The organism is Anaerolineales bacterium (genome assembly GCA_003105035.1).
In the GTDB taxonomy this organism is placed as follows: Bacteria; Chloroflexota; Anaerolineae; order Anaerolineales; family UBA4823; genus FEB-25.
In genome coordinates, this window is the sequence record PQAL01000033.1 from 1 (window position 1) to 115,343 (window position 115,343).

At 52.8% G+C, this 115,343-nt stretch carries 108 protein-coding genes, 1 pseudogene and 1 riboswitch (1 of these 110 running past the window's edge); of the genes and pseudogenes, 51 read left to right on the plus strand and 58 right to left on the minus strand.

Annotated elements, in window-relative coordinates:
• Both C3F13_13010 and C3F13_13015 read right to left on the minus strand, forming a co-directional pair.
• Window positions 1–839, minus strand: an 839-nt coding sequence (locus tag C3F13_13010; protein PWB51361.1) for a hypothetical protein, incomplete at its 3' end; no start/stop codon positions are given.
• A gap of 27 nt (window positions 840–866) precedes the next feature.
• A complete protein-coding gene (locus tag C3F13_13015) occupies window positions 867–2,600 on the minus strand; it encodes an alpha-amylase (GenBank protein ID PWB51362.1) in 1,734 nt (577 codons plus the stop codon).
• Window positions 2,601–2,753: 153 nt separating this feature from the next.
• Here C3F13_13015 and C3F13_13020 point away from each other — a divergent pair, with 153 nt between their 5' ends.
• Window positions 2,754–2,993 carry a hypothetical protein gene (locus C3F13_13020; GenBank protein PWB51363.1) on the plus strand — a complete coding sequence of 80 codons (240 nt, stop codon included), beginning with the start codon at window positions 2,754–2,756 and terminating at the stop codon, window positions 2,991–2,993.
• A gap of 69 nt (window positions 2,994–3,062) precedes the next feature.
• On the opposite strand, the gene C3F13_13025 is transcribed toward C3F13_13020, so the two are convergent.
• Window positions 3,063–3,572 carry a hypothetical protein gene (locus C3F13_13025; protein ID PWB51364.1) on the minus strand — a complete coding sequence of 170 codons (510 nt, stop codon included), beginning with the start codon at window positions 3,570–3,572 and terminating at the stop codon, window positions 3,063–3,065.
• A 137-nt stretch (window positions 3,573–3,709) separates the two neighbouring features.
• Window positions 3,710–4,465 (minus strand): hypothetical protein, encoded by a 756-nt coding sequence (locus C3F13_13030; GenBank protein ID PWB51365.1) that lies wholly within the window; start codon window positions 4,463–4,465, stop codon window positions 3,710–3,712.
• 220 nt (window positions 4,466–4,685) lie between these two features.
• Between C3F13_13030 and C3F13_13035 the strand changes: the two genes are divergently transcribed.
• Both C3F13_13035 and C3F13_13040 read left to right on the plus strand, forming a co-directional pair.
• A complete protein-coding gene (locus C3F13_13035) occupies window positions 4,686–6,722 on the plus strand; it encodes a thioredoxin domain-containing protein (GenBank protein ID PWB51366.1) in 2,037 nt (678 codons plus the stop codon).
• Entirely contained in the window at window positions 6,715–6,966 is a 252-nt protein-coding gene (locus C3F13_13040; protein ID PWB51367.1) for a hypothetical protein, read from the plus strand. Before C3F13_13035 ends, C3F13_13040 begins: the two co-directional genes overlap by 8 nt.
• 12 nt (window positions 6,967–6,978) lie before the next feature.
• Here the strand turns inward: C3F13_13040 and C3F13_13045 are convergent, their stop codons facing one another.
• The 6 genes from C3F13_13045 to C3F13_13070 all read right to left on the minus strand — a co-directional run bounded on the left by C3F13_13045 (window position 6,979) and on the right by C3F13_13070 (window position 11,034).
• A complete protein-coding gene (locus C3F13_13045) occupies window positions 6,979–7,740 on the minus strand; it encodes a hypothetical protein (GenBank protein ID PWB51368.1) in 762 nt (253 codons plus the stop codon).
• A 55-nt stretch (window positions 7,741–7,795) separates the two neighbouring features.
• The gene (locus C3F13_13050) at window positions 7,796–8,335 is read right to left on the minus strand and encodes an isoprenylcysteine carboxyl methyltransferase (protein ID PWB51369.1); all 540 of its coding nucleotides are present in this window, start codon (window positions 8,333–8,335) and stop codon (window positions 7,796–7,798) included.
• Between the two features lie 15 nt (window positions 8,336–8,350).
• Window positions 8,351–8,920: a hemerythrin gene (locus tag C3F13_13055; protein ID PWB51370.1), complete on the minus strand. Its 570-nt coding sequence runs from the start codon at window positions 8,918–8,920 to the stop codon at window positions 8,351–8,353.
• Window positions 8,921–9,113: 193 nt separating this feature from the next.
• The gene (locus tag C3F13_13060; GenBank protein ID PWB51371.1) at window positions 9,114–9,683 is read right to left on the minus strand and encodes a hemerythrin; all 570 of its coding nucleotides are present in this window, start codon (window positions 9,681–9,683) and stop codon (window positions 9,114–9,116) included.
• 301 nt (window positions 9,684–9,984) lie between these two features.
• Window positions 9,985–10,557: a hypothetical protein gene (locus C3F13_13065; protein ID PWB51372.1), complete on the minus strand. Its 573-nt coding sequence runs from the start codon at window positions 10,555–10,557 to the stop codon at window positions 9,985–9,987.
• A 24-nt stretch (window positions 10,558–10,581) separates the two neighbouring features.
• Window positions 10,582–11,034, minus strand: a complete 453-nt coding sequence (locus tag C3F13_13070; GenBank protein ID PWB51373.1) for a pyridoxamine 5'-phosphate oxidase — start codon at window positions 11,032–11,034, stop codon at window positions 10,582–10,584.
• A 357-nt stretch (window positions 11,035–11,391) separates the two neighbouring features.
• Between C3F13_13070 and C3F13_13075 the strand changes: the two genes are divergently transcribed.
• Window positions 11,392–12,243, plus strand: a complete 852-nt coding sequence (locus C3F13_13075) for a hypothetical protein (protein ID PWB51374.1) — start codon at window positions 11,392–11,394, stop codon at window positions 12,241–12,243.
• Between the two features lie 270 nt (window positions 12,244–12,513).
• Here C3F13_13075 and C3F13_13080 read toward each other — a convergent pair whose 3' ends face one another.
• Window positions 12,514–14,208, minus strand: a complete 1,695-nt coding sequence (locus tag C3F13_13080; GenBank protein ID PWB51375.1) for a DUF885 domain-containing protein — start codon at window positions 14,206–14,208, stop codon at window positions 12,514–12,516.
• 157 nt (window positions 14,209–14,365) lie between these two features.
• Between C3F13_13080 and C3F13_13085 the strand changes: the two genes are divergently transcribed.
• On the plus strand, window positions 14,366–14,872 hold the full coding sequence (locus C3F13_13085; protein ID PWB51376.1) for a hypothetical protein: 507 nt from the start codon (window positions 14,366–14,368) through the stop codon (window positions 14,870–14,872).
• A gap of 393 nt (window positions 14,873–15,265) precedes the next feature.
• Here the strand turns inward: C3F13_13085 and C3F13_13090 are convergent, their stop codons facing one another.
• The 4 genes and pseudogenes from C3F13_13090 to C3F13_13105 all read right to left on the minus strand — a co-directional run bounded on the left by C3F13_13090 (window position 15,266) and on the right by C3F13_13105 (window position 18,476).
• Window positions 15,266–16,006, minus strand: coding sequence for an isoprenylcysteine carboxyl methyltransferase (locus tag C3F13_13090; protein ID PWB51377.1), 741 nt, complete (start codon window positions 16,004–16,006; stop codon window positions 15,266–15,268).
• Complete coding sequence (locus C3F13_13095) at window positions 16,007–16,678, minus strand: hypothetical protein (protein ID PWB51378.1); 672 nt, start codon at window positions 16,676–16,678, stop codon at window positions 16,007–16,009.
• A gap of 753 nt (window positions 16,679–17,431) precedes the next feature.
• Window positions 17,432–17,610 (minus strand): annotated as a pseudogene (locus tag C3F13_13100) (DUF4256 domain-containing protein).
• 284 nt (window positions 17,611–17,894) lie between these two features.
• The gene (locus C3F13_13105) at window positions 17,895–18,476 is read right to left on the minus strand and encodes a DUF4256 domain-containing protein (GenBank protein PWB51379.1); all 582 of its coding nucleotides are present in this window, start codon (window positions 18,474–18,476) and stop codon (window positions 17,895–17,897) included.
• 283 nt (window positions 18,477–18,759) lie between these two features.
• Between C3F13_13105 and C3F13_13110 the strand changes: the two genes are divergently transcribed.
• Window positions 18,760–18,966, plus strand: a complete 207-nt coding sequence (locus C3F13_13110) for a hypothetical protein (protein ID PWB51380.1) — start codon at window positions 18,760–18,762, stop codon at window positions 18,964–18,966.
• Window positions 18,967–19,197: 231 nt separating this feature from the next.
• Here the strand turns inward: C3F13_13110 and C3F13_13115 are convergent, their stop codons facing one another.
• Window positions 19,198–19,881 (minus strand): hypothetical protein, encoded by a 684-nt coding sequence (locus tag C3F13_13115; protein PWB51381.1) that lies wholly within the window; start codon window positions 19,879–19,881, stop codon window positions 19,198–19,200.
• 620 nt (window positions 19,882–20,501) lie between these two features.
• Between C3F13_13115 and C3F13_13120 the strand changes: the two genes are divergently transcribed.
• From C3F13_13120 to C3F13_13140, 5 genes are all read left to right on the plus strand, one after another.
• On the plus strand, window positions 20,502–21,860 hold the full coding sequence (locus tag C3F13_13120) for a hypothetical protein (GenBank protein ID PWB51382.1): 1,359 nt from the start codon (window positions 20,502–20,504) through the stop codon (window positions 21,858–21,860).
• A 109-nt stretch (window positions 21,861–21,969) separates the two neighbouring features.
• Window positions 21,970–22,839 carry an ABC transporter gene (locus tag C3F13_13125; protein ID PWB51647.1) on the plus strand — a complete coding sequence of 290 codons (870 nt, stop codon included), beginning with the start codon at window positions 21,970–21,972 and terminating at the stop codon, window positions 22,837–22,839.
• A complete protein-coding gene (locus C3F13_13130) occupies window positions 22,836–24,053 on the plus strand; it encodes a hypothetical protein (protein ID PWB51383.1) in 1,218 nt (405 codons plus the stop codon). The genes C3F13_13125 and C3F13_13130 overlap by 4 nt, the downstream gene beginning before the upstream one ends.
• Window positions 24,054–24,061: 8 nt before the next feature.
• Window positions 24,062–25,723 carry a maltose alpha-D-glucosyltransferase gene (treS, locus tag C3F13_13135; protein PWB51384.1) on the plus strand — a complete coding sequence of 554 codons (1,662 nt, stop codon included), beginning with the start codon at window positions 24,062–24,064 and terminating at the stop codon, window positions 25,721–25,723.
• A 366-nt stretch (window positions 25,724–26,089) separates the two neighbouring features.
• A riboswitch (cyclic di-GMP riboswitch) is annotated at window positions 26,090–26,185 on the plus strand.
• A gap of 285 nt (window positions 26,186–26,470) precedes the next feature.
• On the plus strand, window positions 26,471–28,759 hold the full coding sequence (locus C3F13_13140) for a copper oxidase (protein ID PWB51648.1): 2,289 nt from the start codon (window positions 26,471–26,473) through the stop codon (window positions 28,757–28,759).
• Window positions 28,760–29,343: 584 nt separating this feature from the next.
• On the opposite strand, the gene C3F13_13145 is transcribed toward C3F13_13140, so the two are convergent.
• Window positions 29,344–35,436 (minus strand): hypothetical protein, encoded by a 6,093-nt coding sequence (locus tag C3F13_13145; GenBank protein ID PWB51385.1) that lies wholly within the window; start codon window positions 35,434–35,436, stop codon window positions 29,344–29,346.
• 200 nt (window positions 35,437–35,636) lie between these two features.
• Window positions 35,637–35,900, minus strand: a complete 264-nt coding sequence (locus tag C3F13_13150; GenBank protein PWB51386.1) for a hypothetical protein — start codon at window positions 35,898–35,900, stop codon at window positions 35,637–35,639.
• A 722-nt stretch (window positions 35,901–36,622) separates the two neighbouring features.
• Here C3F13_13150 and C3F13_13155 point away from each other — a divergent pair.
• The 5 genes from C3F13_13155 to C3F13_13175 all read left to right on the plus strand — a co-directional run bounded on the left by C3F13_13155 (window position 36,623) and on the right by C3F13_13175 (window position 41,475).
• Entirely contained in the window at window positions 36,623–36,898 is a 276-nt protein-coding gene (locus C3F13_13155) for a hypothetical protein (protein ID PWB51387.1), read from the plus strand.
• Window positions 36,899–36,951: 53 nt separating this feature from the next.
• Window positions 36,952–37,905, plus strand: a complete 954-nt coding sequence (locus tag C3F13_13160; GenBank protein PWB51649.1) for an ABC transporter ATP-binding protein — start codon at window positions 36,952–36,954, stop codon at window positions 37,903–37,905.
• Window positions 37,895–38,698, plus strand: a complete 804-nt coding sequence (locus tag C3F13_13165; GenBank protein ID PWB51388.1) for a hypothetical protein — start codon at window positions 37,895–37,897, stop codon at window positions 38,696–38,698. Before C3F13_13160 ends, C3F13_13165 begins: the two co-directional genes overlap by 11 nt.
• Window positions 38,699–38,831: 133 nt before the next feature.
• Window positions 38,832–39,704, plus strand: coding sequence for a hypothetical protein (locus C3F13_13170; protein ID PWB51389.1), 873 nt, complete (start codon window positions 38,832–38,834; stop codon window positions 39,702–39,704).
• Between the two features lie 241 nt (window positions 39,705–39,945).
• Window positions 39,946–41,475 (plus strand): hypothetical protein, encoded by a 1,530-nt coding sequence (locus tag C3F13_13175; protein PWB51390.1) that lies wholly within the window; start codon window positions 39,946–39,948, stop codon window positions 41,473–41,475.
• 306 nt (window positions 41,476–41,781) lie between these two features.
• Here C3F13_13175 and C3F13_13180 read toward each other — a convergent pair whose 3' ends face one another.
• Entirely contained in the window at window positions 41,782–43,017 is a 1,236-nt protein-coding gene (locus tag C3F13_13180) for an FAD-dependent oxidoreductase (protein PWB51391.1), read from the minus strand.
• 629 nt (window positions 43,018–43,646) lie between these two features.
• Between C3F13_13180 and C3F13_13185 the strand changes: the two genes are divergently transcribed.
• On the plus strand, window positions 43,647–44,603 hold the full coding sequence (locus C3F13_13185) for a hypothetical protein (protein PWB51392.1): 957 nt from the start codon (window positions 43,647–43,649) through the stop codon (window positions 44,601–44,603).
• Between the two features lie 500 nt (window positions 44,604–45,103).
• On the opposite strand, the gene C3F13_13190 is transcribed toward C3F13_13185, so the two are convergent.
• Window positions 45,104–45,721 (minus strand): hypothetical protein, encoded by a 618-nt coding sequence (locus C3F13_13190; protein ID PWB51393.1) that lies wholly within the window; start codon window positions 45,719–45,721, stop codon window positions 45,104–45,106.
• 142 nt (window positions 45,722–45,863) lie between these two features.
• Here C3F13_13190 and C3F13_13195 point away from each other — a divergent pair, with 142 nt between their 5' ends.
• A complete protein-coding gene (locus C3F13_13195; protein ID PWB51394.1) occupies window positions 45,864–46,121 on the plus strand; it encodes a hypothetical protein in 258 nt (85 codons plus the stop codon).
• Window positions 46,105–47,073 carry an EamA family transporter gene (locus C3F13_13200; GenBank protein PWB51395.1) on the plus strand — a complete coding sequence of 323 codons (969 nt, stop codon included), beginning with the start codon at window positions 46,105–46,107 and terminating at the stop codon, window positions 47,071–47,073. Before C3F13_13195 ends, C3F13_13200 begins: the two co-directional genes overlap by 17 nt.
• 282 nt (window positions 47,074–47,355) lie before the next feature.
• Here the strand turns inward: C3F13_13200 and trpS are convergent, their stop codons facing one another.
• The 13 genes from trpS to C3F13_13265 form a co-directional block, all read right to left on the minus strand.
• Window positions 47,356–48,450 carry a tryptophan--tRNA ligase gene (gene trpS, locus C3F13_13205; GenBank protein ID PWB51396.1) on the minus strand — a complete coding sequence of 365 codons (1,095 nt, stop codon included), beginning with the start codon at window positions 48,448–48,450 and terminating at the stop codon, window positions 47,356–47,358.
• A gap of 47 nt (window positions 48,451–48,497) precedes the next feature.
• Window positions 48,498–49,307 (minus strand): ZIP family metal transporter, encoded by an 810-nt coding sequence (locus tag C3F13_13210; protein PWB51650.1) that lies wholly within the window; start codon window positions 49,305–49,307, stop codon window positions 48,498–48,500.
• A gap of 82 nt (window positions 49,308–49,389) precedes the next feature.
• A complete protein-coding gene (locus tag C3F13_13215) occupies window positions 49,390–49,797 on the minus strand; it encodes a hypothetical protein (protein ID PWB51397.1) in 408 nt (135 codons plus the stop codon).
• Window positions 49,798–49,874: 77 nt separating this feature from the next.
• Window positions 49,875–50,909 carry a hypothetical protein gene (locus C3F13_13220; GenBank protein ID PWB51398.1) on the minus strand — a complete coding sequence of 345 codons (1,035 nt, stop codon included), beginning with the start codon at window positions 50,907–50,909 and terminating at the stop codon, window positions 49,875–49,877.
• A 27-nt stretch (window positions 50,910–50,936) separates the two neighbouring features.
• Entirely contained in the window at window positions 50,937–51,650 is a 714-nt protein-coding gene (locus C3F13_13225) for a hypothetical protein (GenBank protein PWB51399.1), read from the minus strand.
• 45 nt (window positions 51,651–51,695) lie between these two features.
• Complete coding sequence (locus tag C3F13_13230) at window positions 51,696–53,768, minus strand: hypothetical protein (protein PWB51400.1); 2,073 nt, start codon at window positions 53,766–53,768, stop codon at window positions 51,696–51,698.
• Window positions 53,769–53,998: 230 nt separating this feature from the next.
• Entirely contained in the window at window positions 53,999–55,630 is a 1,632-nt protein-coding gene (locus C3F13_13235) for a hypothetical protein (GenBank protein PWB51401.1), read from the minus strand.
• On the minus strand, window positions 55,627–56,061 hold the full coding sequence (locus C3F13_13240) for an HIT family protein (protein ID PWB51402.1): 435 nt from the start codon (window positions 56,059–56,061) through the stop codon (window positions 55,627–55,629). The genes C3F13_13235 and C3F13_13240 overlap by 4 nt, the downstream gene beginning before the upstream one ends.
• A 106-nt stretch (window positions 56,062–56,167) precedes the next feature.
• On the minus strand, window positions 56,168–56,671 hold the full coding sequence (locus tag C3F13_13245; GenBank protein PWB51651.1) for a uracil-DNA glycosylase: 504 nt from the start codon (window positions 56,669–56,671) through the stop codon (window positions 56,168–56,170).
• Window positions 56,672–56,954: 283 nt separating this feature from the next.
• The gene (locus C3F13_13250) at window positions 56,955–57,335 is read right to left on the minus strand and encodes a hypothetical protein (GenBank protein ID PWB51403.1); all 381 of its coding nucleotides are present in this window, start codon (window positions 57,333–57,335) and stop codon (window positions 56,955–56,957) included.
• A 319-nt stretch (window positions 57,336–57,654) separates the two neighbouring features.
• On the minus strand, window positions 57,655–58,158 hold the full coding sequence (locus C3F13_13255; GenBank protein PWB51404.1) for a hypothetical protein: 504 nt from the start codon (window positions 58,156–58,158) through the stop codon (window positions 57,655–57,657).
• 532 nt (window positions 58,159–58,690) lie between these two features.
• Window positions 58,691–58,987 (minus strand): excinuclease ABC subunit C, encoded by a 297-nt coding sequence (locus C3F13_13260; GenBank protein PWB51405.1) that lies wholly within the window; start codon window positions 58,985–58,987, stop codon window positions 58,691–58,693.
• A gap of 83 nt (window positions 58,988–59,070) precedes the next feature.
• Window positions 59,071–59,469 (minus strand): hypothetical protein, encoded by a 399-nt coding sequence (locus C3F13_13265; protein ID PWB51406.1) that lies wholly within the window; start codon window positions 59,467–59,469, stop codon window positions 59,071–59,073.
• On the opposite strand from C3F13_13265, the gene C3F13_13270 reads away from it, so the two are divergent.
• From C3F13_13270 to C3F13_13285, 4 genes are all read left to right on the plus strand, one after another.
• Window positions 59,456–60,505 (plus strand): hypothetical protein, encoded by a 1,050-nt coding sequence (locus C3F13_13270; protein PWB51407.1) that lies wholly within the window; start codon window positions 59,456–59,458, stop codon window positions 60,503–60,505. The two genes, C3F13_13265 and C3F13_13270, sit on opposite strands and share 14 nt — an antisense overlap.
• Entirely contained in the window at window positions 60,498–62,165 is a 1,668-nt protein-coding gene (locus tag C3F13_13275; GenBank protein PWB51408.1) for a hypothetical protein, read from the plus strand. Before C3F13_13270 ends, C3F13_13275 begins: the two co-directional genes overlap by 8 nt.
• A 118-nt stretch (window positions 62,166–62,283) precedes the next feature.
• Window positions 62,284–62,736: a hypothetical protein gene (locus C3F13_13280; GenBank protein ID PWB51409.1), complete on the plus strand. Its 453-nt coding sequence runs from the start codon at window positions 62,284–62,286 to the stop codon at window positions 62,734–62,736.
• Window positions 62,737–62,780: 44 nt separating this feature from the next.
• Window positions 62,781–63,080: a hypothetical protein gene (locus tag C3F13_13285; protein PWB51410.1), complete on the plus strand. Its 300-nt coding sequence runs from the start codon at window positions 62,781–62,783 to the stop codon at window positions 63,078–63,080.
• 109 nt (window positions 63,081–63,189) lie between these two features.
• Here the strand turns inward: C3F13_13285 and C3F13_13290 are convergent, their stop codons facing one another.
• The 4 genes from C3F13_13290 to C3F13_13305 all read right to left on the minus strand — a co-directional run bounded on the left by C3F13_13290 (window position 63,190) and on the right by C3F13_13305 (window position 67,096).
• Window positions 63,190–63,771: an NADPH-dependent FMN reductase gene (locus C3F13_13290; protein PWB51411.1), complete on the minus strand. Its 582-nt coding sequence runs from the start codon at window positions 63,769–63,771 to the stop codon at window positions 63,190–63,192.
• A 100-nt stretch (window positions 63,772–63,871) separates the two neighbouring features.
• A complete protein-coding gene (locus C3F13_13295; GenBank protein ID PWB51412.1) occupies window positions 63,872–64,693 on the minus strand; it encodes a class I SAM-dependent methyltransferase in 822 nt (273 codons plus the stop codon).
• A gap of 370 nt (window positions 64,694–65,063) precedes the next feature.
• Complete coding sequence (locus tag C3F13_13300; GenBank protein PWB51413.1) at window positions 65,064–65,438, minus strand: hypothetical protein; 375 nt, start codon at window positions 65,436–65,438, stop codon at window positions 65,064–65,066.
• A 749-nt stretch (window positions 65,439–66,187) separates the two neighbouring features.
• Entirely contained in the window at window positions 66,188–67,096 is a 909-nt protein-coding gene (locus C3F13_13305; protein PWB51414.1) for a hypothetical protein, read from the minus strand.
• Window positions 67,097–67,233: 137 nt separating this feature from the next.
• Between C3F13_13305 and C3F13_13310 the strand changes: the two genes are divergently transcribed.
• Window positions 67,234–69,741 carry a hypothetical protein gene (locus C3F13_13310; protein ID PWB51415.1) on the plus strand — a complete coding sequence of 836 codons (2,508 nt, stop codon included), beginning with the start codon at window positions 67,234–67,236 and terminating at the stop codon, window positions 69,739–69,741.
• Here C3F13_13310 and C3F13_13315 read toward each other — a convergent pair.
• Window positions 69,689–70,480: a protein-L-isoaspartate O-methyltransferase gene (locus C3F13_13315; GenBank protein PWB51416.1), complete on the minus strand. Its 792-nt coding sequence runs from the start codon at window positions 70,478–70,480 to the stop codon at window positions 69,689–69,691. The genes C3F13_13310 and C3F13_13315 overlap by 53 nt on opposite strands.
• A 37-nt stretch (window positions 70,481–70,517) precedes the next feature.
• Here C3F13_13315 and C3F13_13320 point away from each other — a divergent pair, with 37 nt between their 5' ends.
• The gene (locus C3F13_13320) at window positions 70,518–70,817 is read left to right on the plus strand and encodes a hypothetical protein (GenBank protein PWB51417.1); all 300 of its coding nucleotides are present in this window, start codon (window positions 70,518–70,520) and stop codon (window positions 70,815–70,817) included.
• Window positions 70,818–71,117: 300 nt separating this feature from the next.
• Here C3F13_13320 and C3F13_13325 read toward each other — a convergent pair whose 3' ends face one another.
• The 8 genes from C3F13_13325 to C3F13_13360 all read right to left on the minus strand — a co-directional run bounded on the left by C3F13_13325 (window position 71,118) and on the right by C3F13_13360 (window position 77,972).
• Window positions 71,118–71,861, minus strand: coding sequence for an ABC transporter permease (locus C3F13_13325; protein ID PWB51418.1), 744 nt, complete (start codon window positions 71,859–71,861; stop codon window positions 71,118–71,120).
• Between the two features lie 8 nt (window positions 71,862–71,869).
• Complete coding sequence (locus tag C3F13_13330) at window positions 71,870–72,790, minus strand: multidrug ABC transporter ATP-binding protein (protein ID PWB51419.1); 921 nt, start codon at window positions 72,788–72,790, stop codon at window positions 71,870–71,872.
• 12 nt (window positions 72,791–72,802) lie between these two features.
• Window positions 72,803–73,096, minus strand: coding sequence for a transcriptional regulator (locus C3F13_13335; protein ID PWB51420.1), 294 nt, complete (start codon window positions 73,094–73,096; stop codon window positions 72,803–72,805).
• A 2-nt stretch (window positions 73,097–73,098) separates the two neighbouring features.
• Entirely contained in the window at window positions 73,099–73,668 is a 570-nt protein-coding gene (locus C3F13_13340) for a hypothetical protein (GenBank protein PWB51421.1), read from the minus strand.
• A gap of 182 nt (window positions 73,669–73,850) precedes the next feature.
• On the minus strand, window positions 73,851–74,885 hold the full coding sequence (locus tag C3F13_13345) for a choloylglycine hydrolase (GenBank protein PWB51422.1): 1,035 nt from the start codon (window positions 74,883–74,885) through the stop codon (window positions 73,851–73,853).
• Window positions 74,886–75,013: 128 nt separating this feature from the next.
• Window positions 75,014–76,024, minus strand: coding sequence for a hypothetical protein (locus C3F13_13350; GenBank protein ID PWB51423.1), 1,011 nt, complete (start codon window positions 76,022–76,024; stop codon window positions 75,014–75,016).
• A gap of 251 nt (window positions 76,025–76,275) precedes the next feature.
• Window positions 76,276–76,938, minus strand: coding sequence for a hypothetical protein (locus C3F13_13355; protein PWB51424.1), 663 nt, complete (start codon window positions 76,936–76,938; stop codon window positions 76,276–76,278).
• Window positions 76,939–77,276: 338 nt separating this feature from the next.
• On the minus strand, window positions 77,277–77,972 hold the full coding sequence (locus tag C3F13_13360) for a hypothetical protein (GenBank protein ID PWB51425.1): 696 nt from the start codon (window positions 77,970–77,972) through the stop codon (window positions 77,277–77,279).
• Between the two features lie 288 nt (window positions 77,973–78,260).
• Between C3F13_13360 and C3F13_13365 the strand changes: the two genes are divergently transcribed.
• Window positions 78,261–78,956 (plus strand): hypothetical protein, encoded by a 696-nt coding sequence (locus C3F13_13365; protein PWB51426.1) that lies wholly within the window; start codon window positions 78,261–78,263, stop codon window positions 78,954–78,956.
• A 3-nt stretch (window positions 78,957–78,959) separates the two neighbouring features.
• On the opposite strand, the gene C3F13_13370 is transcribed toward C3F13_13365, so the two are convergent.
• Window positions 78,960–79,580: a hypothetical protein gene (locus C3F13_13370; GenBank protein PWB51427.1), complete on the minus strand. Its 621-nt coding sequence runs from the start codon at window positions 79,578–79,580 to the stop codon at window positions 78,960–78,962.
• The gene (locus tag C3F13_13375; GenBank protein ID PWB51428.1) at window positions 79,577–80,629 is read right to left on the minus strand and encodes a hypothetical protein; all 1,053 of its coding nucleotides are present in this window, start codon (window positions 80,627–80,629) and stop codon (window positions 79,577–79,579) included. Before C3F13_13375 ends, C3F13_13370 begins: the two co-directional genes overlap by 4 nt.
• A 143-nt stretch (window positions 80,630–80,772) precedes the next feature.
• Between C3F13_13375 and C3F13_13380 the strand changes: the two genes are divergently transcribed.
• A complete protein-coding gene (locus tag C3F13_13380; GenBank protein PWB51429.1) occupies window positions 80,773–82,425 on the plus strand; it encodes an amidohydrolase in 1,653 nt (550 codons plus the stop codon).
• 6 nt (window positions 82,426–82,431) lie between these two features.
• Here the strand turns inward: C3F13_13380 and C3F13_13385 are convergent, their stop codons facing one another.
• A complete protein-coding gene (locus C3F13_13385) occupies window positions 82,432–83,142 on the minus strand; it encodes a hypothetical protein (protein ID PWB51430.1) in 711 nt (236 codons plus the stop codon).
• Between the two features lie 298 nt (window positions 83,143–83,440).
• Between C3F13_13385 and C3F13_13390 the strand changes: the two genes are divergently transcribed.
• The 19 genes from C3F13_13390 to C3F13_13480 all read left to right on the plus strand — a co-directional run bounded on the left by C3F13_13390 (window position 83,441) and on the right by C3F13_13480 (window position 102,370).
• On the plus strand, window positions 83,441–84,310 hold the full coding sequence (locus C3F13_13390) for a hypothetical protein (GenBank protein PWB51431.1): 870 nt from the start codon (window positions 83,441–83,443) through the stop codon (window positions 84,308–84,310).
• 154 nt (window positions 84,311–84,464) lie between these two features.
• On the plus strand, window positions 84,465–85,103 hold the full coding sequence (locus C3F13_13395) for a chloramphenicol acetyltransferase (GenBank protein PWB51432.1): 639 nt from the start codon (window positions 84,465–84,467) through the stop codon (window positions 85,101–85,103).
• Window positions 85,104–85,571: 468 nt separating this feature from the next.
• A complete protein-coding gene (locus tag C3F13_13400; protein PWB51433.1) occupies window positions 85,572–87,119 on the plus strand; it encodes a hypothetical protein in 1,548 nt (515 codons plus the stop codon).
• Window positions 87,120–87,192: 73 nt separating this feature from the next.
• The gene (locus tag C3F13_13405; protein ID PWB51434.1) at window positions 87,193–87,954 is read left to right on the plus strand and encodes a carboxymethylenebutenolidase; all 762 of its coding nucleotides are present in this window, start codon (window positions 87,193–87,195) and stop codon (window positions 87,952–87,954) included.
• A gap of 2 nt (window positions 87,955–87,956) precedes the next feature.
• Entirely contained in the window at window positions 87,957–88,229 is a 273-nt protein-coding gene (locus C3F13_13410) for a hypothetical protein (protein PWB51435.1), read from the plus strand.
• Between the two features lie 151 nt (window positions 88,230–88,380).
• Window positions 88,381–88,947, plus strand: a complete 567-nt coding sequence (locus C3F13_13415; GenBank protein ID PWB51436.1) for a hypothetical protein — start codon at window positions 88,381–88,383, stop codon at window positions 88,945–88,947.
• Between the two features lie 22 nt (window positions 88,948–88,969).
• On the plus strand, window positions 88,970–89,530 hold the full coding sequence (locus C3F13_13420; protein ID PWB51437.1) for a nitroreductase: 561 nt from the start codon (window positions 88,970–88,972) through the stop codon (window positions 89,528–89,530).
• Between the two features lie 120 nt (window positions 89,531–89,650).
• A complete protein-coding gene (locus C3F13_13425; protein ID PWB51438.1) occupies window positions 89,651–90,286 on the plus strand; it encodes an NADP oxidoreductase in 636 nt (211 codons plus the stop codon).
• Window positions 90,287–90,476: 190 nt separating this feature from the next.
• Complete coding sequence (locus C3F13_13430; GenBank protein PWB51439.1) at window positions 90,477–92,396, plus strand: hypothetical protein; 1,920 nt, start codon at window positions 90,477–90,479, stop codon at window positions 92,394–92,396.
• A 1-nt stretch (window position 92,397) separates the two neighbouring features.
• Window positions 92,398–94,917, plus strand: a complete 2,520-nt coding sequence (locus C3F13_13435; protein ID PWB51440.1) for a hypothetical protein — start codon at window positions 92,398–92,400, stop codon at window positions 94,915–94,917.
• Between the two features lie 114 nt (window positions 94,918–95,031).
• Window positions 95,032–95,595: a tRNA nucleotidyltransferase gene (locus C3F13_13440; GenBank protein PWB51652.1), complete on the plus strand. Its 564-nt coding sequence runs from the start codon at window positions 95,032–95,034 to the stop codon at window positions 95,593–95,595.
• A 54-nt stretch (window positions 95,596–95,649) separates the two neighbouring features.
• Window positions 95,650–96,099 carry a hypothetical protein gene (locus C3F13_13445; GenBank protein ID PWB51441.1) on the plus strand — a complete coding sequence of 150 codons (450 nt, stop codon included), beginning with the start codon at window positions 95,650–95,652 and terminating at the stop codon, window positions 96,097–96,099.
• A 51-nt stretch (window positions 96,100–96,150) separates the two neighbouring features.
• The gene (locus C3F13_13450) at window positions 96,151–96,942 is read left to right on the plus strand and encodes a hypothetical protein (GenBank protein ID PWB51442.1); all 792 of its coding nucleotides are present in this window, start codon (window positions 96,151–96,153) and stop codon (window positions 96,940–96,942) included.
• On the plus strand, window positions 96,939–98,390 hold the full coding sequence (locus tag C3F13_13455) for a 4-hydroxybutyryl-CoA dehydratase (GenBank protein ID PWB51443.1): 1,452 nt from the start codon (window positions 96,939–96,941) through the stop codon (window positions 98,388–98,390). The genes C3F13_13450 and C3F13_13455 overlap by 4 nt, the downstream gene beginning before the upstream one ends.
• A 3-nt stretch (window positions 98,391–98,393) precedes the next feature.
• On the plus strand, window positions 98,394–98,870 hold the full coding sequence (locus C3F13_13460) for a nitric oxide synthase (GenBank protein PWB51444.1): 477 nt from the start codon (window positions 98,394–98,396) through the stop codon (window positions 98,868–98,870).
• A gap of 44 nt (window positions 98,871–98,914) precedes the next feature.
• Window positions 98,915–99,427 (plus strand): hypothetical protein, encoded by a 513-nt coding sequence (locus C3F13_13465; GenBank protein ID PWB51445.1) that lies wholly within the window; start codon window positions 98,915–98,917, stop codon window positions 99,425–99,427.
• A gap of 623 nt (window positions 99,428–100,050) precedes the next feature.
• Window positions 100,051–100,974 carry a hypothetical protein gene (locus C3F13_13470; GenBank protein ID PWB51446.1) on the plus strand — a complete coding sequence of 308 codons (924 nt, stop codon included), beginning with the start codon at window positions 100,051–100,053 and terminating at the stop codon, window positions 100,972–100,974.
• 85 nt (window positions 100,975–101,059) lie between these two features.
• A complete protein-coding gene (locus tag C3F13_13475; GenBank protein PWB51447.1) occupies window positions 101,060–101,392 on the plus strand; it encodes a hypothetical protein in 333 nt (110 codons plus the stop codon).
• A 93-nt stretch (window positions 101,393–101,485) separates the two neighbouring features.
• Complete coding sequence (locus C3F13_13480; GenBank protein ID PWB51448.1) at window positions 101,486–102,370, plus strand: hypothetical protein; 885 nt, start codon at window positions 101,486–101,488, stop codon at window positions 102,368–102,370.
• A gap of 81 nt (window positions 102,371–102,451) precedes the next feature.
• On the opposite strand, the gene C3F13_13485 is transcribed toward C3F13_13480, so the two are convergent.
• On the minus strand, window positions 102,452–104,296 hold the full coding sequence (locus C3F13_13485) for a hypothetical protein (protein ID PWB51449.1): 1,845 nt from the start codon (window positions 104,294–104,296) through the stop codon (window positions 102,452–102,454).
• Window positions 104,297–104,311: 15 nt separating this feature from the next.
• Window positions 104,312–104,740 carry a hypothetical protein gene (locus C3F13_13490; GenBank protein ID PWB51450.1) on the minus strand — a complete coding sequence of 143 codons (429 nt, stop codon included), beginning with the start codon at window positions 104,738–104,740 and terminating at the stop codon, window positions 104,312–104,314.
• A gap of 75 nt (window positions 104,741–104,815) precedes the next feature.
• Here C3F13_13490 and C3F13_13495 point away from each other — a divergent pair, with 75 nt between their 5' ends.
• Both C3F13_13495 and C3F13_13500 read left to right on the plus strand, forming a co-directional pair.
• The gene (locus C3F13_13495; protein ID PWB51451.1) at window positions 104,816–105,634 is read left to right on the plus strand and encodes a hypothetical protein; all 819 of its coding nucleotides are present in this window, start codon (window positions 104,816–104,818) and stop codon (window positions 105,632–105,634) included.
• A gap of 315 nt (window positions 105,635–105,949) precedes the next feature.
• Window positions 105,950–106,663, plus strand: a complete 714-nt coding sequence (locus C3F13_13500) for a hypothetical protein (GenBank protein ID PWB51452.1) — start codon at window positions 105,950–105,952, stop codon at window positions 106,661–106,663.
• 35 nt (window positions 106,664–106,698) lie between these two features.
• On the opposite strand, the gene C3F13_13505 is transcribed toward C3F13_13500, so the two are convergent.
• From C3F13_13505 to C3F13_13530, 6 genes are all read right to left on the minus strand, one after another.
• Window positions 106,699–107,367: an MBL fold metallo-hydrolase gene (locus C3F13_13505; protein ID PWB51453.1), complete on the minus strand. Its 669-nt coding sequence runs from the start codon at window positions 107,365–107,367 to the stop codon at window positions 106,699–106,701.
• An 89-nt stretch (window positions 107,368–107,456) separates the two neighbouring features.
• The gene (locus C3F13_13510; protein PWB51454.1) at window positions 107,457–108,539 is read right to left on the minus strand and encodes a winged helix DNA-binding domain-containing protein; all 1,083 of its coding nucleotides are present in this window, start codon (window positions 108,537–108,539) and stop codon (window positions 107,457–107,459) included.
• Window positions 108,540–108,713: 174 nt separating this feature from the next.
• Window positions 108,714–109,619, minus strand: coding sequence for a fructokinase (locus C3F13_13515; protein ID PWB51455.1), 906 nt, complete (start codon window positions 109,617–109,619; stop codon window positions 108,714–108,716).
• A gap of 267 nt (window positions 109,620–109,886) precedes the next feature.
• Window positions 109,887–110,288: a hypothetical protein gene (locus C3F13_13520; GenBank protein ID PWB51456.1), complete on the minus strand. Its 402-nt coding sequence runs from the start codon at window positions 110,286–110,288 to the stop codon at window positions 109,887–109,889.
• A 47-nt stretch (window positions 110,289–110,335) separates the two neighbouring features.
• On the minus strand, window positions 110,336–110,524 hold the full coding sequence (locus C3F13_13525) for a hypothetical protein (GenBank protein ID PWB51457.1): 189 nt from the start codon (window positions 110,522–110,524) through the stop codon (window positions 110,336–110,338).
• Window positions 110,525–110,640: 116 nt separating this feature from the next.
• Window positions 110,641–111,840 (minus strand): hypothetical protein, encoded by a 1,200-nt coding sequence (locus tag C3F13_13530; protein ID PWB51458.1) that lies wholly within the window; start codon window positions 111,838–111,840, stop codon window positions 110,641–110,643.
• A gap of 129 nt (window positions 111,841–111,969) precedes the next feature.
• Between C3F13_13530 and C3F13_13535 the strand changes: the two genes are divergently transcribed.
• Window positions 111,970–112,815 carry a hypothetical protein gene (locus tag C3F13_13535; protein ID PWB51459.1) on the plus strand — a complete coding sequence of 282 codons (846 nt, stop codon included), beginning with the start codon at window positions 111,970–111,972 and terminating at the stop codon, window positions 112,813–112,815.
• Between the two features lie 90 nt (window positions 112,816–112,905).
• On the opposite strand, the gene C3F13_13540 is transcribed toward C3F13_13535, so the two are convergent.
• Window positions 112,906–113,436: a hypothetical protein gene (locus tag C3F13_13540; protein ID PWB51460.1), complete on the minus strand. Its 531-nt coding sequence runs from the start codon at window positions 113,434–113,436 to the stop codon at window positions 112,906–112,908.
• Window positions 113,437–113,833: 397 nt separating this feature from the next.
• On the opposite strand from C3F13_13540, the gene C3F13_13545 reads away from it, so the two are divergent.
• On the plus strand, window positions 113,834–114,610 hold the full coding sequence (locus tag C3F13_13545) for a thiamine biosynthesis protein ThiJ (protein ID PWB51461.1): 777 nt from the start codon (window positions 113,834–113,836) through the stop codon (window positions 114,608–114,610).
• Between the two features lie 393 nt (window positions 114,611–115,003).
• Window positions 115,004–115,343, plus strand: the 5' portion of a protein-coding gene (locus C3F13_13550; protein ID PWB51462.1) for a hypothetical protein. The gene runs 746 nt beyond the window's last position; only the first 340 of its 1,086 coding nucleotides appear in the window; its start codon is at window positions 115,004–115,006; its stop codon lies beyond the right edge, outside the window.

The window sequence follows — 115,343 nt, forward strand, 5'->3', positions numbered from 1 at the left end:
GTCGATTGGCCAGCCAGGACCGGGTAGGGGTCGATGGTGATCCCCGACTCAGCATAGATGGGGTCTTTGAGATTATGGAGAGACACGGGTGGGCGGAAGACCTTCCTGAAACCGCCGATCAAAGCAGCATTGGCATGGGCCTCCACATCGACGACTGGTGTATTGTCGGGGGGCAAGGGCTGTCCAGCAGGTGGGGTGACCGTCAGCGTGACAAGCCGGGTTTCGAAGGGAGCCATATCTGTCAGGGCAGTCTGGGACAGCTGGACGGACCAGCCTGGCAGGTAAGGGACGAGGCCCAGGTTGATGGTGACAATTTCTCCGAGCGGGTTACGCACTGGAAAGATCAGCGGGCTAGGTACACCTGGTTGGAGCAGCTCGATGACGTCGATATTGCGCTGGCTGACCTGGGGCTCATAGCCTTCTTCTTGCAGCAAGACCTGCAGGTCCAGGTTGCCGGAGAGAGGGGGAACCCAGTGGGTGCACTGGCTGAGCACCGAATGAGGCGGCAGCGATACGGGTACCGGTCCATTGATGGGAGTGAATGGCAAGCCCAAGCCGAAGTTCGCCCAGGAGAAGGTCGCTGCAGCCTCCTGCGGGGAAGTGGTTGAATTACGCAAGCTGACGCAGACCTCAGCTGGTTGGCCTGCCATGACCGGGTAGGGATCGATGGTGATCCCCGGATCAGCATAAATGGGTTCAACAGTCTCAATGAGGTTCAGTTGTTTAGAATTTTCAATTGATTGAGGATTTACTTGCGCAATCACAGGGATGACGCTGATAGAAGATGATAGTACCAGGATAATTAGCAATATTACTGAATGAAAAGGTTTAATTTTCATATTCCCCTCGCCTCCAAACTAATTATTTCATTCTGATTGTAGTAAAAGCATGACCGTGGCGTAAGGCGGAATCTCAGGTAAAGGCACATACCCCCGAAATACGCCATGATCAGCCACTTCCAGCGGTGCCAGCTCGGTTCCATCCAACAGCGATATCGCTGAATAATTACCCTGGGGTAAGGAGCTGGCTTCCAGGGACAATTGGTATTCCTGGATGGGAGAACCCGTCAGATTAATCACCGCCAACACCGATTCATTGGATGTAGTGCGCAGGCAGGCAAATAATCCGTTATTGGCGACTGACAGAATGTAAAACTCTCCCGTCCTGAGTGTGGGATGGCCATTACGCAATGAAATCAACGTGCGGTAATGCGCGAGGAGTGACTCCGGGTCCGCGGTCTCTGCCGAAACATTGTAGGTTGGGTCGACGACTGCGGGTGACCAGGGGACCCCAGTGGAAAATCCAGCATTGGTTCCACCGCTCCACTGCATCGGGCCGGGGACTAATATATCGGGCGGCTCATCCCGCATACCGATCTCCTCACCATAATATAGAAATGGCACACCAGGCAGTACAAAATATAAAGAGGCTGCCGCCTTGGCCTTGGCCGGATCATTCCCGATCTGGGTCATCACACGGTGCATGTCATGGTTGGCGAGAAAGGTGCCATACTGCCCGGAGGGGAACTGGCTGGTGCCCGACCGGAGCACATCGAGCATCCTGGACGAATTGCCGTCGTTTATGCTGGCAATCATCGCAAACGCCAGGTCGAACTCAAACGCCAGGTCGACCTGCTTGCCGGTAACCCAGGGGACCACCACGGCATCCTCCCTCCACACTTCACCGATGGTCATCGCTTCTGGTTTGATGCCCTTGTAAAACTCGTAGTAGTTGGCGAACCAATCATGTGAGCTCTGGGTTTCGATGGTCACCGAGCCTTCTTCGATGAGAGAGCCGATGGCATCCAGGCGGAAACCATCGATACCCACATCACTCAACCAGAAGCGGGTCACATTCTCCATTTCGGATGTGACATCCGGATTGGTATAGTTCAAATCGGGCATCCCCTCCCAGAAAAACGCATAATAATAATCGTTATTGAATGGATACCAAACCTGCTGGGCCCAGGGACCCTTCCAGCCGGGATCGACATCCTCCCAGACATACCAATCACGGTAGGGCGATTGAGGATCCTGCGATTGGATGAACCAGGGATGCTGGCTGGAGGAATGGTTGATCACCAGATCGGTAATGATTCGAATTCCACGGCGGTGCGCTTCATCGACCAGATGGCGAAAATCATCCAACGTGCCAAACAGCGGATTGACCGCATAATAATCCGTGACATCGTAGCCATGGGTGGATGGGGACGGGTTGATGGGCATCAGCCAGATGCCGGTGATCCCGAGGTCAGTGGTGGTATCCGGATTGCCATCATTCAGGTAATCCAGCTTTTCGATCAGGCCGTTGAAATCACCGATCCCATCCCCATTGCTGTCATAGAAACTGCGCACCTGGAGCTCATAGAAAACTGTATCGTTCCACCAGGGAGACCTGACTGTTTCCTGGGTTGGAGTCGGAGATAGCATAGGCGCCGCGGTCGGTATAGTCGTTGTGGTGGATAGGGCGAGCGTGGCGCTGGGTTGGACTGTGGAAGTAATTGACCGCGTGGCGGTTGGTCCAGCCATCGAGGTGCTATTGCCAGAAAAAGTACAGGCAGCTATGATCAGGACGAAAAGACATGCAACTATCTTTTTCAAAAGATTTCCTCCCCGATAATTTCCCCGATCAAACGTACCAGAAGGTTAATGCCGCAACGATTATTTATTTACTGCGAATTGTGAAAACTTCTCAAGCGAATTATACATTCATATTTAAGCGAATATAGTATTGTTGCGGATTTAATCTTCCACGTGCAACCGGAACTTACCTCAAGTCTCAGATTCGCCGCAGAAGGGCAGCTTGACACAGCTCAAAAACCTGTGTTGCTGCCAATCACTCACGCGGCCGACCAGGCTGACTGGCTGGTCTACCGCCCACGCCGGCTACTGCTGCCGCGCAGCTGGACGCTTTTAACGCCCGCCGCGTATCTGCTGCCTGGCCTTACCGACCGGCTGGTTGCCTCATTCCTTCCGAAGAAGAAAAGGAGCTAAAACACAAAAACCGCCTGGGCAGGCGGTTTTCATATCTGTGAATATCTCTTTACCGGATTCTATCTGGGTTCATGCCAGAACCCGAGCTTTTGCTTCAGCTGCCGCTTCTTCCATGGCCTCGAACAGATCCCTGGCATCGTCAGGGGTCAGGTTCTCATCGAGCAGCGGCAGGTAGACCTCCTCTTCTTTCGCGAAGTGGACCTTCACCAGGGTATAGAGACCGTACAGGATGCGCTTCAGCTCGTTTGCTTGACCGGCACCGATCTCCGTCGCTGAAACTTGATCTCTAATCGCACCCAATTCTCGGGTCAGCTGTTCCACTTCTACGTGGTCATGGCTCATGGTGGCAGTGGCATAAGGTGAGCCCATCACTTTTTGCACAGCCGGATAAAGGGCGGCTTCTTCAGCCTGAGCATGGGGGAGCAGATGCGCAGACAGGAATTCGTACGACTCATCAATCAAATCGAGACTGGCCTGGCTGAGTACACCATGCACTGACAATCCCGCAAGTTTCAACGATTCGATGTGGGGGAACAATTCTTTATGTTCGTCTCGCAGGGGTTGGGTTAGGGTAGTCATTTTATTCTCTCCTTGGTTATATGTTATGGCTCTACTATACCCATCAAGGTGGATTCATTCCATGATGTACATCAATTAAGTGCATATAAAATAAAAAGTGCGGAGGATCATCCGCACTTCACTGAATTCCGGCGAGGTTATTCCAATTCGCTACCAGCGATCTCTTGTAAGCTATCCAGGTTTGTCACGGCTACCCATTCCCGCCCCGATTTTATCAAACCATCCCTTTGGAATTGACTCATCACCCGACTGGCAGTCTCGGTGGTCGCTCCGGCCATCCCTGCCAGGTCTTCGCGTGAAAGGGGTACCTGCAGCAGCAACCCATGCTCACCCTGCTCACCGAACTTCTCAGCCAGCATAAGCAGCAGGCTGGCAATGCGGCTCTCGATAGGCATGGCACTCAGCTGGTGAACCCTCTCATTGGCGGCGAGCAATCGCCTGGCCATGATCTCGATCATTTTCAACGAAACGCTCGGGTAGCAGCCTAATACCTGTTGAAATTTTGCCCGGCTGATGCCCAGGATGCAGCAATCCGTTTGAGCCTGGGCGGTATCTGGATACACATCTTTGCCCTGCATCGAGTGAGCCCCGAAGTATTCGCCGGAAGTGAGCAGATCGAGCAGGATGTCCCTGCCGGTCATGGAGTGGCGCAGCAGCTTCACTCGCCCGTCTGCAACGACAAAGAATTGCTCGGCTGGCTCAGCCGACAGGTAAATGGTTTCATCGATCCGGTAGTCCTGCTGGTGGAACAGGGAGTTAACCCAGGCAAGATCCGCTGCGTGGAGATCCTGGAAGAATGGCACCTTCCCGAGGATGCTCAGGCGCTCTGAAATGGTGCACTGGCTCACCTCGGTGGTCTTGATCTCCAGCGGGGATCGTTTCCTCGCAGCCATAACCCGGATTATACCGCCATCAACGCTGGAGAAACCACTGAATAGGATGGTGGAGGTATTTATCAGTTAGGCTGACACAGGCAAAAATACAAAACGAGATCCGAAAATGTGATTCATTCAGCCTGGAAGAAGTTCTTCTACTAAGCTTCAGTACGGCAGGTGTATTTCTGGCTCATTCCAAGTGTAAGCATCGCCGGTCTCAGCAGGTATAATCACCGGCATGACAAATCACCTTGCAAACGCATCCTCACCCTACCTGCTGCAGCACGCTAACAACCCGGTGGATTGGTATCCATGGGATGACGAAGCCCTGCAAAGAGCCAGGCAAGAGGATAAACCCATTTTCCTCAGCATCGGGTATGCTGCCTGCCACTGGTGCCATGTGATGGCCCATGAATCCTTCGAAGATCCTGCAATCGCGGCTCTAATGAATGCCAGTTTTGTGTGCATCAAGGTGGACCGGGAGGAACGGCCTGATCTGGATAGCATCTTCATGAACTTCCTGGTCAGCACCACCGGGCAAGGCGGCTGGCCCATGAGCGTATTTCTCACCCCCGAAGGCAGACCCTTCTATGCTGGCACTTACTTTCCCCCGGTGCGCCACTCCAACCTGCCCGCCTTCAGCGAAGTGCTCGAGGCCGTAGCCAGGCTGTGGCGCACAGACCGGGCGGGTATCCTATCCAGCAGTGAAAACCTGACCCGCTCCCTGGTAGCCCAGCGTAATCCAAGCTCAGCGGGCAAGCCCATCGAGCTGCAGCTGCTTGGCGAGGCAGTGCAGGGGATATCCGATGCCTACAACTGGCAGAACGGTGGTTGGGGAGCGGCGCCCAAGTTCCCCCAGCCGATGACCATCGAGTTCCTGCTGCGCCAGGCCTCGCGTGGCGACCAGACCAGCCTGGAGTTAGCCATCCACGCCTTGCACGCCATGGCCAGGGGCGGCATGTATGACATGCTGGGTGGGGGCTTCGCCCGCTACTCGGTTGACCCAACCTGGCTGGTCCCGCACTTTGAGAAGATGCTGTATGACAATGCCCAGCTGGCGCTTACCTACTTGCATGCTTACCAGCTGACCGGGGAAATCGCCTTCCGGGAAGTATGCGAAGCCACCCTGGATTTCATCCTGCGCGAGATGACCCACCCGCTGGGAGGCTTCTATTCCAGCCTGGATGCCGATTCGGAGGGTGAAGAGGGCAAATATTACCTGTGGACGCCTGAAGAGATCCGGGGATCTGCCCTATCTGACGATGATGCTCAGCTATTGATCGAGGCCTACGGTGTCACTGCAAGCGGAAATTTCGAGGGAAGGAACATCCTGCGCCGGGTGATGACTGATGAACAGCTGGCGAGCCAGTTCCATGCTGAAGCTGGCACCATCGCATGCAAGCTGCGAAAATTGAGCAAGAGCTTGTTCAACGAGCGCCAGAAGCGGCTGCGCCCGGCTACGGATGATAAGGTGCTGGTCTCCTGGAACGCATTGGCCCTGGCAGCCTTCTCGGAAGCGGGAAAGGCCCTGAACCGAGCGGATTACCTGCAGGCAGCCGTCTCGAACGCAGACTTCATCCTCCAGCATATGCTCCAGGATGGCAGGTTGAGGCACTCCTGGCGGGCAGGCCAGGCGAAGGTGGCTGCATTCCTGGAGGATTACGCTGGCCTGGGGCTGGGCTTGCTGTCGTTATACCAAGCGGATCCCGATCCCCGCTGGTACCAAGCAGCCTTGGATTTGTTAGAGCAAATCATAACGCATTTTCGGGACCCAGCCGGCGGTTTTTATGACACCTCCGACGAGGGTGAAGCTTTACTCTACCGCCCGCACGACCTGCAGGATAATGCCACCCCGTCTGGCAATGCCCTGGGAGTCCAGCTGCTGCTCAAGCTGGCTGCATTTGAAGGTCGCTCAGACTGGCAATCTATTGCGCAAGGGATGTTGGAAGCCAACCTCAGCCTGGTGATGCGCTACCCCACGGCATTTGCCGGATGGTTATCTGCCCTCGATTTCGCCCTCGGACCGATTCACCAGGTGGCCGTCCTGGGTGAACCTGATGACCCCCTCACCGGGGCATTGTTGTCGGCTGTCTACCAAAGATATCAACCCCGCCTTGTATTGGCGGCTTCCACCTGGCCGCCTCCCGCTGGCACGCCTGCCTTATTAGCTGAGCGCCCACTGTTGGATGAAAAACCCACTGCATATGCCTGTGAGGGATTCGTCTGCCAGCAGCCGACGAATGACCCCCAGGTGCTGCTAAAACAGCTTGGGTAGGCAAAGACCTGATAACATTCAGGTAACTACCCTGCAAGTTGCAATATGTACTGGCATCCTGCTCGCTGTGGATGTCGTGCTGAGCTTGTTGGCCAGACGCTTCATCAGCCGGGAGGATTTCAGGCACCTGCGCTTCACCCTGGCAGTGTTAGTCTTTGCCATCTTCGAGAAGGCTTTCAATTGGGGGGTGATCTTACTGGCAAGGAAAGCGATTTTGAGTTTACGCCGACCAGCCTTCGGTTAGCTTTCCAAATACTTAATCCTTCGTAGCTGCATATTCCCAAATTTCATAGGTTTTTTTCACCCTGAAGCCCAGCTTTTGGGCTACACGCGACGAAGGTTCGTTATCAACATCGCAGCTCCAATAAGCCTGGTAGCCGCGTTGCGCCAGGAGATGAATAAGATGCGCTACCGCAATAGGAGCATAGCCCCTGCCGCGGTACGGTTCGTGTGTTACTGCACCAATCTCAGCATTACCAGCCCCAAACGCGGACGCATAAGCTTCGACCAGGATCTCGTCATCGTGCATGAGGCAGATTCCAAGGCCGTTCTGCAGGAAATTCTCAAGGCTGCCACAGTAGAAGGCCATGTCACCGCACCACAGGCAACGCTCAAGCAAAGTTCGATCGATTTTCTGGATTCGGCAGCCAGGCGGAGTACGGCTACGAAAATCTTCAAGGGCGGATGAATGTGGGTCGCAATCGTAGAATTCAAGCCTTGGGTAGATCCGGTCGCATTCCGGGAGAGATAGATCCGTGTGGCTGCGGATTAACCAAACAACTCCTGCCTGCTTGAAGGCCTGAACAGACTTAGCAATGAAATCAAAACTGGCTGTGGTGTTCACAAAGGTGAGATACGGCTCAGTTCGCAGCGCACATTGCATAGGTCGCTCAAGGTTATCCACCAGGGCTCGCCCAGCATGCTGCCCATGGAGGACTGCCCATAGGGCGGGGTCATTCGGTAAGTGGGCGTCGAACAACTTCGGTAAAGCAGGGTGAGCTACAGGACATTCGAACATGGATATGCTATAAATTCATACGGATAAAGCGGCTTTTATGTTCACTGGAAGAATTTTAAAAAAGGAATGGAATGAATCTTTTGGTCTTCATCATATAGGCGTTGTAACTCTCACCAAAAATCACCTGGTTTTCTTTCTCCTCAAGAATAGCGGTCAGGTACAGCATGGCGGTGGCAATACCCACCAGGCAGAAGGTGAGCACGCTGATTTGTTTCAAGAACACTCCCCAGGCGAGCAGGAGCAAGGAGGTATACATGGGGTGACGAATGAAGCGGTAAGGTCCCCGGCTCACTACCTGAGTGGTCTTCTCGAAGGCCATGCGATTGGGATCCTGCACCGTCGCATCTGGCTTGCCGAATTTCCGCAGGGTCATTACACCGCTGATCACCAGGATAGCAGAAGCAAGTAACAAGACCCAGGATACCAGCTGCGCCAAGGAAAGTGGTTTTTTTAGCCATGCTCCAGCATTCAGCACCACCAGCCCAAGGATAGCTTCGAAGGCGAAGAAGCGGGGAAAACCATGGTGGCGTGGGTCAGCCAGGGCTTGCTTCGAGATAATGACCAAGCCAACGGATCCGAGCAGGAAAATGACCAGCTGTGCTGTGGTTATTTAACCCTCGTATGATTGTCGCGCATCCAGCTCAAGCCGCTCAGCCAGGGCGAGGTATTTGTGATGTTCGCCCTCACCGATCTCTTGATCTATCTGATCAGAACTGCTGTTGACCTGTGCTTGTTTTTCGGCCGGGATGATTTTGCCAGCCATAGGGAACAGGATGTAGTCTTCCTTTTGGATGTGCTGTCTGAGCAGCTTGACGTAGCCGAGTGCGTTGGTGACGATATCGTTAGAAGCGTCGATCTCGCCATTCGCGACCTTTTCTGCTGCCTGCCGCATGCTGCGTGTGAAGCGCCTGCCTTCCTCATGTTCGGCGAGCATCACCGCGATTGGGCCTGAGTCTGCTGGTAGACCTGCCGTGACCATGGCGGGAAACAGCACGCCTTCTTCTTTTCGATGGTGACAACCATCGGCAAAGCCTTTGATAAATTCTGCCGCCTCGATAAAGTAGGTAGGCTGCGCTGGCTCGCCAGAATTTAGCCGGTTCGCCCAAATATCCAGAGCAGCGATGACGCGTAAGATCACCTGGTGCTCTTCCATTAGTATGTCGGTGGCTTTCATGGGCATTCTCCACGAGCTAATTTAACTATGATTATATATCGACTGCATTCAATCGGGGAGCAATCAAGATAAAAAGCTGATAATAATTAATCAGTGGCTTAAAAATTTGTAGAGACGCTGTGGTCGAGCGTCTCTACAAACACCAACGAGAGGAGGGTGAAAAATGCTCTTGGATAAATGGTTAGCTCATAGCGGAGGGTTACCTGACGCATTCCTGGACAAGCCGGTCAGCCATCCCGTAATATTTCTCGTGTAATTCTGCCCCATTCGCCTCGTGCTCAAAACGCTCGAAGGCTTCAAGCATCCTTTTCTGCTGCTCGGGTGGGATAATCTTCTCCACTAAGGGAAACAGGGCGTTGTCTTCCTTGTACATATGCCGGCGCAGCAGGCTGACATACCCCAAGGCGCACAATACCACCTGGTCGCGGGCATGGATGTCACCCGACATATAACGGTCGATCACCTGGTGCAAGCGCTGAGCCAGCCGGCGTCCTTCTTCATGCTCTCCCAGCAGGGTTGCGATTACCGGTGATTCTCTGGGAACCCCATTTTCGATCAAAACCGGTAGCAGCACCTGCTCTTCCTTTTTATGGTGGTAGCTGTCGTTGAAGCCGTTGATCAAGGTTGAGGTGCCGCTGAAGAAGCGCAGGTAAACATCTTCGCCCCGGCTCAGGCGGCTGGCGGCTTTTTCCAGGGCAGTCAACACCCGCTCTATTACCCGGTGCTCTTCCATCAGAATTTCGGTTGGTCTCATCTGTCGTCCTCCCATCTGCTGAGATTGATCGTGATTGCTGACTCAGGCTGCTCTCTCGATCTGCCATTTAGCGAAATAACACAAGATTACCTGCCATTATTGTAATAAGTAATCTCCCCCACTGCACATACAGAATTGTTGGGTTTGGCCCGGCGTTAGATCTTCAGCCTCGCTGGGTTAGCATGAACCAGCAGGGTAGTAATCCGTGAAATGGAATCATCTAATTAATTGACCAGCGAATGACGGGAAGTCTGAAATTCCCCAAAACGTGCTGTATGGAATTCCTTTTATAAACCTTGTTGCTGCTCGTGCAACCTCACAGATTGGTTTCTTCCGGGAAGCCCCTTTCCAGGTTCGTTGTGATCGGTTGGATGATATATCTTTTTATGGCTGCCTGTATATCCTGGGTATCGCTGAAGCGGTCGTACTTCACCTGGAAGGCAAAGAAATCTGCCGGGTAGATGCCGGTGACCTTTCCCCACAGGATACCTTCATAATTATCGATAATCTCGACGTTCTGGTTCTTGATCACTTTCAGGCAGAATTCTTCCACCCAGGCGTATTTCTCAGGCTGGGTATGCACCATGACGATCATGGACGGTTCCACCGAGAAGGGACTCCGGCGGGCAAATAAACCGGCATCGACCACAGAGACGAGCTGGACGGCAGCTTCCCGGCCGCCCAGGATCAAGCCATAGTAGGGTGGGATGAACGGCGCGGCTTTATGCCTGGGGAAATAATAATTCTCAATGTTGAGGGAGAAACCCTCTGGGAAGAAATCCGCCGGAAGCAGCTCGGGGATATGCTCGTAGATCTGCCTGAGGCCGTCAAAAAACTGGTTAAACCAGGACATGCTCGCTTCGAAGCGGGTTTTATCGCGATTCTTCATCAGGTTTGCCTCCTGGCAGCTGGCTTACTTGGGTGGTGGGCCAAGCTTCGAGTAATCCACCGTCAGCCAACGCTCGGGTTTGATACGCAGCCATAGATCAGTCTTCCAATTCTCACCCTGGCTGACATCTTTAAAATAGGCTTCGCCCCCCTCAGCACCGAAGTAACGGAGTGCCATCGGGTGAATGTCCCGCTCCAGATCCACTGGTTCGATGATGAATGGCCCTTCGATGGAGACATACTTATACATTGGAGGGTTGGGGTCTTGCACGCAGAAACTGATCCGCTTCGTTTTTCGGAGCAGCTGAGCTTTACGGGTCTTGGCGCCCGTCCAGACGCACACCTCACCACCCGGCTGGTAGTGATACCACACAGGGACAGTGAGTGGGCCGCGCCCGTCCTCGGAAATGCTGATGATACCGACCCGCGTTTCTGCCAGGAAGGCTTCTCGTTCTTCAACGGTCATTTTGGTGTCCATATCACCTCCATGATTGGCAGCTTCAGGTAGCCCGCATGTCTGTGCTACGGGATTTATCTCGAGCTGTGTGAGCAAAATGGCAAATATTGATTATTTATCAATTAATTCTGACTCTACCAGGCATGTTTCACACGTGCTGTAGATATTATACAATACCAGCGGAAAGCTAATTTTATGAGTGAAACTCAGAGAGCTGTCCGGTTCGTAAGGACGAGTCCTGTCTATCAAAGCCTTCGTGGTATCATGTTCAAGGTGATTTTTGCTCCCTGGGGTAAAATTCACCTCATCCGATCATCGGCGAGTCACACCAGTGTGAATTCATTCATAATATCACGGGACTTCGAATCGAGGGATTGCATGTCAGATCAAATCCGTAGTGTTTCGCAAATCGTCACCCCCATCCAGGTAATTGAAGGTGCCGGGGTATTACTCAAGCGCTCAATCGCCACCCGCACGCTTGACTATCTCGACCCTTTCCTTCTGTTGGATCACTTCGGCTCGGATAACCCGGCTGATTACCTGGCTGGCTTCCCGATGCACCCCCACCGTGGCATTGAGACGGTCACCTACATGCTGGCTGGGGAAGTTGATCATCGCGACAGCCTGGGCAACCAAGGCAGCATCCGTGGCGGTGATATCCAGTGGATGACAGCCGGCAGGGGCATCATGCACGAAGAAATGCCCAAACCTTTCGAGGGGAAAATGGAAGGGTTCCAGCTGTGGGTGAATCTGCCGGCCAGGTTGAAGATGACTGCCCCGCGTTACCAGGATAGCTCTGCATCCGACATCCCCGTGGTGGAGCTACCCGACGGAGGTAGCCTTCGGCTGATCGCCGGGCATATGGGAGGTCAATCCGGGGCGGTGACGGATATCTACGTTGATCCCACCTACCTGGATGTAGCCCTACCATCAGGTTCAGTATTTGCTCACAGCCTTCCAGCCGGGAACAATAGCTTTGCTTATCTATATCGGGGAGAAGCACGCTTCGGCAGCCCAGCCGTCCAGGCAGTTGCCCCTCAACTGGTCATCTTTGGTGAGGGTGAAGGGATGCAGGCCCAGGCGCTAGAGCAGGGGGCGCGCTTCCTGCTCGTTTCAGGCCAGCCGCTCGGTGAGCCAATTGCCCGATACGGCCCGTTCGTCATGAACACCCGGGCAGAAATCGAGCAAACCCTGCTGGAGCTGCGCAACGGGACATTCATTCAGAGATAGCTTATACGCTCCATCATCAATCGTAACCCCCTCCCGCCTCCCCCATTTAACAAATCGAAAATGGGGGAGGAGCTATTGAACTTCGCCTTTATCCCCTACCCGGGTTTCAGGGGAGAGGCGCGGGGGAAAAATCTTATTACCATGGAAAAATCTATCCCCTGCGCCCGAACATTTAGCTTGAGTGGGTTGGGGAAACCTGGTATGCTCACAACCAATTGAGCAAGTGGTTTTTCGGGTAAAAGACCGTCACCTTCAGCCCGACTTACAAGCTCAGGGTAAATTGGCCGTGATGTATTCTTCCACCATCCGCTCCAAGACGGAGAGCGGAACCGCTCCCTGCAGCAGCAACACGTCATGGAACTCGCGCAGGTTGAAGCGCTCACCCAGCCTGGTTTCAGCCTGCTGACGCAGCTCACGGATCTTCAGCTCACCCATCTTGTAGGCAAGGGCCTGACCCGGCCAGGCGATATAGCGGTCGATTTCATTAACAATGTTCAGCAGGGTCGAGGAGGTGTTCTCCACCAGGTGGTCGATGCCTTCCTGGCGGGACCAACCCAGGGCGTGCATGCCAGTATCCACCACCAGGCGGCAGGCGCGCCACATCTCGTAGCTCAGCCGTCCGAAGTCAGAATACGGGTCGGTGTAGAATCCAGCCTCCAGGCCTAAGCGCTCAGAATACAACGCCCAGCCCTCGACAAAGGATTGGTATCCGCTATAGCGCCGGAACATCGGCAGGTCGGCCAGCTCAGCCTGTAGGGCCAGCTGCAGGTGATGACCCGGCACAGCCTCATGCAGTGACAAGGCTTCGATCTCGTACAGCGGCCGCGAAGGCAAGTCATAGGTGTTGACGTAATACATGCTTGCCCGTGTGCCGTCTCCCAACCCCGGCATGCAGTACGCGGCGGTCTCACCAGGCGCAGCGTAATCAGGTATCGGGCGGATACCGTAGGGTAACCTGGGTAAGGTTTTAAACAGGCGGGGCAGCTCGCCATCCATGCGTTTGAGCACCAGGGCGGTTTTTTCCAACAATGCTTCGGGGGTGCTCACATAGAAGCGTGGGTCGGTGCGCAGAAATTCCAGGAAGCCCGCCATCGAGCCGCTCCAACCCGTTTTCTTGATCACCGCTTCCATCTCGCCCCGGATACGTTTCACCTCAGCCAAACCGGTCTGGTGAACCTGCTGGGCGGTCTGGTGCAAGGAGGTATAGTAATAAATGCGGTGGGCATAGAATGCCTCGCCATCCGGCAAGTCAGTTGAAGCGATGCCCTCCCTGGCAGCTGGCTGGTATACCTTGTCGACGAACTCCTGCAAGGTCTGGTAAGCAGGGACGATCGAGCGCAGGATGGCTTTTTGGGCAGCCTCAGCCAGTTTCTTGCGTTCAGCCTCGCTGAAATGGTCCGGTAAATGGGTGAACGGTTGGTAAAACACGCTCTGGGTCGGCTCGGTGACCATCTGGGCAGTGAATTGCTGGTCGATATCCAGCAAGGTGCACCTGGGAGGCAGGTAACCTGTGCGGATACCCAGGCGCATCAGCTCGATGTTCTCGAGGGTGTAGGATTTGAATGCTTCCAGGCGTGAAATATAATTCGCATAGTCGTCGAGTGTATTGAACGGCATGATCTGGAAGACGTCCGGAAATATCAGGTGAAAGCCCGCCGTGCGCGAGATGGGCAGGCGGTGGGCATTGAAACCGATCTCTGCACTGTCGTTCTGCACCAGGGGCTGGAACAGGTCATAATTCAACTGGTCTTCCCGGGTTAAGCCCTGCCGGTCGATAGCTTGCAGGCGAGTGTTGAACCCGTTCAACTGCTCACGCCAGGCGTGAAATGCTTCATCGGTGGCGGTGGGCAGGCGATCGTTGTAACGTTGCTCGCCAACATAGCTGGCCATTAGCGGGTCAAAACGCATCCAGGCATCCCAATGGTCCTGAAACAGCTGGTGCAGCGGTGAGGCAGGTGCGGTCATGTTGGGCTCCTTTTATTACGTGAGAGTGGGTATATAGATTATGCCACAGAATAGGCCTGCGAGGGCTGGTTCCTGCCTGGAGGGTTGTTATCCTGGGAGAAAATCTGATAAGATATCAGCGTTATATAGGACCTCAAACACCATCCTGGAGCAAAAGATGAACGTGTCAGAACCAGCTGAAAAAGATAGCGATCAATTATCACCTGGGCAGCGGCGGGCTGGCCTGTACAGCGCTTTCCTGATGCTGGTATTGCTGGCGTTCTTCCTTTATCAACAATGGGCAAACACTGGCTTTTTCACGACTGAGTTTCAATGGCCCGAGATGCTGGCCTTGTACGTCCCCATCCTGCTCTCCATGGCAGCGCCCATCCAGCGTTATATCACCGGCAGGCGTAGTTCTGCCATCCTGCTTGAGGCTATAGCTGATTTTTCGCTGGCAATTGGCTCATTGGTGCTGTGGATCGTTTTCCCCTTCGACTTCTCCCACCTGGCCGACCCCCTGCCCGCCAACGTACAGTTCTTAGTCAGCTGGATCAACAACAACATCGCCAGGATCATCCTGCTGCTGCAGGTGATTATTGGGGCTCTATCTGGCATCGCCCAGCTCAGGGATTATTACCGGATGAAACGCAAGGAAACTACATTACCCGAGCCACCTGGATGATGGGTAATCTCTATACTACTGGTTTCCTGCCTGATAATTGACCGCTAGCGTATCAACCGGATCAATATTCCCACCGCCAGGGCCAGGATGCTCATCACGATATCCGGACCATTAAGACCATATGAAAATAATCTCGCTGCACACTCAAATATCATCCACGAGGCTAGCATCAAGGTCCCTAATCAGCGTGTAAACCTGATATCGGTATCTAGCTTCGGTGTTTATATTGGTCTAAAATGGCAAGAGATAACCCTCATACACCTGAATAAGCCCACCGTTTTATCCAGACTGAAAGAGGAATTTAGCGAGTAATTACTTCAGCGATACCTGGTTTCGTGCCAGGGTGATTTGGATTTATGCCGTTGACAATGCTTCGGGGAGGGGTGGGTGACCTTACCAGATCCCAGGGATCAGACGGTACCTGACTTTTTGCGCATACTCCTTATACCCAGGCAGCTCGTCCTGCAGCATGCGGTCCTCCAGAGAGGTGCGGATGACCATAAGCACCCCGGCTGGGATGGCGAAAAGCATTGCCCACAACGAACCCAGCAGGAGGGGAACGCTGAGCACCTGGGTGAAGAAACCCACATAACCGGGGTGGCGGATATAGCGATATGGCCCGCTGGTGCACACCGCGTGCCCCCGCTCCGACTGGATACGGACAGCGGTTGAGAAATAAGCATTGCTGATCATCGCCCAACCGGTGAGCGCCAGGCCCAGGGCGTACCCAATGGCTGCCAGCACTTGCCATCCCATGGCGTATTGCCGCGACCAGCCAAAGCGGTAGTCAAGTGCGGCCACCAGTGGTACGAGGAAATATTGCCCGATCAGCCATGCCCCACCGATCCAACGATCCCAGCCTTTCACTTCCTTCGGCTGGGCACGCTCAGCCACCGTTTCGGGGCTGGTGCGCAACATGAATACAGCATTGACGGCCACACTCAGCAGGCTGATCCCCAAGTAGATCCAGGCAGCCCACCAATTTAATTGGCCTGCGCCGAGGAAAAGCTCCAGCCCCAGGATGACGAACATACTGAGAATCTGCACGGCACGCTTGATAATACCTCGCGTGACGCTGGGCTGCCCCTGGGTTGCCTGGATCTGGTGAGCTGAGCTCAATGGTGCCTTTTGCACTTACTTTTCGAACTGGAAAGTGTTGACTGCCTCGTCCACAATTGCGTCATATTCAACGCCAACCTCGTTCGGACGGGTATAAATAATGGTGTATTTGGTATCTTCCTGCTGGAAAATGTACAGGATTTGCTGAACTTCTGAATTTCCCACTGCATATACCACTGCCATGCGAATGTACTCCTCTCCATCGAGGGTGGTCATGCTTTCGTTGCTGATCAAGGTCAGGTTGGGATCGGTCCTCTTGAGCACCTCCAGGAGGGCGCTGGCATACTCGATAGCCGATAGGTGGTTTGTCTCACCAACAAAAATCAAGTTAATGTTGCCATCCCCAGCTTCAGGTCCGACCAGCCCCAGATATTTCAATCCGTAATCCTGGGGCTCGAACCCTGCAGGGGTCAGCATCGAAAAGCTGCCATCTGACGCGTAGTAACGGTTGGGATCGAGCGTGGGAGTGGGGGTGTGGGTGGCTGTTGGCGTCAGGGTTGGCGTGGGTGTTTGAGTTGGCGTGGAGGTGGGCGTAGGGGTGGGGGTGTTGGTTGCGGTCGGGGTGGGTGTCCAGGCTGCTGCAGTGGCGGTCATGGCAGTGGCTGTCCTAGCGGCCTGCTGCTCAGGCGATGGACCACAGGCGGCCAGCAAGAAACTTAGGCAGAGAATAAAGACGATTTGTTTCATCATACTTCTCCTAGTTGCTCAACCAAACTGCAAATTTTTATAATTCCAGGTGAATCCCCACTTTGACGGATGACTGACACGCTAGCTATGATGTGTTCGTACACCTTCTTCCTTACATCAATCAGGTAGACCGGCTTAGAAAACGAATAAGGGAATTATATAGCATAATTTAAATGTGTTTTTAACGTTTTGCCGATGGTCAAAGCGTAATAAAGCACGCAAATTTACATTTTTGCAAAATAAGCAGACAAATCCAAAAAGCGAACCATTTATTAACTTGCTTGTAGTCTGTCTATCCTCATTCATCTAAGCTAAATTTGCCTGAAAATCGCCACAAAGCTCTTACCAGGTATCTAATAACTTCTAGGGCTCAAAGATCGTAGACTTATAAAAAAGAGGATAAGCGAACCCAGCAAAAATAATAAGGCTAATCCAAGGTGAAGTGAAGCCATTTTTCCCACTCAACAGGCATTACTGCCAAATTGAAATAAGGTGTTAAATGGTGATAGCGAGAAAAAGTAGAGCAGCCTCTATGGTTAGCCATTTTACGCGAGGTGAAGATTGCCATCTATGTCTGAGTAATTTAATGACCGTCTCCAATCATGCCGGTTGAAACGGCTGCCACCGGCACAACTTGATCTGATAACCCATTTTCATAAAGCGGCCTTTCGGCTCGTTCAATGGGTTACAGAAACGTAATCGATGTTTACGCCGGTGATAATCTCAAATTAGAGTTTAGCTGTCTGTGGAAAATCAGACCCGTAGTGCGCCACGAAACGCCCTGCCACTATAAAAACAAGGCGCAGTGTTATGATACACGAAGACATGACCGAAGCGGTAATCAGCGAAGAGGGCGCCGCCGAGTTTTCGAATATCAGAAGGTGTTTTCAACCAGCTCTGTGTCTTTGTATCAAAATTTCCAAGTTTCTGCANNGTCCAGCACATCCCGCCCACTCACCTCGTCCATGAAGAGGAGGACGGCAAGTTCATCGATTATATTGCCAGGCACCTTTTCATTCAGATCATCGACCACGGCATCGAGCACCGTACCAACATCACCACCATCCTCAGCAGTCTCGGTCTCCCCACCCCCGAAGTGGATGGCTGGGGTTATCTATTTTCACATCCGGAGCGGTTTGAGTTGAAGGAAGGTACCCTGTAAGCTACACGGGATACCTATCGTGCAAGCAATAGAAGAATTATGAAAAGCCTACATTTAAACCCTTAGCGAGCCACGGAACCCCCTGACGCCATAGTAAGATTCTGCGCCGTTGTGATACACGAAGACATGGTCGTAGCGGCGATCGGCAAAGATGGCGCCGCCGAGTTTTCTAATTTCAGCAGGTGTTTTCAACCAGCTCGACGTCTTCGTATCGAAATTTCCAAGTTTCTGCAACTCCCGATATTGGTCTTCCGTTAATGGCTCAATGCCCATGGCAGCTGCCATATCGATAACGTTACCTTCCGGATGCAGCCCTTCCTTTTCTCTTTCCTCCTGCCCTTCGTGGTCATAACAAGACTTTCTGCGGCCTTTAGGGGTTTCCGCCGAACAATCATAAAAAATGTATTCCCCAGTTATTTGATCATGGCCAACAACGTCTGGTTCACCGCCAGTTCTTTCCATTTCATTGAGTGACCACAGTTTTTCAGGATTCGCTTCCAGCTTTGCCTGTACTTTAGCCCATTCAAGAGCTTTATGGCGGCTCTTGTTTTTCTCAAAACGGGCTTTCAATGTTCCAAGGAGTTCTTCATGTTGTTCTGCTGACAACTCTTTTTTTATGCTATTTATGTTGTTCATATCTTTATTTTATCCTTGTTGAATTGGCGCATCAAGCGATTATTTACCTTAATTTATTTCATAAACTCATCAACGGAAGCATCAAGCTCCCTGGCGAGTTTCTCCTCATTTCATTCGCCAATTTATGGCGAAGGTACTAATATGATGCAAACTGCTCCAATTAGTGATAAAAATTGAGGGGTATATTTTGTTGAACAGAGGGTTAGTATTATTTTCCTCCTCCTTCGACCAAGGCTGTGGTCCATTTTAAACTGGCTATATCAATAAGATTCAGGATGAATATGTGCTGGCCAACACGACCGAGCAGATGGCAGAATTCTTTATCCCTATTAAAGGCGCCTCTGAAGCATTGAGCTATGCACATATGATGACCGGTCTCCAGGCGGAATTCGAGCCTTCGTTCGACCCATCGCTTCGCTATTTGCAAGAATCCATCCAGGGAACACTCGTTACTGAAGCAGATGGGAGATACATCATGAATTTATATTAATCAAGAGGATGCGGTTGTGAACCGTGGATGACTTCTGAAGTCATGCTCGAGGCAGCCCGGGATGGAACGATCACCTGGAAATCTGCCAGGCCGGTTTACTTTACCACGGGCTTCAGCTGAGCTGATTGAGTTGCTGCTCAAGTGCTGATTCTAATGACACCAATTGTCACTTGACCATTGCTGCGTTGGGCAGAGATTACCTTTCTCCGGGCATGTGTGGCTGTGAATTGGTTAACTTACTACGGCTTCTATCGGGAAAGCACCAGGGTTCTTCGAGTAGAGCTCAACCAACTTTTCGTCATTATGCCCGTGGATCTGCTCGAGAAATGGGAAATCGTCCGGGCCGACATCCAGCCTGGCCAGCGGGCTGGCCGCTCGCTCACTGATCCAATGAGGAAAAACAACCTGGACGCCCAGGATTTGATGGGCTTCTTCTTGGACGAAATCGTCCCGCGGTAGGATGTAGATCATCCCCTGGCACCAGGGTTCTTGCTCCTTGACCGATTGGGTGATCGAGAAAAAATACATCGGCTCACTCAGCTGGCCAGGGGCTGAGCAAACCTGCAGGCAGGAATTGAACAAGCTCAATTCCCGGAAGCGCTTACGGTCGATAATGGCAAAGTAAATCACCCAGATGCCGTCTGTGGTAGCGTAGATCGCCTGTTGGTTGCTGAATGCACGCTGATCCTTTGCCTGGCGGGGTTCGACCGTGTTGATCTCCTGGTTCTGCGAGCCATGCAGCACCAGCTCTTTGCTATCGCACAGGTAGGTTAGGAATTCCCATTTGGGGTACGGCAGCCGGTAATCAACCAGCCCGCCAGATGGAGTGGCTTGCCACAAAGCTTCAAAAGCGGCCATTTTCTCAGGATTCAAGGTAAAGGTTGGCCTGGACAAGAGATAAGACGGTTTTTCCATAAGCGTTTTCAGGGTTACAATCAAATAATGCCGGTCTACACGTTATGGTCGCCTCAGTCCCAACGACGTCCGTACCATTAGCCCGGTTTCATACAGGCCAAAAAAAACCAAAGCATCATGTAACATATTCCCAAAGTTCACTTTCCAACGGAAACTGAGTGCCTGAATTATAGTGCATATCCACCTGCTCCCATCCGCAAGCGTGAATAACTCCCTGTTCGCCTTGCAGGCAAGTATCTCTTCATGGATCGGCCAAGCAGGAATTCACCATCACGAAAATACACTCTACCCTGGGATTGATGGCAGATATCGCCCACCATCCTGATTAGAATCTATTAATCCCTTGCCTATTGACATCTCCATTGGTTGGAATTATAAATTTTAGCACGTGTAAGGGGTGAAAATGAAACAGAGCATGTGCTGTAGCAATGTTGTGTTCCGTATCTATCAGGTGATCACTGGACTTGGTCTTGTTGCACTCACCTTATTGTTCGCTGTGCAGGTTTTACAGCGTATCTCTGCATATCACCCCAGGGAGGAGGAAGAGGAAATTCTGTTGTAATCCTATATTCAGATTCGCTGTTCGTCTCACAATTTACTAAAAATGATGGAGGAAAGAAATGTTAAAAACCTACAAAATTATCGGCAGTTTGGTGCTCGTTGTCATGTTGGCATCGGCATGTGCATCAGCTACGCCAACACAGAGTATAGCTGAAACACCAACTGCAACCACCGCAGCGGGAGCCGAAGCTACTGCCGTGCCCCCAACCCCAGCACCGACCGCAGCAGGCACCATCGATTGTGGTGGAGCAAAGTCGGGTGACACGATCACCGTGATGTACCAGTGGACAGGAAATGAAGAATCCCTGTTCAACAACATCATGGCACCCTTCGTGGCAGCCTGTGGGGTTAAGCTCTCAGCTACATCCACGCGTGACAGTGCCGTGTTGGATACCGCTGTCAAGAGCACCCCACCTGACGTGCTGTTCTGGCCCACTACTTCGCCACTCGCCTTGTATACCAGCCAGTTGCAAGATCTGACCTCCCTAGGAGTAGATCCCAGCAACTATGCGGACTACTGGCTCAAGCTCGGCACGGTCGACGGAAAGCTGTTGACCCTACCTGCCAAGACCGATATCAAGACCATCATCTGGTATAACCCGGCGCAATTCGCAGCCAACGGCTATACCGTACCTACCACGCTGGATGAGCTTAACACGCTGGTTGATAAGATGGTTGCCAACGGCCAGGTGCCATGGGCCATGGGCTTTGAATCAGGACCAGCCACGGGCTGGACCGGTTCAGACTTCATCCAGGACATCCTGCTGGCTCAAAAGGGGCCGGATTACGTCAGCGGGATCATCAATGGCAGCGTCCCCTACAATGATCCAGGTGTGGTGGCAGCTTACCAGCAGTACGTCAAGTGGGCTTCTGATCCGAAGTATACGGTTGGTGGCGCCGACGGCACAGTCAATACCAACTTTGCTGACGCCTTGCTGCAGCCCTTCTCCGACCCACCCAAGGCTATGATGGTCAAGCAGTCAGGTTTTGCGGGTGGTAACATCGCTGCGAAATATCCAAACCTGAAATACGGTACCGACTATGCCTTCTTTGGCTTCCCCGGCGCCCAAGGCGTGCAGGGAGGTGCTGACTATATGTACGCGTTCAACAACACGCCAGCCGTGATGGCTATGCTCAGCTACATCACAGGGCCAGTGGGAGCGGCCAACTGGGCTGCCACCGGCTTTGCGCTTGATCCAAATAAGCTGGCTTCAGGCAAATATCTCGACCCACAGCTGGCTGATATGGCCAAGATTCTGGAAAGTGCCAAGGGCTTCACCCCTGATATCGGTGATACCATTGGTGGAACCTTTGGTAACGCTGAATGGACGGCAATCATCAACACCGTTCAAGGAAAAGATATCCCGACTGAGCTAGCGACAGTAGCCGCCGCTCAAGCCGCATCACTCAAGAAATAACTCCTCAAAATGGGGGCGTGTATGACCAGCACGCCCCCTTTTCAATTTCATAGTGGGAGGGATGCTCATGGTTCCGAAGATAATGAAACAAGGCGGCTTGGCTCCCCTGGTGTACCTCGCTCCAGCCATGCTGATCATGCTGATTTTCATCATCTACCCGACTTTCAATACGGTGTACTTGAGCTTTCGGGACAAAAGCGGGGCGAATTCAGCGGCTGCGTCTTGCGTGGCGGGAGAGCCGTGCTGGGGTGTGTTTGAGAATTACCGCTACGCCCTCACCAACCAGTTGATGCTGACTGCGCTGCGTAACAACGCCCTATGGCTGGTCTTGATGGTGCCGGGTGTGGTCGCGGTGGGCTTATTATTCGCATTGCTGGCCGACCGCGTGAAGTACGAGGGGCTGGCTAAATCGATCATCTTCATGCCCATGGCGATTTCCTTTATCGGGGCGGGTGTTATCTGGCGCTTCGTTTACTACATCCAAACCGGCGGAGGCCCGCAGATTGGCTTGCTAAATGCCACCCTGGTCAAGCTGGGCTTCCAACCGGTGGCTTTTTTAAGCGATTCACGCATCAATAATTTTGCCTTGATGCTGGTGGGGGTATGGCTGTGGGCGGGGTTCTGCATGACCATCCTTTCTGCAGCGATCAAAGGTTTGCCATCCGAGGTGATCGAAGCCAGTCGCGTGGATGGTGCAAACGAGTGGAATGTGTTCTGGCGGGTGATGTTCCCCATGATCTTACCCACGATCGTGGTGGTCACCACTACCATGGTGATCAACGTCCTGAAGATATTCGATATCGTATTCGTCATGACCGGTGGGAATTTCGGCACCGAGGTTATCGCCAACCGCATGTTCCAGCTGATCGTTACTGATACAGGGAAATCGATGGCGATCGCAGTGCTGCTCATCATCCTGACGATACCGGTGATGATCTTCAACGTTCAGCGCTTCCGCGCTGAGGAGGCGGCCCGATGAACCCACTTGCCCGCTTGAACAAGTTTTTCGGCCGTTTGCCACTTCACCTTATAGTTATCCTCATGATCGTCTTATGGGTGATCCCCACATTGGGATTGTTTGTAACTTCCTTTCGACCTCGCCTGGCGGTGAGCGAGACAGGCTGGTGGACAGTTTTCTCACCCGTCAAAGCAACCGGCCAGGGTGAATATGATACCTATTGTGCCTCCTGCCATGGGACGGACGGGAAGAAGATCCCCACCGCCGACCTGTCGGATCCTAAGGTATCCGGTCAATATACACGTTCGATCAACCTGCTAATTGATTTGCAAAAACCGGTCAATGGAGGCACTCACTTAGTTAACCCCACGCTGCCAACCAACGCAGCACAGGCACAAGACATCCTGGCCCCCATCCTCACCTATATGCAAACGCTGTCAGGCAGCGAAGCAGCCAGCCAGGCACGCTTCACCCTGAGCAATTATGTGGATGCCCTGGTGGGCTATAAGGGAACTGCTGATTACCAGAGTGACTGTAAGAATAAGGTAGCCAGCACCCTGGCGGTGATGTCTTGCACCGCCAAGGACCTGCTTAATCCAGCTGGCATGGGCCGGGCGTTTATCAACACCATCTGGGTGGCTATCCCATCCACATTATTGCCGGTATTTTTCGGGGCACTGGCGGCATACGGTTTCGCCTGGCTTGATTTTCGCGGCCGCATGTGGCTGTTCGCCTTGCTGGTGGGTTTGCAGATCATCCCCTTGCAAATGACTCTGGTGCCTATTGCCCGCCTGTATGTACGCTTAGGCTTGCAGGGCTCCTTTTTTGGAGTGTGGTTTTTCCATACCGGCTTCGGTCTGCCCTACGCCATATTCTTGTTGTGGAATTTCATGAAAAATTTGCCGCGCGAGATCTTTGAATCGGCTTACCTTGATGGAGCTTCGCATCTGACAGCTTTCAGGACGCTGGCGTTGCCACTGACCATGCCGGCCATCGCTTCCCTGGCCATCTTCCAATTCCTGTGGATCTGGAACGATTTTTTGGTCGCCAAGGTCTTCCTCTCCAGCAAACCTGTGCTGACTGTTCAGATCACCAACCTGATCGACCCAATGGGCGGCAACTGGAATATCCTCACCGGGGCAGCCTTTCTCTCCTTCATCATTCCGATGGCGGTCTTTTTTACCTTCCAGAAATTCTTCACGCGCGGCATGTTATCGGGTTCAGTGAAAGGTTAAACTCTGACATGCCGAACCAGCCCTGGTACATGAATGCAATTTTTTATGAAGCCCCGGTCAAGGCCATTTTGGACAGTAATGGCGATGGCAAGGGTGACCTGGCAGGGCTGGCTCAAAAATTAAATTACTTTGCCGACCTGGGGGTGGATTGCCTGTGGCTGAACCCGATCTATCCCTCCCCGCTCAAGGATGATGGCTATGATATCTCAGATTACTGTGCCATCCACCCCGATTACGGCAGCCTGGAGGATTTTAAACGCTTGCTAGAAGGGGTGCACAAGAAAGGGTTGCGCCTGATCCTCGACCTGGTGGTGAACCATACCTCCGACCAGCACCCATGGTTCCAGGCAGCCCGGTCATCCAGAGCTTCACTCTACCGTGATTATTACGTCTGGTCTGATAATGACCAAAAGTATGCCAGTGCGCGCATTATCTTCGTGGATACGGAGAAATCCAACTGGACCTGGGACCCGCTGGCCCGACAATATTTCTGGCACCGTTTTTACTCGCACCAACCCGACCTGAACTTCGACAACCCTGCAGTACGCTATGAGATGCTGAGCGTAATGAAGTTCTGGCTTGACCTGGGGATTGATGGCTTCAGGGTGGACGCCGTGCCGTACCTGTTTGAGCGCGAGGGCACTTCGTGCGAGAACTTGCCGGAAACTCATGTATTCCTCAAGGAAATGCGTGCTTTTGTGGAAGCGAAATACCCCGGGCGCATCCTGTTGTGTGAAGCCAATCAATGGCCGCAGGATGTGCGAGCCTACTTCGGCAGGCTGAAAGCGGGTGAAGCGGGAGAGTTTCACATGGCATTCCATTTCCCGCTCATGCCGCGCCTGTTCATGGCGCTCCGCCAACACGATGCTTCCCCCATTCGCTGGGTGCTGGATAACACACCCAGCATCCCAGACAGTGCCCAATGGTGCACCTTCTTACGCAACCATGACGAGTTGACCCTGGAAATGGTAACCGAGGAGGAGCGCCAGTGGATGTGGCGGGAGTACGCCCCGGACCCGCGCATGCGCCTGAACCTGGGTATCCGCCGCCGTTTGGCACCCCTGCTGGATAACGACCGGCGGCAGATTGAGCTGGCCAACGCGCTGCTGTTCAGCCTGCCAGGTGCGCCGATCATTTATTACGGCGATGAAATTGGCATGGGCGATAATATATGGCTACCCGACCGGGATGGCGTGCGTACCCCCATGCAGTGGGAGGATAGGCCCTCGGCAGGTTTCTCAAATTCGGCTCACCCCTACTCCCCGCTGATCGCCCAACCCCCGTTTGACTACCATGTGGTTAATGTGGCTGCTCAGCGCAATGACCCAGACTCACTATGGTATGCCATGCAGGATCTGATCAGGTTGCGGAAAAGCCACCCGGTGCTCGCGGCTGGCGAGCTGACCTGGATAGAGACGGGCAAGCAGGAGGTGTTGGCATTTGAGCGTCGGAATCAAGAGGAGCGATTGCTGGTGGTGCATAACCTGAGCCCTGAGGCACAGCATGTGGAGATGGATGTGGAGGGGGAAAGACAAGTGTGGAAAGACTTGCTGTCTGGAAAGGTTTATCCAGGTAGAGATGTTGTAGATCACCAGCCTGAGAAAAAACCACCCACGAGGGTAAGCCTAGGGTTAGAATTATCCCCGTGTCAGTACCTGTGGTTAAAGTAGAGCCAGGATATGATCAAAGGGGGCATGCGAAATTTTTTTATCTTCAACATACTTTATGATAATAAAGGAAATGTCATCGATAAATCACATATATAGATAATTAGGATCAAGAAAGCACGAAGCTGTAATGTTATAAAGGGAAAATCTTATCGATATCTGCGAGAAAATGATTTTTGGGGGCTACGCAGTCGTTTAGTAAAATGGAAAGAAAGAACCTCCATGCATCGTATGACATCAGCTTCATTATTCGCTCACGATTGATGACAGCGAGATATCGCATATATAATATCGACAATATCATAATTCTGTGATAATATAAAGACCAAGCGATTTGTAGTAGAAACTCTTTTTACAATTCATGGGTAATTGTAATTTGGCGGTGATGATCCAACAGGTGATTTGGTCGCTGCGCTGAAATTAGCAACCTGTTTGGGGAGCCAGTAGCGAAACCGGCCGGTTCAGGTCGGTTTTTTTAATCTGTTTTTATCAAACATCATATATTAAGGAGGGCGTCACCCAATGTAGGATTGAAATATACAACCGAAATATTTGTATTTGAATATCCGCTCGTTTGTTCATGAATAATTGTCTCACTGCGAAAATCGTTATTGGTTAGAAAATTTTCCCAAAACTTAATATGATGAGTGATGCGATTTCTTCCCAAATTTTACGGCTAAACAAATCATTTATTACTTTCTAAACCGAGGAGGAAAAATGTTATCAAGGAAAGGTTTCATAAAGATATCCATGGCTGGGGGGGCAGCTGCTTATGTTGCCAGCCAGGCAGGCTTTCGACACTTAGCCCGGGCAGCACAGTCGCCCCAAATTCCCCTGGCTGGCAGCGCCATCCCACAATTTGTCGATCCATTACCTGGGTTGGGTGACCTTGGGGCAATCGTCGCCGATTCAGGCCAGATTGAGCTGCAGATGACTGAGTTTCAAACCCAGGTTCTCCCTACGGGTATGCCTGCCACGTGGGTGTGGGGCTACCTGCAATCTGGCCAAACCAGCCGCGCCACTTATCTTGGTCCGGTGATCCTTGCCACGCGCGACCAGCCGACTGAAGTGAAATATGTGAATAATCTGGGTTCAGCCGCAACGACCAACGTACTGGCATATAGATACTCCACCGACCAGACTTTACACTGGGCTGATCCATTAAATGGCGAAGCCAATATGTGGAATCATATGGCCATGCCTCCTGCACCGGGTTCTGAAGGGGCTGCTAACTATTCGGGTCCGATCCCAGCAGTCGTGCATCTGCATGGTGGTGAAGTACCTCCCACGCTGGATGGCGGTCCGGATGCCTGGATGACCAGCGATGGCATATACAAGGGTCACAGTTTCTACAGCAAGGATGGTGCAACAGCATCCAATTATCATATATATCGCTATCCTAATAGCCAGGAGGGTTCATCGATCTGGTTCCATGACCATACCCTGGGTGCTACACGCCTGAATGTTTTCTGCGGATTGGCAGGGGCCTACCTGATCCTTGATCCAACCAATGACCCAACGAACCTGCCGGAAGGGCCGATCCCATTAATCATCCAGGATCGCATGTTCGATACCAACGGGCAGTTGTTTTTCCCAGCTGATAGTGCGGGTGGTTTCCTATGGGCACTGAATCCGGAACACCCCTATTGGGTTCCTGAGTTCATTGGCGATGTGATCTGTGTGAATGGCAAAGCCTGGCCTTATCTGAATGTGGACCCAAAGCGATACACATTCCTGTTTTTGAATGGCTCGAATGCACGCACCTATGAAATGGCCCTGGTAGATCCTGTGTCAGGTAATCCGGGTCCAGCCCTATGGGTGATCGGCACCGATGGTGGTTACCTGGACAAGCCCGTACAGGTTGGGCCAGCGGCTGGGAAAAATAACAAGCTGGTGATCATGTCTGGCGAACGCTATACGGTGATCATCGATTTCGCTGGCTATCAGGCAGGGGTGGTCGGGCCCAATGGATTGGCATACTCGGGGACATGGTTACTGAAAAATTCTGCCAAGGCTCCATATCCGGCGGGTGTTGCCCCTAAAGGCGGAACAACAGGGCAAATCATGCAGTTCAGGGTTACTGGCACACCAGGTACGGATACCAGTTTCAATCCCGCCACACCCGTGGTTACCCTGCGGGGTGGTTTCGGACAAGGTCCTGCCCTGGTCAGGCTGGTTAATCCTGCTGCTGGTACAGTGGCTGCAGGAGTAACGGTAAACAAAACTCGCCAGCTGACCTTGAATGAGGTCATGGAAATGCCACAAAATGCAATAGACCCGGTGACTGGTTTGCTGACCGCCTACCCGGGTGGACCACTGGAGATACTGGTGAACAACACCAAGTGGAGCGGTGAGCGGATCACTGGTGTGGACGCAAATGGAATGTATATGATGGAGCCGATTCCTGGTTTCACTTTAGATGGTACAGGAAAAAACTATCTTTCAGAGCTACCCAATGAAGGCGAAACCGAGGTGTGGGAGATCATCAACCTGACAGCGGACGCCCATCCGATCCATCTCCATCTTGTCCAATTCCAGCTAATGAACCGCCAGAATTTTGATAAGAGGAAATACTCCGTAGCCTATGCCGCAGCCTTCCCCGGTGGCGGCTATGACCCGATGACCCAGGCACCATACGCTCCTGGGGTTTACATACCCGGTTTTGGCCCACCCCTTCCCTATGGTACGGGTTCTGTGGTGGGTGGAAACCCGGATATAAATGCGAAGGATCCGAAAGGCAAACTGCTCTATCTGAAAGGCACACCCAACCTGCCCTTGCCACAGGAGACAGGCTGGAAGGATACCGTGATGGTACTTCCTGGTCAGGTGACCCGTTTTGTGGTTCGCTGGGCACCCACCGACCTGCCAGCCAGTACTCCGGCAGCAGATGCCTACTTCCCATTCGACCCGGATGGCGGGCATGGGTACGTCTGGCACTGCCATATCGTTGATCATGAAGATAATGAAATGATGCGCCCTGATGCGGTCACCCCAAATCCGAATGCTTCACGAAGTTATGTCCAGGGTGTGGATTACTAATCACAAGTAAAATAATAGTTTACTCAAGCCATATTACGATAAAACTGACAGACAGGCTGCCAATTTGGAGCCTGTCTGTCTATTGGTAGCCTTTATTTATTCAGGGGATAATTTTCGTCAGGTTCCGAGCTTTGGTAGATGGCATTGCGTATCAAACAAGTCCAATAATGTCCAGCCTTCACCATCGCCGTCCTATCTAGTAAAGAACTAAAAACCAAGCATCTTGTGTGGCGAGGATTGGTGGTTGCATATAGTATGGCTGCCTTGATACCTAGTATTCTCAGGCGGCACCTCTTAGATATTGATGCGGTCGAGGGTTCGAATCCTTTCAAGCTAACTAAAGGTGTATCTGTAACATAAGCGATGAATCATGAATATATTTCCTTGATCCTTATTTGAGGTGATGCGTCAAAACCGATATCTGATAAGAGCCTACCAAGTAGATAGTCACCTTATATCTACCTTATGATGAGCTGAAAGCAGCTATTCGTCCGAGCAATTATCCGTATCCAACTGTAATATTATATGTGCCTGGATAGAGGATGCGTGGATCCTGTATTGCATTATTGGCCCTGGAACACCACCTATTCTACAATCACCCAATCGCTATTGCTGCGGCCAAACACTTCCGGCGAGTACATCTCTTCCGCTTTGCTGGGCGGCACGACAAAAGTGCCAGGCGTGGTGGCGCGTGCGATATATGTGTATTCATATACCCCATCCCACAGCAGGGAGGTGAAAGCCTCGGCCCGGTCGTCGCGCAGGTTCTGGTGTTCATACCAGGTACCCCACCACCACCAGCCGTAGTGTAGCGTGGATGGATCCACCTGTGGTGTGCCGGGTGAAACAGCCAGTGCGGGATTGATGATCTCCAGGCCCGCTGGCAAGGGGTCGACCAGCGCCACGTGGTAGCGGCGGTTATCGGCCACCATCGTGATGCGCACCCGCACACGCGCTCCTGCCTTGATATGCCAGACACCATCACTGTCCTGGGAGACATCCTCAGGGTTGTCAACCGCCTCATAGCGGCGTTGGATGACAAAACCCATATCGAGAGCCTTCAGGTTGAGGTCCGTTGGGGCATAGCGTAATCCGAGCCGGTAATATAACCGCCCTGCTCCTTCCTTGCTGATGATCAAATCCTGAGTGCCGCCGCCTGAAGAGGTTTCGGAAAGCACATAGGTCATAGGGATGAGTGTCTCGTGAATTTCGGTGGTGCGGCCCACGAACTCGCTACTGCCTGTATACGTATCGCCCAGCCACACACGGGCCACAAAATCCGGGGTTTCTGCTTCAAAGGTGCGGAAATAGCGGTCCAAGGCCAGCAGGACAAAGACATTTTCCTGGGTGTTGCCCCAGCGCCCTTTGGTGCGATGCGCCAGCAGCCCATTGACCACCTTCGGGATCAGGTCACTCTGTGGATTGTCTTCCATCAGCGCATCCAGCAGGATGGCATCCGTGCGGCGGTCTGAACTGAGCAACAGGTAGGTCTGGTCGTCATATGCAGTGGTGAAGTTTGCCGCCCCGGCTGTCTCGACCACGTGATTATTCACAAATAAGCGGATCTCATCGAGCTGTGAATTGTTATCGATGACCGGCCAGAGCCACCCGATGACTTCCATCGTCAGGTTATCGATCCCCACCTCGCTTAACAGTCGCTGGGCTTTTTGGGCATCACGGTCATCTGCAAGGTTGCGCACGTACAGGGCATACGCGCTCAGGGCATGGCGCGTTTGCGCGCTATACCAGGATGGGTAATGGGTTTCGATTTCACGCAGGTAATTTACTGCGCCTTGCAGCATCTCTGCAGGTATCTCGAAGCCCTTGTCCCTGGCGCGTACCAGCGCATGTGCAACATGGATGGTGTTGAAGGGAATGGATTCAAAGCCCTGCCGCCAGTAGGGGAAACCCCCATCGTAATTTTGCATGCCCTGCAGGCGCTTGATGTCACGGTCGACCGCGGATTGCATCTCTTCAGGCGTGGGCAAACCATCGGCCTTGAAGGCGGTCAGCACGTCGCGCAGGGCCGCTACAGCCAGCATACGCGAGGCCAGTTGTTCCGAACACTCGAATGGATAAGAGGCCAGGTACAGCACGGCATCCGTGAGGGCCTGCAGCGCGGTGGAGGAGGTGTTGATCTCCAGGCCGCCATATTGCGAGAAGACCCCGTTTGGATAAAGCACCGGCTGAGCGATCACGCCTTCATCGATCACACCGTAAGTTGCGAAGGCTTCAGTGCTAGCGGGAGTATAAACCGGGAGCTCTACGACTGCTGCATCGGCGTAGGATCCAGAGATGGCAGCAATTTGAATGCGGGCTGTGCCTGCCATTTGCGTGCTGGCTGGAAAGCGCACTTCCACGCGCTCATTCGCCGGGACCATCACGCGCAGGCCAGCCTGGGCAAGCTCAAGGTTGGTGGCCCGTGCAACCACTTCGACCAGCATGGGCTCATCAGTTTGATTCTGTAATACTACGGGCAGTTCGAACTTGTCGCCAAAGTTAAGGAAGCGCGGCGGTGAAGGGCGAACCATCAATGGCAGGCGAGCGGTGATGTTCGACTCGCCCAGGCCAAACTGGCGCCCTGTCTCATCCACCGCCACCACCATCACACGATAGCGCGTCAGGTTATCCGGAAGCTTGATCGACACACGTGCCTCGCCATTGGAGCCGGTGCGTACCGTTGGAGCGAATGTGGCCAATGGGTTGAAGTCTGAGCGCACAGTTATGGAAGATGGATGATCTTCCATAGACTTTGAGGCCTCCGCTGCAGGAGCAAGCGCAGCTTGCATGACCACTTGCGTGGGATATGCCGCGCCTGCATAATCCATCATGCGTTCTCCCTCCACGGCCAGGTTTTTAGCCGATGCCAGAAGGATGCTGCTGCGGCCGTAGACGCTCATCACCCCTGAGTCCCTCTCAGTATAAAAGACACCCAGCGGATCAGCCATCTGGTAGCTCGTCAGCGCCAGGATGGCTTCGTCAACCACCACCACTGCCAGTTCAGCATTGGCTACCGGCTCACCATGGGCATCCTTCAAGAGAATGGATAGTGTGGTTTCACCGCCAGGTTCGAGCTGGGTTTCATCAGGTGTCACCTGCAAGGCCAGCTTACGCTCCAGGGGTGGGATGCTCAGGTTCAGCTGTGCCGTGGCAAACGCCGGTCGGGGATCGACATCATGCAGAGTTTCTCCCGTTTCGCTGGTGCGCGGTGCAGAACCGACCAGGTCCACCTGGATGTTCAGGTTGGGGATATATTCTGCCTCGATCGGGATGGTTAATGTCGTGGAGCCATCCTCGATAGAGAAGCGGGTGGTATACACGAACCCACTCCGTCCGACGGTGAGCAGCCCTTCTGCTGGTGAAAACGGGGATTGCACCAGGATTTGAGCGGTATCACCCACTTGGTAGGTCTGCTTATCGGGTATCAATGTCACCTGTTCCTGTTCCACGTTTCGGGCGGGGGGTTGCTGGCCTCCACTGACCCAACGGGTGAAGCGTGTTTGATTTTTACGATTCAGTTCATCGCTGACCACCGCCGTGATTCGATAACTTCCACCGATGGGGGTCTTGAAGGAGCAGGAATCCGGCTCGAGTTTTGAGAGCATGGTGCACTTTTGGACATCCACTTCTACTTCGCCCCAGGTGCCATCCTGTAATTTCCATTCCAGGCGGGCAGCGGTGATCAACACCGGGCGCTCTGCCACTGGAATACCATCCAGGTCGGTCACGATGAAATCTACCTTGATCGGGATGCCTTTCTCGACGAAATAGCGCTCACTGCGCAGGCCGATGTAGAGATCCGCGGGGTGAACCAGCAAGGAGGTAGTGCTTGCCCAAGCCTGGCGATTTACGTCCATCACCGTGGCCTGCGCAATCACGCTCATCGGCTGCGGATTTTGCTCTGCCTGGCCTTCCTGGTTGAAGTCGAGCTGTATATAATGCTTACCCGATGCGTCCGTTTTTCCCGTAAATGTCTCGATCTTGGTTTCATTCTCTGAGGCGAAATAATCGTAACGATAGGTGTCCCACCACCATGGGTGCCATTCGCCAAAGATAAAATCAGGCCAGTTGGGCGGGTTATAAGTGCTGGGCGAGGTACTCACCTCCCAGTTCACCTCGGCATCCGGTAGAGCGCCACCTGCATAATACTTGGCTTCAACCACGAGCGATGCATTCCCTCCCGCGAAATAAGGTCCCGCTGTCTCGCTGCGGGCCGAGATTTCAAATTCTGGCCGGCGAAATTCCTGGATCTGGAAGACATGGCTGTAGCCGGTCTCATCCAGCCCGCTCAAGCTTCCTTGAGCCGATAGATTCAAATAAGCCGTCCCCAGGTTCACCAAATTTGGTATCGTAAAGACGAAATCAAAACCTCCCAGGGCATTCACCTCTGCCTGTCCTGAGCCAATGGCATTGCCCTGCGAGTCTGTGAGAGTGTAGGACACCGAGCTAACTCCACTTCCCACCAGGCTAATATCTCCATTCTGTCTGCCGCCCACACGCCGCATCCAGCCTTTAATATGCAAATCTTCGCCAGGTTTGTACATCTGGCGGTCATCAAATACATACCAGTGTAAAGAGTCACTAGGGGAGCTGGGTCCCCAGCCGTAATCCTCCCAGTAATTCATGGAGTGCAGCAGCATGGCGGTATCCTTGCCCCTGTTGGCAAGCAGGTACAATGCGCCATTCGGAATGGTGAAGCGTACCGTGCCGTCCGCGCCAGTGGTGAATTTGTCCGCGCTAAGGTGCGGTTGGATGCTAACGCCTTCCAGGGGCGCACCGTCTTTGAGGTCGGTTGTCCAGACGAGCATATCGGCGTAATCGGTATAGGCATCAATCCCAATTTGGGTGACCTGTACCCAGGCGTTAATCGTCTGTGAATATCTCTGCCATTTCTCATTCTCAGTTTCGAAGAGCCCCTTGGGTGGCTCGATGATCACCACCAGGTGACCAAAGCCATTCTTCAAATAGGGTTGCAGCTCAATATTCACTTCCGACAACGTATCCACCGGAAGATCCAGGCTGATGGTCTTTTCGAATACCTTCATGCCCGGCACCTGAACAGCTCTGTCCGATTGCTGCCATTCACGCAGATATTTCGTGAATGCCTCCCAATCACTGGGTTGGACGGAATAGATCCTGACGGCAAGCTTGCTGTAATTGATGGCATATACGGAAAATACAGGTTTCTTCTGGGCTGGGTCGAGGGTGACAAAGAACTGGTTGGTGCTGAACAAACGCGGCTCAGCTTTACCCACTTTGATACTCACCTGCTGATCTTTACCCAAGGTCTGCCCAAAGATATCCTTGAGCTTGGCTGAAAGGGTGATGGTGTAAGTGGTCTGGCCCTTGGTCTCACCGCTGATGCTGATCATATCGCCATAGACATTGACGCTCATCCCCGGGATTTCAGGTTTGACGCGCAGCATCTCCTGGGTGAAAGATCCCGTGTCAAGCGGGTTATTGAAGCGGATGTAGAATGGCGTCAGGGGTGGGCACGGACTGTTGCCCCAGCTGCACCCATAATCCACGATTCTCAATGGCGCATAGGTAGAGAACCCAAAAGACTGCGCTGAGGCGGTGACCAGTGGACCTTCAGCTGAAGGTGTGCCTGGACCAATCGTGATCGAAATCGATGTTTCAGTAGGCAAGGGTTGCGTGGCTTTAAGGACTAGCCAGCGCCCTGCTTGCGCATTCTTGACATACTGGCTGACCTGCTTGTCTTTTTCGATCTCTGCTGAAGTGGCTAGGGATAGCTCTTGTTGTTCACTGCCCGCATAGAGCTGGATTGTCTCCAAGACCGCACCCGGGTTGATGCGTTGGTCGAAGCTGACGAAAATGAGCGGCTGCAATGGTTGCGGTGTGTTTTGCGGATACAGGGTGACTACTTTCGGTGCAGGGGTCGTGAAAGTCCACGTGACAGGTTCTGCAAGCACCCCGCCGGTGACAGATTTGGTCCCAGCGGGGATGGTGACGGTGAAGGATGTCGCTTTAGGCAGGCGGTCGATTTCTTCCGACTCGTACTCGAAGGTGAGCGTCTTTGCCCCGAGCCAGCGCCAAATGCCCGGTAGCTGTGGCTCAATTTGGACCGGGACAGATTCAGCCGCCAGGTCTTCGAGGGTCCCAAGCGGCACCATCGGTTGACTGAAGGTGATGGAAACAAATGGCGCTAAAGGGATTTCTCCCTCGGGGGCAAAGCGCAGCACTTTCAACGGCTCGGTCAGTTCAACCTCGGGCGTGGGTGACACTTCATCGGGTGGAAATTGATCCTGGATGGTCTTTCCCGGGCGGGGAGGCGGCAACAATTCAACCGGGTAGCTGAATTCGGTCTGCTCGCCTGTCGAAACCGGCAGGACAGGCAGGCGTGCGAAAATCGTCTCGATCTCTTGAGCGGTAAGGGGTTCATATGTCGCTCTTGGGATGGGTACAGGTGTTTGATTTTGGGCCTGGCCCTGGCTGAGCCCAACCCGGATGTTGTAATCCGCTCCGGCGTTAGCAGAATTTCCTTCAACGGAGTCGGTCGTTCCCGTCTGGATCGTGAAAGGCATGGGTGTCTCCTCTCCTTTGTCAGTAAAGATTGGCAGGATGAGTTTCCAGGCAATTAGCACGAATGCGGGTATTATAACCAGCAGCGGGATGAAGTGCTTGTAGTTAAATCGAGACTTTCGATCTGCGCTCATGTGTCATGCCCTCCTCATCTAAGACGCTTCAGCCGAAAGTCAAGTTCCCTGAATATCGGCAGGTTCACCAGGATAAGCATTATAAAATCATCATCAGTAGGTGCAATAATGGTGCCCTTGATCAGAACTAGGGCATGGATGAAAAGTACGGCTCGTAAAAGGGGTGGTTTTGACTCAGAGGCACATCATGATAATACTGATCAGTACACTTGCAGATCTGTTTCACATCTATAGCTTCCCCGATGGTCAGGCGTGCTTGTATACTCCGCACGGGCCTGGTCGGCGTAGGCATCCTGGAAATTGCCGATCACAATGTCCTGCACACCCGAATCACGCAGGTTAAGCGCGAAAGGACGGCCGAGATTACCACATCCCAAGACACCTATCCTTTCCCCCACCAGGGCTTGTGGATCTGCATCTTTTTCGGCGAAGATACGCAATGGAGCTGGAATGTCACTGGACATATTTTTCCTCCCATCTGGCTTATTTCAGCCGAATGAACCATTTTGATCAGGTGAATAGTTAGCTCGCTAAACTACTGAATTGCAATTAATTCCACCGGGTATGAATACTTGATAATTGGTAGTCCCTATTCCAAACAAACAGGGCCAATATTGCTGGCTTAGATTGAATGCTGTTTCCATTCCTAATTTGCAATCTCGGTTCGCAGACAGGTGAGTTTTTTTAGACTACTTCTTTCCGCTTTTATTGAACAAGATTGCTACCATCAACCTGAAACTCAGGCTGATTCATGCCACCAGAGATCGGCTAATTCGCAAGCAAGAGGGTACCCATAATAATTATATACTGTTCACAACACAGCGTCGGTGCTGCCGATTACAAACAGGTTCCTGCAAGGCTGCGGGAAAGTCATCTTTGATTCGGCAATGGTGAGATGAATTGGATGGAGATGGTCTAGAAGGAGATCATGGCATTTCAGCGGGTGGATATTACGGAGAAGTTGATGGTGGAGCATAACCTGAGCCCGGAGGCCCAGTAAGTTGAATTGTGGCTGGATGGGGATAGATAGTACTGGACTGGCCTGCTGTAAACTCTGCTTTTAAAGAATACCCCATCCCAATACCCCATTTATAACCCATTCAGGGGCTGATATTTCAGCCTCTTTTATTTATTATAGGGACGTAAGTCCTAAACACGGACTTCACGGCAAATAAGGGAGGTGTAGATGAAATCAAAACGCACGAATCAAACTAACACTTATTGTATCCAGGTAAAAGAAAAGCTGGATCTGCATATCATGAACAGCTTTGGCGACATTACTCTCACCTCCCTGGATGATGGAAGGACTCTGCTCGTCGGTCCATATGTCGACCAATCTGCCTTGCGAGGATTATTAGACCAGCTTTGGAACCTAAATATCACCATAATATCGGTGGAAAAGATCGAAAATGAAAACCAACAAGCGACAAGGATTTTTGAACAAGGTCAAGGAGAAACATAATGGATACCAATCTGATACAAGAAGTCAAACTGAACTGGGTTTTGAATGAAAACATGCCTTCTGTCATCGAGACACACGGCCTAACCAAGACCTATAAGGGTGTTGAAGCTCTCAAGCCACTCGATCTGCAGGTACAGAAGAACTCGATCTGCGGCTTTCTGGGACCCAACGGGGCTGGAAAGACTACCACCATCAAATTACTGCTGGGCCTGGCGAGACCGACGGGAGGCAGCGCGCGCGTGTTTGGCAAGGACATCGTAAAAGAAAACGATGAGATCCGCCGCCGGGTCGGCTATCTAGCTCAGGACCCGCGCTTCTACGATTACATGACCGCTCGGGAAACCCTGCGCTTCACTGCCCGCTTCTTCTACACCGGACCCAAGGCGGAGATCGAAAGCCGTGTCACCGAAATCCTGGATCTGGTGGGCTTGGCGGATAAGGCCGATCGCCCGATCAAAGGCTTCTCGGGTGGGGAACGACAGCGCCTGGGCATCGCCCAGGCCCAGGTCAACTACCCCGACCTGCTGATCCTGGACGAACCTGCTGCCAACCTCGACCCAATCGGGCGGAAGGATGTGCTGGAGGTGATGGACCGGCTGCGCAAGTACACCACCATCTTCTACTCCACCCACATCCTGGATGATGTCCAGCGCGTCAGCGACACGGTCATCATCCTGAACCGGGGCGCACTGGTCGCCCACGACCAGATCGAGGAGTTGCTGGCCCGGGGCCAGGCGTGCGCCTTCACCCTGACCGTCAAAGGGGACAGTGCTTCGGTGGAAGCCCGCCTGCGCAGTCAGCCCTGGGTGACCGGCATTGAGATGTTATCAAAGAACGGCAGGGTCAGCTGGCAGGTCCGGGTTACCGATCCAGACCTGGCAGAAGCCCAACTGGCGCCGCTGGCGCTGGCTGGCGGCAATGTCACGCTCTGTGAATTTGGACGCAAACCCCAAAACCTTGAGGATGTTTTTATGACCATTGTAAAGGAGAGCAACCATGACCACTAATACGATTTCACTGACCCCGCGCCGCGAGCGCGGCTGGCGGATGGGCTTGGGCAACATGCTTGCCAAGGAAATTGGCTCCTGGCTGCGGACGCGGCGGGGATGGGTGCAGTGTTTGATCGCCCTGCTTCTGTTGAACGGCACGATGGCATTGAATCTGCGAGATAACATGAGTGGGACTCAGAACGCGATCTTGTCCTTCTTGGTGGCAGCGGCGCTCTGTGTGCCGTTTGCCGCCGTCATTCTGGCGCAGGATTCGATCCTGGGCGAGAAGCACTCGGGGACGGCGGCGTGGGTGCTCTCGAAGCCGCTGTGCCGGCCGGTCTACGTGCTGGCGAAGGTGTTCGCACATGGGCTGGGCTTGCTGGTGGCATGGATCGTGGTCCCCGGCACGGTGGCCTACCTCCAGCTCGCAAAGCCTTTGGGCGGCTTCCTCACGCCGCTGCGCTTCGCCGGGGTCTTGGGGCTGGATTACCTAAACCTGCTCTTCTTCCTGACGCTGGCGCTGATGTTGGCCACGCTCTTCAACGGCCGCGGGCCGGTGCTGGGGATCAGCCTGGTGCTGGCGTGGTCAGCGCTGCCATTCGTGGCAGGGCCAATCCACCAATATGCGCCTTGGCTGTATGACATCCTGCCGTGGCAGCTGTTGATTGACTTTAACTTCAACCAGCCCCTGGCAGCCTATTTGATGAATGGCCAACCGCTGCCGACGGTTGTCCCGATCATCGCGACCGTGCTGTGGTGCGTGCTATTCGTCGGAGTAGCCATCTGGCGCATCGGCCGGGAAGAGTTCTAATTCAGAGACCTGGCAGGTATGCAAGATCTGCCAGGTCGATATAACGAGAAAAAATCGTAGCTTCCTGACCTAGAAGAGGAATTGCCAGGAATTTATGCACTGTTAGGCTAATTGATTTTTGTATGAGGGCAAAATGAAATCTATATCCTTAACCAACACAATGGTGGATGCGAATGAGAGAACTTTTCCCAGACTCGTGGCCACACTACAATCCACGCTGCTGGTATTCTTCCTGTTTTTCCCGGTCACTTTCATACAGCTGTTTCTACATGAAGGAGGGCATGCCTTGGTTCACCTGATCGAAGGATATCCTGTCCAGTTTTTATATGCTCACCCCTTCTCGTTTATTGGCTATGTTAGGCCGGGAGGTGACTACTATAACATCTGGAGCCACGCCTCGGGAACAATTTTTGAGATACTTGTTTCGGCAGCGATTTTTATATTATTGTGGAAGTGGCGCTCATTTTATACACTGCCTCTCCTGTTGGTCTTCCCTTGGATTGCACTTTATGATGGGTTGGGTGGACTATTAAGTGGACCGGGTGATGACTATAATTTATTGAGGATCACTGGGTGGTCACCGATACCTTTTTATGCCATCGACTTGATCCTGATCGTTGTGGGGATTTTCTTCCTTTCATCGCTCTTCCCTCTACTCAGCTTAAAGCCTGAGGATAGGAAATCTCTCTTTGTGCTGCCAGCTGGGATGTTGTTATACTCAGCCGTCGGGTTGCTCATTGCGCTTGCCCTCGTTCCTGGCTCACCCATCGACGTTCAATTCGACGTGGGGCAGGAAATCATCATGTCTGCCCGATACCGTCCCATCTTTATGGGATCGATTGGGCTGCTGCTGGCATTGATCTATGGCAGCCTGTACCGTGTTACATATAAAAGGCTTCCTGCCATGTTAAGAACGGAGGGATTATGCCTCTGCTGGAGAGATCTCATTTATCCAGGTGTACTTTTTATCATCAGCCTGGTCCTGGGATTGATCGTTATTCTTTAGGAGCTTCAACAATAAAAATACCCCATCAATACCCCTTATAGGGCCTGCTTTTTGAGGATTGAAGATTTATCATATAAATCGAAAAGCGAAAAGCGTGAATTCTAGATTATCTACAATTCGTGGATAAAAAGGAGGGTGATTAAATATGAGATGTCAAAAAAAGAAACGACAAATATCATCAGTAATACAAAAATTCTTTCGATAGAGAAAATAAAAAGTGTCTCAAATTTTGGAGGAAGAAATGAAGGAGAAAATCATTTATATTTTTTGGAGCGTCGTGTTTTTGTTAGCAGGCGCAGGTTTACTGGTGGGTTATATAGATTATAAAGAGATACCGGAAAAGACCTGGTTCATTGTAGAGGTCGTTGCAAGTGCAGCCTTCGTAGTTACATACTTCTTGGCTGGAACTAAAAAATGGGGTTGGCTCCTACCAGCATTTGTTTTGGCGGGTATGGCGGTTGATTTGAGCACCGAGCTCTACCACACCTTCCTGTCTCAGCCAAACGGTGTGCCCATTATGATCGGTGTTGCTCTCTGGTTTCTTACCGGCTTTTTGATGGATCACAAGCGCTGGGGATTGCTGATTCCGGCATATATCCTGGTCTTTGCTGCGGTAGAAACTGCCATTAATACGATGATCGTACCCTCGATTCTGTATGGTGTGCAAAATACATCAATCCTGTATGCATTAACCTCAGGTGCTGGTACTATGTTCATGCTGGCGCTGCCTTTCTTCGTCGTGTATTTTGTCTCGAAGAAGAGCTGGTGGGCGATCATCCCAGCTGGGCTTCTGGCCAGCATTGCGGTAATGCTTTCCCTTACGATCCTGGTTCCAGGTGAACGAACTGAACATAACGGCCTGTACAGCGGTGTGTTGTTATTGGGCTTCGCGATGACCTTCGGAATTCTGTGGCTGAGACGCAAAACCCAACCCACAGATTGGTCAAAATTCCCGGCAGTAGGTTTACTCGCGTTGTCTATCCTGGCCTTCATCCAGGGTGATGCCTGGAATAGACTTTCCGAACAGACCTCTATTGCTTTCGCAGTAGCCTCTGCCATCTTCTTAATTGCCTACCTGGTACACGGTCTCCGCAAGTGGGGCTGGCTGTTCCCAGTATTGATCTGTGCAGCCATTGCAGTAACCATGTGGATGCTCAGTAATAATATTGGCGATACCCCATGGATAGGCTTACCCATTCTGGCGAGTGTTGCCCTGCCTTTTTACATTGGCTTTGCCTTAGAGCCGAAGAACCGCGGGCTGCTTATCCCGGCATTCGTAATGACCATGTTAATGGTCATATCGATGGCCACGGATTCAGACTATGAAGGCGTAGTGGTGATGTTTACCTTCTCGTTGCCTTTTTTTGCTGTTTCTTTCTGGTCGAGGAAGAATTGGTGGGCATTCATCCCTGCCGGTGTCTTCGCCAGTATCGGTATAGTCGCATTACTTGACATCGTCGTCCCGCAACCGGACTATACTGCTCCGCCATTTACTATGGAATGGGGTGTGTATACATGGGTGTTGTTCCTCGGTTTTGCACTCACATTCGCCATTCCGTGGTTACTTCGCAAGGACCAGCCTTCCAGCTGGACGAAATTCCCGGCAGTGGGTTTCCTGGCACTTTCCATCTTGAACTTAATCCTGGCTGAGAGATTTCAAGAATACTGGCTGGCCGTGATCATGTTCGTTATCGCAGGGCTTTTCATACTCGCAATCCTGGATATAAAGATGGCAGTCGCAGGTCAGCAATCGCGAGAAATCAAGGTGTAAATCGGATTATACGATCAATGCGATTTCATCAATGAATGCAGTGGCATTTCATGCCATAGAATTAGGCAGACAACCACCTCCTTCCCAGTCGGAGGTGGTTGTTCTATAGAAATGCACTTTTATGTAACGAAAACTCGATGAGCACAGATGGGTAATCCACACACAGCGGCTCCTCATATTTAGATTTACGGTTTGATATCCTCTTTTCCTGATAAATTCCTTGCTGGAGGCTTGTTTTAGTTTGTCTTCTTCCTTTTAGATTACGGAAGAATATTGTGTAACTGGTTAAACCACTTTATTCATCCATCAGCTCCCAGTGATCACCTCAGCCAGGTATTGGGCTGATTCTTTGATCCCTAACAGGAAACCAGTGCTAAATTTATTCATCCAGTTCAAACCAATGAAATATAAACCTGGATACCTGGTAACTCCTCGATCGGTCGCAGGATACCTGTATTCATCCAGGATCGGTAGCTGCACCAGGGAGTAATCCGCCAGGTAACCGGTGGCCCAGATGATGGTGCTGATCCCTTCGGCGGCCAGGTCGAGCGACTGGCGGACGGGCACCCGGTAACCATCATCAAGCACTGCCAGTTCCTCCGGTGGAAGCACCAACCCATTGGCCTGAATGTACTTTTCGATTTGAGCGATTACCGTGGTGTAAAAAGCATCGGATTTGGTCAGGTTCTCTTGCAGGTCGGGGGCGAAAATCATTTTTCCATCTTCAAAGCCGCGTGTGTGCCCCAACAGGATGAGCCCATCCCGGCTGAACTTGTGCAGGTTGATATCATGGCCGCCGGCTGCCCCGGTGATATGTGGGGAGGCGAAGAAGCGCTCCTTGGGTGAGTTCAGGTTAGCCACCGTGCGGTCGAGGAATCCGATGCGGGTGAACCAGATGAAGATATCCAACCCGCGGTAGCGCCGGGGAGCCCGCCCCGAAGTGCAGGTTGCTAAAAACACCTTTCGACCTGCCTGGTTCAGCTCCTCGGCAAGCTGGCAGCCCGATTGGGCAGACCCCACGACCAGTACCGCACCTGGCGGCAGGCCCTGCGGGTTGCGGTATTCATCCGAAGCAATCTGCAGAATAGATTGCGGAATCTGCCTGGCATACGGAGGAATGATCACCTGATGATACAGGCCTGTGGCGATGACCACATTTTGCGAGGCGATCGTCCCTGTATCTGTCGTGGTCCGGTAGCGGTACTGGTCATCGGTCGCTTCAACCTGCCTCGCTTCGCTCGCGTAGCGGACGTTGGGATTGAAAACCTGTGTGTAGGCTTCGAAGCGGCGCACGATCTCGTCTTTCGGCATGAAGTTGTCCGGCTCAGGTCCAGAGTATTCCCCCCCGGGCAGCTTGAAGGCCCAATTGGGTGAATTCAACGTAAAAGAATCCCAGCGCCGGTTACGCCAGGCATCGGCGGGTTGGCTGGATTTTTCCAGGATGATATGCTCCCTGCCGGCCTGGGTCAGGAAGTAGCTGAGTGACAAACCGGCCTGGCCCCCACCGATGATGACTATTTCGTATTTTTCTATCAATGGAATGCCTCCTTGCTAATCTTGGTTTCCCCTGAACAATACAATAAAGACCTATATTATCATATTTATATGAGAAGATAGTAAATGGTTGCCAGTATTCAGCTAAATGTGCTTGAAAAATGTATCATACTGCCCACAGAATATTGGAGGAGCGTGCTATGCTGTCTGTGGATATCATTCCGAGCTGTGATATCGATCTGGCGATTTTATCCCGACCCGTAACCCAGCCTAATTGGACAATACTATGGATTGGCTTCTGTGCTCCATACTACAGATGGACATTGAGGCAATTCAGATATAGATAACCTGTAACATTATGGTGATTTTTGTTCATAATATACAACACAGAAAGCTTTTTCCCCCTTAGAATTTTTCCTGTGAACGGAAAAAGCCATGGATACAAAACCCACCGGCTCAACCAATTTTGCTCGCTGACCGACAACGAATATCAGCAAACCTCGAATTAGGGCTTTAATATTAAGCTCAAGTAACCTCTGGGTCTCCCAGTCAGGGAAGTGAAGAATTGGTTTTTTCAATTATTATTACTTATATCATCATAATTCTCTATAATATGATATATTTGGCATTAATATCGATTTGATAGTGAAAACACAAATCTAAAAGAAATGACAATTATGATTCATAAAATAATTTTTTCAGTATTCTTCCTTGGAACTTTGGCGGCATGCGCCAAATCCTCTACTCTTGGGGATATCACTCCCACCTCTATAAAAACCACACCTATTACCAATCGAGTTGCTCCGACTAAGGAAACTATCATCGTTCCATCGATCCCTGAGAGTATCCTGGCGTCACCAACCCCCAAATCCCATCTTGAGATGGCTGACCTTTCCAATTTCCTGACCGCCTGGAACAGTGCTGACGTGGAGATAATTCGCTCCCTCTACACGCAGGATGCTAGGTATTACCCGGAATCGGAGATGCAAAACCTCTATCACCAACAGGCAATCGATGTACTGGTGTCAGACCCTTCCTTTGCTGAGAAGGTCGTAGCACATGATGGGATGACCTTGCGTATCGTTTCTAGCCCGATGATGATCTACAGTAAATTGGTTGCATTCCTGTATCGTTGGGAGAATGACTTCGAAGGATATGATGGTGCTGCCCTTCTGCGGTATGAGGATAATAAAATTTTCCTGCACTGCTACATTGAAGCCAGCCAACTGACGCCCAATCCAATTGATGATACCAACTACGTTGATTACATCAACCTGGATAATTTGATGAAGATTTGGGCGGATGCTGACCAGAATGCTGCGCAGGAAATTTACAGTAAAAATATCATCTTCCTCAGTGATGAGGATTTAGCTCAGGCATCGTGGCGTGATTTTTCAGTTCCCCCCAGCACGAAACAATTATTGACCCAGTTTAGCGGCTGGAATCCAACCATAATCGGGACACCGCAACGGGTCGGAGACCTGGTAATTCTTGCCTGGCATTGGGAAGCGTTTGATTATCCAAAAGGTTATGGAGTTCGCCTGCTCCAGTATAAGGATGCGCAAATATCAGCTGACATCCGTTATGCCATTCGTCCGTGGGAAGCAGATGGCAAGCCATTTATGAGTCCGTGAAACAAATAATTGATAGACCCTGTGACGACCAGGAATGTACCTGAGCAGGTACCATTTCAGCAATGGACCTGTGAGAGATGCGCCATCCCATGGCATACTCAAGTCATCTAGTTTTTAAAATCCATATTATTCAGGATAAGTAGTTGTAAATAATAAGGGAGTCCTCCGTAAAATTGCCCAACTTATTATTTTTGTCGGATTACCTTCCTTATGCTTTTTCGGTTTGCCTGTAGTGGAACAAGCACTGCCACTGTGGCGGGCGTATCGGTGAAAACCGCACCACCAAGCGCTATATCATCACCTACAGCCGGAGCAACATGATGGGGGAAGGCCAAGCGGCAGGGTGATGAATTTACATACATTATCTTCGAGCCGTAGAGCCACTGGCAGAGGCAGGTGATTAACGCTAGCAGGCCCGGGAGATGGAGATGGGCATCCAGTTTGAGGTGCGCCAGCCTGGCTTGCTGCCTGTAAACTACAATGCGGTGTGTGAAAACCAGCTAGCCTTGCTCGGATTTGCTCCTTGTATAATGCCGGCGTGCCTTGGCGCGGTTGCCACAGGATTCCATCGAACACCAGCGCCGGGAGTGATTTTTACTCATATCGACGAAAAGGTAGCCACAGCCCCGGTCATCTTCGCACTCCCTCACGCGCTGAACGGTCTCGGAGGTCAGCAGATCAGCTGCCGCCAGGCCCACCGTCCAGGTAATCAGGCGGGTGTCATCTCCGCCCGCATTCCATTGCCACTGCAGTCTCTCGCCTGCCTGGACGAGGGTGCGGTGCGCCATGGCATCTTTGACCACGGAGTTCAAAATACCCAGATCTTTATCTGCCAGGGGCATACCCGCATAACGATTGGAGAAGATATGGTAAATGGCTTCCCTGAGCTGGATGGCAGCTTCATAGGCAGGCTGGGTGACTGAAGGATTTTCAATAGCCAGCCGGGATAATTGATCGGCTGCCTCAGCAGTAAGTAGATTTGCAGCCCTGGCAAAGCTTACCAGGTCTGAAAAGCTGTGCAGGCTTTCCTGCGGATGCTCACTGGCGTGCCAGTTGCTGGTGTTGGCAAAATCCAGGCAGATGTTACCAGCTTCCAGATCATATGAATCTTCACTCATTTATCACCTAACCTTCAAAAACCACTTGACAGGTTATAATTTTTATGCTACTATCTAACCATCAATACTATTATAGCTGGTTATGAGGTGAAAGTCAAGGGGTACCAGCACCAAAGGGGATAAGCAAGACAAGAGGTGTGACATGGTGAGAATCGGTTTTGATCCTGGTTTGGAAGCAGAGCAGCAACATCGCGAGCTGATTAAGCAAAGCGAATACTACCGTTTATTACAGACTGGGTCACCAGCATTGCGTGGTAGACCCAGTAACCATTTGAGGATCCTGGCGCAATTGGGCACCCGACTGGCCATGTTCGGGTCTGCTCTGGAAGAGCGGTACGGCCAACCATCTGAGCTTTTGCCACGGGAAAACCCGGCTGGCATGGATGATGGTATCTCCTAGGATGAACATCATGAAAACACGCATGTGGTTGGCCTTGTTCATTTTATATATTGCCTGGGGGACGACCTACCTGGCGATTCGCTATGCCGTCGAAACGATCCCGCCATTCTTTGTGGCCGGGGTACGCTTTCTGCTGGCTGGCCTGGTCTTGTATCTCTGGCGGCGCCTGGCAGGCGACCCAGCCCCATCACTGAGACTGTGGCGTTCAGCCTCGATCAGCGGAATTTTATTGTTGGTGGGCGGTATCGGTGGCCTGACCCTGGCGGAGCAGGTTGTACCTTCCGGGATGGCGGCATTGATCGTGGCAGCCACACCGCTATGGGTGATCCTGATTGAGGCCGTTCGCCCGGGTGGGCAGCGTCCCAGCCTACGTACATTGTCAGGTGTGCTCATCGGCCTAGTGGGTATCTTCCTCCTGTTGGGTTCCCACCAAGCGGAGATCAGTCACGCGGGTAATGAAATGTTGGGGATCATCATCCTGTTCGCCGCTGGGTTATCGTGGGCAGGGGGCTCAATTTATACTCACAACCTGCCCAAGGGAGGTTTTCCATTACTAGAAACTGGCATGCAGCTGCTCGTGGGAAGTGCTGGCTCGTTTTTGCTGGGTTTGCTTATGGGAGAAGCCCGCGGGTTTAATCTCAGGGTGGTCAGCCTGCAGTCTGCGTTTGGAGTAGGTTACCTGGTCGTTGTCGGGTCGCTAATCGGCTATGTTTGCTACACATGGCTGCTGCGTGTTGCGCCTACTTCGCTGGTGATGACCTACGCGTACGTCAACCCCCTGGTGGCAGTGCTGCTGGGGACGTTGCTGGCGGGCGAGGTACTCACCTCCATGATGCTGGTCGCCACCCCATTGATCCTGGGTGCAATTGGGTTGATCCACTGGCACCAGCCGGAACAGAAGCCACACGCCGTCGCTCAGGTTAGCATGGAAGCTTCCCCGGGGTGCGATTAGCCCGATGGGTTGGGAAAAGCACGACGGGGATGAGGTGAATTTGATGGTCATTGCTTCAACCAGCGATGTATGCTGGTTGAAGCAATCTTCAAGAGACGAGCGTATTCGACTTGCACATAGGATTGTTTCAGCAGTAGGTTGGGGTGACCTGGTACGCACTTTACCGGTTGAGGGCTGCTTTTGCCCGAAACCCAACACTCTTTATGTAGACGTTGGGTTTCACATAAACCGTTCAACCCAACCTACCAACTCGAGCGCCCTCCTCGCAACACCTTATCGTTGTTATTTATACTCCATGTGCATCACCTGTCTCACTTCACGCAGCGTCTGCTCACCCACCTGGCGTGCCTGCCTCACCCCTGCATCCAGCATCGTTTGAAGGTAATCCCGATCCCCTTCAAACTGCCTGCGCCTGAGGCGGATCGGGCGGAGATACTCATTGAGTGATTCAGTCAACATTTTTTTTAGGTTTTCGCCACCACCAGCCCCGATGCTCTCTGCAATGGCTGAAGGCGCTTCTCCGGTCACCAGGCTGATCAAGGTGAGCAGGTTGGCTACTTCCGGCCGGTGAAGCGGGTCATAGGTGATGTGCTTGTCGGCATCTGTTTTGGCTTTCTTGATCAGGGCGGCAGTCTCATCTTCTGTGGCTGCCAGCTCGATGGAATTATGCCTGCTCTTGCTCATTTTTTTCGAGCCGTCCAACCCCAGGATGAGGGGTGCATTGCTTAATAATGCCTGTGGTTCAGGGAATACAGGCACTTCACCGGTATAGCGCTCGTTGAACCGACGGGCAATCGTGCGGGTTACTTCCACATGGGGTAGCTGGTCTTTTCCCACCGGCACCACGTTACCCTTGCAGAACAAGATATCGGCTGCCTGGTGCACGGGATACGTATACATCCCGGCATTGATCTGGCTACGCCCGGCAGCCTGGATCTCATCCTTCACCGTAGGGTTGCGGTTCAGCTCAGCAATGGTTACTAAAGTCAGGAAGGGCAGCAACAGTTGGTTGAGCTCAGGCACATGGCTGTGTGGGAAGATGAATGTCCTGCCATCCTCAGGGTCAATGCCCACCGATAAGTAATCGATGGCCAGCTGCAGGGTGTTCTCAGCGATGGTCTCCGAGCTGTCACGGTCGGTCAACACCTGGTAATCGGCGATGACGATATACGTCTGGACACCCAGGCGCTCAAGGCGCAGGCGGTTCAGCAACGACCCGAACAGGTGGCCCACATGCAGGCGCCCGGTCGGGCGATCGCCGGTCAACACCCGGTAATTCCCTGGGTGGACGGGCAGGTCGGCTTCGAGGGCCTGGCTGCGTTTCAGGGTAGCCTGGTAGGAAGTGTAATCAATCTCCCCGGAATCGAGTTTATCCATAATTCACTCTCACCCCTCCGAGAGATTATAGTTGTATTTTTAAGGTTTTAAGTCCAGATTTCGAGCAGCATCATTAGAGCGAAACCAGCCATGGCTGCCACAGTGGGCAGGTTGGTATTGCCTTCCCGCTGGCACTCCGGGATGAGCTCCTCCACCACCACGTAGAACATGGCACCGGCAGCGAACGACATGGCATAGGGGAGAAGTGGGGTGATGGCGATCACCGCCGCGGCACCAACCACGCCAGCAATCGGTTCTACCATACCCGAGAATTGCCCATACCAGAAGCTCTTGCCGACTGACATACCTTCCCTTCTGAGTGGCAAAGCGATGGCCATCCCTTCGGGGAAGTTCTGAATGCCAATGCCCACCGCCAACGCGATGGCACTCGCCAGGCTCACCTGGTGGGTGAGTGAAGCAGCCGCACCGAAGGCCACACCCACCGCCAGGCCTTCAGGGATATTATGCAGGGTCACTGCCAGCATGAGCAGCGTGCTGCGTTTCCAGCTGGTAGGCACCCCTTCAATATCAGCGTCCGGAAACCCCAGGTGTAAGTGCGGGAGCAGGCGGTCAATCAGCCATAGTACACCACCACCCAGAAGAAAACCCACCACGGGGGGGAACCATACCGGCATTGGACCGCCTTGGGATAATTCCACAGAGGGGGCCAGCAAGGACCAGTATGCAGCCGCGATCATCACCCCCGCGGCAAACCCAAGCATGGCATTCAGGAACCGATTGCTTACTCGCCTGGTCAAGAACACCGTGCATGCTCCCAATCCAGTGAGGGCCCAGGTAAATAGCGTGGCGATCAGTGCCTGCACTACCGGGCTTAAGGTAATGAATTTATCGATGATCAAGTGATACTCCGGCCTCTTAATAATGCAAATATTCGATCGAGCATTTAGATAATTGACTCAGCAACGAGCTTACCAACGCTTACACTTTTGCCATGGGGAGATTGGTCCCGCAATATGGGCAGTCAGCGGATTGCGGCCCAGTCCACTTCACCTCGTGCCCGCGGACAGGGCCATTGCAGCTCGGGCAGGCCTGTGGGAGCAGCTCCAGGTGGTGCTCCACCGCGGTTGGGGCAGGTGGCCTTTCAATTGGCGCAACAGTGGGCTGACTAGATGGTGAATTCGGCACTTCTTCAGCCTTTTCTTGATAGGCTGTAGGAATATAGCGCCTCAGCAAGGCTTCATAGATAGCGCTGATGGCGATCAGTACCAGGATGCCAGGGAAAAATGGCCCCCTGGAAAACAGATAATACAGCCCTCCAGCCCACAGGATGATATGGAAGATCTGCCAGATGCCTACCAGTTGCCGCTTGGTTTTATTATCGCTCATCGTTTTTCTCCAAAAGATGCTATCCCGTCCAGTTTAGCATCATTCCTAATTTGGGTAGATTTTAATAAGCATTATTTTTAGTACGATGATCTACCCTGACACAGATTGTCCAAGGCTTTTTGTGCTTCCATCGCTAACTGCTGTTGATGCGTGGTCTTGCTGTCTTTTAATTCTGCCAAGACGATTTGTAATGCCATCTGATAAGCCCGGTTGAAGCTCTGCTCGGGGGGCAGCGCAATATCTGGTGTCACGCCGATCCCTTCCCAGTCTGTACCGGTGAGTGGGCTGAGGCTGCAGCCGATGGGAATGAAAGCCTCGAAGTGGGGTGAGATCCGGTAGGATGCCCCTGGATGGGCACCTCCATCGGTTTTCTCGCCGATGATCACTCCGCGTTTTCGGGTGTGCAGGATGAAAGCCATCTCTTCGCCGGCTGAGAATGTTTTTTTGCTGGTGAGCAAAAATATTGGCGTGTCAGGGAAGCGCCTTCCAGGTATGTATGGCAGTGTCCAGAACTGCTGGGTGAGATCATCATCCCGCCAGTAGATGCTGTCCAGCAAGAGGGGTTCTTCATCGAACAGGTAAGTGCACACCAGGGCCACCATGCCCGGATAGCCCCCGGTGCAGTTACGCAGGTCGATAATCACTGCTGAACAGGATGATAGATATTTCATTGCTTCAACTGCTGTCTCTCCACCCCAGGCTGGGCGATGAAAATAGTGGATGTCGACATAGCCGATATTCCCAGGCAGCCTTTCAAGCATATGGAAACCATAATGGTCCAGCCGGGCTTCTTCCTTTCGTGCAGCCTGCCAGGTTGGGTCTAACCTCAGTGCCTCGGTGTTCTCAGGTAATACCTGGGCGTGCCATCTGACCCATAAATGTTCATCGTGATTCACTTCCTGCAGTTGCAGGGTCAGCCCAAGGGCAAACAGCGAACCCGAATCGAGGTTTTCAAACGCACCCTCCTGCAGGCACTTGAGCAAATATTTGCTGATCTGCTCAGCCTGATCGGGGAAGACATAGCATGCTTTCAGCTTTTCACAAAGCGTTACAATGATTTCTAGCTTTGTTTTGGAATTTATGGTTTCGTTATCCTGTCTCATGGTAGGCATATCATACTCAACCCAAACGCTTTTCCTTTAGATACGCGGCACCCAGCCAGGCACGCGCTGCCGGTATGCCTCCCAGGTATCTCCAAACTCAATAAAAAGGGCTGCCTCCTCCTTGTGAGCGCGATAGATCAGCCCGAACATCATGATAGCATAAACCAGCATCGTCCAGGTGAGGTACATCAGTAAGCCTCCCCAGCAGGCCAGGATCACCCCCAGGTACATGGGGTGCCGGATGTAGGCGAATGGTCCACTGGTGACCAGCTTATGGTCCTGTTGTAAGCGAACCCCGAACCCGCTCGAGGCGTTGAAATTCGACCCCAGTGTGTGCATACCCCACAAATAGAGCAACAGGCTGGGGAAGTACAGGACTGCTCCGAGTAAGAGGATGATAAACTCAGCTATCGAGCTCAAGTGAACCGGCAGGGGCTTCCAGATCACCACTGCCAAAGCGATGAAAAACAGGCTTGCCACAGCCAGGTAGGATGTGCGCAGGATTATTTTTGATGAACCTGTCTCCAGGCCTGATGGACGCTCTTGTGCCCGAAGGATTTGGTAAATGGCAAATACCAGGCAGGCAATACCAGCCACCCCGCCCAAGAACTTCAGGAAATATTCAATCGTAATCACGGCACAGATATACTCGATGTTATCGTGTTTACTGGCATTGAAGAATTGAGAAAAAATATACTCAATTCTAGTATGAAACGATCTTTTACACCAATATTTATTAAAAAGAAGCAGCGATCGTGATCCAACCGATCGCTGCTTTTCTGTTAGTTTATCAGGTTACCACCTTAGTATTATCGGCGCATAAATCGTAATCATCTGTTTCGTGATCTCATTTGTAACTGTGCCGCCTTGGTCGTTATAGTTGCCGGTTTCATCTGTAAATATCCAGGAGTCAGTGTAGATGCCGACTTCTGTGTGGGTCGTACCCGCTAGATCCAGGCCTGCCAGCTGCTCCTGCTCAACTCCCAAGCAGCTGCCCGTTGCAGTATGGGCTAGCCCGTCGTATGCTACTTTATAGGGTGTGACTGTGCACACTGCGTCAGCTTTACTGATCTCAATATCCACGCTGCCAGATGCATCGCTGTAATTCCCGCTGGCATCGCTGAATGTCCAGTCGGCTGTCCCACCTGGGACGTTGGTGTAGGAATCGCCCAGGTCGACACCGGCGAGCGGTTTGTCATCCACGCCCAGGCATTCGCCCGACGCCCCGTGAGCTTCACTGTCATACACGCCGGTCCAGCCTTCGATGGTGCAGGTGGCAGTAGCCTTGCTGATCTCATTTGTCAGCGGGCCACTCTGGTCGGAATAATTCGCATTGGTGAACGTCCAGGTATCGTCATATGAGCCAGCATTGGTATGGATGGTTCCACTGAGGTCCAAGCCGGTCAACTCTTCACCGGTCACCCCTGTGCAGCTGCCCGTTGCGGTGTGCGCGGTACCATCATAGGTAACATCATAGGCGGTCACTTCACACACAGCAGCTGCTTTATTGATTGTATTCACAATGGTGCCATCCTGATCCGTGTAGTTTTCGGTTGTATCCGTAAAGGTCCACGCATCCGTATAGCTGCCGGCAGCGATGTGAGTGGTTCCGCTCAGGTCGAGCCCAGCCAATTCCTCATCATGAACCCCCACGCAGGAGCCTGTGGCAGTGTGTTCCTCGCCGTTGAAAGTAACATCATAGGGGGTTACCGTGCACTGTGCTTCTGCAGGGGTGATCTCAAGGAAGTTACCCGTGTAGGTCAGGTCATAATCGGCCGTGACTGCCAGGGTACCCCGGGTGATGGCATACTGCCCAACGATCTCACCTGCATCCCTGGTAAGCGTACCTGTGAAGGTATCATCGAAAACCAGCTCGGGGGTATAGTCGTAGGTAAATTCAGGATCTTGGTCGCCGTAGACCTTGGTCTGCGGGTCGGCTGTCACAGCCAGCGGTCTGCGCTGGACAGACACATTTTGATAGGCAGAATTGGGGGCAAAATAGGTTCCTCCATCATATGAAGCAGTGAGCTTGTGGATTTCACTCCCCACCGCACCGGGCGTATACGTGGTAGTGCAGGTTGCAGTGCCTTCCTGGCCATCTAAGTTACATGGGTTGGGAGAGAAACTACCGCTTCCGTCAGAAGTCCAATTAATGTCCCCATCGGGTGTTACCGATCCCCCAATATGGGTCACGGTTACCTGGCAGGTCAGGCTGTCACCATAGGTGACCACTGGCGTCCCATCTCCGCAAGACACGCTCATATCGGAGGTAAACACGTAATAGACTGTGATCTGCATATTGTCCACTTCTGCTTGACGGTTATTATTTCCATTATTTGTCCTTGAAACAGATATCACAGCCCCGAAATTCGTGTTGTTGACATCCTCTGGGAGCCAGGACTCACCCCATAAATCTGTCGGTCCGCCGTAGGTTACTAAAGTAAAAGCGGTCGTCCAGATTGTGGAGGTCAAGGCCCTATTCTCCCCAATGATTGAGCCATTTTTTACAAGTTTGACGACATTGTCATAGACGCCCGCATTGTGATCACTCACAGCGCGATTGATGGTTAACTCAATTCCTGTGATGGTCGCCTCGGGAGGCACATTGAAACCGAATTCCGATCCTTGGAGGTAATTTGAGGTCACACGTCCAATCAATAACGCTGAAGCGGTGATAGTATCCTGATCTGAAATGTTACCTGGATTTTGCCAGGCAACAGTCCCGATCCCGGTAACATTCGTGCCGACTGCGGGATAATTCGGCCCAACCGAATCCGCCATGGCTTTCGAAGCCGGCAAAGCTACAATCAGTGTGAGAATGACGATAGCACCTGCCACAAATGCAAAGATTGACTTCAATAATTTCATAGATAAGATCTCCTCTGTTTTCTAGGTTTAAATCTGCAAGAGTATACCGGAGAAAAACATGCCGACTCCTAACAAATTTGTTATTAACGTGCAAGGATTATGCCGGAATCAGCCCAGCCGGCAAAAAGATGGTTTTTTTTCCTGGCAGATTAAAACCAGGGGTTTTCATCTATCCGATGATGCTCAATCCCCCAAATGAATAGGCAATGCTCCAAGCGTTGCGCTGAGATTTATTTTTCCATCACCAATTTAAAGATATTTCCTGAATGCGCCAGCGCCCAGATATTGCCCTGCAAGTCATGCTCGATATCACTGATCCAGCCATAACCGGCAATATCGGTGGTGATGGGCTGCCATTCCAATCCTTTTCGCAGAGCAGTGAAATCGCCCCCCAGGATAACCTCGCCAGTCGGTGCAGCGGTCAAGGCGTAGATCCCCCCTGTTAATGGTGGGGTGGCTACTCTCAGCCACTGGCTCCCATCCCAGCGGAAGAGTGCCCCGCGCGTATCTGATTGGTCACGGGCCACTTCGATCCCCCCAGCCCAAAGAGTGCCATCCGCTGCCCGGACCAATGAATACAGGTGATCAGCACCTGGCATAACGCTCCCTGACCATTCCTTGCCATCCCAGTGAAACGCCATCGCTCCCAGGTCTGAGCCACCCATTGCGAAAACATCATTTTGCCCCACCTGTAACACCGCATTCAGCCCGCAGTTGCAGTCTGGGAACGCAGTCTCCTCCACCAGGTCAGTGCCATCCCAATGCAGGGCATAGGGCGTGAACCTGCCATCAATACCCTGCATGGCACCCACCATCCAGGCTTCGTCCTTTGAGACGGCATCCACGGCATACAAGATCTGAGTTGACCCACCTGGGCCTTCACCAGGAGCATGGTATGGGAGTACCTCGCTCCAGGTGTTGCCATCCCAGGCCAATACCGCAGCGCCATCGCCAACTGCCCAGCCGCCCGTCAGGTTGGAAAATCCCAGGTCAAACAATGGGTGAGCCGCAGGCGAGTCGACCTGCTTCCATTGCTGGCCTTCCAGGTGGAAGATGATCCCATCATCGCCAACCGTCCAGGCCTGGCCGTCTGGGGTGAAAGCCAGGGCATTCAATGGGACCGAGTAGGAGATCAGGCATATGCCGAGTGTGCCAGCAGCATCCTGGCACACCCAGCGGTTCGGGGCGTTGATCACATCGCCATACCACGGATCAGGGATAAGCTCGAATGTCGCCAGCACCGCTTCGGCGGCCTGGGTGCAAGCTTCATGATCGGTGCCTGGGGTCATTTGGTAACACGTGGCATCTTCGCCCGTGCCGGTACAATAGTTTGCATACAATAATGTTCCTGCCTGGCTGACCCGCTTCACATGGAAGGTGGTTGCACCGAATGCCCGGTTGAATTGCTCCACCTGGTAACCGGCAGTGTTCTGCTCAGCCGCGGGCTCCAGCTTGCAGTCATAGTTGGTGCGGCTGGATAACGAATAAGCCATGCTTGTCGCGTAGAATGAGTTCAATAGCCAGGCTTGTGGGTCGTATTCCATGGTCACCAGGTTGGCTGGCGTGGCCAGCTTGGCGGAGGTCGGCCGGTCGATGAGCAAATCCGTGCTGCCCACGGTGGGCGTAACCAGGCCGCCCCTTGGCAGGGTGACGATGGGGGTGGAGGTGTTTCGTGGGGTGCGGGTGGGTTTCAGTGGTGGAGTGGGTGAGGGCGTCCAGGTGGGGAGCATGATCGCCCGTGGTGTGCTGCTGGGCGTGACCGGGGTGGGTGGCTGGGGTGTGGTCGTCGAAGCTGGTGAAGGTGCTGCACAACTCACGATAAAGAAGATGAGTAAGAACAGGGAAATATTGATCTTTTTCATGACTGACCTCCCAGCTGCTTACGCAGCAGCTCCGCATTGTGCCGCAATTCATCCCGCGATGGCAGCTTGAAGTACTCGGGGCTGAAGCGCAGGTGATGACCATCACCTCGGTAACGCGGGATCACATGCAGGTGGACGTGCAGCACTTCCTGGCCGGCTGGCCGGCCATCCGCCAGGAACAGATTTACCCCCTCACATGGCAATCCGCTCAGGCGTAAAGCTGAATCTAACCGTTGTGCCATCCTGAACATGTGCCCCAGCGTAGCCGCCTCCACACTTGCAAGCAGCTCGGAGTGGGCCAACGGTACCACCAATACGTGGCCCGGGTTCACCGGGTGGATGTCAAGGAACGCCGCGCAGAAGTCGTCGCGATCGATAAATTCTGCGGGTGCTTCACCGGCGAGGATGGCGCAGAAGATGCAAGGGGGCATAAAGGCTCCGCAATTTTGATTGCCTGGTCAACTTCAGTACCAGATGCACAATCTTCTTGCTGGATATTCTCGAGCGCCAAGCGGGGATCATCTATCCCTCTCAGCGCTACGCCATACCCGCAGTTCTCAGGGCGTTGGCAAGGTCCTCAGCGATCATCGTGACCTTGCTCTTCTCGATCCCGAAGCTAGGGCCTGCCTGCAGGTAGGAAGGGAAGACTTTCATACCGTGGTAGCTGAACTGGCCTGAGCGGATCTTGTAGGTCGATCCCGCTGGAATCACGCGTGGCTCAGCATGGCGTTTGGCGATGGCATTCATGGCCTTGATGGCCACATCACCCATCAATAATAAGACACTCAGGTTGGGAAAAAGTCCAATCTCCCGTTCGAGCAATGCTGAGCAATGGGTGACCGTGCTCGTCGCCACAGCATACTCGTACTTACCGCACTTTACCGCGCTGGTCAGGTAGATGCCCATCTCCAGTAAATCCTGGATGTTGCTGATGTGGGCTCCGGCTTCCTGGAAAGCGCGCACGGTGGTGCGGGCGAAGAGTGCCTCGCATGGGCCGTAGTAGTAATCCCTGGGATCACTGGGGGCGGTTTCGGAGATCAGCATGATCTTGATCCTGGAAGGGTCAAGGTCAAGATCGGGCACCATGTAGCTTTCCTGGCGTGCCTCGCTGCACGGGAAATCGATACACTGAACATGATCGGCAGTACGCATGGGATGCTCCTTCCGAGATATCCGGTTGTCGCGGATCACTGATATCTAGATTATAAGGTTATTTCCATTCACCGGGGAGACTCCCTTGGAAAACAGCACGAGAGCGACTCATGAACCAGGTAGTTAATCCAATATGACCAACGCAATGGTCTGGAATTTATCTCGGGTACCTTTAGTGGCTGGTTGATCCTTTCAAGCTGATAACCATCTGGGCAGCATCACCCACGTAGCCTGTGCACTGCTCGATTTGCCCTTTTTCCTTGAAACCTGCCTGCCCTTCAGGCGTCCCAAGATGCACACCGGTGAGCTCAAGGCAGTTTATTGAACCATACCGTTGTGTAAATTGTGCTAAAAATTCCCTGACCGCACGATAACAGGGGTCGATGGAGTCAACAGGTTCATCTCGACCTAACAGCAAGCCAATCGCCAGGATACCCCCGCTGACCGCGCCACACATACCGCCTGTGCGTGCCACGCCGCTGCACAACCCGCTCGCAATACGGGGGATCAGCTCATTTTGCAGGTGCTCGTGCTCAGCGACCGCCAGCAGCACGCTCTCCGCTCAGTAGTAGCCGCTGTTGAACATCTCCCTGGCTCGATTGGATAGCTCAATTTCCATAGAATAACCTCATTAAAAATAGTATATACCAAAAATCCATGTAACCTGATGGGTTTATCTGACCTACCGTGTCGAGAAACAACTAGCTGGTCCAATGACGATTGATCTGTAGCGCAGGTGAGCATGGAAAATCACAGGAGTGTGAGTTGCAGAGCTCCAAATCCTGCCGGTTCCAACTCTGACAGATATGATGTTGTGACTTTCGATTCAACGCACGTGATGGAACGAACAATCCTTCAATAAATGTGCGGCTTTACTTGCTGACAGACTTGCGGAATGATTGCCAGATCAGGTAGCCAATCAGAGCGATCTCCAGGACAATAAAAAAGATTTTCCAGATTAGATCAAGCGGTAGCATCAGGAAGCCAACCAGTAGTGTAATGATCGCGATCACAAACAAGACGAATTTGGCAGTTGGTCTCTTCAGAATAATTCCCATGATCGCAGCACCCAGACCCATGGTGACAACCCCGTAGGGAGAGCTTCCACTGGCATCCTTGGGTGTGAAATAGGCAACGATACCGGTGGCGAGCAGGACGACCATCGCCATCGTGGGTATCAGCGCCCACCATAATCCCTCTCTATCAATGGAATACACCCAATAGAAAGCAATCCCCAGGATGAACAGGCAAATTATGAACATGGCAAAATCATAGTCAGGCAGCCAATTTTGCTGGATCAGCCAAACAGCAATCGCCAGGAAGCCTCCCCCCACAAGGACAACCCACCAGTTTCGTTTATTAATTGACTTTTCCATCTTTCGCCCTCCCGTTTTGAAAATCCCCGTCTGCCATCGATGAGTGAGTAGAGTCCGAGCAGTGAATCGATATTAATCTAACCTAGATTCCAGATCGAATAAATTCGACCAATATTTTCAGCTTTAAGAGTGATGATTTTGACAATCTTAGTTTAAGTTTAGCATCGTTTCCTACAGCATGCATTAAATATAGTGATCCACTTTCACAAACTCAGGCATAGAAAACTGTTTTTTCTGGTAGGTTTACATCAAAACATCAGATTGAGATATGAAGGATAATATTTTTCAGACAGGCTTTGTTCATACATATCTTGATAAGGAGATTTCTCAGAAAGCTTCATCACCCCTCTTCTCACCGTTTTGATGATCTTCCCCACCAAGAAAATGTACTTCAATCGGAATGCTCTGCTTTGATTGATTCGGGGACGTGAAATCTGGGATATTTAAAGTTATTACCGAAGGATCGCAGAGTCCACAAACCAGATGGCAGTAGATGAAAGATCAAGAAATTAATCCTTTGTATCTTCGTGATTCATATTTCCAAGGACTCAAATAAATCTGCCCATTCTGGGTTCATGTGCTCAATCAGGCTCACCCGCTGCTTTTTCCCAGCCCGCTTGAGCTGTTTTTCGCGCAACCGGGCGGCTCCATCGTCTTCCACTGGCTCGTAGTACACCAGGCGCACCAGGTTGTAGCGGCGCGTGTATACGCCACCGTTCCCCGAGCGATGCTGAGTCACCCGGCGTTTCAAGTTGCCAGTACGACCGGTGTACAGCTTGCTGTGTTGCTCATCGGTCATGATATAGACGCAATATTGTGGGTCTGGCATTCAGATCACTATTAATTATACAGTCTACTGCTAGGTAGAAGAATCGATCGTCTTCTATAGGGAATCTATGTACCCAGGTTACCTCACCTTGGTTTCAGCCACCTGTACAACAGCCAGGCTACCAGCACTGCCATGCCAATCCACACCAGCACGATGATGGCTGCGGCGACCTTGTTGGCGGGCTTCGCCTGTGCGATGATTTCTTTCGCATTATCCCGGCTGTCTGCCATCACCTGGGGTGGGATCATCTTTACCGCCAGGTAGGCGCCCAGGGGGATGAGTAGCAGGTCATCCAGGTAGCCCAGGACGGGGATTGGGTCGGGGATCAGGTCAATCGGGCTGAAGGCATACCCAACCACCACTACCGCAAACACTTTGGCGTACCATGGAGTGCGGGGGTCTTTATAGGCCAGGTAGAGGGCGTACACCTCTGCTTTGAGGCCTCGGGCATGCTCCTTCCATTTCTCGATGAGTTCGCTCATATTCACTCGCAGTCAGATTATAATGGGAAAGTTCCATCACCCCTTCGAATGGCTGCATCCGATCATGAATCTGGCTGAGATAAACATCCTACCCGCTGAATCCCCCGCTCACTTTACCGCCATAGCGGCTTTGATGAACCTGGTAGAGACTGAGCCAAACACGGCTGAATCGCTGGCTGAGTGGTATGCCAGGCAAGTCGCGGATGGAGGCAGGCTGGCAGTCGCCCTGGCACCCGATGGTCAGGTGCTGGGTTTTAACGGCATCTACCGTGCTTATACTAACCTGGAAGGTAATTACGGCTGCTACCTGGTCGTCAGCCCCGATGTGTGCCGGCATGGCCTGGGCAGCCGTTTGTTCGAAGATCTCCTATCCCAGGCGGCGAAGCTCAAGGTTCGCACCCTGCGCACACGGGTCAGGGATGACTGCGAGCCAGGGATTCACTTCACTAATCAGCGCGGCTTTCACCTAAAATATCACAGCATCGAGATGATGCTCGACCTGGAGCGTTGGGATGAACGGCTGTATGAACCTATCCTGAATTCCCTGCGCGAGCAAGGTTTTCGCTTTTCCAGTATGGCTGAGGAGGGCGATACACAGGCAGCCCGCCTCAAGCTATATGCCTTGAATAACGGAGCGGCTGCCACCGACCCCGGCTCGGATGGCATCGCCCCCTGGTCAACCTTCGAGGAATTCGAGCAGGACGTGTGCAGCTCATCGTGGTATCACCCTGATGCCCAGATAGTTGCCATCGACACTCGCACGGGTGAGTGGGCGGCCATGAGTGCCATCACCGTATTCGATGGCTCCGACCACGCATATAACCTGTTCACCGGTACGGATATCCACTACCGAGGCCGCAAGCTGGCCCAGGCCGTCAAAACACTGGCCTTACGGAGGGCGCGCAAATTCGGGGTCAGCACGGTGCGTACCAGCCATACATCGAAAAATGCACCCATGATCGCTATCGACACGAAGCTCGGATACGTACGCACTCCAGGGGTGCTGGTAATGGAAAAGGACTTGGCGAATGGCTGAGGCAACCCTGGCTGCCAGTAAACGGGTGGAAGGATCCTGGCTGAGGCGCAACTGGATCTATGCTCCACTGCTCATCGGCGTCTTGATCATGCTGCCCCGCCTGATTTCAGCGAACTTCGGCTTGATGGACGATGGCAGGGCGCTGAGCATCGCCCAGGGCTTGCTGCAGGGTAAATTCGACCTGAGCTGGGATGTGGTCGCCGGCCGAGCCAGGCCAATCTACTGGCTGGCTTTCGCTTTCTGGTACCTGCTGGTGGGAGCCCATCCCTTCTGGTACTTCCTGGGCAACCTGATCGTTTTTTCGACCACAACTTTCCTGCTCATCCACCTGGTGCAGACCCTGGGTGGCTCAAAGCTGCAGGCATTTCTAACCGGTTTCGTGTTCGTGCTCAGCACTTCAGTGATTGAGAACATCTACACCCTGTCGAAGGCTGAGAATTTTCAAATCATGCTGATGGTCAGTGCGCTCAGCCTGGCCGTGCTGGCTGGGCGGGCATCGAAGAGCACTCAGGTATGGATGCTGCTCGCCGCATCAAGCGTGATCCTCCTGGTGGCGTGTTTCACCAAGGAGAGTACCATCCTGCTCTTGCCCACCGGCCTGGTCTGGTGGGTAATCGCCTGGATGGGCAGAAAGATGCACTTCCCGGCTGCCCAATTTGTGCAAAAAACGGCAGGCTTTGTCGTCTTGCCCAGCCTGGTGAGCGCGGTCATTTTTTACCTGGGCCGCACCGCGTTCCTGAGCTCGTCCAAGATCCTCGGGGTAGGCCAATCTTCGGGGTATTCATTTACTGCCGGCAGTATCCTGGATGGGTTCATCCGCTGGGGTGGCTGGATCCTGCGCGATTTCATCTGGCTGATCCCCATGACCCTGATCGTGTTGGTCTGGTGCCTGGTCAGGCGCAAGCTGCCAGCCTCCGGATTGTGGTGGCTGGCGCTGGTCTGGATGGGCTTTTGGCTGGGCATGTACATTCCCTGGCGCTTTGCCGTCGAATATTACCTGCTACCGTTCGCTGCCGGAACGGCAGTAATTTCTGGGGTGCTGCTGGCTGAGCTGGTGGAAATGGCCCGTCAGGCATCTGTGGCCTGGAAGAGCGTGGGGGTGATTTCCTTGATCCTCACCGGCTGCCTTTTATTGACTTCCCAGGCTAATAGTTTTACCGATGCTGCGATTCAGCTCGCCCAGGATTCGGCCAATACCCGTTTGATGGAATATATCGCCAAGAACGCCCCCCAAAATGGCCGGGTGGTGGTCAACCTGCAGATTGCCAATGAATACATCGAACAAATGCAGCTGACGCTGGCCATTACCTACAAGCGGCCCGACTTGCAGCTGGTCAATTACTCGGGTGAAGACCTGGCCCGGTTAAAATCTACAACCCCGGGACTATTTTTCGTGGTAGCCGAGCTGGCCAACCAGCCCAAGATGACCGTACGCATGGGATTGGATGAGCCCAGCCTGAAAACCTGGAATGCGGCAGTGATGCCAGAGTTAGCCACCTGGAACAAGGTGTTCCAGGTCAGCGAATCGCCGCACATTTTACCGGTTAACTTCCCCAGGCTGCTGTGCGCGATAGTCAACCGCGGCAGTTATTGTTCGGCCAGCGAACCGCTGGTGGACCCATCCCACCTGTTTTACCAGTGGTCAGTATATACACCCTGACCCCACGAATCCCAGGTCAGCTGCCCTTGCTGAAGTTTAGCTGGTTAGTTCCAGTTTCTCTCTTTCCAAAAAAGTGTAAAATTACTATGGACAGAGACTGGCTGGGTTGGAGGGTGATATGGGAGTGATTAAATTTATCCTGCGTCTCATCGGTTGGCTGGTGACCATCATCGTGCAATATGCTGGCTCAATGCTGGTTATCTTCCTTTTTTCGGTTATCTTCGCTGGTGTAGATACCATCTCGCGCCTGGGCTGGCTGGCCTTGTTGCTGATGATCTGGGTCGGCTATATGATCGGGATCAACCTGGTTGGGATGGTTGCCCTGCGTTGGGTTTGGAAGGATACCCGACAATTGGGTAGACTCCGCTTGCTCGGTTCAGCCATCGGGGCACTTATCCCCCTGCTAATCCTCTTGCCGATCGGATATAGTGTGCCCGTGGGTGATGCTGGTACAAGATTCTACGATCTGGTCACCAACAATTGGCAGCCAATACTGGCCCAGGCATCCTTCTTTGCTGGGATCCTCGGTTATTACATCCCGGGACTGATTAAAACCAGCCCTGTTCCTTAAAACAAATCTCTGAGCGTTACCACAACCTGCGGCAGAGCGGTTGCATGAGCATCTACATTCGCCCCCCCGATGATGTTTACTGGCATTTCAGGCGTCTGAAGACCCATGAGCAGGTCGGGGCAGAATACACCAGCCACGAGGATGGTTGCCTCTACCGGGTAAGCGCCGAACGGTGTATTTGTCGCGTGATCGATGGAATAGAGCAGCCCACGATCGATAGCCTTCCAGTCAGGCTACCCGCGGGTGCCCATGTGCTCACCGGCAGCGGTTGGGGCTTCCATATGCATATCTCCGTCTTTTACCAGCAGGTTATTGCAGCTTCGCCGAAGAAAGCTGATGAATAGCTGGCTAGGCTGATCCGATCAACAGCTTTCGCTTCCAGTAAATCGTTAATCGTTTTATTTGCTCAGTACCCCCCCTCGGTGTTCGAACCATGCTACATGCCTAGGGATGTCATTGCTTGGCGAGAACGTCCTGATTTTCTCTCAACCCCTGCAATGCAGTGCTCCATGCGACCAGCTTGTCCAGCAAGGTATTGAGCAGCTGCGTGTGCTTTTCGTTGGGTTTGAACACTATCATATTTTCGAAATCGAGGCGGGTGTTGAACATCACTTGGGGCCGGATATCTGCCACGTGGACCTCACCCATCACCAGTCGCAGCTGTTCAACCGCACGTGCCCCGCCAGCCGAGCCATAGCTGACAAACCCGGCAGCTTTATCGTTCCATTCATAAAACAAGTAATCGATGGCGTTCTTGAGCACGCCTGGGATGCCGTGGTTGTATTCACCGGTGACAAATAGAAAACCGTCAAACGACGCAATTTTCTCTGACCAGGCCCTGGCATATTCAGGGATGCCCTTTCTAAGCGAAGGTGGATACGGCTCATCGAAGAATGGCAGGTCATAATCTCTCAAATCCACCAGCTCATACTCTGCATCCTTACGGAGGTTGGCGATTTCGTACGCCCATCTGGCAACAGTCTCGCTTTTGCGGTTCGGGCGGGTGGTCCCTATGATGATTGCGATTTTTAACATCTCGGCACTCTTTTCATTTATCCAAACATTTCCTATGTATAGATGCTGGGTAAATATCAAAGGATGCAGTGATGTCAGCGGCTAGAGATACTGATCCGTGTCATTTTTGCTTACGGCTGATGATCAGCATATGCTCACTCATCGCCACGCCACCCGGATGGGTACAGGTGCGGTAATGCGTCTGGAGCCAGCTGCTAAAACGCTTCTCATCCCTGGCAAGGCGGTTAAATTCCCGGATATGCTGGGTGCTGATGCCCTCTAATCCGGCCAGCTCGAGGATTGCCAGGTCGGGACGGGAAAATTCACCTAGCAGCTCCTCAGGCAAGTAAAAATGGCAGGCTGTGAAGCCGCGTTCACCGTGATAATCCCCTGACTCGCGCAGCAGCTCGAAGTGCGGCATATCGAGCTCCACCTGTGACTCGATTAAGATGACCACCAAGACCGCCAGGCGGCCGATCACCGATACGAACAGGGGTGAACCAGGTTTTACCACCCGCACCAGCTCGCTGATGGCCTGCTGCCGGCCAGCCGGGTCCAGCACGTGGGATAGCGGCCCTCCCGTACAGATGACCGCATCGAATGTATTCTCCGCATACCTGGACAGGTCAACGATCGATCCGCAGGCAATCTCCTTGACCCTATCCTGAATGCCGTACCTTCTGACCATCCGCCGTGCAAAATCGAGATTAGCCTGGGTGGCATCCAGCAGTACCATCTGATAGCCGCGCTGGGCCAACTCGAGAGTGTATCGCCCCGGTCCACCGCCCGCATCCAGGATCAAACCCTGTGCAGGCAGATACTTTTCCAGGAAGTGCAAGGTGGTATTCAGCTCCAGGCGGTGGTAGGGATTCTTCACCAACCGGCGCCACTCGCTGTGGACACTCTCACTATAAAATTGCTTGACCAGATCCTCACTCTTCATACAATGCACCCATAAAGTCAAACCCGGTAGGAAGCGGATTGGAGGGTTTTCAGGCTTCTCGTGCAGTAGAAACGAAATGTGAGAGGCTGCGAAACGATCGCATAGCCTCCCACATTCATACTCAACTGGTCGTCAGGCGCGCTCATTTGCTGCGTGCAGAATGGTCGCGTAGGACGACGAACGATTATTGGTTTACAGAAAAGATTCCCTACTACCCTATACCGGTGGAGGTTTTCTTCTTTTCTTCCTTGAGTTTGCGTTTTTCCTTCAGCGTGTGCTGGGGTTTCTTCTTCTGCTGCTTTCTACCTTTGTCGGCTTTTCCACCAGATCCAGCCATATATGATTCTCCTTCCAAGTAGGATGGGGTAAATTATAGCATGGCATCGGATTTACGTGAGGTCGAAATTGGCATCCCTGCCCGGCCTTCAACCCATAGCTGCCAGACGAGGATCAGCTCAACCAGCTTGGCAATGGGCGCCAGGGGGTACGACCAGATACCTGAGGAAGCGCTGATGATGACGTATAGCGCTATGGTGAGGATGGTGTATCCAATGAATACCGGTCGAACGAGACGGTGGACTGGCTCGGGCAAGTTGAGCGGCAGATAGAGCAGACCCAGCAAGCCCAGGTAACCCAGTGCGTTCAAAAGGAACATGGTAAAGAGTAACCCAGTTCCTGTGGTAAAAAAGTAGACATGAATCCCTGCCGTAATCAGGGTGAGTAAGATAATCAAGTTGCGTCGCATAGTTTAACCTCCTTGGCGAATCAACATGGGTTTTATATCCCCCGTCCAGCCGGGCACCCGGCTGGAAGATAAGCTTTAGATGCCAAGGAGAAGTAGAAGTCGCGAAAAAAGAAAATGACAACAGATCATGAATGCAGGTTACGTTGATTACCCAGATTGCTCTGATTTGTTGTCATCGCGAGACCTGCGCCTTTTGCAGGTCGAAGCAATCTTCAATGGGAATTAATACGAAATCTACATGCAAGTATATTTGGTCTCTGATGGTGAAGTGACGTCCAGGGTCTTAATGAACAATGCTGTTCGTTGAAGATTGCCTCGTCAGTCGGTCGTAAAGAATGACCTCCTTCCTCGCAAGGACATGGGCTGTCTACCTGTTCCCACAAAAAGGTGGATTCCGCAATGAGAATTTGTGTCATTGCGATGAGCGTTTTTTGCGAAGAAGCAATCTTCATTGGACATTGGAGATCTACATACAGTCATGTACGGGCAGAGAATGGTATTAAATAGATTTCTTCTCCCCCTCTCTGCGCGTGGCATGAATCCTACGATCAGATAGCGCACAGGCTTACTCACGCCATAAAATCAAACGGAGTTTCTCCACCAAAAACCATAGAGGATTCCGCAATGACTGTAAGGGTCATCGCGCAGAGTGTATGTTATGCTGGTGCAAAAACTGATTAGCCTGCATGCGTAATACACATGCAGGCTAGCATTGAATTATTGAAGTAGTTGAAGTACTTTTCTCTAGCTTATTTATCCTTCAAAAATTCCAATACAGCCTCATTGAACTTATCTGGAGCCATATCCAAAATATCCGGTGTAGCAGGCCCCAGTGTTGTTAGCTGGGCGTTGGGGATCTTATCCACGAGCTCCTGGTAGGTTTCGACACGGTTGATCCAGTCAGTCTCTCCAGATACGATCATCGTGGGTGTTTTGATGGAACCCAACTGCTCATCAGTAAAGTTTGGTTCAGTGAGCATCATGTTTATATATTTCTCGACGAATGCATCCAGATTCCCGGGTTCAGGCAGCTTGGACTGGTATTCCGCACTCGCCCAGAAATCCCTCATCCCTTCCACGGTAGACGTCTTCAGGATATCCAGGATTTCAGTCGTCATCGACTGCGGGTTAGCGATTGGCCCCAGAGACACAAGCGCCGACAGGCGGTCTGAATGATTGATGGCCACATCGAGACCAATGATGGCGCCATCACCACTGCCAACAACCGCAGCTTTGTCGATTCCCAGGTAATCCATCAGCTTGATCATATCTTCAGCCATCATGTGGTAGCTGACCTCGCCATCCATCCCGGTCGTTCGGCACATGCCGCGCGCCTCGGGTGTGATCACGTTATATGTCTGCGAATATAGCTCGGCTTTATTCGCCCAGAAATCAGCGCACCAAAAACCAGGTCCAAGCAGGAGTAGGGGTTTCCCCGTTCCTGCACCTTCGAAGTACATGGTGATGTCACCCAGCTGGGCGGTGCCCGTACCCACAAATGGCGTAGGGGTGGCTTTAGACTGGCAGCCGGTTAATAGGATCAACAACACACAGGCAATATACAGTGTTTTCTTCATCTTCCCCTCCCTGATTTCTTGAACAATTGAAATTGGTCTCAGGTTAGCCGGTCGATGCAGTCGGCTTGATGCTGGAGCCATGTCCCCGAAGACTTACGCGATACTTACTCGATGTCAGTATTCAAAATTTCGAAATAATATTCAATAGGGAATTTCACCGATAATGTCGATGACATTATGGATTCAGTCTGGCAAACCAGACATCCGGTGTAAAATGAATGCAGTCAACGGCATTTGCCATGGCTGCCTCAACTGACCAACCAAGCATAACGAAGATATACCAGCCCGGCGTCATACTGGGCCTGTTCCTGCTCTCAACCGCCACCCTGGCGTTTGAGATCAACCTGACCCGGCTGTTCTCGGTGGCCCAGTTCTATCACTTCGCCTTCATGATCGTGAGCATCGCACTTCTAGGTTACGGTGCCAGCGGGTCGGTGCTGACCATCTCTCCCAGGCTACGAGGGGTCGATCCCCGGCGTAGCTTGATGTGGCTATCGCTGGCGACTGCTGCAAGTATCCTGGGTGCATACATACTGGTCAACTGGCTACCATTTGACTCTTACAGCCTGATGGTGGACCGCAAACAGGGGTTGATCCTGCTGCTGCATTACACCGCCCTGGCTTTGCCGTTCTTCTTCAGCGGGATCGCCCTGGCGATCTTACTGGCGAGGTACCCCACTCGAGTTGGAGCCACCTATGCGGTCAACCTGCTTGGTTCGGCAGTTGGATGCGTGATCGCACTCCTGGCGCCCTCTGCCCTGGGTGGCGAGGGGATGGTTACCCTGTGCACCTTGTTGGCTTGCACGGCAAGCTTGTGCGTTACCAGTACCCGCCAGCTGTTTCGACCCACCAGCATCGCGATGATGGCACTGCTGCTGTTTGCAATGGCTGACCTGGCCTCCCGGATTTCCGGGCAGGGAGGAATTGCCCTTCTCAGGCTGCACATCTCCCCCTACAAAAGCCTGTCGTTTGCGCTTCAGGTACCCGGCTCGCAGGATATCTACCAGAAGTGGAATGCATATTCACGCGTGGATGTTGTGCAGAGTGGGGGAATCCATTCCGTCCCCGGCCTGAGTTACCGCTATCTGCAACCGCTGCCCACAATGGATGGCCTGTTGGTTGATGGTGATGACCTCAGCCCGATCGTCCGATCTACCAGCGACGGCCAATTCACTTCCTTTCTACCTGCTGCCCTGGCTTTTGAGCTGCGCCCGCAGGGTTCTACCCTGGTGCTCGAGCCGCATGGCGGATTGGACGTTCTAACAGCTTTGTTTCTTGGGGGTGGTAAAGTAACTTGCGTGGAACCCAATCCGCTGATTGTGAAGGCTTCCTCGATCTATCACGATCCCCGCCTGGAGGTTCACCAGGAGTCTGGGCGTAGTTACCTGCAGCACTCGCCGGGGAAATTCGATATCATCCTGCTTTCCCTGAACTCTTCATTCCACCCGGTGCAATCGGGTGCGTATACCCTGGCTGAGGACTACCGCTATACGCTCGAAGCATTCCAGGAGATGCTCTCACACCTCAATCCCGGAGGGTTGCTGGTGGCCATGCGTTGGCTGCAGGAGCCTCCCAGCGAAGACCTGCGCCTGTTTGCCCTGGCAGTCACTGCCATCGAGAATTCTGGGGGGTCGGCTGAACAGCAGGTCATCGCCCTGCGAGGGTATAACACGGTCACGGTATTGGCAAAGAATGGTAGCTTTTCACCGGTTGAATTGGAAACGGTGCGCGAGTTTGCCAGGCAGCGGGCATATGACCTGATCTACATGCCAGGCATCCAGGCAGCTGAAACCAATCTATACAACATCCTGCCTGAATCCATCTATTACGCCACCTACCTGAGCCTGCTTCAGGCACAGCCCCGAAAGGCATTCTACGCCGCATACACGTATGATGTGGAGCCACCCAGCGATGATCACCCCTTCTTCGGGCATTATTTTAAATGGGGGCAAACGCCACAGATCATTGCCGAATTCGGCAGAGCCTGGCTGCCTTTTGGGGGTGGAGGATATTTTGTCATCCTGGCGGTGCTCGCACTGGCGTTCTTCCTGGCAGCCCTGCTGATCGTGCTACCGGTGATCATCTGGAAATACAAGCGAAAAAATGAAACGGATAAAGCCTCACCTTTTATCCTGCGTAACCTGGTGTACTTTAGCTTGCTTGGCTTTGCCTTCCTGTTCGTGGAAATTCCCCTGTTGCAGCGCTTCATCCTCTACCTGGAACACCCGGCTTATGCGGTCAGCACCGTTTTATTTGCATTATTGTCCTTCTCAAGTTTGGGTAGCATGGCAAGCAGGAGACTCTCACTGCGCATAGCTCTCATCCCGTTGGTCATATTGATTCTGCTTATGCCGGTGTTCCTGCCTCAGCTGATGCGCCTTACCCTGGGTCTGCCTCTGGCCGGCCGGTTGGTGATCACCGTGCTGGCCCTGGCACCCTTGGGCTTCCTGATGGGCGTGCCCTTCCCCGGAGGAATCCACCTACTGGAAGGTAGTAGTCAGCCAACCAGGCAGAATGGCGATAATGGCACCCCAGGCTCTGATATCGCCTGGATCTGGGCAGTCAATGGGGCGGCTTCAGTCGTCGCGCCCATCCTGGCCGCCTTGCTGGCGCTAACCTATGGCTTCAGCCTGGTTTTGTGGCTGGGTGGATCCTGCTATCTGGGTGCCTTGATTACGGTATGGGTGTGGCCTCGCCCTGGTGCTCCTCAGTGCCTTCCCCTGTGAAGGGTACAAACCTGACCCCTCCCAGGTTATATCCTTTTAGCTCACCGCCTTCATAAGCGAACTTCCACAGGCTCTGCACACACCCGGGTGGTCCAATGGGGATGACGATACGCCCCTCCGGGCTGAGCTGTTCCACCAGGGGGGCAGGCAGGTGGTCGGGGGCGGCGGTCACGATGATGGCATCATAGGGGGCAAATTCCTCCCACCCGTAATATCCATCCCCCTGTTTGGCGTGGATGCCGGTATATCCTAATTCGGCCAGGAGTTTCGCGGCTTTGTCTGCCAGCTCGGGCACGATTTCGATTGTATACACTTCCACTCCCATATCTGATAGGACAGCCGCCTGGTAACCTGAACCCGTACCGATCTCCAGCACCCGCTCGCCAGGCTGGAGCTCGAGCAGCTCGGTCATCCAGGCCACGATATAGGGTTGGGAGATGGTCTGGCCGTACCCAATGGGCAGGGGGTGGTTGGCATATGCCTGTTCCAGGTACTCAGCGGGGACAAAAGCATGACGGGGGACAACTTCCATGGCATGCAAGACCTTTTCATCCTTAATCCCCATGGCTTTGATGTCGTCCAACAAAGCTGCACGTTGCTCTGCATATGGGCCGCCAGATTCTTGTGGAGTGGGGGATGGTTCTTCTGAGGTAGAGGATGTGGTCGGGGCAGCTGGGGCAGCACAGGCGATCAGCAGGATGGGTAGCAGCAAGATACTGGCTACCCTCGCAGTGTACATTTTCCAACCTTCATACTTTGGCGAGCATTGATTATTCATGACCGCACGGTTGATTGAAAACGATTATAACAATGAATTATCACCAGAGATGATGACTATCAGGATTTTATTGCACTTAGCGGTCACCCGGAGGTTCTTTGAGGGGTTTTTACGACGGGGCAATCCGCTTATTGCAGAAAAGAGCAATAAGCTCTCTGATGAGCCTAGGCACAGAATTGATGGTGGAAGATTGCTTCTTCGTTCGGTCAAAAAGAACCTGACCTCACTCATCGCAATGACGATCGCGCCTCGTTGCGCGGAGCGGTTTTTGCGACATGGCAATCTTCATGTCGCATGAAAGAGCAATAAGCCCTCGGACAGGTCCAAACACAGGATTGGAAATGGAAGATTGCTTCTTCGTTCGGTCAGAAAGAACCTGACCTCACTCATTGCAATGACAATCGCGTCTCGTTGTCTCACCTTCACATCGCTAGGGTTAGCTGTCGTTCGGTCAGAACCCCTGCGCACTAAGACCGTGCAGGTGACCTCACTATTCACTAAATCCCAAAGAGCGGGACTTATGAGAGGAGTTAATACTGATAAATCTTTGAGTCCTTCGTGGTTAAACTTCCTGACTGAGCTGTGGAAATCTGTAGTCTCATTCCCAGCGGAAAGTCTTGAGCGAGATGAGCAGGCTGATAAGGAGCATGCCGGTTAAGACCAGGACATCGGTTACATGCAAACGCCAAGGGTCACCCACCCACAAGCCGCGCAACAGATTGACCACGTATGTAAGGGGTAGGAACGCACCGACCTTTTTGATCGCCTCAGGCAGCAGCTCGCGTGGGAAACCTGCGCCGGATAGGAACAGCATCGGGTACAGGATCACCATGCCCACCACCTGGGCAGTGCGAGCCGTGGGCAGTAAGCCAGCCAGGATGAAGCCAAGCGCAAAAAAGCTCAGCAAGCTCAATATGAAGCCCAGCAACACGAAAAAAGCATTGCCTTCAAAGCGCAAGTGATAAACCACCTTCCCGGCGATGATGAGGATCAGCATGCCCAACAGGGTCATCAGAAACAGGACGATCACCTGGGCTACCAGCACGGTCATTGGGTTGATGGGAGTGGTGCGCAACCGGCGCAGGATGCCCTTTTCACGGTAGGACGTCACGGTAATCGTCAGGCCCACCAGGCTGGTGGTGGCAATGATCATGGCGGTGTATGCCGGCACAGAGATATCCACAGTGCCCTGGCCATTAAAGTATTGGCTGGGAGTGTTCCCGTAAATCGAGCCGAAGATAAACAGCAGCATCAGGGGGAAGATCAGGGTAAAGAATGCTCCTACCGGCTCGCGCAGGAACAGCTTGATCTCCATCCAGGTCATCTTGAGCAGGCTTTTCATCGTACACCTCAATCTTTCATCTCGCGCCCGGTCAATTTCAGGAAAACATCTTCCAGGGTCGCCCCTTCAGAGCGCATATTACGGAATTGGACACCCAGGCTGGTCAGAAGCAGCACGACCTCGCTGACCTGTGCTCCCTGGCTACCATCCCCACGTAGCACCACAGTATTGCCCTGCACGTCAATGTGACCGCACTGCTCCAACTTATCCAGGACCTCCGCCGGCAGGAGACGGTCCACAGTGAAGGTGAGGGTTTCTCCACCGCCATAATTGCTGATCAGCTCCGCGGGAGTGTCGAGGGCAACAATCCGTCCATGATCGATAATCGCCACCCGGTCACATAGCCGCTCGGCTTCTTCCATGTAGTGCGTGGTTAACAGGATGGTCTTACCCTGTTCTCGGACTCGGAGAACCAAGTCCCAAATGGCGTGGCGAGCTTGTGGGTCTAAACCGGTGGTCAGCTCATCCAGGAAGATTAGCTGAGGGTTGGGTAGGAGTGCCAGGGCAATGAACAGGCGCTGCTTCTGCCCGCCGGATAGTTTTGCGAATGCACTATTCCGCTTATCTTCCAAACCAAGCTCGACCAATAGCTGCTGCCAGCTGGTAGCCTCGGGGTAGAAGGAGCTGTAAAGATCCAATGCTTCCCAAACCTTCATCCGCTCGGGCAGGTTGGATTGTTGGAGCTGCATCCCCGTGTGCATGTGCAGATAATGGCTTTCATGCTGTGGATCGACATTCAGTACGGTCAATTGACCACGGTCGGGTTTCCGTAAACCCTCTAGGCATTCGATTGTAGTGGTTTTACCAGCGCCATTTGGGCCTACCATTCCAAAGATTTCGCCCTGATAAACTTGAAAACTGATCTCATCTACGGCGATGGTCTCTCCATAGGCTTTAGATAATCCTTCAACATTCACAACGGCGTCCATGGCAGTATCCTTTTACTTGTTTTTTAGTATTGCCTCCAGGGCTGCGACATGTTCTGCGAAGACTTTCCGCCCTTCAGGTGTGGCTGACACATAGGTACGCGGTTTGCGTTCTACAAAGATCTTGTTGATGGAGATATAACCTGATTCTTCCAATTTCCGCAGGTGGGCACCCAGGTTGCCATCGGTCACTTCAAGGAGATCACGCAGATAGGTAAACTCCAACTCTTCTTTTGGAGAAAGCGTGACCAAGGCAGCCATGATACGCAGCCGTACAGTTTGGTGGATTGTTTCATTCAGCTCTGCCATGTCTACCACCTGTAACGGATATAGATCCCAAGGGCGATCATCCCCCCGCCGCCCAGAATTGCCATCCACAAGAAGAAATATCCGGGTAGTAAGAAGTATCCGATTAGAGAGAGAGCAAACAACCCCAAACCCCACCATACGGACGCAAAGGAAAGCAACAGTCCCATGGCTACCCAACCAACCGTGGAGAAAAGGATGATCATCAAGGCCAGCTGCTTCGCATCAACTGGCCAGGAGATAGCGACCGCTGCGTAACAGTAGATAAATAGCAGCAGCCAGAAAAACGCTATTCGCTTTCCGGTGGTTGGCGCAGCTGACAAGCGTACCCCCCGGTTCATCCTGGCCCCGATGATCGCGGAGATAACCGCACCCACGATATCGAGGCTGATCCAAGCATATCTGGCCGCCTGAGCTGGGAGGAACTGCGAGCCGAGAAAGCCGAACATCCAGATGACACCCCAGAGGATGAGGAATTTATAGGCACCGCTGGAGGAAATTGCCCGGCGAGTTTTCTGCATCATGTTTTGGACTGCGGTCAGGGCTTCTTCGGCTTCAGTAGGTGTGATGTTCATTGATTAATCCTTTAGAGTAGTATTTATTTTAGAGCGCTCTGTAATATAGAGTATTATACATCAAAAAACAGAAGAAGTCAATCCTGAGTTAAAAAATGGATACCCGGGGATTATATCGACGGAAATTTGGTCAGGCTGGAATTAATCAAAATTTACTCCAGGCTGGCCGTATTGGATAAACCTTATGGGTTAACCAGATCGAGATGAAAGGAAAATGCCTTATCGTAAGCCTGGCCGATGACGATGCTGATATCCCCACTGCTCATGTTATACACCGAAGACCATTGGGTGATGCCTTGTTTTACATCAGAAAGCAGCTTGAGAGCCGCAGAGGTATCGAGCTGCCCACCAGAGGCGGTCAGTTGCTCGTTGAGCTTATGGTAGCGTGGGCAGCCCCCATCACCCTCGGCGATGCAACGCAGGTGGTTGGTGGCCAAATGCCAGGGAGATTCATTGGGTAAAACAACCATTTCACCATTAAAAAATTCCACCAGCACCGCTTTTCCACTTGGGTCAGCGATCAGGTAGTGAATGGGTGGCCCACCGGAGAACATGACATTAAATTGTTTAAAGATTGACAGGGCCTGCTCGACATTGCGGGCATGATCGAGCACCTGGCGGATGATTCCGATGGATCCGATATCCGGCCGAGAAGAGTCATAGCTGGCATCGTCTATATATTCTTCCGGAATAGCCGCCATCCCGATGGCTAGTCCATATTCGTTCATCCCATCAAAAGGCAAAGCAGGCGCGTTGAGCATGGCGTCCTGGTAGGTCGTCTGGAGGTTCTGCAATGCTGCAGCTTTTTCTGCAGGGATGCCCAGGAAGGTCAGGTCGACCATGCTAACCGAGGCATATCCATCCGGTGGATCGGTGAAGAGCAGCAGTGCCGGGCTATACTCCCAATCGAAGTTACGACCATAGAACATATCTGCCGGAAACCCCATGGCAGCGAACAGTGCGCAGGCAAATTGGCTTTGCCCTGGCAGGCTAGTGCTGATCTTTGGGTAAACGTAGTCTCCGATATAGCGCATGACATAAAATGGATACTCATCCAGCTGCTCAAGGCTGCTCAGCGTGGCTGCAGTATCCGCAGGTGCACTGCCTTGCTCGGCAGTTGGTGAAACTACCTGTGCGATTGTGGGCTCTGCTGGGGGTGTGGCGGTGCTGCAAGCAGAAAGCAGTATGAGCAAAATGATTATCTTCAGGAAGCGCATGATGACCTCAACCCGAGCTTAAGTAACGAATTACGGATATTTCGGCTTGTAGGATAAAGATAGTGCATCCTAAGCTGGTGATGCAGCTACAAAAACCGACCCGATTTGATTAATCTACTTGGAATAACTCATGCAGGTTCAGTAATTAGCTCGCGTAACCAGCGATAAGCCAGTTTCTCTTCTTCAGCGACCCAGATGAACCCCGCGGCTGCGGCCATGAGATCATTGGCATGGATTGCCTGGGCAATTTTGGGGATGATAGACAGAACCCACTGGAAATGGGCAATCGGCTGGCTAAAATCCAATTCGGCAGCCCCTCCAGCTTCAACCAGGAAGGTGATATAAAGGTCACGCCCGGCTGTGAGGTGGTTCCCTAGGTTATCGGGAGGTGAATTCAGGTATTCTCGCACCTGCTGCAGGCAACGCTGGCTGGCTTCCTGGCCAAGCTCCTCCGGCCAGGCGTGAATCTCACGCCCCAGCTTTTGCATGGCGGGGATGCCCAGCATGCTCAGCGGTGGTTCCAGCATTAATTGACACTGGTCGGCAATCGCCTGCTTGATTAGCTTATCCGTGGGGTCGAGCTCTTCCGGTATGTTCAGGATGGTAAGGCGGTTACGCTTGCCCATGCCTGGCACATTGACATCCCATGCCAGCTCCAGCTCAGCCAAAGGAATGTCCTGAATTTCCTGCTGGCCCGTATCAAGCACATAAGCATTCTGGTCGTCATAACCTACCAGCAACAGGAAATGGATGGGGATGTGGCGTTGGTGGTAAATAGCAGGATAGAAAGGCAGGTGGTACATGTCCAGGGGACCCAGGATGGGAGGCGTATGCTCATCAAGGGCTGCCCGGGCTTTATTCCAAGAGTATTTGAAGGAGCGGTCCTCAACCGCGATGAAATCCGCCTTGAATAAGCCCGCCAGGTAGGCATGCTGGCGTGGGCTGGCAGTACCCCAATAGACCTGGCGGGGTGGGTTGGCTACATTAATTCGCAGGTAGGCAAAACCACCCCCCTGGCCGAGCCCATGCACGAACTCGTTCGACCAGTCACGACCGGTACGCCACTGCACCAGGTCACGAATGCCGTTGACCGGGCACATACCGGGTGCGATGCGGTGTGGTAAGCGCAGAGGCTGCATCGATATTTCCTTCCTTAGATATGTCGGTGCCTTAATTATATCCGTCAGTGGCAGAACAGGGCGAAGCTGGAGGGAATATAGGCATCAGTGATGCAGATAGAGATGAAGCGCTGATCTCGTTATTATTTCCAAGGGGTGAGGATAGACGGTATCACCAGTGCAGATGAAAGCAGGGCAGATGTAGTTGCCTGATGCGGCCACTCTCTTCATCTATAGCTGTGTTTATAGACCTGAACGTTTAGCTTCTGACTTCAATCCAGGAGCAGCGGTTTCATGGGTGCCCAGTGATCCTTCCATACCACCGGCACCAGCTCAGCGATGACCTGCGGTGGGAAGAAAGCGGCCATGGTCATCCGGTCGGGGTATTCGAGGTTATATAAGATAAATGGCACCACCCAGTAAGCTGGCTCAGAATGCTCCTGGCTATGCTTGCTGGTAGCCTGGCTGATACGCCCCTGCTCCTCCAGGCTTAGCACCGCCTGGATGGCCGCTTCATCAAAATATCGTTCTTCCGACTGGTAGTGTGACGGCCATAGATTGGAGATCTTTTCAATAATAGTAACGATTGTGGATGTCGAATTCATAGGATCAGCCGATAACCCGCTGATAAGTGTGGGTAATCGATCGAGCTGGCGGGAAAACTGATGATGCTCGGCAGCCAGCCTGGAATAGGGTGCCGATGGGATTACCTTACTTAGCTCAGGAAAGCCAATCAGGTCTTCACCAGTGTGGTGCGAGCTAAGGACGGTCATCATGCAGTGTAGGTAACTGGCATACCCGGTCAGCTCGGTTGGGTCAACAAACCCGTGTTGCATGTGTTCTTTCCCCGTGCTCAGGCTGACATCGATTGAGCGGGTGATCACTTTATGGATACGTGCCAGGTCCTGGGCAAAATTGGGTGTGGGTTGATTCATCAATGACCTCCTTTTTTCGAAGAACTCAGAATGTAAAGATGGCAGGACGAAAAATTCGTAATTCTTGATTCAATTCAGCGGGAGGCATTCAGCCATGACCATCGGCATGCAATCCCTCTGCTTAATTAGAATGGTCATCAACACCTTAAAGTATACGGTACAGCCAGACGCGGCGAGCGAAAGTTAAATAAAGGTTCGGTGAGAATTTTGAAAATATGAGAGGATATTTATTAAGCACATTCCAGCAAGGTGCTATCCTGATCCAGCATGTCTTGCACATAACAATCAGGTGAGGCTTCTACCCTTCGCTCGTTTAAGAGGATTTCCCTCCTGGGGTTTTATTTCAGAAACTCATACAGGAAGAAAATAATGAAAGCCATCACAACCAGGTAGGGCAGCAGCATCGGGCGCACTGCCTGGTTGAAAAGCGCCTTGTTCATCTCCGCCCGGTTCATATTGCTGATCACCTGGGGAACAATCTCGTTCCCGGAGATCGATACAGGGACCTCGCTCTTCTGAAGCCTGCCCAGCACCAGGATTTCTTCATCCGGAGCAATCAAGCGCTCGAAGACCCGCAGACGCTTGTCAAAGTTTAAAAAGCCCTTGGTCTTTACCCCAATGGATTCCAATAATTCCCGGGTGCTTTCATCGAGCTTATCCAGCAAGTATTCGTTGTTCATCACCAGGGCAGGTTTTCCTTCCTGGATCTTGATGCGGCCGGTCATATCATCAACCAGGAAGCTGCCGGAGGATTTCTTATAAATTGATCTCCACCGTCCGCCTCCCCGGTTACCGCTTTGGTATTCCTGCACCTCCAGCTGCCAATAAGCGCAGTCGGCTTTGCGCAACAGGCTTTTAATGGGCTCACCGTGGATCCTGCCGGTTACCTCAACCCATCCCTTGCCGGGCAAGGCGCTGATCCAGGTGGTGGGAATGCGCAAGCTGATGAAGAAATTCCTCAAAGTCGTGGCGGAATAGATTAATGGGCCGATGAGGGCGAAAATAATAAAAAGCCAAATGAACCAATTCTGCATTCTTTTACTCTCTCCCTGCTTGGATCCTATTTTATATCCTGCACATTTATGCTTTGTTTCTGCCAAACTGCAGTGCAATCTTTCAGACTGAATTCATTATAGCATGACCCACATCTCCAGCTTATCTGAGATGCAACAGCCATTGATCACTGCCATGGTCGTAGGGGATGGTGCAAGGACTGGGTGAGGCACTGGATGAGCGCGACCATGCCCGCGAAGCGTTTGGCTAATTTGCGTGTTTTAATTCTTGCAAGGAAATGTAATTTCAATTAGGATAACTGATAATCCATGAACGTATACTACAACACTGCCAAAACGATCATCCGCATCTTTCATTTGATCTTCAATCAAGATTGCCATACCTTTGGCAAGCTGGATTACCATCGAGGGGCGAAGATTATTGCCGGAAATCACCCGAACGCCACCGATGGGCTATTCCTACCCTTCATATTTACCGAGAAATTGCATTTTTTTGTTCAAGGGGATATCTTTGACATCCCCTTCGTCGGCTGGCTGCTCGCCAAAGCTGATCAAATAAAGGTCACACCTGGGCAGAAACACCTGGCGTTGAAACAGGGTATCCGCCTGCTCGAGAATAACAAGGCGGTGGCGATCTTCCCTGAAGCTGCCCTGAACCCCGATGGTCAATCCCTCAAGAGTGCGACGGGGGCGGTGCGGATGTCTTTATATACCCAGGTGCCGATCATCCCGGTCGGGTTTTACGTGCCTCCAAACTATCTTCGCTATATGGTGCGTGATAAGAACGGGCGCAAGTCGCGCGGGCACTGGCAAAAACGGGGGCATTGCTACGTGCATATCGGGGAAGAATGGCTACCAAGCATGGAATTCACTGGGGCCGCAGATCGTGCGACCCTTGATGAACTGACTGAGAGACTGATGCAGAAAATCATGGCTCAAGCTCAGCTGGCGATGCAGGCATATACCAGGGAGTCGGGTTTAGCTACAAAGCTGGCAACGATCTGATGCTTATGAAGTTGTTTTCAGAATCCACTTAAGCCAGGTAGCCTGTGGGGGAATGATATCGGGTAAGCCGTCAAAATTAGCCCAGAATAAGTCAAAGACCGCGTTATCGACGGTAACGGACCAACTTTCTGGCGTAGGGTCTGGGGCGCTGAACAGGAAAAAGTGGCGGATGCGCTGGTCAGTCAGGGCTTCATCCGGCACCCAACCCGTAATATTATAGGTGACATAACAAGGGTTTTGAAAGGAGTCATGCTCCACATAACGCACCTGAGTGAAGCCTTCTGCCTGGCGCAAGACTTCAACCGGCAGTCCGGCACGGAAATGTGCCCAATCCATGCTGGCGATGTCCGGACGTGAGTAAACCGTTGTTGAGTGGCTGGTCAGTCGAACTCCAGGGGGTGGTGGGTCATCGGCCTCACCTAGCAGGCGTACGAGCACCAGGCTATCCAGCCCACTTTCCTCAGCGGCTTCACGGCAGGCGGCTGCCTGGATGTCTTCACCCGGATTAACCGTCCCAGCTGGGATCTGCACACCCACATGCGGATGGTTGAACAACAGCAGCTGCGTGCCATTATTGCCCGGACGGGTGATAAAGCAAGTAACCTTATTGACCGCCTTGCTCATAGCAATGTGAATTCCAGCTCCACATAGGGGAGGTTGTCTGTGATGCGCCGCGACCTGCCCTGCATGAAATCGCCCACCCAATTTCCCGGTTGGGAGGCCTGCGGGTGGTCGAGTAAATCGGCATAGATGCACAGCTCCTTGAGCTTGAGGAACCGGGGTATCTGCCCCAACCAATAGGGGGAAATACTAAATTCCTTTCGGTAGCCAGCCAGGTAATTGGCAAGGAAGGTTTGGGCAAATTCACGGGCATGCGCTTCGCTCGTGGGATTATCAAGCACCATGCTATCGAAGAGCGCCATGGCTATGTCGATGGCGAACCAGCCCCACTGGCAATCATCGAAATCGATGATGACCATACTGCCATCCGGTTTAATGAGGAAGTTGGCGAAGTGCAGGTCATCATGAATCATGCCGAAATCTTCCTGCGAGCGAGGCAGCTGTTTGAGTTCTTCAATCAGGTCCTGCAGCTGCTGGCGCGCCGGGTCGGAGCTGCCAGTTAATTTTCGCGTAGCTTCCAGAATCTCGTAAGATTCAAACCAGGTGGGGCGGGTGAGCCCCGGATCCTCTGGCTGGTACCTGGCAGAAATGCGATGAAACTTGCCTGCTGCCCTGCCGATGGATTGGAACAGACTGGGTGTCCAGGCTGAGACGGGGATGGTTTCCGCCAGGGTACCTTCTACTTTTTCAAAGGCAGTCAACGTGTAGCGCGATCCTTCGAATTCCAGGCTCTCCATGAGCAAGCCGTTTCTTGATGTCAGTGGTGAGGTCACTGGCGCAGCGTTGTTCGCCAGGTAGCTGACCCAATCAAGCATGGCCAGGGTCTGGCTGGGGGGGCAGTCTTCCACGCCAATACGCAGGATGGCCGCCTGATCACCCTGGGTAAATTGGTAGACTGCGTTGTAATGACCCCCGGAAAGCGGGACGAGGCTTTCAGGCGTGGTGCCATACAGCTGGCAGGCGAGGGCAAGCAGGTCAGGGTGGAGCATATAGTTGAATTGTACCAGGAGCAGTGCCAGGCAGTTTGGCGAAATGATACGTCTAGGTGACATTTGAATATGCCCGCTAACCTGTGTGTCAGAATGGCGACAGAAAATTAATCTCTACTATAATTAATCCATCCGTGGATGGTCGTAGAGACGCAGCACTGCTGCCTCTCTACGAATGACATTATTAAAGACATTGGTTAAAAACTATGATCTCCTATGATATTGTGCTTAACAATGGACGCATCCTGGATGGCTGTGGCAACCCCTGGTATGAGGGTGACCTGGCGATCCAGGCGGGGAGGATCGCCAAGATTGCCCCACCCGGCACAGCGCGGGGGAAACGAATTATCGACCTGGCAGGCAGGTTCGTCTCACCCGGTTTTATTGATATCCACACCCATTCCGACCTGTCCATTCTGGTCAACCGGCGGGCAGAGAGCGTAATCAGGCAGGGAGTAACCACAGAGCTGATTGGTAACTGCGGGATGAGCCCGGCACCTGTCGCTGAATCCCACCAGGTTGAGCTCAAGCGCTATTGGGGTCCGATCTCCGAGCAGGCAGATGTGACTTGGAGCTGGCGTACGTTCGGTGAATACCTGGACACCCTGGAGCAAGGCGGGCTGGGAATCAACATTGCATCATTGGCGGGGCACGGCGCGCTGCGCATGGCAGTGGTAGGGTTGGAGGAGTGTGCGCCTTCGAAAGCTGAATTAGAGCGCATGCAAGTCATGTTGGAAGAAGCGCTACAGGCAGGTGCAGTCGGTTTGTCGACTGGGCTGGTGTATCCACCGGGGTGTTTCGCTAAAACCGAAGAGATTATCGCCCTGGGTAAGGTGGTCGCCAGGTACCATGGCTTTTACGCCTCGCACATCCGCGGTGAGCGGGAGACCATCCTGGAGGCCGTAGCAGAAGCAATCCGCATTGGAAAGGAAGCCGGTATCCCGGTGCAGATCTCGCACAATGCCCCAAAATTTGGGGCATCCCAGGATGCCAGCGCCAACCTGCGTTTGGTGGAGCATGCCCGCCTGGGCGGGCAGGATGTGACTGTGGATAATGACCTACACACCGACCTGGGTCCTTCGCTCACCGGTGGGCTGCCGCAGGAATTTGAAGACCTGCCAGCCGAGCAGATTGCAGTCCTACTCAATGATCCTGAAAAGCGAGCCTCGATTCGCCAGGAGATTGTGGAGGATAAAAAGCCCGCATTTGGGCCTGTGGGGTTGCTCAAGCATGGCCAGTGGCACAGGATCACCATGCTTCACGCACCCCACAGCCAAGAGGTGGTAGGCAAAACCATCCAGGCTATTGCCACGGAGCGAGGCGCTGATCCCTTTGATGTTTATTTTGACTTGATCATCGCCAATGGGCACCAGGCGGAGGCGATCTTTGACTATATCGATGAAGCCAATATCCGCATCCTGCTACAGCACCCGGCAGTGATGATCTCATCCGATGGCCAGGTGCTGGCACCTTACGGTTTCCTGAACGACCCGCCGCCTTATTCCCCGTGCAGCTACGGAGAGTTCCCTGGCGTGCTGGAGCGGTATGTGCGCGACAACCCGGTGTTGAGCCTCCAGGAAGCCATCCGTAAAATGACCTCCTTCCCCGCCCAGCGCCTGGGGATGCTGGATCGCGGCGTGTTACGCCCTGGGGCCTTGGCAGACGTGGTGGTATTCGACCTGGAGCGCATGCACGACCGGGCGACCAACCTATACCCCCACAACTACCCGTTTGAGAACTTCCCCCACCAGTACCCGGAAGGGATCGATGTGGTGCTCGTTAATGGGGAGGTGGTGGTGGAGAATGGTGAGCATACCGGCGCATTACCTGGCAGGGTTTTGCGGCATGGCAGGGGATAAATTTTACTAGCCGACGGGATTGTGGCTGCCGAGGAAGCGGTATGCCCCAATCGATTGAATGAAGATGCTGATGATAGAAGCGTAGGCGATAATCTTTTGGCCAACCACCTGAATGACCAACCCCTGGGGTGAGTCGAAGCTGGGACCGTTGGTGAGCAGCAGGTAATACCCAATCAGCATCAAGCAGAAAACGGTGAATACCCAGGCGTACACCTTGGGATAGTGCTTATCAATGAACATGGCCGGCAGGTAGCATAGCACGGCCAGGGGGAACAAGCGGAAGGCCCAAATGACAAAAAACACGTGGGCAGATCGGGCTACATCGGCGGGTGCGAAGGCGATGCCCATGAAGCAAATTCCAGCCACTATTCCCAGGCCCGAGCCGACCCAGCTGAACACTTGTTGCAAGCGGCTGGTCCGGAAGAAGCGCGGGAAGATCACAAAAAAGAGCACCAGGCAAGCCCCCGCGGCTCCCAGCGAGATGATGAATAATCTGGCAGAGGTCCAATTAGGCTTGCCGGATAGGGCTGTCAGCATTCCCAGGTTACTCAGGAAGCTGTGGGTAAGCGAGTAGCCAGAGCGGGAATGATCGTCCACCGAGCCACCGGCATAGGTGAGCATGGCAAGCAGGGTGAGAATCACGAAGGCACCGCAGCCAATTGCGATTGCCAGGTACGAACGGCGGAGTTTTTGTTTGGAAGCTGCGTTTATCATCATAATCAGGACTATACACGTGTGTCAGGGGTGTGTCAAGGAAGTGCGGGTAGAGTCACCTGGGTTGAGACTCTTGGGCAGGTATTTTTATCAGGTACCTGCATCATCGATGGCCTGAGAATATTGGCTCGACCGAGCCAGGCGGATGGCAAACTTGAGGTAGGTGCAGCACAGGCAGAAATATGAATGACCTGCCTAGTGCTAAAGTCATTAAACGAAAATTCATGCAACATGGTATATATATAGGCAAGCATAATCTACGGAGATACTGCGGAAGGCTGTTACAGAGAGAGGAATATTCATGGAAGCCAGTGTGCCAGTGAAATATCGGCGGACGGTGGGTGAAGAGCTGCTCAGGCCGTATGGCGTCACCCTGGATGTACAGGACCAGATGTGGGTGACAGAGGCAGGCGGTGGAAGGGTGACCCAGCTGGATGGGGATGGAAAGCGGCTCAGGTCATTTGGCCGAGGGGAAGGCAGCCTGCTCAAGAAAATTGGCAGGTTGCACCAGCCAGCAGCAACCGCAATGGATAAGATGGGTAATTTTTATGTGGCTGATTTTAAATTGAGCCAGGTGCTAAAATATGACCCACAGGGCCACTTCATCAAGGCTATTGGGCAACACGGCAAGGAAGAGGGCCAATTCATCCATCCCTGGAGCATTAAGACCGATCCTGAAGGTTACCTGTGGGTGGTGGACCGGGATAACCATCGCCTGCAGAAATTTGACACTGAGGGTAACTTTATTGCCAAGATTGGCAAGACCAAGCAGGAAGGCCCGGGAGGTGGCGGGTTCAACCAGCCCAGTGACCTGGCATTCGACAGCGAAGGCAATATCTACGTGACTGACAAGCTGAATTGCAGGGTGGTGAAATTTGACCCGCAGGGGAATTACCTGGCAAAGTTTGGCAAGGTCGGCCAGGAAAAAGGACATTTTTCTGACCCGCGCGGCATTGCCATCGATCGTAACGAGCGCGTGTTTATCACCGATGCCTACCTGGATTACGTGTTGGTCTTTCACACCAGCGGGCGCTTCCTCTTCTCGTTTGGCGGCCCGTTCGATGTGGGCGGCTCGCTGTACCGGCCGATCGGGATCGCAGTAAATAGCCAAGGGACCATTTACATCTGTGACAGCCGCAACAACCGCATCATGATATTTGATAAAAAGTAAGCCAGCTACCACCCACATTGTGATATTGCCAACTCGGTTTTAAGTATTTATTGGCAATAGCTAATATAATCTACAATGAACCGCCATCCAGTCCTGTTGCTGAGCGGCTTGATTCGAGCGGGCGGGATCATTATTGCCGGAGGGAGGCTGATCAATGAGAATTGTTGATATGCAAACCTGGCCGAGGCATGAGCATTACCAGTTTTTCAAAGGCTTTAATCACCCACATTTCAACATGTGTGCAAATGTCGATCTGACGCACTTACGGCCGTACATCAAGTCGCATCAGATCTCATTCAGCGTTGCCATCACCTATCTCATCTCCAGGTCAGCCAATGCCATCCCCGAGTTCCGCTACCGCATGCGGGATGGTGTGCTCGTGGAGCATGAGACCGTCAGCCCATCGGTAACCATCCTGGTGGAAAATGACCTGTTCAGTTTCTGTTTACTAGAATATACCCATGACTTCCAGGTATTTGCCAACCAGGCAACGCAGCTGATCGCCTTGGTGAAGGAGAACCCTACCCTGAAAGACCCACCGAATCGCGACGACCTGCTATACATGACCGCCATCCCCTGGGTGTCGTTCACCAGTTTTACCCACCCGATGCGCCAGCACCCGGCCGACTATATCCCACGTTTCGCCTGGGGCAAAATTACTGACAATGGCGGGAGGAGCCAGATGCCATTAAGCGTGCAGGGTCATCACGAGCTGATGGATGGGATCCACATGGGCAGGTTATACATGATTTTGGAGGATCTCCTGGCCCATCCGGAGACAACCTTAGGATAAGAATCCAGCTGCTTGCTGAGCAGGCTCCTGGCTACACAAAATGGGGCAGGAACAGCCATTCATGCTTTAAGAGAATTCACCTGTTGTCCATGATAAATCGCATCGTGAAGATTTATCGACGATATGCTCGTCGGAAATGAGCTTAGGGAAACCGTTACTGAACCGGTTGCCAGGATAAACCGATCGATGCCCCAGCCCGCCAACTCGAACGAACCGATATCAGGACCACTGCCCTCCAGCCACTGTTAGCACCAATAAGACGATTTTCTTACTTGTGTAAGTCATCTATCCTGTAGAACCCGGGCATGTGTTCGCACTTATGATTGCGATACGATGCGGTGATGAGCTCAGAGGGATACGATGGGTATCTTTTAACTGTAGCGAATATTTAGGTTGAGAGCCAGAAATTTTTAGATATCAATTTACTTTGGATGTATACTAGATAGCCATGGCAGGGCGTGTCCAGATATGAATAAGAAGTTATTACCGATCATTCTGGTAGGGGTGATTTTTTTATCGGTGGTGATATTTTATGCTCCCACCAATAATTGGAATTGGGATCCTTCTTTTTATTACGCCCAGATCAGGTCTCCGATCATCGAGAATGATCTAAATTTTCGAAACGAGACGATCACGCGCGATATTTGTACACCCGCTACGGTGACCGGGCTGCAGGGGAGCATTTGGCCAATCGGGCCAGGCATATTATGGTCACCTTTTTTCCTATTGGCACACCTGTTCGTGTCTATCGTAATCCCTGCAAAAGCAAATGGTTTTTCTGTTCCCTATATTGCACTGGTTTCATTCGGCTCGGCGTTTTATGGAATGGCCGGTGTATTTATACTGTATAAAGTTTGTCGTTATTATGCTGGGAGATTCTTGTCCATAATCACCGTCTTGCTCACCCTTTTTGCCACGCCAGTGTTCTATTACATCTATCGCCAGCCGATTATGCCGCATTCTACCGGCTTTTTTATTGCCGCACTCTTGTTACTTTGTACCATCATGTTGATAAAGAACCAGATTGACCAGAAATGGAGTGGATTGATATTCGGCGTACTGGTCGGGTTATCTTTCCTGTTACGCTGGGCAGGCATCCTGGTGGTTATCTTCCCCCTGGTGTACTTCATTAGTGCGATTACTCAATCCGTTAAAGCCAGGGATCCGCGTGAGTTACGGCGTTGGATTATTCAGATATTCGTGGGGGTACTCAGCTTTGTCCTGACGATATCTCCTCAATTGGCCTTGTGGCAGCGTTTATATGCGAATTTTCTGGTCATGCCCCAGGGAGCCGGCACATTTGTCGACAACCTCCTGCCGATTAACCTTTTCAAAGTCTTTTTTGATACCAATCGAGGCATCATATTCTGGTGCCCGTTTGTGTTAATTGGCATGCTTGGCATCATTCGCATTCCTGAACTAAAGCTTCGCATTCCAGGCCTGATTTATCTGGTCAGCCAGATCATCATCATTGGATATCGTCTGGATTGGTTCAGTGGGGGTGGCTTTGGTGCACGATATTTTGTGGAGCTACTCCCCATGCTTGCCGTGGGTTTCATCTGCCTGGTGCGTGGTTTTTCGGAGAAGCCAGTTGCGCGGGTGGCTTTAGCCATCCTGGCCGCCGCCCTGATCATACATCAATTCGTTTTAGTCTATGTAGTTGAGCAAGCGATCAATAATTGGCTGAATTTTGCTGATTATCTCAAAGGATTACCGCTCGGGAAGCGCTGGCAGCTCAACAGCTTGATCCGGCTGGTGAAAAATCCAGGATTGTGGTTCGAGTTCCGGCCTTATACCAGCTTACTCAGGCAATCGATCCTGGTCAACCTGGTTTCAGGTGTGCTTGACCTTCGTGCTTATTTAATATCTGCAACCGCCGCCGTATTAGCACCCTTGGCAGTTGTACTCGTTTTATGGACGAAAAAACTGAAACGGAGTATGCTGCTACCTTATATACCGATAGGAGTAGTCATGTACATGGTTACCTGGGCAGTATATTTGACGGTGGTAGGTTAAAAATAATCTTTAGAATAATGAAGCTGATATAACAATTTACGCTGAATAACTGCTAAAGGGAGGAAGTAATCTCATGTATACCACAGATCTATATGAAGGCATGCTTGCAGAGACCGTTATCCTGCCGGGTTACCACGCAGACCTGATCAATGCATATTTTGCCCGGCCGCTGGGGGCGGGGCCATTCCCCGGCATGCTGCTCATTCACCACCTGCCCGGTTGGGATGAATGGTACCGCGACACGGCCCGCAAGTTCGCTGAGCATGGCTATGCCACCCTGTGCCCAAACCTGTACTTCAGGGATGGGCATGGCACCCCTGAAGATGTCGCTGCCAAGGTCCGTGGTGCGGGAGGTGTCGCTGATGACCAGGTGCTGGGCGATGTAGCAGCTGCCCTGGCAATGCTGCTGGCCTTACCGTATGTGAACGGCAAAGCAGGTGTCTTCGGGACGTGCTCAGGCGGCCGGCATGCCTATCTATCGGCCTGCCGCATCCCGGGGTTCGCCGCCCTGGTGGACTGTTGGGGTGGACGGGTGGTGATGGCACCCGAGGAGCTGACCCCCAAGCAACCAGTGGCGCCAGTGGATTACACCACCAGCCTGAGCTGCCCGGTGCTGGGGATCTTCGGCAACGATGACCGCAGCCCCACGCCACAGCAGGTGGATGAGCTGGAAGCCGCGCTGAAGAACCACGGGAAAAATTATGAATTCCACCGTTACGACGGTGCCGGGCATGGTTTCTTCTATCACAACCGGCCCAATTACCGCCAGGCACAGGCCGTGGATGGTTGGGACAAGGTCTTTACATTCCTTAACAAACACCTGAAAGGAAGCTGAGCATGTGCACCATGATTGCCAAACAAGTGAGCGTCACGGGGAGTGGGAAGGCTACAAACAGTTGGTTCGCGGTTGACCAGGCCAGCGTGAGCTATGACCATCCTTTCGATATGCCCCTGGAATACAGCCTGAACCTCGACTTCACCAACCAGGGCAGCGGACCAGGCGCTCGCGTGGCTGTGGAGCTGGATGCCGAGTCGGCTCGTAAGCTGGTGGCTGCGATCCAGGAAGTGCTGAGGCAGGCGGAAGCGGGTGGATTCCTGATAAGAAGTTAGCTGGTGTTAGGGACAGCCCGCGTGCGAAGGGTAATGTTAATATGCGGGCATGGGGAACCAAACCTGCCCGGCGTTTTGGTATCTATACGCTTGCGAACGAGTACCCGCACTCTTGAGCAAATAGCAGTTTTTTGAGGAGGCACTTACCCCCATGGTAGAGATCGTACCTTATAAAGACAGCTGGCCAGCTGAATTTTATAAAATCGGATCGGCGCTGAGGCAAGGGTTGGGTGAGCTGGCATTGCGCATCGATCACATCGGCTCCACCTCGGTCCCCGGATTGGATGCCAAGGATATCATCGATATCCAGGTGACCGTCGCTGCGCTCACAGAGACGGTACGCCAGGCGATGCTGGTGCTGGGATATACCCCGCTTGAGCACATCGCCAGCGATCACCGCCCGGCTGGGGCAATGGGGGCAGAGGAGGACTGGCAGAAATGGTATTTCCGCCCACCTCAAGGACAACGCCCCACCCATTTGCACATGCGCGTGCAGGGGCGAGCCAACCAGGGCTATCCGCTCCTGTTCCGCGACTACCTGCGGGTACACCCGGCGACTGCCCAGGCTTATGCAGAGCTGAAGCGCCGCCTGGCAGCCAACCTGGCTGACCCGGAGACATACCCTGATGTGAAAGACCCCGCCGTCGACCTGATCTACCTGGCGGCCGAGGAATGGGCAGCAGCCACCAGCTGGGAACCTGGTGGGTCGGATTGTTAGCGATGCTTGGAGAGGTAAAAACATGGAAACCTTGCAATCTATTCGTAATCGTTGCAGCTTGAAAGCACACATCTCCGCCCGGGAGATCGAGCCGGAAAAGATCAATGAGATCCTGGAAGCCGGCAGGCTGGCAGCTTCTGCCCGTAACTACCAACCCTGGCGCTTTGTCGTTGTCCACGATAGGCAAGTGGTCGGGGAGCTGGTCCAGGCGTTTTCTGAATCGAACCAGGTAATCAAGGATGCACCGGCTATCCTGGTCGTGTGCGGGCGGGCTGCGGACGATGTGATCCGCGATGGTCGGGAGTATTACCTGTTTGACATCGGCCTGGCAGTGGCGAACATGGTACTGGCTGCCACCGACCTGGGTATCATCACGCACCTGATGACAGCCTTTGATGAATCGCAGGTGAAGCAGGTCTTGCACCTCCCCGAGGATGTGCGTGCAGTGGTTGCTACACCGCTGGCTTACCCCCTGGAACCTACCTATGCACAGGCTGCCAGCGAGCGCCTGGCGATGCGTACGCGCAAAGACCTCAAGGAGCTGGTTTACTACAACCGCTGGAGTGAGGTTGAGCCGGCTTGAGGCGACTAGAATAATCTTATTAGCTGGTACCAATCACCAACTACCTCGCGCGTGGGTGGATTGTAACGCTTCAACCGTTGTACACATCTAAAAACGTGAATCTGTCCATGGGAGGTAGCTATGGATGTGACGATGATTGGTACTGGAAAAATGGCGCGCGGTATCTCCACCCGCCTGTTGGTGGGGGGTCATCAAATAACTCTGGTCGGTCATACTGCCGGGAAGGCTGAGAGCCTGGCCGCCGAGCTTGGTGCGATCGGTAAAGGACGCATCGAAGTCGCCCATGCTGGCGTGCTTGGTGGCGAGGTGGTTTTTCTGGCGGTTCCCTACGCAGCAGCGCAATCTGTTGTGGCCAAGTATCGTGAGCGACTGAAGGGCAAGGTCCTGGTAGATATCACCAATCCGATGAATTTTCAAACGCTGGAGCCGACGAGCCCCGATAACATTTCCGGTGCAGAGGGGTTGGCGAAGCTGTTGCCAGACACCACGCAGGTGATCAAGGCATTTAATACTGTTTTTAGCCGAACCCTGCCCGAGGGGCAGAAAGCTGGTCAGGTACTGGACGTCTTCATTGCCGGGGACGATGCCGAAGAGAAGGCAAAAGTATCCCGCTTAATCGAAAGTGGTGGCATGCGCCTGATCGATACCGGGCCGCTGAAACGTGCCCGTCAGCTGGAAGCGTCGGGGTTGTTGCACGTCGCCCTGCAGTCGCAGGTGAATGGGGGATACAGCACCGCCTTCAAGCTCATCATCTGAACGGGAAACTTTGCCTGGTAAGCCAGCGTGGTTATCAACATCTCACCTGCCGGCTATCATATTCATTTATATTTGGAGGAGTAGACGGGTAATCCTCCCCTGGGTGGTCCCTGCCTGTGTGAATTTCGAATAATGATAAAATAATCTGATTACTGTAACGGGAGTATTCCCTCGTTAGGAGAATTGGAACATGATCTGCCCTCACTGCCAGACGGATAACCCCGATGCCGCCCACTTCTGCTTGCGATGCGGGCAGGAATTACTCCGTAAGTGCAGCAACTGCCATTCAGAGCTACCGATGGGGGCTCATTTTTGCATGCAATGTGGACAGCCAGTGCAGACCGAGACCAGCATTGACAGCCAGCGTTTGAGCCAGCTGGCTGCAGAAGCTCCCGGTGAGCTGGTGCAAAAAATTCGTACCGAACTATCGCTGGTGGCGAAGCGGCCGGCTGGAGCACTGCGGGAACAGCGGGTAGTCACCACCCTCCTTGCAGATGTGGTCGGCTCAACCGGCCTGTCAGAGAAGCTGGGCCTGGAAGCCTGGACCGAATTGATCAACACCGCCTTCGATTGCATCGCCAAGGTTATATATAAATATGAGGGCACAATCGCCCGGATTCTGGGTGATTCGTTGCTGGCGTTCTTCGGGGCGCCGCTGGCACATGAAGATGACCCTCAAAGGGCCATCTCAGCTGGCTTGGAAATTATCGAGCAAATCCGCCTCAATTGCCATGAACATAATGCCACGCATGCTGTCGATTTTAAAATGCGTGTGTGCATCAATACCGGGCCGGTGATCATCGGCGCGGTGGGTGGAGACCTGACCTACGATTACAACGCGTCTGGCGCGACCATCAACCTCACCTCCCGCATCAAGTTTGCCGGCAAGCCGATGAGCGTATTAGTCACCGGTAACACCTATCCTTTTATATCCCCGTACTTCGAATGTCACGACTTGGGCTCCGTCAGTGTGAAGGGCGTGTCAAAACCGATGCGTGTCTACCAGGTGATCTCGGCACGCTCCACCCTCGGGCGCACGCGTGGCTTTTCGGAACTGGCCAGCCCGATGGTCGGTCGCCAGCAGGAGTTGGAAACATTGATGAACACCTGCGATGCGGTGAGGGCTGGGTTAGGCCGGGCGGTCCTGATCACGGGTGAGCCGGGTCTGGGCAAAACTCGCCTGATCCAGGAATGGCAAAAAGCCGTTGAAGCGAAAAATGAGCGCGGTTACCGTCAGACCCCTGCCAGGAGCTGGGTGACTGGACGCTGCTTATCCTACCAGCAAGGCCAGGCTTACCAATTACTGGTAGATCTTTTACGTAACATGTTTGGCGTGACAGCTGGTGACGATGAAGGGCAAACACGGGCCACGCTAGAGATGCAACTGCAAAGCCTTCTGGGTGATCGGGCAGGGGAGATATTTCCCTTCCTGGCTCACTTGCTGGGATTGAAATTAGAGGGGGAGGCCTGGCAGCGCACCCTGGTCACCGATCCGCAGGCAATGCAGATGCTCTATCTCAAGGCCATGGAACAGTTACTGCAAGCTATCATGCAGCACACCTCCCTTATCCTTGTGCTGGAAGACCTGCATTGGGCGGATGACTCATCCATCGAGGTCTTCACCAAGCTGCTGCCGTTAGTGAACAGTGGGCCGATCCTTTTCTGCCTGGTGACGCGCATGGAACGCGAATCAGCGGGCTGGAAACTGGTCACGGCTGCCCGCCAGCTCTTGGGTGGAAGTCTGACCGAAATCAGCCTGCAGAGCCTGTCTGAGAAAGACAGCCGCTCATTGGTGGCCAACCTGCTGTCAATAGAAACGCTGGAGAACAGGGTGCGTGGGCTGATCCTCGACAAGGCTGAAGGTAACCCCTTGTTCCTCGAAGAGGTCATCCGCATGTTGATCGACCGGGGGGCGATTTCTTTCAAGGATGGCGCCTGGATCACTGAGCAGGAGATCAGCCCACGTGACATCCCCGATAACCTGCAAGGGCTTTTGCTGGCCCGGATCGACCGCTTGCCATCCGAAGCACGCTACACCTTGATGGTGGCATCGGTGATCGGGCGCAACTTCCTGGTCAAGGTCCTGTCGCAAGTACTTGGAGGAGCATAATATGGGCTTATTCAACAATCTGAGCGCATTGGAATCTGCCGGGTTGATCCAGGTGGCGAAGGTCGAGCCTGATCTCGAGTACCTGTTCCGGCATTCGATGGTTCAGGATGCTGCTTATGCCGCCCTGCTGGATAGCGACCGAAAGCGCCTGCACCTGGCAGTCGGCAATGCCATTGAACAACTCTATCCAGGCAGGAAGAAGGAATTTGCTGCCATTCTCGGCAACCATTTTAAACTTGCCGGTGAGGAAGAGCATGCCCTGAGCTATTTCATCCTTGCGGGCGATGAAGCCTTAAAGGTCTATGCCAACGCTGAGGCTGAGCTGCAATATCGCAGTGCCCTCGAGTTAAGCTGTTGCTCTGGGCTAGACATCGCCTGGCTTTATTCCGGGCTGGGTGAAGCGCTATACCGCCAGAACCGTTTTGTGGAGTCAGCCGATGCTTTCCAGGAAGGGATAAAGATTTATCGTGCTTGTGGCGACAATGACGGGGTGGCACGCCTGTATGCCCGGCTGGCACGCGTGGAGTGGTATGACAGTAAGCGACCTAAGGGGCTGCAAACCTGCCTGGTGGGCATGAAAGAAGTGCGCGATGCCCCCGATAGCCAGGGCAAAGCGATGCTGATCCACGAGACTGCCCGTGCCTACTACTTCAATGGGAATTCAGAGAAAGCCCTTCCGTTGTGCCGGCAAGCCCTGAAAATCGCGGAGCAGCTTGGCGATACATATCTGCAGGCCGATAGCATGGCTACTCTGGGTATCCTGTCTGGCATCACCCCCGAAGAATCGCTGGAGGCTTTGGGTAAGGCGGTCGATCTTGCGGAAGCCAACGGCTACATGCAAGTGGCGCTCAGAGCTTATATCAACCTGGGCACAATGACCCGTACCTGGCGAGGAGATAACGAGACGGCCTTGCGATGCTTTCGCCGTTCTGCTGAGCTGGGCAAGCTGCGCGGTGTTGCTTCGGAGGAGCAATTGGGCCTCTCAAGCTATATCAGCTGCCTGTTCGCTCCTGGAAGGCTAAAAGAGGTCAGGGCAGAGCTGCCAAATTTGGAAAAGCTGGCCAGCCAGATGCCCAATCCTGAGCCGAACCTGGTCTTGATCAGCTATCTTAAGGCGATCCTGACAATCCATGAAGGAGATTGGGATAGCGGTCTGGCAATCTTCTGGCAAATCCTGCAGCGTTATCGTGAGTTGAAAAACAAGGAATCAGAATTGAGCGTGCTTGATGAGCTTAGCTGGATGATCCTGGAAAAGCAACGCTGGGGAGAACCAGCCGACCTTGTAAAAGTGGAAGAGCTGCTTAATACCGTCCTGGAAATCGTCAAACACAAAAGTTCGAAGGAGCTGATCTGGGTTTACCCGCGCATGGCCATGCTGAAAGCCCGCCAGGGGAAAATTGAAGAAGCTGAACAATGGTTAGAAAGAGCACAGCAACGGATGCCAGGTTCCAGCTCGATTTGGGATGAACGCTTCATGCAGGAATGCACCATGGAGATCGATTTTGCCAGGCGAGATTGGGATCAGGCCCTTAGCCAGGTTGAAAAAATCACCCGCACGGATGCGCGCCTGGGTTTCAGGGTAAATTATGCTCGCAGCTTACTGAGCTGGGGAGATATGCTAATTATGCGAGGTCTTTCAGGTGACCTAGAAACAGCCGAAACCCTGTTACGGCAGGCAATCGAAGAGTGCAATGCCATGGGTATTGGTCACTACCCGGATATTGCCGGAGCTAAGCTGGAGGTCATCGGGGCAAGGCAGCACGCTCGCACGCTTGATCATGAGAAGATGACTAGGGAGCTGAAAAAAGCCCGCCGTGTGCAAGAAAGCCTGCTGCCCGATAAACCGCCCCAACTGGCCGGTTGGGATCTCACGGTGATGCTTGAACCTGCCCACGAGACCAGTGGTGATTTTTACGATTTTCTGATGCTGCCGGATGGGAAGTTAGGCTTGATTATTGCCGATGTTACCGACAAAGGCACCGGTGCGGCTTTATATATGGCATTAAGCCGTTCCCTGTGGCGTACATTCGCGGTAAACCATCCCGAAGAGCCTCAACAAACCCTGGCTGAAACCAACCAACGCATTATGGCAGATACGCACGGCGGACTATACATCACCCTGTTTTACGGAATCCTCGAGCCCCAGGAAGGTGCTTTTCGGTTTTGCAACGCCGGGCACCTGCCTGGATTACTGCAACGCGCGAAGGATGGTGAGATAGAGCAGCTTAAACGCACTGGTATCCCGCTGGGTGTGCTGGAAGCCGCCGGGTGGAGCAAAGAAGGGCTGATCATGGAGCCGGGGGATGCTCTCGTGTTGTACACCGACGGGATTACTGAGGCACAAAACAGCGCTGAAGAATTCTATGGCCTGGAGAGACTGCTGAAAACTTTAAAACGGGCACAGGGTAAACCTGCTGTTGAAATTCGCGACCTGATTTTGAGCGACTTGCGGAACTGGGTGGGGCAAGCAGAGCAGTTCGATGACATCTCCCTGATGGTACTGGTAAGGGAGAAGAAGTAACCAAGGTGTAAATTCAGCGTTACTGTGGGTGAGGAAATTACATCTTCCCCCTCCAACCTCCCCCATTGCGATGCTTAAAAATAGAGGAGGGTAAGAATGGCGATCATTCTTGCAATCGAGTCATTTGATCGGTTTGTTATGCAACCACCCAGTATGCCTGAAATGAGCGCACAGGCTGCCCTCCAGCTGGTGAAACTGTTCGATGAGCAGCACATCGCAGTGATCCTGGATGGGGGATGGGGGGTGGATGCGCTTTTAGGTGAGCAAACCCGCCGGCATGCCGACCTGGATATCGTCATTGCATATGACGACGTGATCCGTTTACGCAGCCTGCTTGAAGGTAAAGGATATGCAGATGTGCCTCGACCGGATACACGCCCGGTTAATTTTGTGATGGGCGATGCTCAAGGCCACGAGGTGGATATCCACACCTATTCGAAAGACCGTCTTAATCACCCGGAGCAAGGGCTGGATTACCCACTCGAGTCATTCTATGGCGAGGGTCGTATCCTGGATTACCCGGTCAGGTGTATCGATGCGATCAGCATGGTGCAATTTCACACCGGGTACGAGCTGGATGATAACGATTACCGTGATGTAAAGGCACTCTGCCTGCGGTTTGGTATCCAGATGCCAGCCGAATATAACAGGTTCGAACAGCCTCAGCCCGACGAATAATCGCGGATTGCTTCAGCATGGATATTCAAGTTGAAGTATGGAAGAGGAGATCTTATGGAACCGAGTGAGATTTTTAGCCAGTGGGGTCAGGTGCGGGCAGACCTGATCACCACCATCGACATGTTCAGCGAAGACGAGCTCACTTTTACACCCTTTACGGGCTCATGGCCGGTGGGGCAGATTATGCTGCACATCGCCGACTGCGAAGATAACTGGCTGTATGGTGTGGTTCAACATCAGATACAACCCTGGATATCCTATGATTTAGCCGATCATCCGACCAAATCTGCGATCAAGGCGATCCTGGAGCGAGCGCATCTCCGCACCATCCAGCTGCTTGAAGACTTGAACGAAGATGACCTGGATGATAAGTATAAGCTCCCGGATGGCAGTGTAATCCGATTGCGTGGGATCATCTGGCATGTGCTCGAGCACGAGATCCACCACCGCGGAGAGCTTTCGCTGGCATTGGGGTTGTTGGGCCGGGAAGGCCTGGATGTGTAGACACCCAGGTTATGGCAATCTTGATTTGTAAAAGGATCTCAGGAAACCGGCTTGATTGAGATTAATCCCAGCCAGGTAACACCGAAATTTACCACCTTGTTTGAGAGAGGTATCCCAACGGGCATCCGCTGTATCGCAGTGCTCGGGGGCGGCAATGCTGGCAGGATATTCGTTGACGACCTGGCAGATCCGCGGTTGGGTTATGTGTGGGAGCAGGATGATGGCACCTTGTACCAGGGTGGAGCAGTGGATGCGGCACAATTGCTAGAGATGGTTGCTTTGCTCAGGCAGACTGGCATCGTCGCCCTTGCCTTCCGCGAGAATGATCCCATGCTCGATATTTTTCCTCCGCAGCCGGATGCCGGGGCAGAATGCCTTGAGCTGGAGCGTGCCGCTTCAGGTAGCGACCTGACGCCTCACCTGCAACTCCCCGCAGGCTACCAGGTTTTCCACCTGAGCTATGAGCTAATTGAAAAAAGCCCACGACTCGGAGATACCCTGGCCCGCTATGTCGGTCTGGAGAGCTATCTCGAAAGCGGATTAGGGATCTGCCTCCTGCACGGAGATGAATATGTATGTACTGCCCGGGCAGATATGGAAGTGGATAAGGTGCGAGAAGTGGGCATTATCACCGAGCCAGCCCACCGCGGGAGAGGGCTTGGTACGATAGCCGTCGCGCACCTGCTCAACTGGTGCGATGAGCTAGGCTGTTCAACTTACTGGGATTGCGCCCGGTATAATATCGGCTCAGTGAAGATCGCTCACAAGCTTGGTTATGGCAACCAGCGAGAGTATCGGTTACTCGCCTGGTTCCCACCCAGGAAAGAAGTCAGGATAGGATGAACTTTCAACCCATTCGAAATACCCAGGATTTTTTAGACAGCTTGCGTGGCAGGCAACTCCAGGTGTACCTGATGGGCGAGCGCGTGGTGGAACCGGTTGACCACCCGCTGATCCGCCCATCGGTGAATGCCATGGCGATGTCTTACCAGCTGGCAACCGATGAGCCTGACCTGGCGACAGCAACCTCACCCTTTACCGGACAAGCGGTGAACCGTTTCCTGCACATCGCCACGAGTGCGGAGGATGTCGTCTGGCAGAATAGAATGCAGCGCAGGCTGGGCCAGCTGACCGGCACGTGCTTCCAGCGCTGCGTCGGCATGGACGCCTTGAATGCGCTGTATTCGGTAACCTACGAGATTGACGCAAAGTATGGCAGCTGCTATCATTCCAGGCTGAGGGCGTTCATCAAAGAGATGCAGGTAAATAATTACGTCATTGGTGGGGCAATGACGGATGTAAAGGGTGACCGGAGTAAAAGCCCATCTGAACAGGCGGATAAAGACATGTACCTGCATGTCACCCGGCGTAGCTCGCAAGGCGTGTACGTGCGAGGTGCCAAGGCACACCAGACGGGATGTGTCAATTCCCATTGGCTGATCGTCATGCCAACCTTGCGCTTGAAGCCGGAAGAGGGCGATTTCGCCATCGTCGGGGCGATACCGGTTGATGCGCCGGGGATTACTTATGTGATCGGCCGGCAGTCGTGTGACACGCGCCTCCTGGAAGGGGAAATCGAGGCAGGCAACGCCAATTACAGCGGGCAGGAAGCCCTGATCATCTTTGAAGAGGTGTTCATCCCCAACGAGCTGATCTTCATGGATGGGGAGACGGAGTTCAGTGCCATGCTGGTGGAGCGCTTCACAGCCTTCCACCGCCGCAGCTACGTGTGTAAAGCTGGCGTTGGTGATGTGCTCATCGGGGCAGCCGCCACCGCGGCAGCCTATAATGGGGTGGAGAGGGCCAGCCACGTGCGCGACAAGCTGGTGGAGATGACCCTGCTCAACGAAACCATCTATGCTACAGGCATGGCTTCATCGTATCAAAGCCAGGTCACGCCAGCCGGATCGTACCTGTGTGACCAGCTGTTGGCCAACGTGTGCAAGCAGCAGGTGACGCGCATCACCTACGAGATGGCGCGCCTGGCGCAGGACCTGGCCGGTGGCTTGCTGGTTACCCTGCCCTCCGATGCAGATCACCGCACCGCCGAGACCGGAGCTCTGCTGGACAAGTATCTCAAGGGCCGGGTGGATGTGCCCACGGAAAACCGCAGGCGCATCCTGAGATTAATCGAGAACCTGACCCTTGGCCGCAATGCTGTCGGCTACCTGACTGAAAGCCTGCACGGGGCGGGCTCTCCGCAGGCCCAGCGCATCCAGATTCAACGCCAGATGAACCTGGAGGTCAAGCAGAAACTGGCAAAAAACCTGGCAGGTATCAAAGAGGAGTGATTTATGGAGATGTTAGTGGTCTATGATTCCCAATATGGGAACACCGAAAAAATCGCCCAGGCGATTGGGAAGGTCTTGCAGGAGCATGGGAACGTGACGCTCGTCAGGTTGGGGGAAGTGAAGCCTGATCAGCTGGCCGGGTTGGACCTGCTGGTGATTGGCTCTCCAACCCAGCAATTCCGGGCAACGGAAGCCATGCGGACTTTTTTAAAGGCTCTCGCCCCAGGTGGTTTGAAAGGCGTGAGAACCGCGGCCTTCGATACCCGCCTGACCCAGGCTTTTATCGATAAACATCCTCCCCTGGGAATCTTCGAGAGGATTTTCGGATATGCCGCGGGGCGGATCGCCAAGGCCCTGAAGCAAAAAGGTGGTCAGCTGGTACTGCCTCCGGAAGGATTTTATGTGGAAGACACGCCCGGGCCACTGGTGGAAGGTGAGCTTGAGCGGGCGGGGATGTGGGCGGGCAAGATATTCGCATAGCCGTATTTGTTGGTTGAGATATCAGGCAAAAAGAGGTCACACACATGAAAAAATCGATGGGATTATTTATTTTGCTACTGTTCGCATTGCTGCTCCCTGCCTGCTCCCTGGTTGGCAGCCAGGGTGGGATGATAAAGCCAGGTGATAAGGTGGGAGACTTCCTGGTAACCCAGGGACAGGAAGGCAACTTTACCTATGGATTTACCGTGGCGTGCGCTCAAATGAGTGATGCAACTACCTACACCTGTGAAGCCATAGTGGGAGAAAACATTTACGTCTCCACCGGGATCTATGTAACCGATAAAAATGCGAGCCAGGAAGATATACTGACCAATTCCAAGTATCAGCTGTTCATCAACGACCAGCCAGTGGACCTGGAATCCTTTGGCTTGGTTGAGTACACCCACCCGGGCGCGGAAGAGCTGGGGATGATCCACTTTGCTAACGTGGTGATAACCACCGATAGACCCGGCGAGATCACCGTTCGAGATGAAGGGGTGTATGATAATGGAGAGCCGTTTTCATCCACTTCCACCTATGTATTCAGCCAGCCGTAAGCAAGCAGGTAAAGAACTGTAACCATCGTGTAACTAGCATTTTGTGGCTAATGGGAAACCTGGCCTTTTACCACTGGGAAATATCAGAAGCTGGGGAGGCGGTCGAGCCCGTCGCCATGGCGTTCATGTAAGACCTACTGTGCATATATGTGCTGCCGAATCAGCACACCAGGTTTGGCACGCGCAAGTAATTCTTCAAGGCATTTGTTGGATTGAATATTCAATCATAGCGAGGCGATGGGGTAGGTAATCTCCCTGGGGGCAGCTGATCAGCTGCGTGTGGAGGTGCACACCGCCACAGTGACGCGCAGCAACGTCCGCCTTTATGAGAAATTCGGCGTCAGGTGCATGGAAGCAAACACGGTATGGCAAACTGGCATTACCGTCTGGGCATCGCTAAAGCCAGCTCAGTCAGGGTTTGCAGGATAATATTTTACAAAAACAGGAGAATTATTTGACGTTGTGCTCACTACCTAAATGGGGAGGCTGATCGAGGGGGATGCAAATGCATGCTGAAACGTTGTTGACTAAGCTTATTTTTGGAGTATAGTGAAGTTACAATTTTTCAGATTCATTGGTTAAGCTCTACAACAAAAGCACAGAAGCTTCATGGGGAGGAGAACATGTCGCCTACCGTTGCCATTACGATGATCGAATCCGGTCTCGGCAGCATATTAACCGGCACTGTCCTTTATCTGGTGCTTTCACGGGGGAAACAAGCCTACCACTATGTGTTTGCTGCATTTTTATTTATCTGTTTTATCTGGGATTTGGGGACCTGCCTGCTCATGATCAGGAACGATCACCTGAACGAGCTGCCGCTTATTGGAATGATCGCTATCCTACCCTGTATTTTCATCCCAGCATTAATCTTCACCTTCGCGAATTTATATACGGAACGACCGATCAAATGGGCGCTCATACTGGTGTGGGTATTGACAGCTTTGACTTGGGTTCCGATTTTCATGGGTCTCATATACAAGATAGAAGGTATTTATTTTTATGATTGGGGAAACATCTTCCGCGTAAAACCTACGATCCTCAATTATTTCATCTTCATTTTTTGGTTTGGGATCAACCTCCCGGCGATATGGCTGCTTTACAGAGGCATGCAACGTGAAAAATCTCCGGTGAAGCACCGCCATTATGTATATATTATTTCTGGCTTCTTGGTGGTCACCTTTTCTGTCGTCAAAGCGCTTGTGACAATGAATATAAACGCAGCGTTCCTTCTCCCCTTGGGGATGTTTTTAAACGATATCCTTGTAGCTATCATTGGGCTGGCGATCATTAAAGATCAGCTGTTCGACATCACCGTAATCGTCAAGAAAGGCACGATTTACTCGATCCTGGCGGCCATCCTGATCTTCGTTTACAGCTTCGTCGAACACATCCTGGTGACCTATGTAGGTGAAAAGGTGGGCGAGAATTCGACTCTGCTACACCTGCTGGCAGTGGGGGTTGGGATTGCCGTGCTGATGCCACTCAAGAGCCGCATTGAACGCAGGATTGAGGGGTATTTCGCCCACCGCAGCCTGCAGTTCTAATCTTATCTGAGAAGGGATGCTGATGGATATGATTGGAATATGAAACGCTTATACAGATATCTATCTCATCGTAGTGGGGGTAGCCATGCTGTTTACTTTTGGCTTACCTTTAATCCTGGCGCCGATGAGCTTTCTCAGGCTTTTCCGCTGGGAGATCCCCGAACAAAAGGCACTGGCAATCTCCCTGGGCAGGTCACTGGGGGTCTTCATCGCCATCATGGCTATCTTCGCGTTTAAAGCCGCGCAAACACCAGCAGCACAGCTCTTCTTTTTCGACCTGATGCTGTGGATTTTTGGTGCGATGTTGCTGCTGCACATTTATGGGGCGTTGCGTAAAGTCCAACCGGTCTTAGAAACTGCAGAGATATTTATGTGGCTGGTGTTAGGCCTCGTCACGCTGGGCTTTTATCCGGCATAAAGGTGTTCGTCACATCCCAACCAACCTAGCTTGCCAGTCTGCAACAAGACTGGTAGACTGTTCCTGACGAAATGTAATCTTAATCAGGAAGATATGTTTGATCCCAACGACCAACCCGAACGCTGTGAACGCTATCTACGCCACCACCTGGGGAAGGCGGTGCAATTCATCAGAGGAACTAGGCTGGTGCAGAGCTCGCGTGAAGCTCCCTGGCGCCTGGATACGCTGATCAACGGAGTGGAGCGATCATTCGTCCTGCAGGTGGATGCGCACAGCCTGGAGCATGAATATCGCGTGCTCAAAGCCATGCAAACCATCCCTATACCCACGCCGCATGCCTACGGGTTGGATCTGGATGGCGAAATGCTGGGTATCCCCTGCTTTTTCGAGGATTTCATCCCCGGGGAACCCCTGCTGGCGCCGGTGCTTGAAGGCGAAAGCTGGGCGGAGGAGCTGTTCCTTGACACCGTCTGCGCATTAAACGCGATGGCTGACGAGCAGCTGGGAGAGATCGCGGCGATGCTGGAACGGTATGATGTGCGGGATATCCTCGAAGAGACCTATACCCGCTTGAGCGACAAAGCCCTCCCGCTGGTTGAACGGATGTACCAGGCGTTGAAAGCTGGCATGCCGCAGCAACTCACGGTGAAATTCAGCAACGGTGACTTATGGCTGGAGAACTTCATCGTCCAGGACCATCACCTGGCCGGGGTGATCGATTTTCAAGGAGCGTCATTCACCGACCCGCTCTATGAATTCCTGCTGTCCTTTTTCGTATCCCCTGAGCTGCAGGGACGTGGCCTCGAAGAGCGCTTCTGCCAGCGCATCGGCTGTGACCCGGCCATCCTGGCATGGTACCATGGGCTGGAGTTTTTCGAGACCTACCGCTATGTACTGCTTTCAGGCAAGGATTTCGTCCACCACTCCGTACACAGCCTGGAAGCTGACATGGTAAGATGGCTGGACAAGCCTGCATAATCATTGCCCAGGAGTCAGGCACTTCGATTAGCACAATGGGAAACAGGCAATCCGAAATCCGCAATAAGCGGCAAATAAAATTCAGGGGGTGGGGGTTCCTGATGGCTCCAGTGTGGGAGTAGGGGTGGGCGGGAAGGGGGCAAGCACTTCGATCTCGCGCCAGGAGACCCAGGAAGGGCTCTCAGTGGTGACCACACGCACGTAGCGGATGTTGCTAAGTGAAGTTGCCGGCAGATAATCCAGGACATCATAATCAAATTCACTGCCGCGGAATTCAGCCACTTTCTGCAGCTTGTCGCGGCTGGCTCCCACCCACAGCTCATGCACGGTTTGACCGGCTGGCCACATGCCCACTGTCAGGCGGACTTCACCCACATCGTAGAAGGCGCCCAGATCAACTTCGATCCACTGGGGTGGGAAAGCACCCGCGCTCCACTGGGTGTTCGAGTCTCCGTCCACGGCCATCTGGGCGGTCTGGTCGGCCAGCGCTTCTGTGACCTGCACGGGCTTGCCCAGGGCCAGATTACGGCCTGGCAAGGGAGAAGTGGCACAGGCATCCGGTTGGTTCTCGGGTGAGAGAGCCTTAAGCAGGTAATCCTGGTTATCCACGAAACCCCAGGTGGCATCCGGCAGTCCGGCAGGGACGGGGTAGAAGCCCTCGTAGGCCCAACCGGTAAAACCAAGTGTGCAAGAGCTGGCAATCCAGTCCTGGATGGCGACCGCCCCATCGGAAGCTTCAGGATATACCCAGGTGGAAGCCCCTACAGATCCCATCAATACCGGTGCTGAGACGTGCTCATCCAGGCCAAAATTCTGGGCCAGCTCCGCAAGGGTCAAACCTGCAGCTGGGTCGGTGTGGAGGTCAAAGAAGTCAAGCGGGGAGAAAACCAGCAAGCCAGCGGTTTCAACATAACGGTTATCACCTTCCCGCCAGGTGTTGGGTTCGTCAGGGGCGAAGAATCCCATGGTCACCAGGGCAGTTGGATCATAGAGACGGATCATCTGCCCCACCTGCTCGATGTAGTAGCGCATCCCTTCCACAGCCATGGCTTGCATTTGCGCAGGCTGGAAGAGGTGGTAGGTCTTGCCGTTCACCGGGGACACTTTCTGCGTCTGCAGGGTGAACGGTGGTTGGTCAGATAGGTAATAGGCTTCATCCATCAGCTCCCAACCCAGGATGGCATCGAAGGGTGCCCCACGCACAGCCAGGCCTCCCAGGAGATCTGACCAGTATTTCTGTGAGGCGGTGATCCCTGCCCGGGTGAGGAATTCTGCATTACGCCCAGCGGCATAGCTGGGGCTGGCCTCCTGGTTGGCAAGGGTCCGGTAACCACCTAGCTCAGGCAGGTCTTGGGAGACCATCAGCAGGAAGATGCCTGCTTCCTTGGCCAGGCTCATCAGGTCAGCCATGTTATCCATGTAAACCGGGTTCAAGCCCTGGCCATTCACCAGGCCGATACACACATCCGAGCTGGAGCATCCATCGAAGATGATGCGCACGGTGTTGTAGCCAGCTGCCGATAGCTCAGCGAAATCAGCCTGGGTGCGGGCGTGGTCGTATACTCCTGGGGCAAACAAACGGTTTTCGTAGTGGTCCTGCACTGGCGCCAGCACCGAATAATTCACTCCACGTGGGATGAAATCCTGCAAAGTCTGGCGGTCGTAAAATGCAGCCAGGCCATAGATGCGGTGTATGGCGATGCGGTGTTTGGCCACAATGGGCGGAGGCGTGGGGCGAGGCGTATCCGTGCTGGCTAGCGCGGGGATCTCCGATGGGGCGGGGCTTTCGTTCGCTGCGCCTACAACGACCGTCTCAGGCGAGGCGGCAGGGGTTGGTGAGGCGGACTGGGGCAGGGCACAGGCGAGAGCGGCCAGGATGAGCACAGCCAGGACGATAAATATGGGCTGATTACGCCGTGGGGTCATGCTGGGGCTGCCACCTTACTGGATCAACAGTCCGTTTAAAACGAATAGCAGGCTGCCACCCAGCAGTAATAAACCGAGAATGGCACCGGCCAGCTTCAGCCGGCGGTCTCGCGCAAGCAGCAGGGCACCGATGATGAACACCGGTATGCTGGAGAGCAAAGTCAGCCTGCCCCAGTTGTACACGGCTGAATCCAACCAGGGAAAGTGCATATGCAGGAACGACATTGCCTCCAGCAGGAAAAAGCCTGGGAATACCATGGCAATTAACAGGGCATGCAAAAAGGTGAGGGGCTGGGCGCTCTCCAGATGATAGATTTTTATCGTGAATGGCACCCCCCACTGATCAAGCAGGATCAGGTGCAAAGCACCCAGGCTGATAGCATACAACAGCCAGGCGAGCGTGCCTCCGATCAGCCAGAGGGGGAAGCGTGAAGGTTTGGACATGTGGATGGAAGTCTTCCCGGTTGGGTCAATTATAGCGCAGAAGAAAGGTAGCCTGGATGGCGAGGCACTGGCATATTGTTAGAAATACCCGCAGGGAAGGAATTCACTGCTGATAAACTGAGCATGAATCAACTTGACATGTGTGTGGGAATGCTATATAAACCGATTGAGGAGAACTTGCCCATGGATACATCAACGATTGAAACTGTACCACCCGCACAGCCATTAAACAGCAAATGGTATGAGATTTGGCTCGATGTCTGGGCACACCCAGGTGAGGAGGCATTCAGGGGCATCCTGAAAGAACGCGACCACAGCATTGGCAGGGCGTTCATTTGGGTCGCCATCACCTCTCTCGTCATTGCCATAGCAAGCATTATCGGTTATGTGCCTCTTTATAAAAGCCTCGTCTCGCAGATTGGTCCTGTCCAAAGTTTTGAGTTCTTCAACACAACCACGATCTTTACTTTTGGCCTGTGCTCAGTCATCCTCGCGCCAATCTCTGCAATTCTCGGGCTGGTTATCTCTACTGGCATCTATCACCTGATATCCAGGTTGTTCGGTGGCAGTGGCGCCTGGAGCGACCTGGTGTTCTGCATGGCAGCAGTTACTGCACCCGCCTCGATCATCAGTGGCATCTTGATGATCCCATATCTCCTGTTTGGTAATTTCCCCGCCATCTGGTGGCTGGTGGCGATTTTCATCGGCATTCTTTCGGTGGTTGTGGCGGTGTATGTGCTCGTGATGAACGTGAACGCCATCCGGGCAGCGGAGCAGATCGGCACCTGGCAATCAGTCTTGACGATTTTCCTGCCCATTATCATCGTTGGCGTGTTAACTGTGTGCTGTGTATCCCTCACCATACCCAGCATAATCAGCAGCAGCGTTCGCTAGTCTGTCCCTTGGAAGAAAGAGGGTCTGGTATTGAGCCAGACCCTCAGCATATAACATATAGGGGGAGATCATTCTCGATAATCTCAATAGGACGGTGATCTGGATCAATGAGCGTTCAGCCTTGGATTTGCTCATCGGGTGGCATCGAAAACTTGCCAGGCTCTACTCTCATATATTATGACGATAACAAACCAAAAGGTGGTTCCAATAACGGAAACATTGCCTGGCTTCCGCTTTTATGAGAGCATCACATCACACGTTATCACAACCGGACGATGAAAGACTCGAAGCTGTATCAGTGAGGAGATTATTTGTATGGCTGAGACACAGCCAGTAAATTATCTATCCGAAACGATGCTAGATAGGAAATGGCACGAGATATGGCTAGATGTGTGGCTCCATCCTGGAGAAGCGTCTTTTGGAAACATGCTGACAGAGCGCAATCACAGCCCTGGAAGAGCGATCCTGTGGGTTACAGTTACATCCCTCATCTTTGGAGTGGTAGGATCATTGTTCTTTCCTTCCATGTATCTTGATCTCTTCACCCAGCTATTTAATCTCAACTTGTTTGCTGGAACCAGGGATTTCAAGCTTTGGTTGTCTGGTGTCTGTTTTCTAGTTTCCTCTCCAATCCTTGGCATACTTTCATTGGTGCTCTCAAGCGGCGCTTACCACCTAGCATCCAGATTGTTCAAGAGCAGGGGAGCGTGGAGCAACCTTGCGTTCTGTATGGGCGCGGTTCATGCTCCCTTTACCATCATAAGTGGTCTCATATCGATCCCGAGAATTATTTTCGGTAATGACCAATCGACGATATCACTTTTAAATTGTATCTTCTCGTTATTGTCACTGACTGTCTTTATCTATACGATAGTTTTATTTACCAATGCCATCCGCGCGGCGGAGAAGGTTGGGACGGGGCAGGCAGTCTTAACCATCTTTATCGTGTTGCTTGTTCAAATCTTCCTGGGTATCTGCTTCGGCCTGTTAATCGTCCTCCCGGTGATCAGTAGCACACCATATCGGTGAATAAGCAGTGCAAAGAAAATTCTGCGCCGTATCACTTACAGGAGAGATTTCCAGGAGAACGGTTCGCCGTGACCGGGGTAGACCATATTTATCGGTAGAGCTTTGAGGCGGGTAAAGCTGGCTTCACCGGCAGGCTTGTCATACATCATCGAGTTCAGCGTGGGGTGGTCGCGGGCGTTATTGAACAGGTCCCCGCAAAACAGCTCACCTGAAGCGGTGAGAAAACACAATGAACCGGTCGAATGCCCTGGGGTGTTGAGGGCGGTGGCTTCCAGCCCGTATTTTGCCAGTGAAGCATTATCTTCCAAAAGGATATCGGGTTTACATTGCTCTTTTTCACCCAGGCGGGCAATCAAGGGGATCAGCTTTTTCATCAAGCCATTTTTGATCTTGCGGTTCCAGAACATATCGCCGTTTTCCAGCATTCCGGCATCTCCGGCGTGCATGGCGATCGGCACGTGGTACTTATCGCGCAGGTAGCGTGCGTTCCCGGTATGGTCGAAATCACCATGGGTGAGCAGGATGAGCTTGAGGTCGCCAGGCTGGCAGCACAGGTGCTGCAGGGCGTTCTCAAGCTGGTCCCGGGCATTGGTCATGCCGGTATCAACCAGGTAGCAGCCACCATCGCTATGAACCAGAAAGCTGTTCACATAGCTGAGCTTGAGCGGCAGTGGCAGGCGGATAGTTGAGACTTTTATGGTCATTACGGCTCCTTTTCTTCCCTAATAAGTACCCACATGCGATTTTACCGTAATTTAACGTCCGCCAGGAATTACCTGCCAGATACGGCTGCTTAGCGGATGAGCTCCAGCTTTTTATCCAGGAAATTTGCATAATGTTGAGCAGCATCCTGTAACTGATCCAGTTCAGCCTTAGCCAACGGTTGGAAGGGGCTGAGTTCGATGATCACGCGATCCCCCTTGAGGGTGCGCATCCAGGTCCCCACCACTTGGCCATCTTTGAGCAGGATAGGCCAGAAAATGCCCCGATTGGAAATATCCTTCATATGCTGCTCGATGCCAGCTGGGAAGGATGCACCCCGTTCTGCATAGCTGATGAGCAATTCGTCATATGTGGGCAGCAGGATCGGGTTAACCTGGGTGGCTCTCACGCTTTCCACATGGCGAGGCAACCAGTAGGTGACTCCATCGATCACCTCCGTCGTGAAATCCTGCTTCACCGACTCCAGGGCTTGCTTCACTTCACTGGCAGGCAAACCAGACCACCAGGAAAAATCTTGCTGGGTGGCCGGGTAGCGGCTGGTGAAGTAACGCCTGGCGAGTTCGGCCAGGGCCGCCTCCCGGATCAGCCGCCTGGCCAGTGGCACGCGTTCGGAGAGCAGGGCATAAGTGGCCTTGCCGCCCTGGGTGGCGCCACTGCAGATGATCTCGTCCAGCTCGGCACGCATAAACAGGTGCGAAGCGCGGTTCTCATCTGTGCGAATCCCTGCCTGCTGCAAGGCGGCGATCAGCTCATTTCTGGTGCGCGACTGCCCCCCAGCCAAAGCTTTCTCGAGGGTGGCATTGCTTCGAGAAAACACATCTTTGGTCAGCTCCAGCTGCTTCTCACGGGCGGTCTCACCTGCCATGACCCACCTTGCGGTGAGGTCCAGCATCCAATAGATATCCTGGGCAGCCACGAAATGCCAGGTTGGCCGCAGCACATGCAGGCGTAGAATCTCAGCCCTGGTGATAGCGGCCTCGACCATTTTTTCAGTGGATCCTGGGATGCGCACACCGACTGCCCATTTGGCCATGGGGAAATCCTGGGCCTGCATGGCAACCATGTAGCTGACCAGCTCAACCGGACTGGTGTAACGTGGCTGGACGAGCTGCTGGCTAAACAGGCGCTGGATTTTAATCTCACGATGGTTCATTATCTTTATGTCGCAGCATTATTTCCTGCCATCACTTTCCCCGGTAGACAATTATAACTTCAAGATACTTCCCTTCGGCCAAGGATTTAAAATTATCGATCCAGCACCAGCAAAAAAGGAGCAGTTACCCCCCAGCTTTTGCTGATATTTTGAGAAGTTGGGAGATGAACCTGGCTATGGCTGCTTTTCCAGCTCCATGGCCAGGGCGATACCACCCAGCACACCTGAGCGATATCCAAGGCCAGGCGGGACGATGTACTCGTCCAGCGGGCCTGTCAAAGTGGGGTGGTTCAGGTAATTGTTGAGCAGGCTGGAGACCTTATGGCGAACCAGGTCGAAGAGAAAGAGCCGGTGCATCACCCCTCCCCCCACAACGATCTTCTTGGGCGGAAAAGTAAAGATATAGTTCACCAGGGCATAGGCGATATACCCGGCTTCGATTTCCCAGAATGGATCCTGGTCGGCGAGGGACTCTGGGAACTGGTTGAAGCGCTTGTGGATGGCTGGCCCATTTGCCAGGCCTTCGAAGCAATCGCCATGGTATGGGCAGGAACCTGGGAAGGGGTCACGCTGGCGGTTGTGGGGGATGTATACATGCCCCATCTCGAGGCTGACCAGGCCGCGAAGTGGTTTACCGTTGAGGATATAGCTCCCACCGATGCCGGTACCCACAGTCAGATACAACGAGGGGTCGATGCCCCGGCTGGCACCCCAGCGGTATTCTCCCAGGGCAGAGGCGGCCACATCCATGTCGATGGCGATAGGTACCTTCAGCTCACCTTGCAGGATTCCCAGGATGTTGGTAAACGCCCAATTGGGTTTGGGCGTGGTGGTGATGTAGCCAAAGGTGGGCGAGCTGGGGTCGGTGTCTACCGGGCCGAAGGAGCCAAGCCCAATGCTTTTTATGCGTTGAGCCTTGATGTAGGGGGTGAAGAAGGCACATACCTGCTCGAGAGTCTCCTGCGGGGTGGTGGTGACAAAGCGGACCTCGTCGATGGTGGAGCCAGGATCGCTGGCCACCATGCAAATGAACTTGGTCCCCCCACCTTCAATACCACCATAGAACTGGCCTGTGCTCATTGAGATCCTCCATGATGCCCTAGATGTTCGGTAAAGCGGGTTGTAAGCTGTATCCTGCGTACCTTAGGGATTTTTTTCATCTGAATTATATAATAGAACGCAGATTAGTTGAGAATGACGCGGATTACAGCAGGCTAAGAAGCAGAGGCAGCTCAGGGTTGCGATCATAAATCCCTTGGGGTGCCTCACAGTCCAAAGGTGAGGTCTACCGCGGAGGGCGTGGACTGGATAGGATTGATTGGTTTAGCGGGGTCGATGAGGCGTGGGCTACTGGCTGGATTCAACCCCTTGGGGTTGTGTGGTTACCCTGGGTCGAAAATACCATTTGCGGTCGAGAATGAGCAGCACCACCGGGACAATGTTGAGGGCCAGCACAACCAGGTCTGCCACACCTACATCATCCAGAATGGTCAACGTGGCGGTCAATAAAAAGAACGCCAGGGTGAGATAATAGGCAATGCGATTGCCCCGCAACAAGAAAATCCACAGACCGAGCAGGATGAGAGCCATAAGAATGGATATGGTCGCCATGATGCCCTTCATCAGCGGGGGGACCGGGAGGGCTGGATGGGCATTCACGGCGATGATGATGCCAAGGATAAGCCAGATGAGAGTATTCAGCAGGATCAACACTGCGGTCAGGGTCACAGTCCAGGGACGATGATTCATGGGTTATCCTTTCTTCAAGCCAGTAATTCAACCGTAATTCTTGTGGGTTAACCGAGCCACTCAAGAGCCTGGGAGCAGATCGCTTCCCGGCGCTTCGTAAATCCATTGGTTCCGGGTCGTTTGAGGTAGCGCTCGCTAAATAAGTATTTCTCATTGATTCGATCAAGTGTGTTAACCAGGGAATTTGAAGCAAGATTCACCTTTAGCTCCATGGCATCGCCAGATGAGAAAAACATTGGGGAATGCCGGTCACTTGCCTGACCTATTATCGCCGAAACTCACGTAGAATTTCCAATTTCGTTATCCAAATTATAACGCCAGAAATTTAGGATGATTGTATTGCCTGGATATGCTACGCTACCAGCCTTGTTTTACTTTCCCCTTTACCAGCAGGCGGTTCAAGCAGGCCCTGGTAAAGCTGCTCATACTTCACAAAGGTGACGGTTTCGTCGTGCTCCGCAGCAATTTCCAGCGAAGCCCAGCCCATCCTGGAGCGTTCTGCTGCATTACCCAGGATATGGAGGATCGCACCACCATACTCAGCCTCATCTGTGGGGTCAACCAGGTAACCATTCACTCCGTGATGGACCAGCTCCGGCAACGCAGCCGAGTTTGCCGCCACAATGGGGATACCCGTCGCCACAGCTTGCAGGGCAGGAATGCTTTGCACTTCCACCATGGAAGGAATGGTAAACAGGTCGCAGGCGCGATATATGGCCGGAAGATCCCCTTCAGGGAGGTAACCCAGCAGGTGGATATTCTGTTCCAACTCCAGTTTTTTGATGAGACTTCTCAATCTTTGATGCTCACTGCCTCGCCCCACCACCAGTAAATGGGCATCCATCTGGTCGCAGACCACCCGCATGGCTTTCAACAGCAAGTCAAGGCGCTTATCTTTCATCAGGCGTCCAACGGACAGGAGTCTAGGTGAAGGGGGCAGGTGATACCGCTCCACGATGTTTTCGTTCACCTCTTTTTCAGTGCAATAGCGCTGGATGTTCACTCCGTTGGAAATTACCGTCGTAGCTGGTTGCAGCCCATGGGCTTTAAAAGCCTGTTCATGGGTGCGGGTGCAGAAAACCACATGCTGGTAGCGGTTCAAATTTCCCAGGTAATAATTCCACATCAGGTTGTCTATCCCGGTTTCGAAAGCACCCAGGCGAGTGAATTGGGTGAAGAAGGATGGCAGGGTATAGCAAGACGTGATCACACGGGTGGACGGCGGGCAGCGCAGCCTGGAAAGCAGGATACCCTGGTAAGCGTTATCATGGGTGTGGATAACACCAGGTTGGAAACGGTCAATCAGCCGATGTAAGGTACTGGGTAGGCTGAAGGGCATGGGGCCTTCCCACCAGAATGGATTGGGAATGCCCAGAATACGATGAACATGCACACCCTGGTCTTCAGCTTGGTAAGGTAGGTGCTTCTCGCTGGCGGTGACGACCAGCACGGCGTGGCCGCGCTCAGCCATCGCCCGGGCAATCTTTTGCACGACGAGTGTCACCCCACTCAGCGTGGGTGGGTAGCCATGGCTTAATAGCATGAGGCGCATTACATCACCAGCGGATATCAAGACAGGAAACGTTGGTTAATGTCATACTGATCATTCACCTGGAAGACCAAAGAAAGTCACCTGGTATGAGGTTGCATTTGAGGATATTAAGCCGCCTGTCATCACCGGTTGCCTGGCCCGCCTGGGACCGTTGACAATGCGATTATACCTGAAGCGCTATTCTTTCTGAATCGCAATATAATCAATTCATCCAGAAAGGACCTAATTATGGACATGGATAATCAAAATCACTTCATCAGCCAGTGGCGCAAGTACTTCAGCTCAGCAGAGCTGCCGATCACGTATTATTATTCTAACCAGGTGAGCGATGAGGATTCAGGTGCCAGCCAGGTGGTGGATCGTTGCTTAATCGCCAATTTAAGACGGGTGAGAGAGGGTTTCCCATTTGTCTATGAAGCTAAAACCCAGGGGTGTGCGGGTGGGAAACGTTACAGCGGTTTCAGCCAGTCCTTGCGACCCAGATTCGAATATTTCCTGTCCTGTGGGATTCCAGGTGAGCTCGAAGGTGAGCGCTATAAGCGTGACCCCGATCTGGTCAGCCAGTACTTGCTCCAGCACCCACCATTTGAAGCTCCAGCAAGCTACCTGGTCTTTAAGCGTTGGGATAGGCTTACAGAAAATGAAACCCCTCTGGCAGTCGTGTTCTTCGCTACCGGGGACGTGTTAAGCGGCCTGTTTGCGCTGGCGAATTACGATATGCTCGAGCCAGATGGGGTGATCACACCCATGGGGGCAGGCTGCGCTTCGATCATCGGGTATGCACTTGAGCAGGCAGGGGCTGCCCACCCGCGCTGTGTGTTGGGGATGTTCGATGTCTCCGTTCGTCCCCACGTCGGCAAGGATGAGCTGACCTTTGCAATCCCTTTCCAGCGCTTTATACAGCTGGTGAATTATATGGATGAGAGTTTCTTGATTACCAGTTCATGGGACAAGGTCAGGGCACGGCTTACCTGAGTGTATAAAAAAAAAGAAAGCACCACTGGGCATCCGTTATTTTGGAGTGAACCCAGTGGTGTTTTTATTTATTATTATCTGAGTGTTAAGCTATTGCACTTCCACGATAATCGTCACTGTCTTCTCAGGCGTTACGCCAGTCTCCCAACCACGTTTATATTCCATTGTCAGCGTGCTCAAGCCACTCTCTGCAGCCTGGAAGAAAAAGGTTTGTGTGCCAGCTGCGCCGATCACAGGCGTAGATGAGCTCGACGCAGGTTCCTGGTACTGAGGCTCACCCATCTGTACCAGGACTTTCGGGTCGGAGATGGTAGCATACCAGGCATATCCCGTGGATGGGTTGGATTCAAGTCTGATAGCCATAACCTCCCCCTTCTTAAGCTGCTGGGTGGTGCCGTCAGCCATGGCATCCAGGGTGACATTGGAGACATCTCCGGAGATGATCGGCAGCATGATCTCATTCCCAGTGGAGTATTCTCCAGCGGGGGTGCCAGCGGGGGTGCCCTGTGAGGTCTCCCCCGATTGAACGGAAGCTGTGGGGGAGGCGGTTTTGGTCCCACAGCCTGTCAGGGATACACTCATAATAAGGGCGATGATAATCAGGCAAATTTTGGTAAACATTCTGCTCTCCTTTTTTCTTTTATCGGTATTCGAGCATAAGACGCACTTAGATGCAGCCTTGTTCCGACCATATAAATTATAGTGTATTTATGCGATGCTCCTTCAGACGTGATTTTTATTGAGTTTGCGCCAGATATGCAGGTGAATTTTCATCAAGGAACAAATCAAGGGAAGATCAATCATTAAAGGCTTCAAAGCTGTAATTTATGTTAATGCGGGTGTAAATAATTTTCAAAGATTCTAATGTAATCCATAGATCACGAAATATGATTGAAAAGGTGTGAAATTATGTTAGAGTTAAGCGAGCTCCGCTACAGCACTTGTTTGAATGGATTAAGAAGTTGGCGAAGCTTGTTTGATGTGGGATTTTGGGTATTAGCAGAAAGGAGTTGGATATATGCCGGATGCAGACTTAGTCAAAGAAAATCATGCTTCGTTTGTTGCCCAAATCCTGATGCCACTCCCTGACCACGATTTCGATCCTACCGAAGCTGCCATCCCATGGATGGAATGCACCGCCCGGGGCTGGAATGTGGCAATCAGCACCGAGCTAGGAAATATCCCACAAGCAGATCAAAATAAGCTAAAAGGGCCTTTACCAGGGTTGATCAGTGCAAGCGCAACAGCCCGAGAAGCATATAGACAGATGAGCCAAGATGCTGCCTTTCTGCATCCCATCCCGTATGCTGAGATTACCCCGACCCAATTTGATGCACTCTTGCTTCCGGGAGGTGATGGATTACGTGTGCGACAGTACCTGGAAAGCAAAATTCTCCAGGGTAAAGTCCTGCAGTTCTACCTGCAGGATAAAATGATTGGCGCGATATGCCATGGAGTTTTGGTGCTGGCGCGAACACTTGACCCTGAGACCGGTCACAGCATTTTGTTCGCGCACAAAGTCACAGCCGTGCCTAAATTACTGGACAGGATGGGATTTAATGTGGACCGCTGGTTTATAAAACATGGATATATCATGTACTCCAGCTGTGTAGAAGATGAGGTCCGAGCGACTTTACAAAATCCAGCTGATTTTTCCACTGGTAATTTACTTTCACCGTATGTGGTATGTGATGGTAACCTGGTTACATCACGCACGTATATGGATGCAGAGGTCTTTGCCAGGCGTTTCGCTAATGCGCTGCAGAAGAAAATGCAACAGCCATCGAGTGGATAACTTGGTAGCAAAGAGAATTCTCGTTCGGTTGATTTACATTGCTGCGGTAATCGATACATAACCAGGCAAGTCTTACCGGGATTGAGGTATAAGCATGATAATGCAGGGTGATACCATCAAGGAATGATGATCGTTACAAAAGGAATAATAATTTGAAAATACTGCTGATCAGGTGATCACTACGCATGGGACTATTGGGCAAGGATAATTTCCAATTCCGACAAGGAACCGAGCCGACAAGGTTATCTGGCTTGGGCATGACCTAGACTGGATGTACAAAGCTGGAAAATCGGTGGATATACCACAACCGGAGTACTTATCGTCTCAATGATCGAGTGAGAGCCGGTACTCCATTCCGAAGTTCAGTGAGCGAAGAATCTTTGGAGATATTGCATGAAAACAAGGCGGAAACTATTCTTTTGGAAGCTGATCGAACGGGAGGGTGCCGTCCGGTATTTGATGATCTCCCTGTTCAGCTTTGTTGCCACCATCGGTGTCGTGCGGACTTTCCTGGCGCTCACCGGATACCCACAGATCGGTAGTGGAACGTTGCATATCGCTCACGTGCTATGGGGTGGGCTGATCCTGTATATCGCCGCCATCCTACCGCTTATTTACATGAATCCACGTCTACATTACCTGGGGGCGGTGTTAGCAGGGGTTGGGATGGGCTTATTCCTGGATGAGGTGGGCAAGTTCATCACCCGCCAGTATGACTACTTTTTTCCGGCCG

Bases quoted from the DNA above. Each gene is read 5' to 3' on its own strand.
- C3F13_13025 (PWB51364.1), bottom strand. From the start codon at position 3,572: ATGACTACCCTAACCCAACCCCTGCGAGACGAACATAAAGAATTGTTC.
- C3F13_13030 (PWB51365.1), bottom strand. From the start codon at position 4,465: ATGGCTGCGAGGAAACGATCCCCGCTGGAGATCAAGACCACCGAGGTG.
- C3F13_13035 (PWB51366.1), top strand. From the start codon at position 4,686: ATGACAAATCACCTTGCAAACGCATCCTCACCCTACCTGCTGCAGCAC.
- C3F13_13045 (PWB51368.1), bottom strand. From the start codon at position 7,740: ATGTTCGAATGTCCTGTAGCTCACCCTGCTTTACCGAAGTTGTTCGAC.
- C3F13_13055 (PWB51370.1), bottom strand. From the start codon at position 8,920: ATGCCCATGAAAGCCACCGACATACTAATGGAAGAGCACCAGGTGATC.
- C3F13_13060 (PWB51371.1), bottom strand. From the start codon at position 9,683: ATGGGAGGACGACAGATGAGACCAACCGAAATTCTGATGGAAGAGCAC.
- C3F13_13065 (PWB51372.1), bottom strand. From the start codon at position 10,557: ATGAAGAATCGCGATAAAACCCGCTTCGAAGCGAGCATGTCCTGGTTT.
- C3F13_13070 (PWB51373.1), bottom strand. From the start codon at position 11,034: ATGGACACCAAAATGACCGTTGAAGAACGAGAAGCCTTCCTGGCAGAA.
- C3F13_13075 (PWB51374.1), top strand. From the start codon at position 11,392: ATGTCAGATCAAATCCGTAGTGTTTCGCAAATCGTCACCCCCATCCAG.
- C3F13_13080 (PWB51375.1), bottom strand. From the start codon at position 14,208: ATGACCGCACCTGCCTCACCGCTGCACCAGCTGTTTCAGGACCATTGG.
- C3F13_13085 (PWB51376.1), top strand. From the start codon at position 14,366: ATGAACGTGTCAGAACCAGCTGAAAAAGATAGCGATCAATTATCACCT.
- C3F13_13095 (PWB51378.1), bottom strand. From the start codon at position 16,678: ATGAAACAAATCGTCTTTATTCTCTGCCTAAGTTTCTTGCTGGCCGCC.
- C3F13_13105 (PWB51379.1), bottom strand. From the start codon at position 18,476: ATGAACAACATAAATAGCATAAAAAAAGAGTTGTCAGCAGAACAACAT.
- C3F13_13115 (PWB51381.1), bottom strand. From the start codon at position 19,881: ATGGAAAAACCGTCTTATCTCTTGTCCAGGCCAACCTTTACCTTGAAT.
- C3F13_13120 (PWB51382.1), top strand. From the start codon at position 20,502: ATGTTAAAAACCTACAAAATTATCGGCAGTTTGGTGCTCGTTGTCATG.
- C3F13_13130 (PWB51383.1), top strand. From the start codon at position 22,836: ATGAACCCACTTGCCCGCTTGAACAAGTTTTTCGGCCGTTTGCCACTT.
- treS (PWB51384.1), top strand. From the start codon at position 24,062: ATGCCGAACCAGCCCTGGTACATGAATGCAATTTTTTATGAAGCCCCG.
- C3F13_13140 (PWB51648.1), top strand. From the start codon at position 26,471: ATGGCTGGGGGGGCAGCTGCTTATGTTGCCAGCCAGGCAGGCTTTCGA.
- C3F13_13145 (PWB51385.1), bottom strand. From the start codon at position 35,436: ATGAGCGCAGATCGAAAGTCTCGATTTAACTACAAGCACTTCATCCCG.
- C3F13_13150 (PWB51386.1), bottom strand. From the start codon at position 35,900: ATGTCCAGTGACATTCCAGCTCCATTGCGTATCTTCGCCGAAAAAGAT.
- C3F13_13155 (PWB51387.1), top strand. From the start codon at position 36,623: ATGAAATCAAAACGCACGAATCAAACTAACACTTATTGTATCCAGGTA.
- C3F13_13160 (PWB51649.1), top strand. From the start codon at position 36,952: ATGCCTTCTGTCATCGAGACACACGGCCTAACCAAGACCTATAAGGGT.
- C3F13_13165 (PWB51388.1), top strand. From the start codon at position 37,895: ATGACCACTAATACGATTTCACTGACCCCGCGCCGCGAGCGCGGCTGG.
- C3F13_13170 (PWB51389.1), top strand. From the start codon at position 38,832: ATGAAATCTATATCCTTAACCAACACAATGGTGGATGCGAATGAGAGA.
- C3F13_13175 (PWB51390.1), top strand. From the start codon at position 39,946: ATGAAGGAGAAAATCATTTATATTTTTTGGAGCGTCGTGTTTTTGTTA.
- C3F13_13185 (PWB51392.1), top strand. From the start codon at position 43,647: ATGATTCATAAAATAATTTTTTCAGTATTCTTCCTTGGAACTTTGGCG.
- C3F13_13190 (PWB51393.1), bottom strand. From the start codon at position 45,721: ATGAGTGAAGATTCATATGATCTGGAAGCTGGTAACATCTGCCTGGAT.
- C3F13_13195 (PWB51394.1), top strand. From the start codon at position 45,864: ATGGTGAGAATCGGTTTTGATCCTGGTTTGGAAGCAGAGCAGCAACAT.
- C3F13_13200 (PWB51395.1), top strand. From the start codon at position 46,105: ATGATGGTATCTCCTAGGATGAACATCATGAAAACACGCATGTGGTTG.
- trpS (PWB51396.1), bottom strand. From the start codon at position 48,450: ATGGATAAACTCGATTCCGGGGAGATTGATTACACTTCCTACCAGGCT.
- C3F13_13215 (PWB51397.1), bottom strand. From the start codon at position 49,797: ATGAGCGATAATAAAACCAAGCGGCAACTGGTAGGCATCTGGCAGATC.
- C3F13_13220 (PWB51398.1), bottom strand. From the start codon at position 50,909: ATGCCTACCATGAGACAGGATAACGAAACCATAAATTCCAAAACAAAG.
- C3F13_13230 (PWB51400.1), bottom strand. From the start codon at position 53,768: ATGAAATTATTGAAGTCAATCTTTGCATTTGTGGCAGGTGCTATCGTC.
- C3F13_13235 (PWB51401.1), bottom strand. From the start codon at position 55,630: ATGAAAAAGATCAATATTTCCCTGTTCTTACTCATCTTCTTTATCGTG.
- C3F13_13240 (PWB51402.1), bottom strand. From the start codon at position 56,061: ATGCCCCCTTGCATCTTCTGCGCCATCCTCGCCGGTGAAGCACCCGCA.
- C3F13_13255 (PWB51404.1), bottom strand. From the start codon at position 58,158: ATGGAAAAGTCAATTAATAAACGAAACTGGTGGGTTGTCCTTGTGGGG.
- C3F13_13260 (PWB51405.1), bottom strand. From the start codon at position 58,987: ATGCCAGACCCACAATATTGCGTCTATATCATGACCGATGAGCAACAC.
- C3F13_13270 (PWB51407.1), top strand. From the start codon at position 59,456: ATGAGTTCGCTCATATTCACTCGCAGTCAGATTATAATGGGAAAGTTC.
- C3F13_13265 (PWB51406.1), bottom strand. From the start codon at position 59,469: ATGAGCGAACTCATCGAGAAATGGAAGGAGCATGCCCGAGGCCTCAAA.
- C3F13_13275 (PWB51408.1), top strand. From the start codon at position 60,498: ATGGCTGAGGCAACCCTGGCTGCCAGTAAACGGGTGGAAGGATCCTGG.
- C3F13_13280 (PWB51409.1), top strand. From the start codon at position 62,284: ATGGGAGTGATTAAATTTATCCTGCGTCTCATCGGTTGGCTGGTGACC.
- C3F13_13285 (PWB51410.1), top strand. From the start codon at position 62,781: ATGAGCATCTACATTCGCCCCCCCGATGATGTTTACTGGCATTTCAGG.
- C3F13_13290 (PWB51411.1), bottom strand. From the start codon at position 63,771: ATGTTAAAAATCGCAATCATCATAGGGACCACCCGCCCGAACCGCAAA.
- C3F13_13295 (PWB51412.1), bottom strand. From the start codon at position 64,693: ATGAAGAGTGAGGATCTGGTCAAGCAATTTTATAGTGAGAGTGTCCAC.
- C3F13_13300 (PWB51413.1), bottom strand. From the start codon at position 65,438: ATGCGACGCAACTTGATTATCTTACTCACCCTGATTACGGCAGGGATT.
- C3F13_13305 (PWB51414.1), bottom strand. From the start codon at position 67,096: ATGGCTCCAGCATCAAGCCGACTGCATCGACCGGCTAACCTGAGACCA.
- C3F13_13310 (PWB51415.1), top strand. From the start codon at position 67,234: ATGCAGTCAACGGCATTTGCCATGGCTGCCTCAACTGACCAACCAAGC.
- C3F13_13315 (PWB51416.1), bottom strand. From the start codon at position 70,480: ATGTACACTGCGAGGGTAGCCAGTATCTTGCTGCTACCCATCCTGCTG.
- C3F13_13320 (PWB51417.1), top strand. From the start codon at position 70,518: ATGACCGCACGGTTGATTGAAAACGATTATAACAATGAATTATCACCA.
- C3F13_13325 (PWB51418.1), bottom strand. From the start codon at position 71,861: ATGAAAAGCCTGCTCAAGATGACCTGGATGGAGATCAAGCTGTTCCTG.
- C3F13_13330 (PWB51419.1), bottom strand. From the start codon at position 72,790: ATGGACGCCGTTGTGAATGTTGAAGGATTATCTAAAGCCTATGGAGAG.
- C3F13_13335 (PWB51420.1), bottom strand. From the start codon at position 73,096: ATGGCAGAGCTGAATGAAACAATCCACCAAACTGTACGGCTGCGTATC.
- C3F13_13340 (PWB51421.1), bottom strand. From the start codon at position 73,668: ATGAACATCACACCTACTGAAGCCGAAGAAGCCCTGACCGCAGTCCAA.
- C3F13_13345 (PWB51422.1), bottom strand. From the start codon at position 74,885: ATGCGCTTCCTGAAGATAATCATTTTGCTCATACTGCTTTCTGCTTGC.
- C3F13_13350 (PWB51423.1), bottom strand. From the start codon at position 76,024: ATGCAGCCTCTGCGCTTACCACACCGCATCGCACCCGGTATGTGCCCG.
- C3F13_13355 (PWB51424.1), bottom strand. From the start codon at position 76,938: ATGAATCAACCCACACCCAATTTTGCCCAGGACCTGGCACGTATCCAT.
- C3F13_13360 (PWB51425.1), bottom strand. From the start codon at position 77,972: ATGCAGAATTGGTTCATTTGGCTTTTTATTATTTTCGCCCTCATCGGC.
- C3F13_13365 (PWB51426.1), top strand. From the start codon at position 78,261: ATGAACGTATACTACAACACTGCCAAAACGATCATCCGCATCTTTCAT.
- C3F13_13370 (PWB51427.1), bottom strand. From the start codon at position 79,580: ATGAGCAAGGCGGTCAATAAGGTTACTTGCTTTATCACCCGTCCGGGC.
- C3F13_13375 (PWB51428.1), bottom strand. From the start codon at position 80,629: ATGTCACCTAGACGTATCATTTCGCCAAACTGCCTGGCACTGCTCCTG.
- C3F13_13380 (PWB51429.1), top strand. From the start codon at position 80,773: ATGATCTCCTATGATATTGTGCTTAACAATGGACGCATCCTGGATGGC.
- C3F13_13385 (PWB51430.1), bottom strand. From the start codon at position 83,142: ATGATGATAAACGCAGCTTCCAAACAAAAACTCCGCCGTTCGTACCTG.
- C3F13_13390 (PWB51431.1), top strand. From the start codon at position 83,441: ATGGAAGCCAGTGTGCCAGTGAAATATCGGCGGACGGTGGGTGAAGAG.
- C3F13_13395 (PWB51432.1), top strand. From the start codon at position 84,465: ATGAGAATTGTTGATATGCAAACCTGGCCGAGGCATGAGCATTACCAG.
- C3F13_13400 (PWB51433.1), top strand. From the start codon at position 85,572: ATGAATAAGAAGTTATTACCGATCATTCTGGTAGGGGTGATTTTTTTA.
- C3F13_13405 (PWB51434.1), top strand. From the start codon at position 87,193: ATGTATACCACAGATCTATATGAAGGCATGCTTGCAGAGACCGTTATC.
- C3F13_13410 (PWB51435.1), top strand. From the start codon at position 87,957: ATGTGCACCATGATTGCCAAACAAGTGAGCGTCACGGGGAGTGGGAAG.
- C3F13_13415 (PWB51436.1), top strand. From the start codon at position 88,381: ATGGTAGAGATCGTACCTTATAAAGACAGCTGGCCAGCTGAATTTTAT.
- C3F13_13420 (PWB51437.1), top strand. From the start codon at position 88,970: ATGGAAACCTTGCAATCTATTCGTAATCGTTGCAGCTTGAAAGCACAC.
- C3F13_13425 (PWB51438.1), top strand. From the start codon at position 89,651: ATGGATGTGACGATGATTGGTACTGGAAAAATGGCGCGCGGTATCTCC.
- C3F13_13430 (PWB51439.1), top strand. From the start codon at position 90,477: ATGATCTGCCCTCACTGCCAGACGGATAACCCCGATGCCGCCCACTTC.
- C3F13_13435 (PWB51440.1), top strand. From the start codon at position 92,398: ATGGGCTTATTCAACAATCTGAGCGCATTGGAATCTGCCGGGTTGATC.
- C3F13_13445 (PWB51441.1), top strand. From the start codon at position 95,650: ATGGAACCGAGTGAGATTTTTAGCCAGTGGGGTCAGGTGCGGGCAGAC.
- C3F13_13455 (PWB51443.1), top strand. From the start codon at position 96,939: ATGAACTTTCAACCCATTCGAAATACCCAGGATTTTTTAGACAGCTTG.
- C3F13_13460 (PWB51444.1), top strand. From the start codon at position 98,394: ATGGAGATGTTAGTGGTCTATGATTCCCAATATGGGAACACCGAAAAA.
- C3F13_13465 (PWB51445.1), top strand. From the start codon at position 98,915: ATGAAAAAATCGATGGGATTATTTATTTTGCTACTGTTCGCATTGCTG.
- C3F13_13470 (PWB51446.1), top strand. From the start codon at position 100,051: ATGTCGCCTACCGTTGCCATTACGATGATCGAATCCGGTCTCGGCAGC.
- C3F13_13475 (PWB51447.1), top strand. From the start codon at position 101,060: ATGCTGTTTACTTTTGGCTTACCTTTAATCCTGGCGCCGATGAGCTTT.
- C3F13_13480 (PWB51448.1), top strand. From the start codon at position 101,486: ATGTTTGATCCCAACGACCAACCCGAACGCTGTGAACGCTATCTACGC.
- C3F13_13485 (PWB51449.1), bottom strand. From the start codon at position 104,296: ATGACCCCACGGCGTAATCAGCCCATATTTATCGTCCTGGCTGTGCTC.
- C3F13_13490 (PWB51450.1), bottom strand. From the start codon at position 104,740: ATGTCCAAACCTTCACGCTTCCCCCTCTGGCTGATCGGAGGCACGCTC.
- C3F13_13500 (PWB51452.1), top strand. From the start codon at position 105,950: ATGGCTGAGACACAGCCAGTAAATTATCTATCCGAAACGATGCTAGAT.
- C3F13_13505 (PWB51453.1), bottom strand. From the start codon at position 107,367: ATGACCATAAAAGTCTCAACTATCCGCCTGCCACTGCCGCTCAAGCTC.
- C3F13_13510 (PWB51454.1), bottom strand. From the start codon at position 108,539: ATGAACCATCGTGAGATTAAAATCCAGCGCCTGTTTAGCCAGCAGCTC.
- C3F13_13515 (PWB51455.1), bottom strand. From the start codon at position 109,619: ATGAGCACAGGCCAGTTCTATGGTGGTATTGAAGGTGGGGGGACCAAG.
- C3F13_13520 (PWB51456.1), bottom strand. From the start codon at position 110,288: ATGAATCATCGTCCCTGGACTGTGACCCTGACCGCAGTGTTGATCCTG.
- C3F13_13525 (PWB51457.1), bottom strand. From the start codon at position 110,524: ATGTTTTTCTCATCTGGCGATGCCATGGAGCTAAAGGTGAATCTTGCT.
- C3F13_13530 (PWB51458.1), bottom strand. From the start codon at position 111,840: ATGCGCCTCATGCTATTAAGCCATGGCTACCCACCCACGCTGAGTGGG.
- C3F13_13540 (PWB51460.1), bottom strand. From the start codon at position 113,436: ATGTTTACCAAAATTTGCCTGATTATCATCGCCCTTATTATGAGTGTA.
- C3F13_13545 (PWB51461.1), top strand. From the start codon at position 113,834: ATGCCGGATGCAGACTTAGTCAAAGAAAATCATGCTTCGTTTGTTGCC.